Genomic DNA, 115,343 nt, shown 5'->3' with positions numbered 1-115,343 from the left:
GCAGAAGGGGCACTGCTAAATTTATTCATTTGAAAAACTTCATAACGGATATTTAAAAAACTGACCCTGATTTTAGGCTCTGGCTTGTGAAGGAGGTAGATGTACATAACGGCTTAATAGAATGAGTGTTATTTCAATTTCTTATTTAGTAGTCGAGATTAAAAAATTCAATTAAAGGGAGTTTGATGATTCTTGGTTAAAGAAACTAATCAAAAAGGGAAAAGCACGAACAAGAAGATTTTGCCGTTTGTAATGTCAACCTCAATGATAACAGCTGCTATTTTCGGAGCAGGTGGCTCGGCTTTAGGAGCTGAAAATGGTGAGGAAACAGCGTTTAAAAATCACGGTGCAGAGGTTTCATCTTTTGCATCAAGCATTCCGGGTTCACCTGAAAAAGGAAAAATAATGCGTACAATTGCAAATCAAAATTTGCAGGAAATCGCACCGAATGAAGATGATGATTCGGATAATCTTACAGATGAAGACGCAGCAACTGATCTACCTGTTGTTGAAGAGGATGCAACGGATGCACCTGTAATTGAAGACGAAGTAACTGATCTACCTGTCGTTGAAGAGGATGCAACGGATGCACCTGTAGTTGAAGACGAAGCAACTGATCTACCTGTTGTTGAAGACGATGCAACGGATGCACCTGTAATTGAAGACGATGCAACTGATCTACCTGTTGTTGAAGACGATGCAACGGATGCACCTGTAATTGAAGACGATGCAACTGATCTACCTATAATTGAAGACGATGCAACTGATCTACCTGTTGTTGAAGACGAAACAACGGATGCACCTGTAATTGAAGACGAAGTAACTGATCTACCTGTCGTTGAAGAGGATGCATCGGATGAACCTGTAGTTGAAGACGATGCAACTGATCTACCTGTTGTTGAAGAGGATGCAACGGATGCACCTGTAATTGAAGACGATGCAACTGATCTACCTGTTGTTGAAGACGATGCATCGGATGAACCTGTAGTTGAAGACGATGCAACTGATCTACCTGTAGTTGAAGACGATGCAACTGATGCACCTGTAATTGAAGACGAAGCAACTGATCTACCTGTAGTTGAAGACGATGCAACTGATCTGCCTGTAATTGGAGAGGAAACTGTAGTTGAAGAGGAACCTTCAGAGGTGCCTGCTGATGAAGATGAGTCAACAAATGAAACTAATGAAAAAGAAAAGCCAGCTGACGATAATATCAATGAAGATACTATGTCACCTGACCAATCTACTGATAGTACTATCATAACAGAAGAGCAAATAAATGAATATAGATCAGTCATACAAAATTATGGAAGTTTAATTGATTACTACGATTTCCTAATCCAAGAACATCTTGGTATGATCTTACCAGATGAAGATGGCAATGTAGCGGAAGAAACTGCTGAGGATGCAGTAGAAGTACCTGTTGTTGGTGATGATGCTGTGGAAGTGCCTGCTGAAGATGTAGCAGAAACACCTGTTGATGGTGACGTTGCTGCGGAAGAAACTGCTGAGGTTGTAGCAGAAACACCTGTTGATGGTGACGATACTGCGAAAGAAACTGCTGAGGATGGTGACGTTGCTGCGGAAGAACCTGCTAAAGATGTAGCGGAAACACCTGTTGATAGTGACGATACTGCGAAAGAACCTGCTAAAAAAGCTGTTCAATCAACGGTTTGGGACAACTTAGTCGGTTACTATCAACAAGTTGTTACAGCTTACAATTCTTTATTTAACTCACTTGAAAAATAAAATGACAATTAAAATTATATAAACAATTTATTTAGCGGGAAGTGATATCATTCCGCGCCTTAACCGTATGATTTACGGTTGATCACATTGAGAATTTAATGATGACAAAACTTTGTGCCCTTGGAAACTCTATTAGGAGTTTTCAAGGGCTTTATGTAGTATAGGTTAGTTATAAATTTCTCACTACCACCAATAAAACTAGTAGCGCTGTAGCGAATTGAATGGAATTCTATAGTTCAATCTAGATAAACTAATTTTTAAAGCATAAAAAATAACCACCTCTCCAATTTTCTGAGAAGTGGTTATTCCTATACTAATTAATTATGAACGAGACAGCTTCACAAGATAGCTTGTGAAGAGAATTACATCATGCCGCCCATACCGCCCATGTCAGGCATTCCGCCGCCCATTGCGCCTGCTGGTTCAGGAAGATCCGCAACTACTGCTTCAGTAGTCAAGAACATAGCTGCAACAGATGCTGCGTTTTGGAGTGCATAACGTGTAACCTTAGTCGGGTCAACGATTCCAGCTTCCATCATGTTTACCCATGTACCTTCTGCTGCGTTGAAGCCAATTCCTACTTCTTCGCGTTTCAGACGGTCTACAACGATTGATCCTTCAAGACCTGCGTTGTTAGCGATTTGACGTACAGGCTCTTCAAGCGCACGAAGTACGATTTTAATACCTGTAGCTACATCGCCTTCAGTAGAATCTAGTAATGTTGCTACTTTGCTATAGACGTTTACAAGAGCAGTACCACCACCAGAAACGATACCTTCTTCAACAGCTGCACGCGTTGAGTTCAATGCGTCTTCGATGCGAAGTTTACGTTCTTTAAGTTCAGTTTCAGTAGCTGCTCCGACTTTGATAACTGCAACGCCGCCTGCAAGTTTAGCAAGACGCTCCTGCAATTTCTCTTTATCGAATTCAGAAGTTGATTCTTCAAGTTGAACACGGATTTGGTTAACGCGTGCTTGAATAAGATCTGAATTGCCGCTGCCTTCAACGATTGTCGTATTGTCTTTTGTAACAACAACTTTCACTGCATGACCAAGTTGTGAAATATCAGCTGATTTAAGATCAAGACCTAGGTCTTCAGTGATAACTTCCCCACCAGTTAAAGTTGCAATGTCTTCAAGCATCGCTTTACGGCGATCTCCGAAGCCTGGCGCCTTAACAGCAACAGCATTGAATGTACCACGTAGTTTGTTCACAACAAGTGTTGCAAGCGCTTCGCCTTCAACGTCTTCTGCAATCATAAGAAGTGGCTTACCTTGTTGAACTACTTGCTCAAGAACAGGAAGAATTTCTTGGATATTCGTAATCTTTTTATCTGTGATCAAGATATACGGATTGTCCAAAACTGCTTCCATTTTGTCTGTATCTGTTGCCATGTAAGCAGAAGCATAGCCGCGGTCAAATTGCATTCCTTCAACAACATCTAGTTCAGTCGTGAAGCCTTTTGACTCTTCGATAGTAATGACACCGTCGTTGCCAACGCGCTCCATTGCTTCAGCAATGAGTTTCCCAACTTCTTCGTCTCCAGAAGAAATAGATGCAACTTGTGCAATTTCTTCTTTTCCTTCGATTTCATTGGAGATTTCTTGAAGGCCTTCAACAGCAGCTATAACCGCTTTTTCGATTCCTTTACGGATTCCGACAGGGTTAGCACCTGCAGTAACGTTTTTCAGTCCTTCACGGATCATTGCTTGCGCTAGAACTGTTGCAGTTGTTGTACCGTCACCAGCGATTTCGTTTGTTTTAGACGCTACTTCAGCCACAAGTTTTGCACCCATGTTTTCGAACGCATCTTCAAGTTCGATTTCACGTGCAATTGTTACACCGTCATTTGTAATAAGTGGTGAACCAAATTTTTTCTCAAGAACGACGTTACGTCCTTTAGGTCCAAGCGTTACTTTTACAGCGTTTGCCAATGTATCGACCCCACGTAGCATTGCGCTTCGTGCGTCTTCGTTGAATTTAATTTGTTTAGCCATTTATAAGTACCCTCCTGATTTTCCGTGTATTTTTAAACGAGCTGTGCATCAGTCTATTAGCCAATGATCGCTAAAATGTCACTTTCACGCAAGATCAGATATTCATTACCTTCATGTTTGATTTCAGTGCCTGCATATTTTGAGAAGAGGATTCGATCTCCTTCTTTAACTTCCAATTCGATACGTTGTCCGTTTTCAAGAACGCGTCCAGTACCTGTAGCAAAAACTTTACCTTCTTGCGGTTTTTCTTTTGCAGAGTCCGGTATAACAATACCGCTTGACGTTTTTTCTTCTGCCTCGATTAGCTCGATAACAATACGGTCACCTAATGGTTTCAACAATTGAAACAACCTCCTCAGATAATATCTCCCTTTTAGCACTCGATAGACATGAGTGCTAATACATTTCTAATCATAATGAACATTTGCATATATTGCAAGTGAAATACTCCGAACATTTTCTCTTTGCTTATCTCGCCCTAAACAGCTAAAATTGACCTCAACCACAGTTGAAAGGGTGGCGTTACATGAAGAATTGGAAAATCTCTCTCGCTTTATTAATCACTTACATCCTGATGCATGTAAGCAGCATCTTTTTATCAGAGGGCTTATTCTTATACTTTCCTTGGGATGAGCAATTCACTAAACAGGATATGGCATATCGGGCAAGTTCTTGGACTCTTTTCACCGTTAACTTAATTGCAGCTATCATTTTCCTGGTATTAATCGTACCGAAGAAAAACTTCTTTCAAGTTTTCAAAGGGAAAAAATCTTCCATTGGCAATTCGGTTCTTTGGGGATTCATTGGCTTCTTTCTAGCATTGGGTGGACAAATGCTGGCTGGTGCTATCGAGGTTGCAATTGGAATAGAACCAGGATCCGATAACACTGCAATCCTTTCCGACATCGCGAAAGTGTCACCAATCATCATCCTATCAATCGTACTATTCGCACCATTCCTGGAAGAAATCATTTTCAGAAGGGTTGTCTTTGGAGGGGTTTATCAAAAAACGAATTTCTGGATTGCAGCCATTGTCAGTGCTTTAGTGTTTGCTGCTGTTCATAATGAATTCGAACACCTTCTAATCTATATGATGCCCGCTTTCGTATTCTCTTACTTGTATTACCGGACGAAACGCATACTGACACCAATGATTGCCCATTTACTAATGAATGGATTTGTCGTTGTCCTCAATTTAAACATTGAGAAGATACAACAATGGCAAGAGGATTTGAAACAAGCCATAATCTTCTTTATGCACTAAAAAAGTCTTCCACATCCCTACTTAGGGTTGTGGAAGACTTTTTTCATTTCTGCTGTCGCTCATTAACTTCATCAATCTGACGTTGTTGTTCAGCTTTCGCCTCTTCGAATTGTCGCTGCTGTTCAGCCTTCAAGTATTTTCTGTGACCAAAACGTGAAATGAAAATACTAATTTCATAAAGCGCAAACAATGGAACTGTAACGAACATATGAGACAACAAGTCAGGTGGTGTAATGAACGCCGCAATTACAAATAGAACAAAGTATGCATATTTCCGTATCTTCACAAGTGTCGTCGGATCCAAAATACCAAGTCTTGTTAAAAATAACAAGACTACCGGTAGCTGAAAAACAATACCGAATGGAATTAACAGTTGGAAAAGGAACGAGAAATACTCATTAATGCCGATTGTCTGGGTTATATCGAGCTCCGTGGATAAATTCATCATGAATTTCATCACATAAGGTAGCAGAACGAAATACGAAAACGCAATACCACCAACAAACAAGAAAAATGTAAACGGAATATAATTCAATGTTGCGCGCCGCTCAGTTTCATGCAATCCGGGTGAGATAAAGGACCATAATTGGTACATAAGAACCGGTGAAATGACAATGAATGCGATAAAGACAATCACTTTCACGTAAATCATAATCGGGTCAAGTACATTGAAAGCATTTAAGGCAATATTATGTGCTTCTCCATCATTTTGCAGGAACTGAATAAGTGGTTTTGCTACAAAAAAGGCTCCCACTACAGCTACAACAAAGAAAACGACGATAACCATCAGCCGTTTTCTAATTTCATCTATATGCTCAATGACTGTTAAGTTTTTTTCTATCATCGGACAGACACCCTAACTTACTTCAGTTCTTCTTTCTTAACTTCAACTTTTTTTACATCGTCGTCTTCTACAAGACCTTTTGTCGCATGTTTGAATTCACGCAATGACGAACCGAAGGCTTTCCCGATTTCAGGCAGTTTCTTGGGACCGAATACGAGCAAAGCAATAACAGCAATGATAATCAGACTTCCTGGACCTGGCATCTCGGACACCTCCTTCTTAAAACTAGGGATTGAACTCAATCCTTCTTGTGTCTATTTTACACGAATGGTGACTGAAATACTATTTACAAAGCATTACATATGTGAATCTTTTACGTCGTTTTTAATAAAGTAAATAAGTGTTTGTAACTCGACAGACAAATCGATTGTATGAACCCGTAACGAGTCGGGGACCGTCAGCCGAACCGGAGTAAAGTTAAGAATTCCTTTCACACCGATAGTAGCAAGCTTATCAGTCACTTCTTGGGCTACACGTGAAGGCACAGAAAGAATGACAAGCTCGATTCCTAATTCCTTGATTTTATCCTCAATCGTATCAGGATGAAAAACTGGAATTCCACTCATCTCTGTCCCTTCATGCGTACCTTTCGGATCGAATGCAATGATGATTCGTGTATTGTGATTTTTATGGAAATTATATTTCAAAAAAGCGTTCCCTAAACTACCAACGCCAATGAGCGCTACATCTGTTACTTCATCCTGATCGAGTGCCTGACGAAAAAAGTCGACAAGATAATGTACATCATACCCGTACCCTTTACGGCCAAGTGCGCCGAAATGTGAAAAATCACGTCGAATGGTGGCAGCATCAATTTTCATAGCTTCGCTTAATTCACTGGATGATACTCGTTTCTTCCCTGAATTCGCGAAATTTTGAAGGAACCTATAATATAAAGGCAAACGTTTGGACGTCGCCTGTGGAATTTTGATTGTTTCCCCTATCATGTTAACCCTCCTGAGTGTATCTAAAGGCGATTCTATCGTACAGTAGATAATGAATGTTGTAAAGTCGACCGTTGCACGCTTGACGCCATTCATTTAAACTGAAGAGGAATAGAGGTGCTTTATTTGATTGTATTACAAGTGAACGGACTAACAAAATCATTTTCAGGAACAGATATATTAGAAAACGTAAAGCTCGAAGTTCAACATCGCGACCGCGTCGCACTTGTTGGCCGCAATGGGGCTGGAAAATCGACATTACTTAAAATAATCGCTGGTGAAATGAGCGCTGATTCGGGTGATTTAATCGTCCCTAAAGATATCCGGATTGGGTATCTTGAACAGCATTCAGGTATCGACTCTGTATTGACGGTTTGGGAAGAGATGATGACTGTATTCGAACCACTCCATAGCATTGAAAGGCGGCTTCGATCGCTTGAAGGGCTTATGGCAGATTCCTCTGTCTACGACAACCCGAGCGACTATGAACGCGTCATCAAAGAGTACGATGCTCTACAAATCGAATTCAAAGATTCTGGTGGCTATCAATATGAATCTGATACTCGTTCGGTGCTTCATGGGATGCGTTTTTATCCTGAGGATTATAGCAAAAATGTCAATCTTCTTTCCGGTGGTCAGAAGACACGATTGGCACTTGCTAAAATGCTGCTTAGTAAACCGGACCTCCTCATCCTTGATGAACCGACAAACCATTTGGATATCGAAACGCTCGGCTGGCTAGAGAAATACCTAGTGTCTTATGAAGGCGCAATCTTAATCGTCTCCCATGACCGCTACTTCTTAGATGAAATCGTGACAATCGTCTACGAAGTATCGAGAAAAAAAGTAGCGAAGTATACAGGAAACTATAGTGCGTATCTTGACGAAAAAGCGAAAAACTATGAACGTGATCAAAAACTTTACGTCAAGGAAATGGGTGAGAAGGCCAAACTTGAGGATTTCGTTCAGCGCAATATTGCGCGAGCATCGACATCAAAAATGGCGAAAAGTCGCCGCAAAACGCTCGAAAAAACTGACTGGATGGGCTCTCCTGATGGCAATGAGAAATCCGCAAACTTTACCTTCTCGATTGATCGTCCCAGCGGAAATGATGTACTAGCACTGGAAGATGTAGCAGTCGGTTATGACAGTATACCGGTTTCAACTGGTATCGGCTTGCGTGCCTACAAACAAGACCGCATTGCACTTATCGGACCTAACGGGGTCGGGAAATCAACAATTTTGAAGACCATCGTCAAGTTCCAAGAACCACTAGCAGGCAAAATTCGTTATGGTACAAATGTTCAATTTGGCTATTACGACCAAGAACAAGCGACACTTATCGGAACTGGAACCGTTCTTCAGGAACTTTGGGATGATTGGCCAATGATGAATGAAAAAGATGTTCGTTCAGTACTTGGACGTTTTTTATTTACCGGTGAAGATGTTGAGAAGCCTGTCACTTCCCTATCAGGTGGAGAAAAAGCTCGATTATCACTTGCTAAATTAATGTTACAAAAGTCAAACACGCTTATCCTCGACGAGCCAACGAACCATCTTGACTTGGATAGCAAGGAAATTCTTGAAAATGCATTAGATGACTTCCCGGGCACCCTCATCTTCGTGTCGCATGATCGGTACTTTATCAACCGCATCGCAACAAAAGTAATCGACATTAGCGCAACAGGTACAACCGAATACCTCGGTGATTATGATTATTTCATTGAGAAAAAACTGGAACAGGAAGAGTTGCTTGCCGACTCAAATGCCGCTAAAGCAGCTGCAACTCCTGTCATTGAAAGAAAAAATGATGATGATAAAGAACTAAAAAGGCAGGAAAGAAGGCTGACTAGAGCTATTGACGAAGTCGAATCACAACTTTCTGTTCTGGAAGATGAAATAGTAGCACTTCAAGATGAACTTTCCACTCCTGAATTTGCAGACGATCATGTGAAATTAATGGAGTTACAGGCACAGATTGATGCACTTCAGGCACAGCATGACAGCAAATCAGAAAATTGGCTTGGACTTCAAGAAGAACTAGAGGAATTATAAAATGAGCGTAAACGTCATGTTAAACCAGAACCAATGGTTTATCGTGACGTTTTGTCATTTCTTGCTGTCGTAACCTATCAAATAAAAGTATGAAACGATATTCTCTTAAAAAGAGTTTCCACAGTTTTATCCACACATTGAATGTAGTTATACCTGTAATCCACTGTTATTATCCACACTATCCACAAAAAATGTATTTCTTATACACATAGTTATCCTCCAACCACTGTTACTAAATGTGCATATACAATTGTTATGCACAACTTATCCACAATTGTGCATAAGTACGAATGTTCCCTATTGACATCTTCAAAAAAATCGGGATAAAAAACACGAAAGTTGTCACAATATGACGACTTTCGTGTTTTTACTTATTTATTGTTTCCATGAAACAAGGGACATGCCAGGCTTACCATTCATAGCAAGATTTCCGCGTATTCCGTCTATAAACATAGCCGATCCCGCTGCAGCAATCATTGCCGCATTATCTGTACATAGTATGATTGGTGGAACGTAAAAAGGTATCTCTTCTTTCTTAAATGTTTCTTCAAGAGAAGAACGTAACCCTTTATTCGCTGCTACCCCGCCAGCCGCAATTACCTGTTTCACCCCGAACTCTTTCGCTGCCCTTAACGCTTTAGTAGTCAGCACTTCAACGACACTCGCCTGAAAACCAGCCGCGACATGAGAAGGGTTTACAGCCTCACCACGTTGCGCAAGATTATGCTTATAGTTAATCACTGATGATTTAAGACCACTAAAGCTAAAGTCATAAGAACCCGGCTCTAGCCAAGCTCGCGGGAATTCAACTTGTCCATCACTTTCAGCTGCCAACTTATCGATTTGAGGACCACCCGGGTAAGGGAGGCCCAGTACACGTGCTACTTTATCATAGGCTTCACCAGCAGCGTCATCACGTGTTTCTCCAACCAGTTTAAACGAACCATGCCCCTCCATTATTACCAGCTCTGTATGGCCCCCTGAGACGATGAGTGCAAGAAGCGGGAACTCCATGGGTTGCATTAGTTGGTTAGCATATATATGTCCCGCAATATGATGAACGCCAATAATCGGTAGACCATTGGCAAAGGCAAATGCTTTTGCAGCATTAACCCCAATCAACAAGGCCCCAACTAAACCAGGTCCTTCTGTCACAGCAACGGCGTCAAGATCCGCAGGTTCTAGTTCAGCATTCGCAAGTGCTTCTTCAATTACTAGTGTAATTTGTTCAACATGGTGTCTCGATGCAATTTCCGGTACTACTCCGCCAAATCGTTTTTGGCTAGTAATTTGAGATGCTACGACATTCGATATAATTTCCGTTCCATTTTTCACGATGGATGCAGCTGTTTCATCACAGCTCGTTTCAATTCCTAATATATAGATATCTTTTGTCATTTGAATTCCACCCACATGACGAGCGCATCTTCATGGTCGTCCGTATAATAGTTTTTCCTAATTCCGCCGTCCTGGAACCCAAGCTTACGGTAAAGGTTTTGAGCCGTAGTATTGGTCATCCGCACTTCCAGTGTCATTAACCGGACTTTTTTTTCTATACAAAGTGCAATCGCTTCTTTCATCAGAGCTTCGCCGATGCCATTACCCCTTAAATGCTTCCGTACCGCAACATTCGTAATATGACACTCATCCAGTACGATCCACATTCCGCAATGCCCAATCACTTCTTCTTCAAAGACTGCAACAACGTAATGCGCATAGTCATTTCCAGTCATTTCGTGCTCAAAAACTTCTGCAGTCCATGGTGTCGCAAATGCTTCCTTTTCGATTTCAACAACAGAAGGAATATCTTCTATTCCCATCTCTCTATAACTAATCTCTTTATCCACGATCATTGTCCTTCCCCTGCTCTTTTAACCAATTTGCCTCAGCTTCAGCAATACGTCGATATTCCGGAACAAATGCATGTATATCCGTTTCTGCTTCTGATTGCAAGGCAATATAAATAAGTGAAGAGGCTCGTGGTAGATTAAACTGAAGAGGCGCTAGAACCGCACGTTGTCCAAGCTGCTCAATAATTTTTTGCTCATGCATTGCTATATCTTTTCCAACGAATAAAATAGGACTACTATGCTGCTCAAGCAAGTGTACCAACTCTTCCAAAGAGTAATGGCCATCCTCAATAACTTCAGTAAGCTTTCCTGCATCAAATTGATAAACACCAGCATAGACATTGCCCCGTCTTGCATCGACAATTGGACAAACCAAACCATTGAAGAATAATGCATTTGCCGCTAGTGCTTTTAATGTGGATACGCCAACAAGAGGTTTACCAAGCGTCCATGCAAGTGTCTTCGCTATCGTCACTCCGATTCGCGCCCCTGTATAAGAGCCTGGACCTTCTGAGACTGCAATTGCATCAATATTCGCCGGTACTAACCCTGCTTGTTCCAACAACTCCTCAATTGCCGGCATAGCACGTAGCGAGTGGTTAATAGCCATCGCTGAAGTTCCTTCTATTAATAGTTCGCCATCTTTCACAAGTGCAACTGAAATGGGCGTGTTAGCCGTATCTATACCTAGCCAGATCATAAGAAAATCCCCTCGCAAATCTTTTCATATCTTTCACCTATTGGCGTGAATATAATCATCCGGTTATCTCCGCCACCGTGAACTAGCTGGATTTCCAGACGTTCTGCCGGCAAATCATCTTTAATAAGATGCGCCCACTCGATAACAGATATTGCATCTCCATAAAATAGTTCATCCCAGCCAAGATCCTCATCGCTGCCAGCTAAGCGATAGACATCGAGATGATTGAGTGGGTAATTACCTTCGTACTGTTTGATGATTGTGAATGTCGGACTGTTAACCGTGCGTGTAACGCCCAGTCCTTTTGCAAGCGCCTTTGTAAATGTCGTTTTACCTGCACCTAAATCGCCTTCAAGCGTAAGTACATCCGGTGGTGTAAGGAGTGCTGCAAGTTTCGTTGCAATTAGCTCTGTCTCCTCGACAGAATTTACTTCTATTTTCTGAGTCATAGATTATTTCCTTTCTGCTTCTTTGTTATAGTGTACCGAAAACATGTTATATCAGAAAGCATCTACCCTTATAGATGTGTTTTCGTAGGAATTGATGTTTATTTCTCGTAGAATGTTGTTTACTTTACTGAAAACGTTGTCTTCTTTTACGATAACATTGTTTAGTTTCTCAAGAGTGTTGCTTACTGCTTTTTTAAAAAGCATATTAGTTAAACCTTAGAATTCTATATACAAAAAAACCAATCCCGGAATTAATCCCTAGAATCGGTTCTGAATTTAAAATTTAATGGCGGTCCCGACCGGGATCGAACCGGCGATCTCCTGCGTGACAGGCAGGCATGTTAACCGCTACACCACGGGACCTAAATATGTAGTAATTTTCGACTTTTTAATTAACTTCATCACATTTATGTCGAAAGTAAATATGTGAGACCGGCGACGTCCTACTCTTGCAGGGGGAAACCCCCAACTACCATCGGCGCTGAAGAGCTTAACTTCCGTGTTCGGGATGGGAACGGGTGTGACCTCTTCGCAATCGTCACCAGACCTACATCATCTTTTCTCAAAGACAATACTTAGTATAGCACGTCTTACGATAATTACAAGAACTATTTTTATGGACGGTTCTAATTCGTTCATAATGAATGAAATAAGCATCATTATTGATGAATAAGGATGATAAAACTCTTTTCAAATACCGTTAAGTCCCCTATTTATTAGAATCTACTTTCTTGCTATAGCGTATCTAGATTGAATTGCCTCAAAGTTCATTTATCTTTTATTTCGCAATACAAAAAATCGACTCCGGAATTAATCCCTGGAATCGGTTCTGAATTTAAAATATAATGGCGGTCCCGACCGGGATCGAACCGGCGATCTCCTGCGTGACAGGCAGGCATGTTAACCGCTACACCACGGGACCTTAACATGTAATAACTTTCGACTTTTCAATTAACTTCACCACATTTATGTCGAAGTATAAATGTGTGAGACCGGCGACGTCCTACTCTCGCAGGGGGAAACCCCCAACTACCATCGGCGCTGAAGAGCTTAACTTCCGTGTTCGGGATGGGAACGGGTGTGACCTCTTCGCAATCGTCACCAGACTCTTTGAGCTTGTTCGCTCAAAACTGAATAAAACAGACATTGTGCTACACGAATCAGGGTAATCAAGCCCTTTTCAAAATTGGTTAAGTCCTCGATCGATTAGTATCCGTCAGCTCCACACGTCGCCGTGCTTCCACCCCAGACCTATCAACCTCATCTTCTTTGAGGGATCTTACTTACTTGCGTAATGGGAAATCTCATCTCGAGGGGGGCTTCATGCTTAGATGCTTTCAGCATTTATCCCGTCCATACATAGCTACCCAGCGATGCCTTTGGCAAGACAACTGGTACACCAGAGGTATGTCCATCCCGGTCCTCTCGTACTAAGGACAGCTCCTCTCAAATTTCCTGCGCCCGCGACGGATAGGGACCGAACTGTCTCACGACGTTCTGAACCCAGCTCGCGTACCGCTTTAATGGGCGAACAGCCCAACCCTTGGGACCGACTACAGCCCCAGGATGCGATGAGCCGACATCGAGGTGCCAAACCTCCCCGTCGATGTGGACTCTTGGGGGAGATAAGCCTGTTATCCCCGGGGTAGCTTTTATCCGTTGAGCGATGGCCCTTCCATGCGGAACCACCGGATCACTAAGCCCGTCTTTCGACCCTGCTCGACTTGTAGGTCTCGCAGTCAAGCTCCCTTATGCCTTTGCACTCTACGAATGATGTCCAACCATTCTGAGGGAACCTTTGGGCGCCTCCGTTACTCTTTAGGAGGCGACCGCCCCAGTCAAACTGCCCGCCTGACACTGTCTCCTGCCCCGATAAGGGGCATGGGTTAGAAGTCCAATACAGCCAGGGTAGTATCCCACCAACGCCTCATCCGAAGCTAGCGCTCCGGAATCCAAGGCTCCTACCTATCCTGTACAGGCTGCACCGGAATTCAATATCAGGTTACAGTAAAGCTCCACGGGGTCTTTCCGTCCTGTCGCGGGTAACCTGCATCTTCACAGGTATTATAATTTCACCGAGTCTCTCGTTGAGACAGTGCCCAGATCGTTACGCCTTTCGTGCGGGTCGGAACTTACCCGACAAGGAATTTCGCTACCTTAGGACCGTTATAGTTACGGCCGCCGTTTACTGGGGCTTCAATTCGAAGCTTCGCTTGCGCTGACCTCTCCTCTTAACCTTCCAGCACCGGGCAGGCGTCAGCCCCTATACTTCACCTTGCGGTTTTGCAGAGACCTGTGTTTTTGCTAAACAGTCGCCTGGGCCTATTCACTGCGGCTCTCTCGGGCTTTAACACCCTACCAGAGCACCCCTTCTCCCGAAGTTACGGGGTCATTTTGCCGAGTTCCTTAACGAGAGTTCTCTCGATCACCTTAGGATTCTCTCCTCGCCTACCTGTGTCGGTTTGCGGTACAGGCACCTCCCGCCTCGCTAGAGGCTTTTCTTGGCAGCGTGAAATCAGGGACTCAGGGATAAATCCCCTTGCTGTAACAGCTCAATGTTATAGGAACGGGATTTGCCTCATTCCACACCTCACTGCTTAGACGCGCATAACCAACAGCGCGCTCACCCTATCCTACTGCGTCACCCCATTGCTCAAACGGCGGGGAGGTGGTACAGGAATATCAACCTGTTGTCCATCGTCTACGCCTTTCGGCCTCAACTTAGGTCCTGACTAACCCTGAGCGGACGAGCCTTCCTCAGGAAACCTTGGGCATTCGGTGGAAGGGATTCTCACCCTTCTTTCGCTACTCATACCGGCATTCTCACTTCCAAGCGCTCCACCAGTCCTTACGGTCTAGCTTCGACGCCCTTGGAACGCTCTCCTACCACTGACATCTAAGATGTCAATCCACAGTTTCGGTGATTCGTTTAGCCCCGGTACATTTTCGGCGCAGCGCCACTCGACCAGTGAGCTATTACGCACTCTTTAAATGATGGCTGCTTCTAAGCCAACATCCTGGTTGTCTGGGCAACGCCACATCCTTTTCCACTTAACGAATACTTGGGGACCTTAACTGGTGGTCTGGGCTGTTTCCCTCTCGACTACGGATCTTATCACCCGCAGTCTGACTCCCAAACATAAATCATCGGCATTCGGAGTTTGTCTGAATTCGGTAACCCGGGATGGGCCCCTAGTCCAAACAGTGCTCTACCTCCGAGATTCTTAAGTTTGAGGCTAGCCCTAAAGCTATTTCGGAGAGAACCAGCTATCTCCAGGTTCGATTGGAATTTCACCGCTACCCACACCTCATCCCCGCACTTTTCAACGTACGTGGGTTCGGGCCTCCAGTAAGTGTTACCTTACCTTCACCCTGGACATGGGTAGATCACCTGGTTTCGGGTCTACGACCCCATACTCTATCGCCCTATTCAGACTCGCTTTCGCTGCGGCTCCGCATTCACTGCTTAACCTTGCATGGAATCGTAACTCGCCGGTTCATTCTACAAAAGGCACGCCATCACCCATTAACGGGCTCTGACAACTTGTAGGCACATGGTTTCAGGATCTATTTCACTCCCCTTCCGGGGTGCTTTTCACCTTTCCCTCACGGTACTGGTTCACTATCGGTCACTAGGGAGTATTTAGCCTTGGGAGATGGTCCTCCCGGATTCCGACGGAATTTCACGTGTTCCGCCGTACTCAGGATACACTCTGGAGAGAATGGACTTTCAACTACGGGGCTTTTACCCGCTACGGCGGACCTTTCCAGGTCGCTTCGTCTAATCCATTCCTTTGTAACTCCGTATAGAGTGTCCTACAACCCCAAGAAGCAAGCTTCTTGGTTTGGGCTCTTCCCGTTTCGCTCGCCGCTACTCAGGGAATCGATTTTTCTTTCTATTCCTCCGGATACTTAGATGTTTCAGTTCTCCGGGTGTGCCTCGTTTACGCTATGTATTCACGTAAACGTACTGTCCCATTATGGACAGTGGGTTTCCCCATTCGGAAATCTCCGGATCAAAGCTTACTTACAGCTCCCCGGAGCATATCGGTGTTAGTGCCGTCCTTCTTAGGCTCCTAGTGCCAAGGCATCCGCCATGCGCCCTTTCTAACTTAACCCTTTGGTTTTCAATAAGCTTACGCTTCTTGAATTCCTCTTTGGTGAATTCTCCTTTACAGCGATGTAAATCGGAATTCGTAAAAGGCATTGCATGATTAGCTCATTTGCATGCGCTAATCTAGAGAAACGAATTTCTCTACGTTGATTACTTGATTTGTTGCTATCAATGTCGTTTCATTCAGTTTTCAAAGAACAAGTTTTGAATGTTCATATATAGAGGCTTCTTCAAGCGAAAAAACGCTTAAAAAGCTTAATGAACCTTCAAAACCGAACGCAAAACATCAATGTGTAAACCCGTGGTTTACATTCCGTAATAATCCTTAGAAAGGAGGTGATCCAGCCGCACCTTCCGATACGGCTACCTTGTTACGACTTCACCCCAATCATCTGTCCCACCTTCGGCGGCTGGCTCCCGTAAGGGTTACCCCACCGACTTCGGGTGTTACAAACTCTCGTGGTGTGACGGGCGGTGTGTACAAGACCCGGGAACGTATTCACCGTGGCATGCTGATCCACGATTACTAGCGATTCCGGCTTCATGGAGGCGAGTTGCAGCCTCCAATCCGAACTGGGAATGATTTTATGGGATTGGCTCCCCCTCGCGGGTTGGCAACCCTCTGTATCATCCATTGTAGCACGTGTGTAGCCCAGGTCATAAGGGGCATGATGATTTGACGTCATCCCCACCTTCCTCCGGTTTATCACCGGCAGTCACCTTAGAGTGCCCAACTGAATGCTGGCAACTAAGATCAAGGGTTGCGCTCGTTGCGGGACTTAACCCAACATCTCACGACACGAGCTGACGACAACCATGCACCACCTGTCACCACTGTCCCCGAAGGGAAAGGCGTATCTCTACACCGGTCAGTGGGATGTCAAGACCTGGTAAGGTTCTTCGCGTTGCTTCGAATTAAACCACATGCTCCACCGCTTGTGCGGGTCCCCGTCAATTCCTTTGAGTTTCAGCCTTGCGGCCGTACTCCCCAGGCGGAGTGCTTAATGCGTTAGCTGCAGCACTAAGGGGCGGAAACCCCCTAACACTTAGCACTCATCGTTTACGGCGTGGACTACCAGGGTATCTAATCCTGTTTGCTCCCCACGCTTTCGCGCCTCAGCGTCAGTTACAGACCAGAAAGCCGCCTTCGCCACTGGTGTTCCTCCACATCTCTACGCATTTCACCGCTACACGTGGAATTCCGCTTTCCTCTTCTGTACTCAAGTTCTCCAGTTTCCAATGACCCTCCACGGTTGAGCCGTGGGCTTTCACATCAGACTTAAAGAACCGCCTGCGCGCGCTTTACGCCCAATAATTCCGGACAACGCTTGCCACCTACGTATTACCGCGGCTGCTGGCACGTAGTTAGCCGTGGCTTTCTAATAAGGTACCGTCATGGCACGGGCAGTTACTCCCGTACGTGTTCTTCCCTTACAACAGAGCTTTACGATCCGAAAACCTTCTTCGCTCACGCGGCATTGCTCCATCAGACTTTCGTCCATTGTGGAAGATTCCCTACTGCTGCCTCCCGTAGGAGTCTGGGCCGTGTCTCAGTCCCAGTGTGGCCGATCACCCTCTCAGGTCGGCTACGCATCGTTGCCTTGGTAGGCCATTACCCCACCAACTAGCTAATGCGCCGCGGGCCCATCCTACAGTGACAGCCGAAACCGTCTTTCAGAGTTTGTCCATGCGGACAAACTGATTATTCGGTATTAGCCCCGGTTTCCCGGAGTTATCCCCATCTGTAGGGCAGGTTGCCCACGTGTTACTCACCCGTCCGCCGCTAAAATCAGAGAGCAAGCTCTCATCATTCCGCTCGACTTGCATGTATTAGGCATGCCGCCAGCGTTCGTCCTGAGCCAGGATCAAACTCTCCATAATAGAAGAAAATGAATAGCTCATTTCTTGCTGACTCGAATCCGAAGATTCTTGTGTGTGTTTCTTTTCAACCAACCGAAGCTGATTTAGTTAGAAACATTTTGCTCAAGTGCGTTAGCACTCTCGCTGTATTTCATTGATGTTTTGCTGTTCAGTTTTCAAGGTTCATCGTGTTGGAATTAAGTTGAATTCCTAACACTTCTTTTAGTTGTCAACCAAACGACAACTTCTTAAGTTTAGCATATCCTTTTCGTGAAGTCAACAACTATTTCAAATTAACTTCTGAAGCGAGATTTACTTATGTGTTTCATAAAAAATAGTATGGAGCGGGTGAAGGGAATCGAACCCTCATCATCAGCTTGGAAGGCTGAGGTTTTACCACTAAACTACACCCGCATAATATTGGCACATCCGACGTTAGTTGAATGATAACCATTTCTTTCTTAATGTATCACTATACCCACCGAGGTAAAAGGGTCTTTTAATGAATCAAGTTGTTTGGTGCGGTAAAGAGGACTTGAACCTCCACGGGGTTAACCCCCACTAGGCCCTCAACCTAGCGCGTCTGCCATTCCGCCACTACCGCATTGCTTTAGCGACAAACTTTATTATATACCATACAGTTCATTTGTCAATACTTTTTTCAAGTTAATGATGAGCCATGCAGGATTCGAACCTGCGACCCTCTGATTAAAAGTCAGATGCTCTACCAACTGAGCTAATGGCTCTCTATTATATAGAAGAAGTAGTAGTCCATGCATTCCTAAGAACCGAGATATTCTTCTTTTGTAGCACAACTTCTCGTATGCTTTAGCATTCTGAAAGTTTGGCTGGGGTAGCTGGATTCGAACCAACGATGACGGAGTCAAAGTCCGATGCCTTACCACTTGGCTATACCCCACCGATACGGTAATAAGTCGTTTTTCATGTTGAATAAAGTTCTTTTAGCACTTCGCATGAAGTTCGTGTCAGACTCTTTTCAACACTTCGTTTCAAAAAAAGTAATGGTGACCCCTACGGGATTCGAACCCGTGATACCGCCGTGAAAGGGCGGTGTCTTAACCGCTTGACCAAGGGGCCATATAAGATGCTTGTCTTATGTATGGGAAACGCTTTTGTTAATGTCGTGCGCGCCGTTCCCAACCGACTTTTCTTATTATAAACAGAGTTTCTCATTTCGTCAACACTTTTTCATCAATTAATTTTAAGTATTATTGAGAACACGATTAGAGTGCGGTTTGCAGGCTCTCACCGTGTCCTCAACAATCATTTTACAGCTTGTACTACTACAATTTGCCCTGCACATTTCCCACATCTATATTTTCTAACGTCCATCCTTCTTCTTCGGTTATAAAGTAGCTTACATGATGTACACTCATATACATAGATAGAATAGGTCTTCTTATTCTTCTCAGTAAGTGGTCGGCAAAACCTTGGGGAAGAAGTGCGCTTTAGCAACTCTCTAAAATCTGCATCGCGATGACGGTAACCTCTTCCTTCTATATGAAGATGGTAATGACAGAGTTCATGTTTGATTACACCAACCAACTCTTCAGTTCCATACAACTCCAAAACCAACGGATTAATTTCGATCGAATGATTTGAAAGTATATAGCGACCGCCTGTTGTTCTTAGTCTACTATTAAACCGAGCAATATGAAGGAATGACTTTCCGAATGCTTCTAAAGAAACACTTTCAATAAGCTCCTTCAATTCTTCATCCGTCATAGCCACCCCTCCTTTAGTCGTCATTTTGCAGTCGGCGGTAACATCGTCAGCGAAATACGTCCTTTTCCTTTATCTACACCTTCCACCCACACAGTTACAATATCTCCTGAAGAAACGACGTCTAGTGGATGTTTTACATATCCTTTTTTCAATTTCGAGATATGAACGAGACCATCTTCCTTTACACCGATATCTACAAAGGCACCGAAGTCCACAACATTTCGAACGGTTCCTTGCATTTCAAGACCTTCATATAGATCCTTCATGTCGAGTACATCTGCTTTTAATAGTGGTTGCGGATAATCATCGCGCGGGTCCCGATTTGGTCTTTGAAGTGTTTCGATAATATCTTTCAATGTCACTTCCCCAACATCTAACCTAATCGCTAAAGCTTTGATGTCAAGAGCAGACAATGCATCCCCAGTTTCTTTCTTACCGAGCAACTTCTTGCTTGCATTCGCTTCTTCTAGTATTTGTTCCGCCAATTGATAACTTTCGGGGTGAATCCCCGTCGAATCAAACGGATCTTTTGCATCAGGTACCCGTAAGAAACCAATCGCTTGTTCATAAGTCTTCGCTCCGAGGCGGGGTACTTTCTTCAATTGATTGCGCTTCGTAAACAATCCATTCTCTTCCCGCGATTTCACAATATTTTCCGCGACGGTTTTGGACAGCCCTGCCACATATTGAAGTAGCGAGGATGATGCAGTGTTAACATCTACTCCTACCCGGTTCACAGCTGTTTCAACTACGAATGATAATGATTCGGAAAGACGTTTTTTAGCTACGTCATGTTGGTATTGTCCAACACCTACTGAGCCTGGATCAATTTTCACAAGCTCAGATAACGGATCCTGTAAACGCCTTGCTATCGAAACCGCACTCCGCTGTTCAACTTGAAGATCAGGGAACTCATCCCGCGCTTGAGCCGAAGCTGAATAAACACTGGCACCCGCTTCATTTACAATGACATACGAAACACCTGCTTGTGCTTCTTTTATACATTCAACTATGAACAATTCCGATTCACGCGAAGCTGTTCCGTTACCTATTGCAATGATTGTGATCGGATACTTTTTCAGTAACTCCAAAATAGCACGCTTCGATTTTTCCTTTTCCATTTTGGGTTGATGCGGATAAATTACGGATATTTCAAGTAATTTCCCTGTTTCATCAACTATGGCAAGTTTACACCCTGTCCGGAAGGCCGGATCAAGACCTAATACCACTTTCCCTTTCAATGGAGGTTGTAGGAGAAGACTTTTCAAGTTTTCCGAAAACACATGGATTGCTTGCTCTTCGGCCTTTTCAGTAAGCGCCGCCCTAATTTCCCGCTCAATCGATGGAGCAATCAATCGTTTAAATGCATCTTCAATCGCTTCTTTTACATGTGGTGCAGAAGGCGAATGTGATTTACGAATCAACTCACGCTCAAGTCCTCCGATAATTCGTTCACTCGGGAAAGAAATACCGACACGTAACACATCTTCTTTTTCACCGCGGTTTAATGCAAGAACACGGTGTGGAACGATTTTTTTCAAAGGCTCTTCATACTCATAGTAATTTTCGAAAACGTCACGCTTGTCCTCTGCCCCCTTCCGGACTGCAGAAACAATCATCCCATCTGACCACGCTAACTTTCGTATGTTTTCCCGTATTGCGGCATCATCCGCAAATTGTTCAGCTACAATGTCCCGAGCTCCAGCCAATGCGTCTTCAACCGCATTTACGCCAATTTCTTCATTTAAGAAAGGCAAAGCAAGATCTTCCGGTGAATTCCCTGAAAACTCCATCAGTTTTTTCGCCAGTGGTTCAAGACCACTTTCAATTGCAATCATGGCACGTGTCCGTCTTTTTTGTTTGAAAGGTCTGTACAAGTCCTCAATTCTTTGCAAAACGGTAGCGCTTTCAATTGATTTCCTCAAATCGTCATCCAGTTTACCTTGTTCATCGATAAGGCGAATCACTTCTTCTTTGCGCTGTTCAAGTCCTTTCACATAGCTATAAGCATCTTCAATCGCTTTAATTTGCACTTCGTCCAACGAACCAGTTTCTTCTTTTCGGTAACGCGCGATAAATGGGACAGTATTTCCTTGGTCAAGTAATGCGATTACCTTTTCAGCTTGATGTATACTGACGGCCGCTTTCCCAGCTGTAGCCTCAACAATATGCTTCATCAATAAAACCACCCTTCCTTCTATAGATTCATTTTAACATAAGAAAAGCGCAAGGCGCCTTCTAGACGCGACAGGCATAAGTCGAGCCAGCGACGTGGCGCTCTTTGCCACATAGCTGGATTGCTTATGACCCCGAGCGGCTGGCGGCTGAAGCTAGACACTATTCTAAGTCAAAAAAACGTATACTTTCTTACCTGCGAACAAAAGCACAAGCGCCTGTTCTGTGGCGACAGGCATAAGGCGGGCTGGCGAAGCGGCGTTCTTTGCCGCACAGCCGGACCGACTTATGACCCGAGCCTCTAGGCGCTGGATGGACGGAAACAAAAGCACAAGGCGCCTAAATGGATCGCAGCTTAAGTGCGCCACTTCCTGTGGCAATAGCTGCATGACCTACATCCTGTAGGCCCGCGACAGGCATAAGTCAAGCCAGCGACGTGGCGCTCTTTGCCACATAGCTGAATTGCTTTTAAGGAACCTAGCCTAAGTACGCCGCGTCCTGTGGCAATGGCTAGGCGACCCACATCCTGTGGGCCTCCAAGCGGCTGGCGCCTGGAGCTAGACACTATTCTAAGTCAAAAAATCGTATACTTTCTTACCTGAAAACAAAAGCGTAAGCGCCCGTTCTAACCGATATGGATTTGAATCTAGATGGGAAATCTCCATATTGCATTCTATCCGCAATCCAAGACTTTATAATTTCCCGCAATAAAAAAGCCCACCTCCAACTCACAGAAGTAGGCTTCCAGCTATAAATGTTGCATCGTCACCGTGTTCAATTGAAGCCAGCACTTTTTGATATAGCTCACAAGGTCCCGAACTTTCCTTCAATGAAGCTTTCGGGCTTCTAAGTATGACGCCATCTGAATGGAGGAAAAATAGGTCTCCCTTTTCATAGTTGTATTGTTGCGTTTTTAACTTTTGCGGTCTCCCTGAAAGATAGCCCATTACCGGTAAAGGATAAATCATCTTATCGCAATCATGAAGCATATAAAAACGGACATTGCCAACACAACTATACTGAATTGTTTTTTGCTTGTAATCGACTTTGACGATAGCCACTGCCGCACCACGCTTTTGCACCATATGTTCATTACAGCGGCTAAGTAATTCGTCTATTGACTCATGATGATATTCTTTCAACACTTTAGGAAGAATTTGAGAAGATTGGCGTGCAATCGGTCCATTACCTAATCCATCCGCAATTGCGCAGATGAAATAGCCTTCCTCCGCATGGATAAAATAAGAGTCACCACATTCTCGATTTCCAAACTTCGCTTCCTGATAAACATACGCTTCAACATGCTCAGTTATTATCGAATCCACTATAACGCACCACCAGCCGACAATATTGCTTCCTGTAACTTCTTAATCGCTTTGCGTTGTAATCTTGAAACATGCATTTGAGAAATACCGAGTCGTTCTCCTGTTTCTTTTTGGCTCAGTTGTTCAATATATGTATACTGGATGATTTGTTTTTCACGTTCCGATAATACATTTAGAGCATTCGCAACAACCATACGTTGATCTGTTTTCTCAAAGCCACCATCATTCTCACCGATAATATCGAATAGTGTTATCGTGCCCCCTTCAGAATCAGCATCGAGAGTATGATCCATTGAGAGTGCTTGATAACTTCTCCCCATCTCCATCGCTTCGAGGACCACTTCTTCTTCTACATCAAGGTATTCCGCAATTTCACTAACAAGAGGAGAACGTTGCATTTCTATTGTTAACGTTTCGACAGCTGCCTTGATTTTTGGTCCCAGTTCTTTTATACGGCGTGGAACATGTATTGCCCATGTCTTATCGCGGAGAAAACGCTTAATTTCACCGATGACCGTTGGCACCGCAAACGCTTCAAAACTTCTTCCATATTCCGGATTATACCTACGTATCGCTCCAAGAAGTCCTAGCATGCCGACCTGGGCAATATCTTCATGAAAGGACTTACCGTTAGAGTACTTTCGGGCGATTGATTGAATGAGACGTTCATAGTGTAGAACCAAATTTGTCTGCGCCTCATCATCATTGGTTTCTTGATAACGTTTAATCCATTCAAGGACTTCTAGCTTCGTTCCACTTCCACGGTGAGATGGTTCGCTTCCTCCTGCTTGAGAAAGGGATTGTTCTTCCGTTTTAGATTCAAGAGGAGATGGTTCTTTCGACATCGACATCCTCATCCCCCCGCTCTCCACCGAGATATTTAGTCATAAAGACTGTCACACCCTCCTCATGAAGCACTTTTACATCATCCATCAGTGTCTCCATTAAATAGAGGCCTAGTCCACCTTCACGAAGAAATTGAACTTCTTCCTGTTCATTGTATGGTCCTACGCGTTTCTTCGTTTCCTCAAAATCAAAACTTTTCCCATGATCCGCGACCATAATTTCTAATTTGTCCACAAAAAGAGCACAACCAACTACAACTTCCCCTTCATCACCCTCTTTATATGCATGCTGAACTGCATTAGTAATCGCTTCACTCGAGGCAATCTTTAAATCTTCAATTTCATCATAAGTAAAACCAAGTCGGCTTGCCAGTCCTGAAATCGCGAGTCGAGCAACTCCAACATATTGCGCTTTTGCGGGAACCTTGATTTCAATATAATCATACGGTTGCATCTCTGTCCCTACTTTCTACCATTACGATATCCATAACTTCAGCTAAACCAGTTATTTCGAATAATCTTTTTAAACGAGTGTTTACACCAACTATCTTCACATGCCCTCCATTAGCCTTGACAGCTTTATAGAACCCGACAAAAATACCAAGTCCAGTGCTGTCCATATATCCAACTTCAGATAAGTCTAATTCAGCTTGCATGTTTTCCACATTCTCTGCCGATGCAAGACACTCTTTTAATTTTGGTGCTGTGAACGCATCTATTTCTCCAACAATTTTAAATCGTTGAACACTATTTTCTTCCACTAAGTCGACTTGCAAATTCATAATTACACCCCGAATTCCTTTTTTTAAAATAGCATAGTAGAGATACATATACCCTACTCATAAAATCTTAAACCTTATCGTTCTCTTTTTTGAAAATAACAATCGTAAAATCATCGCGTAAATGAAAGTTTTGGAGATACGCTAGCCTTTGGTATACTGTATCAGCAATTTTTTGTGCAGATTCGTCTTTCACTTCCGCTAAGATCAATTTGATCACTTGATCATCAATGAAACCAGTATCCGTTCGTACTTCGGTAACGCCATCCGTCATCATCACGATAAAGTCGCCTTCTTCTAGAAGGACTGATTTCTCTTCATAAACGACATTTGGATGAACACCAAGGAGAAGTCCTTTTGCATGAAGTTCCGTAAATTCCCCCGTCGCCGCCTTATATAGGAGGGCAGGTTCATGTCCCGCGGTAGCATATGAAAAACTAGAGTCCCTTGCATCATACTTTCCATAAAACATAGAAATGAACATCGAATCATCAACACTTTTTTCTACGATTCTGTTAACAATATCAAGGACATTCCTCGGACTTGTATTTTCGTTCTGCAAACCGTCCATTCCAAACTTGATCATTGACATGCAAAGTGCCGCCGGAATCCCTTTTCCGATAACATCAGCTACAGCCACACCCGCTTCGTAACTATTATCATTCAGGAAATAAATATAGTCGCCGCTCATCTGCTTAGCCGGCTCTGTTACGAATCCAATATCAAGCTCTTTAAAATCTGGCTTCTTCGTTTTCAGAAGCGTATCTTGTACTTTTGCCGCTACATTCATTTCAATCTGAATTTCTTCTTGTTTTTGAATGAGACTCTGATGCTCCCTAAGAGCAAGCCCGTAATGAATCATCATTTCAATCAAAAAGTCAAACGAATGCCATAGCTTTTCCGGCATATCCGGCAAGACTTCAGTGAGTGCTGTTTTATGGATACTGATAACGTCTTCGGGCGATATATCCTTCTCTATAAATTGCCTGCTAAACTGTTGTCCAACATAAAGATCTTCTTCATTTTGTCCATCAACATATTGCTTCAATATTTCTTTATACTGCTTCCCAACTTCCAGAGGCATTCATCATCATCTCCTCATCGGAGCCATTTTGTAGTTGTAATCGTTGTTCCTACTCCAGGCTCCGTGTCCACTTTAAATTCATCCATAAGCCTTCTCACGCCCGGCATACCTGCACCAAGTCCTCCAGAAGTCGAGAATCCGTCTTCCATCACTTTACGCATGTCCGAAATTCCTGGGCCATTATCTGAAGCTATAATCGTAATTCCGTACAGGTCATTTTCAGACAACCGCTTTATTTCTATCTTACCTTTTCCAGCGTATAAATAGATATTACGTGCTAATTCACTAATTGCCGTTGTGATACGTGCCTGATCGACCGTACCGAAGCCGGACTTCTTCGCTTCATTCCGGCCCAACTGGCGGGCAGCAACAATGTCCCACTCCGTGTATATGTCTACAGAAGACCAGTACTCCATTGTTAGGCCTCCAATTCTTTACGCAGTTTGTCCAATCCGTTTTCGAGATCGAGTGCCGTCAAAACGTTCTCCAAACGAATCCCAAGTTCGATAAGCGTAATTGCAACGGCAGGCTGAATCCCTGTAATGACGACTTTCGCCCCCATTAAACCAGACATACTGATAACATCTCCCAACACTTTTGCAATAAAAGAATCGATGAAATCAATTGGTGTCAAATCAATAACAACACCCCTTGCCGTCGTTTCATGCATTTTCCTCAATAAATCCTCTTGAAACTGGAGGGCCGTCTGATCGTCAAGTTCCCATTGAACAGAAACAATTAATGTGTCATTTAATTTCAAAATCGGAATTCTCATATTCATGATTGTTCAACCTCCACTACTGTCCGGTTCGTCAGTCCAAGTGCCTCCTGCATTCCGCGCTGCAACGTGCTAGTTGTTGTGAAATCATTCAAGTTAATACCAAGCGTAACGATGGTTTGGGCAATTTCCGGCCGAATTCCAACCAGCATACATTTTGCTCCGACAAGACGGACTGCATCCGCTGCCTGGATGATATGATGAGCAACCATTGTATCCACGACTGGTACACCGGTAATATCAAGAAGTACTACTTCGGCGCGCTGCTTGACTACACCTTCCAGTAAGTTTTCCATAATTAATTTTGCCCGCTCGGTATCGATCGTACCAACAAGCGGCATTACTGATATCTTTTCGAAAACCGGTATCAATGAAGCCGACAGTTCCTGCAAGGCGATTTTCTGCAAACTGACGGTCCGTTCCCATTCCACGGAATAGGCTTCTATGATACTTTCGCGTAAAGGCAAAATCCAATTATCGAAAAGTGTCATATAAAACCGTAAATTACTTTGTTCAATAACCCCTTTTTCCTCCAATAATTCGAAAACAATTTTCGAAAAGTTATCAATTGCTTTATTTACAAATTTAATAGACCAACCAAATCGGACAACCTTCACAGTAAATTCCTTCAACTTCTCAGTATTGACAATGTCTTGTTCATAAATATTCGATGTCATCAACGCCGCAAACTCACTGCTCGTCTTTTCTACAAGTTGTTCAGGCATAAAATGAAAAAACTTCTCTCCCTTTTCATCCTTCATTAGTAATTGCCATCGTTCAATAATCTCATTAATATTTTCGTTTACGCCTTCCACCAGTTGAATACTCATAATTGTTCCAATAAGCCTCCTTGTGAATTCCAAATTTACGTATCTTCATTGTAACGAAAAGAGTGATGCAATACACTCTTTTTGTCATATTACTTAGGTAACGGAAAAGTGACTGCAATGAAAAGAACACCATAGAAACGAATCCATGGTGTTTTTTCTTATATGTATGCTCAGAATTTGATGAGGCCGAAACTTACTTCGAGCGCTTCATCGACCTGTTCCATCAAAAATTCATCTAGATGCGTAATCTTATCTGTAAGCCTCGACTTGTCGATTGTGCGGACCTGCTCGAGCAGAATAACCGAATCCCGCTCGAAGCCGTATCGTACCGCATCAATTTCAACATGTGTAGGCAATTTCGCTTTTTGAATTTGCGCAGTGATTGCCGCAATAATTACCGTCGGACTAAACCGATTTCCAATATCATTTTGGATGACAAGGACCGGTCTCGTACCTCCCTGTTCAGAACCAACAACAGGCGACAGATCTGCAAAAAAGACGTCTCCACGTTTTATTGCCAACTTTTCATCCTCCGCTTACGAGACGTTCTACCGTATGCTGGGCTTCAAATTCCACATGCAAGCATTCCGTGGCGATTCTAAGGTTGATTTGCGACATTTCGAGATAACCGTTCATCATCTCTTCCCTGATCGTATCCGATTCATAGTCAGTTACATATCGCTTTGTCGAAATATAAACGAAATCACCACGGTCCAGTTCCTGATGAACGACCGTATGTTCATTTTCATTCAGCATCCGTTTCGGAATTTTAACAATAACTTCTTTAAAGTTTTTATTTGCACGCAACGTTAGCACCTCCGACAAAACCGTTCCCTCATTTCAATACAAGTCCATCTTACCATTGTATACCGACAATGAGAAGACACGAAAGGAATTTTATTGACAGGATTCTGCAAAGCTGCTAGGTTTTTTTGTCGAATGTGCGAATATTATATATTCTGTCCATCTTTCCCTGTGTATATTCTCGGTACTCGCTTCGCAATGGAAACAGCAATTTCATATGGAATCGTGCCGAGTCGCTCCGCCCACTCCTCCATCGTAACTTCTTCTTTATCTTGACGACCTATTAGAACAACTTTTTCGCCAACCGCCAGTTCTCGCGGAAGCTTCACCATGCATTGATCCATGCAGATGGTTCCAATAATAGGCATTCGTTCTCCATCAATGAGTACTTCCTGTCCGCGCAGACCACGTCTCAAACCATCTGCATAACCAATCGGGATTGTGCCGATCCATTCCGCACTCGAAGTTACATAGGTACCGCCATAACTGATTCGATTGCCCACCTCCAACAACTTTACATAAGCAAGTTCGCTTTCGATTCGCAATGATCTTTCAAGACGAAACGGCAATTTCCCTCCTACATATTCCGAAGGCGCGATGCCATAAAGTCCGATTCCGAAACGGACTGCATCAAGCGCATATTCGGGATAGAGGAGGGACGCCGCGCTATTCGATGCGTGAACAAGTCGTGGTTTTTCCGACAGCGTCTGCACTAACCTCATGAACTTAATAAATTGTTCTTCTGTGTTTTCAGTGTTTTCTTCATCAGCACAAGCGAAGTGTGTGAAGATACCGTCCAGTAGCACTTGTTTAGAACTATTTACGACCGACATAAGGGACCGAAGAGCATCCTCATCCCTCAATCCGATTCTACCCATTCCACTGTCAATTTTTACATGTATCTTCAATTGTTGCACGAACTTTTCACTAACGTCTAATGCCGATTTCAACCACTCGGCACTCGAAACTGTTAGTATAATCCCCAATTCAGCTGCTTTTTCAGCAAACACAAGCGGAGACGGTCCCATAACAAGAATGTCCCCACTAATACCAGCCATTCGGAGTCGTATCGCCTCGTCAGGTGTTGCCACCGAGACCATTTCTGCACCAGCTTCAAAAGCAGCTTGAGCCACTTCAACTTCACCGTGACCGTAACCGTCTGCTTTCACAACTGCAATTACTGCGGTTTCACTTCCCAAATACTCTTTCAAATTCCGAACATTGGCCCGAATCGCCGCTAGATCGACGATGGCTTGTGTTGGACGATAATGAATAGAGTCTTCCATAACAATCCCTCATTTGTACTGTAGTACTCTCCATTATCCATCCCTTGCCCTTTCTTCGTCAACCTTAGTTATATTATTTCATCCCCTCCACTTGCATCGATCCTGCTACTTCAATCAGTTCATCTTGCGTCAAATTATCGGATGCGATGAAGAATGAAACGCCTCCACTTTCCCAACGAATCGAATTTTCCGTAAGGGCTGCAACAGTAAATCCAAGATCGACAGGATCACCTTCAATGGAGACTGCCATTTTATTTTCCGCTCTAACTGCTGGTTCTTGAACAATAATGAACTCTTTCTCTCCTCCAAAAGTCATGAATGTTCGTGTACCGCTATCCATTTTCACGATTTCTTCATCAACAAGAGTGCCATCCGCCCAAGCTACTGATGGATAATACGTCGAGAGTCCTGTTGCTTCATCATCCGCGGCTGGTTCAGTTTCTTTACCTGTATTCGTCTCATCCATATCTACTTTGTAATCGCCAGCTTTTCGTTCGACGCCAAGTGTAATCTTATTGAACGTAATGCGAATCTTCTCCACCTTGTTTTCATCCAGTACGGAGACATACGTTGGTAGCAATGTCTTTTTGTCAATATGGATCTGCTGGGTTGGCAAAACCTTCTTATGGTTATTTCTCGTGGCCGTTTCAAAGACGTACGTTTTCTCTTTTTCCGTCATTGTCGCATTTTTATCAGCTTTAATATCTTCCGACAACGCACCTATTAAATACGCCTGGCTATTTTGAGAAGGCCAGTCACTTTGGAACTTGTAGGTCTTACCGAGTGATGGGGTAACAACAAAAACACCTTCTTTATTACGTACAATCATCTGGGAATCCTTACTTCCTGCCTGCGTTACATTAACGCGATAGAAAGACGGCTTCGTATGCCAAACAGCGACCTCATATGAACGCGGCTCGGCTCCAGTCTTAATTTCCATGGTCGCTTGCAAATCATACCCCTTCGCTTCATTCCACTTTCCACTGAGTTTCTTCATGACATCCTCTTTCGACGGCGATCCACATGCCGCAAGGACTACCATGACTACAACTAACAAAAGAGCAACTATTCGGCTACGCATACAGTTCATCCTTTCTCATTTCAATCGGGTAGGTCATCTTATGAGGAAGGACGAACAATTATGCAAGAAGGATAACTTGAGCTGCTGCCACGGTTCGCGTATGAGTTATAGATATGAAACCAGTGATTGAATCTCCTTTGAAAAACACAGTCGGTTTGCCACTCAGTTCAGGCAATATGCTGATATCCAAGAAACTACACCGCGTGCCAATTCCTGTTCCTTTCGCTTTAGCAAACGCTTCTTTCCCAGCAAAACGACCCGCAAGGAATTCTATTCGCCGATTAGTCGTGTGCGATTCGTAAATTTCCAGCTCTTCCATAGTTAAAATGCGCATACGGAATTTCGGAGACCTAGCATCCAACTTGGCGATTCTATCCAATTCGACGATATCAAGCCCAATTCCTGCAATCAAAATAATTCCTCCTTCCAAAGTTTGCAAAAAAATCGTCGACACCTTGATCAAGCACTGGAGCCTAGACGATAAAATATGTATAATGAAGTCATAGATTGAGGTGAATACATGTTTAGCCGTACAGAAAGCTTCTCGCAATACATCCGCCTCTATCCGGTGGTGACGTTTTTCCTTGCTTTGAATATCCTTATTTATCTCGTGACGATCATCCCGGTTATCGGGACACAAGTATTATACGCCGGCGTCGGCGTCAACTTCCTTATCTCCGACGGGGAATGGTGGAGACTTCTAACACCGATGTTCCTTCACGGTGGTATCATGCATCTACTGTTTAATATGTTCTCTCTTTTCATCTTCGGACCTGAACTTGAGAAAATCGCAGGTAAGGCACGCTTCCTGACAATATATATGCTATCGGGCATTTTCGCTAATATTGCCACATTTTTCCTACAAGCCCCTAACTATCAAAGTCTCGGCGCAAGTGGTGCAGTTTTTGGGATTCTCGGAGCATTTGGAGCACTTGTCTATTATACGAAGCATATCTTACCACAGCTAAGACAGATTATCCTTCCAATTATTGTTATCAGCATAGTTATGACCTATGTCCAGCCCAACATTAATGCGACCGCCCATATTGCGGGGTTAATCGTCGGATTTTTAATAGGACTTAGCTATTTTCATCCCAAACGGATTGTCAGTTGGAAAAGTAAAAAAAGATAAAGAAAAGCGCTGGAGTCTAGACACAGCTCCAGGTGAAAAACTTATGCGTTCTTATCTTTAGTTAAAAGAGCAGGGTTATCCCTGCTCTTTTTTGTACCTATTGAAAGCGAATCAAGCATCCTTCGAATTCTTCTCATACCACGAAAGCAGCTTCTCGGCTTCTGACTCTTCCATATGATGTACTTGTGCACTAAAAGTACTCATACCAGATTTGATGTTAGTGGCTAATGTGGCTACACTTTTTCGTTTGTGGAAGTAGTTTTGTTTCATTTCCATCGATTGAATTCTTTTTTTCATCAAGAAAGCGGTCTGAAGGCTAAGGTTCCTGAATCGCATCGTCAGCTGATTACCCGATATCCCGTAAGCAGCCGATCGATGTTGCCATAATCCGAATAGGACAATGACCGGTACGATGAGGAGTGACAACAACCCGTATGGAAAGAAAAAGTATGTCAATGCGCCGATCGCAGGAATCATCCATAGGAAATCGCTACGATAGAAAAAGCGCTTGCCGCGTGCTGGCAGTTTTTCCGTCGGTTCATCAAGTATAAGACCCGGGAATATCTCTTTCAATGGTCCATAGATATCCGCTTTTTTTACCAAAGGAAATAAATTTATTTTCGCCCCTTCCGCTCCGCCTCCTCCCGCACTATCAATTGCGACAGCAGCGTAGCCGAATAGTTGCCTAAAAGGATTCTCAATAATACGTACGCTTTGAACCCTGTTCAGCGGCACTGTCATCCGTTTTTTCTCAAGTAGACCGCGCGTAATAACGATGTCTTCTTTTTCAAGTGAAACAGTAAAACCGTAATATGCCAGGAATGTCATGGCAACCGATATCCCCCACACAAAAACGAATCCTAAAAACACAGCAATTGCAACGATAAGAAGACCGAACTTGATGAAGCCTGAAATCTCTTCATACATCCATTGAAACGGTATCATCTCCGCAAACTGCGATAAGAAGATCCCCACGCCCGAAAGAATAATTCCAATCCCACCTGATGTAGTCGCTAGGATAAGCAGACCTTTCGATGACATTGTAAAAACTGATTTCCTTTGCGGTTCTTCCACTGCTTGAATTATTTCTGGCAGTTCTCCATTTTCCAGCAAAGTTTCCTTCTTACCATTTTTCGCCTGCGCTATTTCCATTTCAATTCTATTTGCCGCCTCTTTCGTAATAGCGGTCAATTCTGCCTCCGCCTTTTTCGAAGAGGAGCTTCCTGCTGTCTCCACTTTCACTTTGACAAGTTTGAAAGGTCGGTGCAAAATTCCTTCCGTATAATCGAGGCTTTGAATTCGGTCAAACGGAATATAGCGTTTCTTTTTCACAAATAACCCATATTCGATTCGAAGTTCATTATCTTCAAACCAGTATTCAAAACGTTTCCACTTAATAATACCTGTGATGAAAAAAGCGATAATGAGGACTCCGAAAATGATGAAGGATAAGTAATCCAAATACCATTTCCCAGATCCCACATCATTCAGTCCATTCGCAAACACGAGGACAATAATCGGTAATATCGCATCTTTCGCTGTCTTCAATACTTCAATAATGGCTGTAATCCAGTGTAATTTATAGCGTGTCTCAGACATCTTCTTCCGCCACCCTTGCAAGCGCTGATATCCTGCTCCGAAGTTCATCCGCCTCTTCCATCACAAGAGCAGGTATTGTATGATTCGTCGCCGCCGTGGAAATCGTGATTTCCGCCAAGTTATATTTTCGTAAAATCGGTCCTTGCGCGGTGTCTACGTGCTGAACACGCACCATTGGAATCAACGTCCGTTTGACGATAAAAATACCATGTTGCAGCTCAATTTCTGATTCACGCACTTCATAGCGCCATCGCATCCATTTAACTTTGGGAAATAAATAAATGAAAAAGTACGCGAATAGGATTACGACAACCGCAGCCACCGCATATATCCACCATGGACCTTCAAATATATAAGCCAATACCCCCGCGGCAATTGCTACAAGTAAAAGGAATCCTGTTTCCATAATGCCGTATAATCTCCACACCTTTAATCCTTTTTCCGATATACGATTCACCGGTTGTTCTCTCATATGAACACCTCTTCCTCTCTACTTATTCTATACGATTAAGAGCGCGAAATGTTTCATTTTGATGGATTGTTGCTAAGAGGGTTGAGGGAGGGTTGTTTAGTTTTCGCGTAGTGTTGTTTAGTTCGGAGATTGCGTTGCATACCTTGAGCTATATGTTGTCTAGTTCAGACGAAACGTTGCTTTGTCGTGTGGATGTTGCTTAGTTTCGGCTTTGTGTTATTTAGTTCAGAGACTTCGTTGCATACCTCGGACTTGGTGTTGCCTAGTCCTCACATTCCCCTTCGAACTTTATTGTATACAAAAAAAGATCCGGGTAAGCGCTCATTGCGCTATCCGGATCTTTTAAAGGTTCATTATTAACGATCTGATTTAGTAGTACGTGAACGACTGCTGCTGTCTCTTCTAGCTCCGTCACGGCTACCGCTTGGTGCGTTGCCGCCACTTCCGCCACTACGACGAGCTCCGCCGCCATAACCACGTCCGCCGCCACCGCTTGATGGACGTCCGCCGCTACGGTTACCTTTATAACCACCGCCGCCGCCGCGAGAATTTCCGCGTGATGGTAATGGACGCTCTTCCGAAATTGATACAGGTGTATCATTCGGTTCGCGAGTTAATGAACGAAGTGCTGCTGCAACTAGATCTTTAGCTTCGAATTTCTCAAGCAAATCAGCTGCAAGATGTGTATAATCACTCAATTCATTTTTAGTAACAATTTCAGTAAGTTGTTCCACAGCCACACGTTGCTGACCAAGAATTGCTTCGTCAGAAGAAGGTGGGTTCAATGGAGTCATTTGTTTTTTAGTTGTTTCTTCTACAATACGAAGGTAACCCATTTCACGTGGTGTTACGAATGTAATTGCTACTCCACTTTTCCCTGCGCGTCCTGTACGACCAATACGGTGAACATAGCTTTCAGGATCTTGTGGAATATCGAAGTTGTAAACGTGTGTTACGCCTGAAATATCGAGTCCACGTGCCGCAACGTCAGTTGCAACAAGGATATCAACTTTACCTTCTTTGAATTGCTTAAGGACAGACATCCGTTTCGCTTGAGTCAAGTCGCCGTGAATTCCTTCAGCAATGTATCCACGGATACCTAGTGCCTGAGATAGTTCGTCAACGCGACGTTTGGTACGACCAAAGATGATTGCAAGTTCAGGTTGTTGAACATTTAGAAGACGTGAAAGGATATCAAACTTTTCGCGTTCTTGTGATTTAACGAAGAACTGTTCGATATTTTCAACAGTCATTTCTTTAGACTTGATTTTAACCATTTCCGGGTTTTTCATGAACGTTTCTGCAATTTTGCGGATTGGTCCAGGCATAGTAGCCGAGAATAGAAGTGTTTGGCGCTCAGCCGGTACACTCGCAAGAATTGTGTTGATGTCTTCGATGAAGCCCATGTTCAACATTTCATCTGCTTCGTCAAGTACAAGTGTTTGTACGCCGTCTAATTTCAATGTTTTACGTTTGATATGGTCAAGAATACGTCCTGGCGTACCAACGATGATTTGTGGGTTATTGCGCAATGCACGGATCTGACGTCCAATTTCTTGTCCACCGTAAACAGAAAGAATGCGTACACGTTTGTCAGCACCAATTCTGTAGATTTCTTCAGAAACCTGAATAGCCAATTCGCGTGTTGGAGCAATTACAAGTGCCTGTACTGCAGTGTTTCTGATATCAACCTTTTCAATGATTGGAATACCAAATGCAGCTGTTTTACCAGTACCAGTTTGTGCCTGGCCGATAACGTCGCGACCTTCCATACCAAAACGGACAGTACCTTCTTGGATTGGTGTTGCTTCTTCAAACCCCATTTTAGCTAGTGCGCGTTGTGTTGATTCACTGATATTTAAATCCGAAAAATTAGTCAAACTTATCAATCTCCTTTGTTTTTTCATTTGACAATTGGTTACATTTGCAAATGAAGGCACGGCAAATTCGAGCCTGTTAAAAGGGAACGTTTCCGATATTTTGCATTCTCTATAGTATAAGTAGAGGTTATGGTTGAAAAGGAAAGCCCGGTCTTTGCCGAGCGGTTCGATCAATGGACAATTCGTCCAACTTATATGAGCAAACCGTTATATTCAAAAAAAAGTACCCTTCACTTCTTGAAGAGTGCTACGTAAATGTATCCAATGTTCATCACAGTATACCATGGGAAAAAGCACTTCGCAATCAATCCGCTTAAGTAGTAATAATCAGTTTACTCACCAAAAAGCGAAAGCGGCTCGCCTAGACGCTGGAGCTAGACATCATCAAAAAGCCAATTTTTCACTCACCCATGGTCAATCTTCCCGCATGAACCGAAGCACTTCATTGAACCAATTGTCACAGTCATCGCTGTAACAGATATGATGCTTCCCAACAGGTGATTTTATGAATTCCTTTTTTTCGGAGCCAAGTTTTTTTAACAAGTGCTCAGCGGTAGTAAACGGGACAATTCCATCTTTCTCACCTTGAACGATACATACAGGTGTTTTAATCAAACCATAATAAGGTTTGACGATGCTCACAATGCGTAAAAATTCGAAGACTGCACGCAACGGTGTGTGTGCAAGCTTATATTCATACAAATGATAAAATGTATTTGGTGGATATTTTTTCATAAGCGGTTTTGCCAACATGATTCTCATCTCTTTCAAAAGGATGCGTGGACTTATATATCTTGCCGCCGCGCTTAACAAGACAAGTTTGTCGATTTTATACCTCAGTCCAAGATACATCGCAATCAGTCCGCCCATCGAAAAGCCGACCACGATTACGCGGTCGACTTCTTTTTGCAGTCTTTTAAGTGCAAGTTCCGCTTCCATCAACCAGGAAGCAGCGGATCCTTTTTCAAGATTCAGCGTGATGCCATGGCCAGTCAATGTCGGTATAGCTAACTGCCAGTTCGTTTTCATTTTCAAGAAATTCACAAGCGGCCTTACTTCAAATGGACCGCCTGTAAAGCCATGTATGAATAGCACGCCCGTTTTCATTTCCCGGCTCCTTTACCCATCAGATCTTCTAGAATATATTCAAGTGCCATTCCACGTGAACCTTTTAACAGTACAATCGAATCTACGCCAGTATATTCCCGGAGTGCGTTCACAATAGGAGTATAATCCTTTTCTGACCATAATAGCCGCGTTTCCATGCCACCGTTTTGCAATTTATCATGTAACCATTTCATACGCGGACCATAGAGTAGAATGCCTTCTAGCTTCATCGCAACCAGTTCATCGGCTAGATTTTCATGATAAACCTGCTCTTCGTCACCCAGTTCTAACATATCAGCAAGTACAACCCATTTTTCTTTACGTAATTCAGTATCCTCCATGAAAGCAAGTGCTGCACGCATTGATGTCGGTGCTGCGTTGTATGCGTCATTAATGAACAATGCACCATTATCGACACCAACCGGCTGCATACGCATATCCGTTAAGGACGCTTGGCGAAGTGATCCGCGGATGTCATCGACACTGATAGCTGCTTCATTTGCAATAAGAATTGCAGCCAGCGCATTTTTAACTTGATGTGCCCCGTATACAGGGATTGTGAATTCTCCGTCTAGTAAGCCAGTGACTGTAAAACGACTTCCTTCATCGCCAGATTCAATCTTTTCGAGTGACAACATCGTTTCTTTTTCATAGCCAAACGAAACAGCTTGAACTGCAGTAAGCTGATCAACAAGACCTTGTAGAAGCGGTTCGTCGCCGTCGTAAAATAGCTTGCCACCTTCTTGCAATCCATCGATAATTTCGAATTTCGCTTTGGCGATTCCTGCACGCGATCCAAGATCCTGCATATGCGCTTCTCCGATATTCGTAATCACAGCAAAATGTGGTTTCGCCAGTTTCGATAAAAAGGAAATTTCCCCAAACCCACTCATGCCCATTTCCAAGATTGCAAACTCGGTATCTTCCTCAAGCGACAATATCGTCAATGGTAAACCAAGTTCATTATTATAGTTCCCTTCCGTTTTTCGGACGTTGAAATACGGAGACAAAACACTTGCAATTAAATCCTTTGTTGATGTTTTGCCATTCGAGCCTGTAATACCGACGACTTTACATTGAAGCATCCCCCGATAAACGCGCGCCATTTCCTGGAGTGCCAATTCGGGATTCTCGACGAAAATTAACGGCACATTTGCAGGTGGATCCGGTTCATCTTTCATCCATAAAGATGCGACAGCACCCTGTTTAATCGCTTGTTCCACATAATTGTGACCATTTACTTGTTCCCCACGAAAAGGGATAAATAGGTCCCCCGCCGATGCAGTTCGTGAATCAATGGACACACCCGTTGCGAATATGTCTTCTAAATTTTGGCCAGCCGCCTGTATCCAATCAGCGATTTCGCTTAACTTCCGTTTCACTTCAAATCACACTCAATCCATCGTATATTGTAATGTTTGCTTTTCCGCATGTCGTTCCAGTGCTAGTTCGATCAGCCCGTTGATTAATTCAGGATAAGCTACACCTGTTTTCTGCCATAGTAGCGGGAACATGCTTGTCGGTGTAAAACCTGGCATTGTATTCACTTCATTAATCAAGACTTCGTCGTCCGAAGTGACAAAAAAGTCTGCACGGACGAGTCCCGAACAGTCAAGCACTTTAAAGGCACGGACAGCCATGTCTTCCATTGTCTTTTTAACTTCCTCAGTTACTTGTGCAGGAATGGCCAGTGTTGTGTTGCCATCTGTATATTTCGCTTCATAATCGTAAAATGCCGCAACAGGTTTAATCTCCCCTGACACTGAGCATAGCGGTTCGTCGTTACCCATGACGCCCATTTCGATTTCACGTGCAGTTACGCCTTGTTCGACGATGATTTTCCGGTCGAATTTCAGGGCAATATCCACAGCTTCGATTAAACCTTTGCGGTCCGTTGCCATGCTTATACCCACACTGGAACCAAGATTCGCAGGTTTTACGAACATCGGCCAGCCGAGCTCTGTTTCCATTTTGTCGACTAACTGTTGCTGTTCTTTAACCCATCCAGTACGGATAAAGTGTACATAAGGCACTTGTTTCAATCCTACTTGCGCGAATAACTGCTTCATGACGACTTTGTCCATTCCCGCTGACGATGCCAGTACACCATTACCGACGTAAGGGACATTCATCACCTCAAAGAACCCTTGAACCGTTCCATCTTCACCATTTGTTCCGTGCAAAAGTGGAAAAATGACGTCTGGAGCGCCCGTTCCTCCATTCAAGAAAGCATGTATACTATCTGGTTGACTGGAACCATTCCCCTCAAGGCGAAGCTCTTCAATCGTTTTCGCAGAGCTTTCAAGTGATTCTCCTTTTCTCCACTCACCGTCGTACGTTATATAAATTGGAACTACTTCGTATTTATCAAAGTCCACCGCTTGTGTCACTGCACGTGCAGTCGACAGCGACACCTCATGCTCAGCTGATTTTCCACCGTAGACCAATCCTAGTTTTTTCTTCATATTTTCCCCTCACAATCTATTAGTTTCATTCCTTCAGTTTACCATGAACAGCTCACATTCATGATGATTTTATGTAAGATATTCAACCAAACAACTTAAGTCCCGTAACACCTGCAATGATGAAGGATAAAAACAGGAACTTTAGCGCACTTCGCTTTTCACGAAAAAAAACCATGCCAATTAGAACACTACCTGCTGCACCTATTCCCGCCCAAACGGCATACCCTGTTCCAACGGGTAAATCTTTAATAGCGACTGATAATAAAAAGAAACTGAGTGCTGCTGTTAGAACAGTCAATACTGTATATTTTTTATTTCGGAATCCTTCCGATAATTTCATCATAATAACGAACGCCACTTCGAATAGCCCCGCAATAATTAAGATTATCCAAGACACTATTTAGTCTCCCCCTGTCCATCAGCAAGTTTAAGTCCGACGATGCCAACAAGAAGAAGCACTAGAAAAAACAGTTTACCAATACCTGCTCCTTCATTGAATAGGATAATACCGACAATTGCTGTTCCAGCCGCACCGATTCCTGTAAAAATGGCATATGCAGTACCAATGGGTATTTTCTCCATTGCTTTCGCGAACAGGAAAAAGCTAACTATGATGAAAACCAGCGTTACTATTGAAGGGAGAAGGACTGTAAAGCCCTGCGCTTCTTTTAATCCAATTGCCCAAATGATTTCAGTCATGCCTGCGATCAGTAAATAAATCCATGCCACAACGAAAATCTCCTCTCATATTCACACAGTTAAAATAGACCTTAAATTCCCCACAAGTTTAGCATGCCCATCTTTCAAGAGGCAACTTCGCGGTTGCCTTTACGTCCAATATGAGGAAATGCATACTCTACTCCGATGAGCTATACTTAAGAATGCTAGATTAGATGGAAAAACAGGTGATAATATGAAACAAACAAACAAGCCTGCAGATCGTTTCGACTGGACACTAGCCTTTATTTTATTGCTATTTTGCATTATAAGCATATTTACAATTGCTTCCGCTCAAACATCCGGGCAGTATTCAATAAACTTCGTGCCATTACAAATTAGATGGTATATCGTAGGCGCATTCATCATTGCTATGGCTATGTATCTGGAACCTGAACAATATAAACAGATGGCATGGTACTTATACGGACTCGGAGTTTTTCTTCTCGCCTTCCTCTTTTTCGCCCCAGGAGGAGATGGACAAATTGCTGAAATGCGACTTGGCGCAAAAAGATGGCTTCATCTTCCGGCTATCGGAACAATTCAACCTTCTGAATTCATAAAAACATTTTTCATCCTAGGCATGGCGCGCATGGTGAGTTCTCATAATGAAAACTTTGTGGAAAGAACAATAAAAACGGATTTTCTTCTCCTTGGAAAGATTATGGTTGTTCTTCTCCTACCGCTCGCATTCATTGTGAAACAGCCTGACCTCGGAACTTCTTTAGTATTCATGGCAATTACGGCCGCCGTCATTGTCGTTGCAGGAATTTCATGGAGAATTCTGTTACCACTTTTCGCAGGAACAGCCGCAATTGGTGGGGGATTATTATGGATGGCCCTCTATGCGCAAGATTTCATGGAAGACACACTCGGTTTTTCCCGCTACCAGTTTAAAAGAGTTTATTCGTGGCTCGATCCATATTCTTACCCTTCTGATGAGGGTTATAACCTACTAACCTCCATGACAGCTATCGGCTCAGGTGGTATTAACGGCAAAGGTTTTCAAAGTCGCGAAGTATACATTCCAGAAAATCATACCGATTTCATATTCAGTGTTATCGGAGAAGAATACGGCTTCATAGGCGCTAGTCTCGTGATTACATTGTTTTTCATCCTTATTTATCATTTGACGCGTGTTGCACTTGAACTAAAAGATCCATTTAGCGTGTATGTCTGTACAGGTATTATCGCCATGATTACGTTCCATGTCTTTGAAAACATAGGCATGACAATCCAGTTACTTCCGATTACCGGAATCCCCCTACCATTCATCAGTTACGGCGGGAGTTCGCTAATGAGTAATATGCTCGCAATCGGTTTAGTCTTCAGTATGAAATTCCATCATCGAACGTATTTGTTCGACTCTGATGATGAAGATTGATTAGCAGAGTTCATTAGACAATAGTAAAAAAAGAAACCATCGCAACTCCTTTCCGTTATACTAAGAAATGTAGAAAGTAATCCTATTTTAGTGAAATCAAGGTGACTAAATATGAAAATACCTAATAAACCGGCAGATCGTTTTGACTGGACACTTGCATTTATCCTGCTGTTATTTTTCCTTGTCAGCTTGTTCGCGATTGCTTCGGCTCAGACGACTGGCCAATACACCATAAACTTCGTACCCTCGCAAATTCAATGGTACTTCATCGGATGTGTCATTATCGCGATTACGATGTTTTTAGAACCGGATCAATATAAGAAAGCTGCCTGGATTATTTACGGCGGCGGTGTATTTATTTTAGCCCTGCTAATTATTCTTCCGGATAGCATGGAGCTTGTGGCAAAAAGAAATGGTGCAAAAAGCTGGTTTCACCTCCCTGGGGTAGGAAGCATCCAACCCGCTGAGTTCATGAAGACATTTTTCATCATCGGCATGGCGCGCATGATTACGACGCATCACGAAAAGTTCGTTAAGAAAACATTGAAGACCGACTTTTTTTTACTAGGGAAAATAATTGCTGTTCTATTCTTGCCGTTGCTTTTCATCATGATGCAGACCGATCTTGGTACTGGACTTGTCTTCATAGCGATTACGGCAGCGTTCGTCGTTGTAGCAGGAATTACGTGGCGAATAATTTTGCCAGTATTTGTCGGGACCGCGACGATTGGAGCGACTTTGCTGTGGATGACACTCTATGCACAGGACTTCCTTCAAAACAAACTTGGTTTAAGACCATATATGTTTGAACGTATCTATTCATGGCTCGATCCTTATTCCTATTCTTCGAATGAAGGGCGTCACCTTATTACGTCACTCAATGCGATTGGCTCGGGTGAAGTTTTCGGAAAAGGTTATAAAGGCCGCGAAGTGTACGTCGCAGAAAGCCACACCGATTTCATCTTCACAACGATTGGGGAAGATTGGGGATTCATCGGCGCTAGCTTAGTTATTTGCTTGTACTTTTTCCTCATTTATCACTTGACGAAAATTACGCTTGAATTGAAAGATCCATTTAGTACGTATATATGCGCAGGTATTATTGCAATGATTACGTTCCATGTCTTTGAAAACATCGGGATGACGATTCAGCTACTCCCGATTACTGGCATCCCGCTGCCATTCATCAGTTATGGCGGTAGTTCACTAATGGGGAATATGCTCGCAATTGGATTAGTATTCAGTATGAAGTACCATCATAGGACGTACATGTTTAGTTCGGATGATGACGAATAAAGAATAGCGGAAAGCGCCCGCTTAGACGCGACAGGCATAAGTCGATCTAGCTATGTGGCGCCCTTTGCCACATAGCTGAATTGCTTATGACCCGAGCGGCTGGCGCCTGGAGTCTAGACACCAAGACAAAAAAAAGCTTCGACGGAAAAATCCGTCGAAGCTTTTTTTTGTCTTGGTACTATCACTTTCTTTATTGAGATTGAATTTGTGGGGCTTGTGCAAGTGGCGCGAGGGCTTTCAGCATTTCCAGACGGGATTTCGTCATCGTAGCCGAAACACCCAACTTCGCCAAGTTGGAGATGATTGTTTTCAAATCAACTTCTTTAGCCATCTTTTCCACCTCGACCTTTCTATTAGTTCTAGACGAATATGCATCAGTAAAGTTTCGTTCTACAGGTAAATGTCGTTCTATTTTGCTCGTACTACAATTATACCACTCCTGTCCACTTTTAAATCTTTCATTATTGTTACAGTTATTAACTTTTTGTAAATGTTTCATACATCAAGGTAGGTAATTTGACAAAAAATCTATTTGCAGATGAATTTTCCGGGTAGCGTTGTTTACTTTGGACAAAACGTTGTTTACTTTCCACTTAGTGTTATCAACTTCAGACAATACATTGTAAACCTACCACCTCCTCCCCTTTTCCATTGTCTGATTTACATACGAAGGGTAGAATGAATATATTGATTCAGTCGAAAGTGGGTTTGAATATGAAAAAAGCAATCCTTCTACTTATGTCCGTACAATTTTTTGTTTATCTTGGGTTTGGTATTATAATTCCAATTCTTCCTGAAGTTATCTTGCAGCAAGGATTATCTGAAGTACATGTTGGCGGATTACTGACCGTTTATGCACTAGCATCTTTCTTTACCGCGCCGCTATGGGGGGCTTTGTCAGACAGAACCGGAAGAAAAAAGCTCATTTTAATAGGACTAATTGGCTTCAGTCTTAGTTTCTTCCTATTTGCTTTGTTCATCGAGAACTTGCCGCTATTGTACGCGTCACGCGTTGTGGGAGGGATATTCTCTGGTGCACTTTACACCGCTGTTACTGGATTCGTTGCAGATATGACGGATGAAGAAAACCGTAATAAATATATGGGACTGCTTGGTATGTCAATTGGACTTGGTTTTATTTTCGGACCAGCAATCGGGGGCGTACTTGGTAATGTCAGTCTTCAATTACCATTCATTGCTTCTGGTACCTTGACAGTGCTCCTTATGATTTATGCAGGAATTATATTGAAGGAACCGGAACGACGTGGAGAGGCGAATAAACGTGCTCTCCTACCAAAAGGTGGAGCTATGCTTTGGCAATATCGTATCCGTTATCTATTTCTATTCTCGTTCATGGTGACATTCCTTCTCGCCGGGCTTGAATCTACGTTCCAGCTGTTCCAAATCTCAAAAATTGAAATCACACCACTTCAGCTTGGTTACTTGTTTATGGCTAGTGGTTTCGTCGACGCGGCAATTCAAGGCGGCGTCGTTCGCCGTGTGAAAAACGGAACGGAAACGAAATGGATTATTGGGGCGCAGATTGTTACCGCACTTGGCCTATTCCTTATTCCGTTTACATCAAGCCTCTTCTGGGCTGGTTTTGCGCTGAGTGTCTTCACTGCGGGGAACGCACTTGCCCGTACGGTACTCGTTTCATTAACAACAAAAGAGTCGGGCGGAAAATACGGAACGGCTGCTGGGATGACATATTCTATGGACAATATGGGACGCATCATCGGTCCGCTGCTATTCACATGGATTTTCACGCAAGAAGCCGGCAATATGTACTTCATTTCCACAGTTCTTGCAGTTCTATCTATCGGGCTAATCTTTGCCTTTAGGAAGTCTGCTAAATCGTTGCGGAATTTGGAAGCAACGCTGAATAACTAATACGAATAGTAAAGACCACCTTTCTAAAATTGAAGACAGGTGGTCTTTGCTATTTCACATTAAAAATGTTGCTAATAATTATTCTGAAATAACCTCTGATTCCTTCACATTTGAATTTCCGAGTTCCGGATGAGCTTTAATCATGACTGATGGCCGCGCCAACACGAGAATAACTCCAATTAGTATTAGACTCGAAACAATGAGAATCCATTGTGCCGGGAATATATCATATAAGAACCCGTAGATAACTACTCCAAGGGGCATAAGTGCCATCGACATTGTTTCCAGGATTGAAAATACGCGTCCTTTATAATCATCGTCAATCATTTTCTGCATCATTACTTGCATGGGCGTATTTACTATAATTATTGTTGCTCCAAAGCTAAACATGACGAATGCATAAAACCCAAACATAAAATTATAGTGCATAGGTATTAAAAGAGGAATTGCTACGCTTCCCATAATGGCACCCATTCCGAGAATGCCTCGTTTTGAGACAAGCAACGGATACTTCACTTCTTTACGCATCGTCAGATAGATTGACAATAGTAGCATCCCCACCGCAAATGCACCTTCCGTCAATCCAAAATGTGTCGATACCATCTTCATCTTTTCAATAAGAATGAAGGAATAACCGACTTGGAATGCACCAAATAGAAAGTTGATGAATAAAGCAATCCAAATCAATGTCATCAGAATTGGTTGTAATTTTAAATAGGCTAATCCAGCCTTCATACTTTGCATCATCGATTCCTTCGGTTCCCCATCGACTATTTCTTTACGTTTCGCAAATAACTTGAAATTCATCGTTGATTCTAGAAATACCCCAATAATCGAAGCAGTCATATACATTATGAGAAATACCGGCATCGGGACTGTTCCATACAATAAACCACCTACCGCCGGGCTTCCGATTGCCGCAAATGAAATGGACATTTGGTTCAGAGACATCGCTTTTTGAATTCGTCCTTCATCAATTAGTCCAGTAATAGAAGAGCTGAACGTTACGCCCGAAAATGTTGATGTGATCGATAAAACAACAGTTGTATTGTAGATTGCAATTAAAGACAATCCAGAAGTCAGACTTACAATCAAGAGCCCCCCGATTGCAAGAGTTGAAGCAACTTGAGCGGTAATAATGATTGTCTTTCTTGAATACCGATCAGCCGCGTAGCCTGCAAAAGGCGCAACGAGTGTCCGTGGTAAAAGGTTGCAAATAAGGTTCGTCGCAAAACTTGTTGCGGATCCAGTTAGTTGTAAAATGTAAAAACTAATAGCGAATGCATATACCTGTGCCCCGAACGAAGAAATGAGCTTACTGATTGTGAACGTCCACAGATGATAAGTAGCTTTTTTAAGCTTTAAAACCTCTTGCATACAAACACTCCTGTCTGAATTGTTTAATTTCATTAAACGAATAATAACATGATAAACACTTCCATTACAAGTTAAAGTTTAATATAATTAAACTACGTAATTAAAACAGTGGAGGTGTGACCTATCGAAACGTTAGGTGAGCGAATACGCAAATTACGAAAACAACGGAAATTGACGTTGGAGGCTTTAGCGGGTGATGAGCTAACAAAAGGCATGCTCAGTCTCATCGAGAATAACAAGGCGAATCCTTCGATGGAAAGCCTGTCTTATATAGCAGTAAGACTCGGTGTAGAAGTGGTGGAGTTATTGGAAGAAGTAAGCACATATGAACTAAGAGCACTGCTTGAGAAAGCGGAGATTCTATATAATACCGAATTTGATGTACGGACTGATGAATACACTCAGCTCATCACGCTAGTTGAGCCCTATGTCCCAAAATTGACACAAGGTTATGAATCAGCGCGCCTATTGGAAATATATAGTCGCTGTATTTATTATGAAAAAAAGAGTGGATGGCAAGTATTTTCCGATCGAGCTGCAACAATGTATGATCTGATGAACATTATTCCGAGGCGCGCAAGCATAGGAATATTCCGGGCATTTGTCAAATTTACCGAGCATAACTATGCACAATCACTAAGTACTTTGCTCCACGAACGTTCCGAAATCGAAGCTCGAAATGCATTTATCGATCCGATGACACGGCTTGACCTCGATTATATGGAAGCTGTTCTCCTTTTTGCAGTAGGAGATTCCGAATCTGCCATACGAGTCATGAAAAGCGGTATTGAATTCTCAAAGCAGGAGCGGGTGTTTTATCGTATCGACCACTTATATAGGCTAGCAACCGCTCATGCAATAATGGAGGAAGATGAAGACCAATACGCTTATTATTTAAAGAAATTAACCCAATACGGGGATTTCACGGAAGATAAAGAAGCAATATTTTTCACGAAGTTTGCGGAAGTCCATTATTTAAATTCTTTCAAAAAGTCCTACAAGGAAGCGCAAGAACAATGGGATCAGTTCTTAGATAAAGGTAAGTATTCTAATGACTACAGTCCCTTTATTAATCTAGAAAAAGGAAAATCCTTTTTCGGATTAAATGAATTTGAACATGCACTCGTGGCCCTCGAAAAAGTGAAGATTGCAGACTATACCCATCATCCATTCGACTTGTCGATTTTTTATGAAAAGGATGCATATAAAGCACTTTGCTACATGGAATTAGGCAATCTTATTGAAGCGAGACGCCTTGCAGGGCTCGCCATGCAGAACATTTCAATGATGCCCCGTACGCCTTATAAAGATTTTATTTTGGAGACATATGAATTGTTAACAAAATAAAAATACCGCAGAAGACAATCGCGTCTTCTGCGGTATTTTTTGTTTTATGATTGGTCTGAAGTGATATATGATCGGTCAACCAAGATTTATGCTCGATTGCGAGATTATATGATCGGTCAACCAAGATTTATGCTCGATTGCAAGATTATATGATCGGTCAAGCAAATTTATGCTCGATTACAAAGTTATACGATCGGTCAAGCAAATTTATGCTCGATTGCAGCGTTATACGATCGGTCAAGCAAATTTATGCTCGATCGCAGTGTTATATGATCGGTCAAACACACTTTATGATCGATTGACGACTTATACTTCAGCCGTCTGCTTATCAAGCGGAGCGTTGTACATGTCTTTATCCAATTCGCCCGTTACACGTGCAGTCGTAACACCCGCCGTCATGGATCCGCTGACGTTTAATGCTGTACGGCCCATGTCGATGAGCGGTTCTACTGAAATCAGCAGTCCTGCTAATACAATCGGCAAGTCCAGTGCTGATAGAACAAGAATCGCAGCGAATGTTGCTCCGCCACCAACTCCAGCAACTCCGAATGAGCTGATTGCCACGATAGCGATCAATGTAACAAGGAATGTTGGTTCAAGTGGGTTCTGTCCTACTGAAGGTGCAATCATCACTGCAAGCATCGCAGGGTAGATACCAGCACAACCATTTTGACCGATTGACAGGCCGAATGAGCCGGCAAAGTTGGCAATACCATCAGGTACGCCGAGACGATTCGTCTGTGTATCAATGTTTAGTGGAAGCGCCCCTGCACTCGATCTTGAGGAGAAAGCAAATATCAATACTTCCCCTGCTTTTTTCACGTAAGTGATTGGGTTTAATCCCGATAGCGTAATAATGATTAAGTGAATGCCGAACATGATTAAAATCGCTACATACGAAGCAAGTACAAACTTGCCTAGACTATAGATAGCCGCAAAGTCAGACGTCGCTACGGTCGTTGCAATAATCGCTAAAATACCGTATGGAGTCAAGCGCAAGACAATCTTTACAACACCCATGATCAGAGAATAGATTGCATCGATTCCCTTTTTCACTGTAGCTGCATTTTTTTCATCTCTTCTTGTAAGTGTCAAATACGCAAATCCAAGGAATGCCGCAAAGATGACAACCCCAATTGTTGAAGTTGGTCGTGCACCTGTGAAGTCAAGAAACGGATTCGCAGGCAATAAGTCTATTAACTGATCAGGCAACGGACGGTCCGCGACTCCTTCCGATCGTTCTTCAATAGAAACACCGCGTGCAAGCTCAGCTTCTCCCTGCACTATTTCCTTCGCATCAAGGCCGAAAAGAAGTGTAACAGAAATCCCGATAACCGCGGCGATTGCAGTTGTTCCAATAAGAAGTCCTAATATCAATCCCGCCATCTTACCAAAATTCTTGCCGATTGTTATTTTCGTGAATGCCCCAAGAATTGAAATGAAAACGAGTGGCATAACAATCATCTGAAGTAATTTAACATAACCTGTTCCTATCAAGTTAAACCACGGCATAGACTCCTGCAATACTGTTGAATCTGTACCGTATGCGAAGTGTAAAATAAGTCCGTATGCGATTCCGAGACCCAGCCCGGTGAAAACACGTTTTGAAAACGAAACCTTTTTGCGATGCATACTATATAGTATACCGACGAGCAAGAGCAACCCGGCAATGTTTAAAATAAGTAATAATGTATTCACTTTTCTTCCTCCTAAGTTTTAGATAGCGTGTAGCATAAAGCACACTTTAAACCATTAATGTCTATCAGTCAAGTAGGTTTTATCTTAACTTCCACTGTTACTTCTTTTTTCTAAGTCTTCCGTTATACTAGTAAGATAAGCATTATATGTAAAGGAGGCCGCTTATGACTCAACTAATCAGCATCTCGGTTACGGCAGTTTTTATTTTGAATATATTTCTTGCGATTGCCCTTATCTTTCTAGAAAGAAGAGACCCAACCTCAACTTGGGCATGGCTCCTCGTCATATTTTTCATTCCATTTTTCGGTTTCTTTATTTACCTTTTACTCGGCAGGCAACTGAGGGAAAAACACCTTTTCCGGTGGGAAGGACGGAGTAAAATTGGTATCGATCAATTGATTGATTATCAAATTGAAGCAATAGAAGAAGATACCCTCGAATTTAGGCTAGATGATACAGCTCACTACAAGGATATGATTTACCTTCATCTTAGAAATAACCACGCTGTCTTGACGCAAGACAATGACGTTCAGGTTTTCAACGATGGCGCAGCTAAATTTGATGCACTTATCCATGACCTCGAGCAAGCAAAGGATCATATTCATTTTCAAACTTACATTTTCAAATTGGATACCCTGGGGACTAGGATACTAAACGTTTTAATACGAAAAGCGAAGCAAGGCGTAAAAGTGCGTGTACTCTTCGATGATATCGGTTCACGAGGGCTTCGCAAGAGACACTTGAAGGAACTGATTGATAACGGAGGAGATGTTGAAGCGTTTTTCCCAGCTACTATGCCGCTTATCAATCCTCGAATGAATTTCAGGAACCATCGTAAAATCGTTGTTATCGACGGGCGAATTGGTTATGTTGGTGGATTCAACGTAGGCGATGAGTACTTGGGGCTGAACAAGAAGTTTGGCTATTGGCGCGATACACATCTGCGGATTGAAGGAAGTGCGGTACACCCGCTTCAGACGAGGTTTATATTGGACTGGAACCAAGCATCTGAAAAAAATGATATCGAATATGCAGAGCACTTCTTCCCTGCTATCCCTCGTAAAGGTTCCGTCGGGATGCAGATTGTGTCGAGTGGACCCGACTCAGAATGGGAACAGATTAAAGACGGTTATTTGAAAATGATTTTCATAGCGAAGAAATATATTTATATTCAAACGCCTTATTTCATCCCAGATATCAGCTTCTTGGACGCGCTACGCATTGCATGTCTCTCTGGAATCGATGTGCGGATAATGATTCCGAACAAGCCTGACCATATGTTTGTATACTGGGCAACCTATTCAAATGTTGGTAAATTATTAAAAGCAGGAGCAAAAGTTTATATTTATGAAAATGGCTTCCTGCATACCAAGCAAATCGTCGTTGATGATGAGCTTTCAACCGTCGGAACTGCCAATATCGATGTCCGCAGCTTCAAATTGAATTTTGAAGTCAACGCCTTCATTTATGATCGTGAAAAATCACATGAATTAGCTGAGCTTTTCGAACAGGATATGCAATTATCGACTGAATTAACCTATGAAATGTATTTGGAACGTTCTCGTCTCATTAAATTAAAAGAATCAGTTTCAAGACTACTTTCACCAATTTTATGATATAAGAAAAGCTTAATACGCCCGCTAGACGCGACAGGCATAAGTCGAGCGGCTGGCGCCTGAAGCTAGACACTAAGAAAAGCGCAAGATGGCTGGAGTCTAAATACCGACCTAAATACTTTCTTTTCATAGAACAAAAGGGACGCACCGCTAAAACGGTACGTCCCTTTTGTTCTATGAAAATATGAGTCACTTATGTGTTTATTGGACCCCTAAATATTCTTCTAACGTAAGATTTTTCTTGAAAATTTCGTCCGCAATTTCAAGACCAACATAACGGAAATGCCAAGATTCATGCATATATCCTGTAATCTGTTCTTTCCCCACTGGATAGCGCATAACGAAGCCGAATCGGTGAGCGTTTGCTGCCACCCATTTTCCTGCTTCTGTTTCCCCAAATGATGATGAAGCAAAGTGCTGTTCGAAATTCACTTCACCAATATCGAATGCCAGCCCTGTTTGATGTTCAGAATAACCCGGGCGTGCACTGTAGGTATCGGCCGCTTTCTCACCATCACGAGCAACATATCTCTCGTAAAGTGTCGTCTGGTATTCAAATGAGCGATAGGTGCTGAATGCATTGAGATTAAAACCTGTAAGTTTCGCTTCTGCCGCCATTCTTTCAAATGCCCCACGCGCTTTTTTGTCTTCTCCAGGTGCGTATGTTGCCGGAAGCGGATACTTTTTATTGGCGAGTAAAATCCCTTTTACAAACTTCGGTTCTTTAGGAAGCGTCTGACCTTCGATATATCCTCCGTTGTCAATCGCTGGATTCGGCTTTACTTCAGTACCAGATCCTGCACCGTTGTTTTTTGTTGGTTTGGATGGAGATTCAGGCGTAACCTCCTGCACTTTCCCGGGTTCGTCCTCTTCTTTCGTTTCATCAGCATCGGGTTGCTCTACAAGGTCAGGGAGTTCGGTTGGTTCTGTTTCGTGGGCTGCGTCCTCATCCCCATTTGCAACAGACATACCAATGACTTCCTGCCCTTTTTTAATACTTTTTTCTACATCCCAGTCATTCATTCCAAGTCCAATTAGGAGTCCTGTCATAATGAAGCCGGAAATAATTAAAGTGATTGTTAAAGCTTTACCCTTTTTTTTCTTATTGGTATAGTTGTTTTTTCGTTTCATCAATAAGCCTACCTTCTCAATATATATGTATAGTCTACCATCATTTTTCTTTGTGGTCTGCGTATGCTATCATTTAATTTCACGATTATTGAATAGTTTGCAAGGGAGCGATAGGATGAAGAACCAAAGATGGCTTTCGATGAGTTTTTTCGCTTTTTTCTTTACTTGGGGCGTATTTCTTCCCTATTGGACTGGCTGGCTAACAATTGAAAAAGGTTTATCCGTAACAGCAGCAAGTTTTATTATGGGTGCTGGAATGATTGCACGATCGTTATCCACATTCCTTATCTTCCCGTATCTGACTCGAAAAATATCCATGATCCGTGTGATGAAATGGATTTCACTTACAGCACTTATTTTAACGCTCCTCTATTTACCAGACTCACCTTTCATCGTACTTCTTATTATTACCGTTCTATTCAGTGCAATCTATCCGATGATATTGCCTGCCGTCGAAAGCGGCGCGTCTATTTTAATGCAGATAGAAGGAATTCATTACGGAAAGAGCCGATCGTTCGGATCAATTGGCTACACTATTGCTTTGTTATTAATCGGAGCAGCTACAGCTATTTGGACTGAGCAAGCAATCCTTTACATAATGATTGTTGGGTTAACTATCTTAACATTATTTTTCATGCGACCAGCACCAAAAGCTTTACAATTAAATCCAGTTCATGACGACACTACTAAACAAGCCATCAATTTCAAATCGCTCTTGACGTCCAAAGAATTTGCAATTATCTTGCTACTCGCCATCCTTTTACAAGGGGCGCATGCGTCCTATTATAACTTCGGATTCATTTTCTTAGATAATCTTGGTGTTAATGGTCTTTATATCGGGATTATCTTGAATATAGCAGTGTTATTTGAAATATTGTTTTTTACACGTGCTGATCGATTGCTTGCAAACCTTAAAGTCTCCACGATGTTTCTCATAGCAGGAATCGGATCCACGGTAAGATGGATACTTATTGCTTTGTTTCCATACATATCTGTTTTCATCGGCACTCAAATACTCCATGCCTTGTCGTTTGGTGTAGCCCATTTTGCGTTCATAAAATTCATTTCTCAAAAACTGCCCCATGATCAACTTGCTACAGCACAAGGAATGTATGCAGCATTCGCGATGAGCCTGAGCACCGCAATCCTGACATTTTTAGGTGGTTACTTATATGACGTTTCACCACGGCTCGCATTTCTCGGTATGATTATTTGTTCTATTCCAGCTATCATCATCGTGCTGATGACTAGAAAGAAATATGCCTATTAATAGAATAGACGCTTACCGGAAATTTCAGTTCCCGGTAAGCGTCTTTTCTTTACCTATATGTGTTGAAATAAAGAATCCTACCAACAACGCTAGGGGACGCCTTCGCTGGAGATTATATAGAATCACTCATTCAACATATATAATTAATCATATGTTCAACTTACCTAACAATATTAAATATGAGCAACACTACAAAAGCGCCTCCGAAAAAAATAGACATCCATAACATCCATTTCGACTCGCGTACCATACCCTGCTCACGAAATGATTTCGCCCGAGCCCCATTCGTCAATGAAAACAGAGCCACCATCGACAAAACAGCGTTGTTCAAGTCGAGCTTGATGATGAAATAGACCGAAGCTAATGCGGCTGCTACAATCCCGATTCCAAATAACCATTTAGTCTGCACATCGATAACCTCCTATGTCTTGTAATCTACATATGTTGACCATTATCTGATTCCTGTAATCTGACCAGAAAAAAGGCCGAAGATTTCTCTCCAGCCTACTTTCATTTATCGTCTTTAGTGTCTATCTTTTTTACTTCTTTTACTTCTTTTACTTCTTTTACTTCTTTTACTTCTTTTACTTCTTTTACTTCTTTTACTTCTTTTACTTCTTTTACTTCTTCAGCATTTATAACCTCTTCAGCATCTTCTACAACCAGTTCAGGATGCTTGTAATAGAACTTGCGGCCTAAGTACGTTTGGAAGATAAGGAGAAGTCCCCCAACTGCCCAGTAAAGGGGTAGTGCTGCCATCGCCTTGAATGAAATGAACATAATCATAACTGGCGATAAGTAAATAAATGCTTTCATCTGTTTCTTCTGCTGCTCCGGCATTGTCCATAGTGATACACGTGCTTGGACGAAGTAAACTGCACCAGCAAGAACCATCATAATCATATCCGGCTCTCCGAGATTAAACCAAAGAAACTCATGTGTTTGTACTTCAGTAGAATTGAGGATAGCAAAGTAGAGACCCATGATGATTGGCATCTGGATGACTAACGGAAGACAACCCATATTAAGTGGATTGACACCATGCTTCGAATAAAGTCCCATCATTTCTTGCTGAAGCTTCACTTGCTCATCTTTTTGTTCTTTTTCTTTTGCTTCTTTCAAACGCTTTTGAATGTCTTCCATCTCAGGGCGGAGCGCATCCATTTTAACTTTCATATTCTGTTGCGACTTATAGTTTTTCAGCATAAGCGGCATTAGGACCAACCGGATTAATACCGTAATGAGTATAATCGACAGGCCGTAATTCCCATTGAAGAAATCACTGAAAAAATGCAGTAACCAATCCATCGGCTTAACGAAAAGATTATAAAATGTACCTTCTTTGTTCTCGATGCCTGCACAACCGCTTAGAAAAACGGCAGTGGTCATTAACATCGTAACTAATCCAATTTTCTTCTTCATTAGATTCACCTTCACTATTTCAAACTATTAAAAAGTATACCTTACCTAGTCCTCAAATTACAACGATTGACCGTTCGGAAAATTTTTTCTTCCCCAGTAATGGAGTAACGAAAATAATCTCCTGTCAGATCTCTTCGGAATTGCCTAGGTGTTTGACCGGTTTATTTTTTATCTATGCGTGTGAAATAACTTTGATTACAAAATAGAATCGTTCAGATATATCAGGAATTTTATTTTCAGGAAAACATAGGTAGTATTGAGATTCTTCCAGAGCACAAAATTTTCGTATGTACTTCATAAATTTCATTCTGTTCCGTCTTCACGAGTAGAATCCTGGAGGAGCTTCTGGGTTGTTGCCTGTCGTATATATTTTTCATTCTTCCCTCAATACCAAAATGCAAGAATCCCTAACATAATTTAATAAAAAAAACACTTCCATGTAGGAAGTGTTTTTGGTATCGTACTACATTTTTATTTGATGGATTGTTCCGCGCCTAATTCGTTTTGTTCTTTTTTATGGTAGAGTCCATCTGTTTCAGGGGTCATCTTCACATCATCTTCAATTTCTTGGTTATAATAGTGGACACTCGTTTGAGCACCTTCACTTACCATTTTGTTATCTTGAAGATCATATGGATCCGAATGTCCGACTTTAGTTTCGGAAGATCTATTCAACTTTTGTGATTCGATGAATGAATCAACTTTTGTTTTCATATTACTAAAAGCCACTTGTGCCTTATCCCTATTTTCTTTTTTACTGAAGTAGGCATAAGCCCCCGCCGCCATCGTTGCAAGTAATAAATTATTATTTCGTTTACGACCCATTCAAATCATTCCTCCCAGATTTAATGAAAAAAGTATTGTATAGAGAGTATACCCTCATCTGCCAGTTTAGAAACTTTCATTTTCATACGTTTGATAAAATCATATCCACATGCGGAATTCCACCATCTTCATAAGGCTCCGAAATCGCATTAAATCCATGCTTCTCATAAAATCCAACAAGATGTTGCTGAGCCTGCAATCGAATCTTTTCAGGTTTCCAATGTTTCTTGGTAAAGTCAACGCTTCGTTCCATAAGAATATGTGCAAGCCCTGTGCCCCTTTTGTCCTCTCTGATGATGACCCGACCAATGGATGGCTCCAAATACTTCACACTAGCCGGAAGAAGCCGTGCATAGGCGGTCAGTCCTTCCTCATCGCTACAGAATATATGAATCGCATCGTAATCATGACCATCAACTTCATGATACGCACAATTTTGCTCCACGATGAATACATCAACACGTAACTTCAACATTTCATATACTTCATGACCGCTTAATTCCCCAAATTCGTTATAAGTCCACTTCATCCAGCATCTCTCCCATATATATCATTTTCATTACATTGGTAGTTTTCATCCAAGTTATTTGTTATGATTACAAAAAGAAATGCAGAGGTGACAGTGCAATGATCCGACTAATGACTGCCATGGATAGTATGCACGTTCAACAGATTGTTTTTAAGACTTGGAACGAAACCTATAAAGATATTATTCCAGCAGAAATCCAAAAGAAATTTATCAATCGCTCCTACTCAGAAGCGATGCTACTGAAGCGCATGGAGAAAACGTATGTGCTAGTAGCCGAATGTGAAGGTATTCCTATCGGTTTTTCCAGTTTCACGAAAAAAGATGAAGATGGCGATTCTGAATTGACTGCTATGTATATTTTACCATCGCATCAGAAAATGGGCTATGGTAAAAAGTTAGTTGAATACTCTCTGTCGTTACTTTCAGACGCACAGAAATTATTTGTTTATGTAGACGAACGCAATACCGTGGGACGAGCCTTTTATGAGAAACAAGGCTTTGAGTTACTTGATGTCTTTGAAGAATATTTCGAGGGCTACCCTGTAGTAACAGCCCAATATGTATTTTGTATTCATTCCCCAGCACTTGCCTTACACTAAAAAAAACACTTTCCCCCAATTGGAGGAAAGTGTTTTTTCACATTATTATAAAGGTCTCATTGTTCCATCATACTTATCATCCACAAACTGTGATTCATTTATAAGTGGTGGTTTCTTTGTAAAACAAAGGATGCCCACAATGTATAGAAGAATCGAAGTCAATGAAATAATCCCAGCAGTCAAACCGGCGATAATGAACATAATCCCGGCAAGCTTAGGATTTTTATTGTTCCAGATGTTCACGATTCCAATTACCGTCAAAATCAAGCTGACAATTAAGCTGATGATAATTAACCACATAAACCCACCTACGATTCCAAATACTCCATAGATAATTTCGATTTGATCAGGCGTTAATGTCGGATCTGCCAACAGTATTTCAGCTTCGAACTCTTCTTTAATCAACGTGTCCGATTTCAAATAGTTAAATAAAGCCAGTGCTGCGAAACTGACAAAAACACCTATTGCCGTCAAGACGACACTTAAAATCGATAATACTTTTTCCGCTGTACGGCTCATGAAATACACCTCTCTCTTAATCTCTATATATGATTATACGTTCAACTGAAGGATAGGTTTCACTTTTTCAAACAATAACATGACAAAGATGTTTCATTAAATAGTGTACGGGTATTCTGTATATATGCAGGCATCATAGCCCAAATTAGGAAAGGGGACGATACAAATGGAGAAGAAACTGATTTTCAGTCAAGCCGACATGATGTATACTGTCGCCGGCGCTACTGTATTAACTAGTATAGTGTACTTAATTACTTTATTGTGAGGGATTTGAATGAATCGAATTTTACCGCGTGAAATATAAAAGGCAATCCTTAGTTTTATAACTAAATGGATTGCCTTTTATTATTTTTCACACTTTTACATCATCATAATCTTTGTAGCGTTCAAAAGCTGTTACAACATACGAGCAGACAGGCTCCATTTTTAACTCTTGTTCACGCGCATAACTCGCTGCACGGTCCAGTATTTTTTTTGCAACGCCTTGTCCTCGGAGTTCAGGTGAAACGAATGTATGATCCATCACCATCACATCCCCAAGAATTGTCCATGTAATTTCTGCAAGCATCGCTCCATTTTGTTCATAACGGAACGCGAATGCATCCCCGCCCAATTCAACAAATTCGAATTCCATCTAAACTACCCCTTTTCTATAAATTCTCCTTCATAATACAACATTTTACTTCCCGATTACTTAAACCAAGACTGAACGGATTCGAAAAGGTTTGCAAAGAACTCCTTCACACTTTCCCAAAAGCCAGGATCAATATCACCGAGTGTTTCTTTTATTTTCGATGTCATATCCGATAATTGCTCAGATAATTTATTGAAATCGATATCTAAATTTCTAATTCTGTCCATTAAGTCTATGAGCAATTGCCGATCCGCATCACTTAAATTAATATTAAGCTTTTTCATTTGCTCTGTGACAATTTTCTCAACCTCTTCTTTTGTCGCCGGATTTTTCTCTGCGATTTGCTTTTTAATTTCCGTTAGAAGCTCGGCTACTTTGTCACTATCGACACCGGGTTCTTTCGCAAACTTCGTCGCAAGATTCAATTCATCATTTGCGACATCAGTCCGCTCTGTATCAAGTTTCTCACCAGTCACTTCATAGGCTTTGTATATTCCAACTAACGCGGAATGGCCCGTCACTTTTTTCGGTGAGGCTACCTCGACAATTGCGTCTTCGATTCCGGCCGTTAACATTGCCGTTGCATAGATTTCTGGTGTCACCTGTGTAATATTATCCTGTGTAACAATCGTGATGACAAGCCCTTTGCCTTCTTCCTGCCTCGTGATTTTAGCTGAAGAATACATACGTGCCTTGCCATTGCCATCTTTAATATATTTCACAAGGTCACTGCCATCAACGGATATTTCTTCCACTTCCGCTTCTTGTGCAACGCCCAAACTATTCTTCACACTTTCTTTTTCTGCGTCTGATAAATCTGCACCGTAAACAACGATTGGTACACCTAGTTTTTCATTGATGACTGGATCTTCTGCATGTACGGTCGCCGGAACCGTGATTCCGATTACCAGTACAGCCGCCATCATTATTGTCAGTAGACGTTTCATGTTGATTCCCCCTCTTTCTAGGAATTAATACGATTCCCGGTTGATAAAGGTTCCCGAACTTCGGTATTATTTCAACAATGTCCATCCATCATTCTGTTCAATTCTGCCTTCTTTCATGAGTTTACCAAGTGCACGTTTGAATGATGCTTTACTCATATTGAACATTTCTTTTATCTCGTCAGGTGTTGATTTATCCGTGAAGGGCATACGTCCCTTAGCTTCATTCAAATAACGAAGGATTTTTTCAGCATCGTCTCCCTGACGCTCCTCTTTACGAGGCAACATCGATCCGTTCACTGTTCCATCTTCACGGACACCAATAATACGGACAGTCATTTCTTGGCCGAGACGAGGTTCACGTTCCTGTTCTGTATTGTGGATGAAAATACGGTAATTTTCAGGAATGCTAAGCATAAACGAACCAACTGGTAACAAGCGATACGCTCTTGCCTTCAAGTCCATGTTAAAGACGGAAGTAGGCGCTTCAATGATTTGTTCTAATACGCGTTCTTCTGTAGCAAGTCGGCCGAAAATAGTACCGCCCAAATCCATTCGAAGCGTCATATACAACGCATCGTCTACCTTCGGCCATAGAGCCCGCACTTTAGGCATATCATTTTTATTCACAAGCACTTCGATTGAAGAACCGATATCAACATAAACACCTTCATGGTCATCCACACGTATTACACGTGCCCAGCCAAATGTCTCAGCTGTCATGTGTGGAATCTGCATCGTCGCAGAAAGCTCTCCGCGTCTATTCATGTAAAGGAAAACTTTTACTTTATCTCCTTCTTGAATGTTTTCGTCTGCATCAGATGCATTCAACATAATATGTTCTTGTTCGCTATCGCCACCCAATATCCATCTTGAACCGTCTTGCTCCAACACTTCTAACTCCACCGCATAACCTGATTTTAGTTGTTCCATTATTTATCTACCTCTTTCTCCTGATCCATTACACGTAATTTTCTAACAAATTCTTCGTCTTGTCCCATCGCTTCGACCAGATCAGTTATTCGATCCATCGCATTCCAGCTTAGGTGATGTTCAATTCCTTCCACGTCCCCATAAATATTTTCTTCATCGACTCCAATAATGCGAAGAAACTGTTCAAGGAGATCATGACGTCGAACAAGTTTTTTTCCAAACGAAAACCCTTTTCCCGTCAATTCGAGACCTTTGTAGCGTTCATAGACAATATAGCCTTCCTTATCGAGACGCTGAGCCATTTTTGTAACGGATGAAGGGAGAACTGCCAAGGATTCAGCTACATCCGATACACGTGCAACGCCTTTCGCTTCGATATGCAAATAAATCTGTTCAAGATAATCTTCCATACCTGGTGTTGCCAACTGTACCGCCTCCAGTATGTATACCCAGTCTCATTCCCAATCACTACTTTTCAAACGTCCCTAGTTTAACTTTTAATTGGCGGGGGTAAAGATAGAATACATCAGTAAAGGGGGGATTCACATGGGTCGAATTATATGGTTACTCATTGTAGCATTATTCGTGTTTTGGTTGTTAGGCCTCGTATTCAAGATTGGCGGAGGACTAATTCACATTCTTCTAGTCATCGCAGTTATTGCATTTATTTTCAATCTTATTTCCGGAAAACGAAGCGTGTAACGAAAGGGATGTCGACATTAGTCGGCATCCCTTTTTTAGTGTCTAGCTTCAGCGGCCAGACGCTCGGGTCATAAGCCAGACCAGCTAGGAAGGATTGAAGTGCATCCTTCCCGGGTAAAGAACACCGCGTCGCCGGTCCGTCTTATGCCTGTCGCGTCTATGCGGGCCGCTTACGCTTTTCTTGTCTAGCTACAGGCGCCAGCCCCTCGAGTCGCTTCAGTCTTGCAGATAAAGGCAAAGTACGCCTTTTTCTGCAAGACCTCCAGCGCTTTTCGGAGCTAGACGGCGCCTTCCGCATTTCTTTAGTCTATTTTCGCATAGATACATGTATTTCGTAAAACATTACCATCGGGTGATAAGGAATCTTGTTTCAAAATCCCTTCGAGGGTGAACCCTGCACGTTCTGCGACGCTACGACTTTTCATGTTTTCTTCATCACAACGAATTTCCACTCTGCGCGCTCCAAGCTTTTCGAAGGCAAATTTTTCAATATGTTTAACGGCTTCGGTCATATAGCCCTGGCCTTCAAATTCTGTAGCTAGCCAGTAGCCAATCTCGAATTTCGGAATCGACCAATCGATTCGATGTAGTCCCGATGAACCGACAAACTTCCCGGTTTCTTTATGGTAAACATGGAAGCGCAGGTCTTGTCTTGTGATGAAATTTGCAACTGCTTTTCGCAAGCTTTCTTCTGTCATATGCAGCTCCGGTTCCGGTTGCGCCCATGGCATCCACTTGCGAAGCGCAGGTAATGAAGCCCTAATCGCATTCCAAGCATCTGTTGCATCGCCAAGTTCAGGAGCCCGAATGACAAGCCGTTCTGATTCGAATGACTCCGCGAAATCCGGGATACGAGGGGATGCCGCAGAACCTCGTGACTTCTCTCCGTCTTCCCAAATCACAGGCGTTGTCGTTCCCGCCATGAAATCTTCCCGCGTAATACCATAGGTCACTGCATCATAATAGGAATGTTCTTTAGGCGAAAACCAAGCTTTCCGAAGATGTGCTTCCTTGACAAAGCCTGCACGTTCGAACGTTTTTCGCATCGCAAGATTATCTTGTCTCGTATGACCTTCGAGACGAATTTTCTTGCCTGGCAATCCGAATACATATTCCGCGACAAGTCGAAGAGCCTTCGGGCCGTAGCCATATCCCCTCGACATATCTGCAATACGTAAATCGAACAACGGAATTTCATCTTGCAAGTCGTAAATTTTTACGATTCCTACTTTTTCTCCGGCGTCATTTTCCACCCAAAACGTTTTCACTTCATCCGACTCATAGCCGCCCTCTTCGATTGTTTTTTCAATCAAATGACGTCCCGGATCAGAGTTACCGTGGTAAGGCCACGTATTAGTTGTCATGAAATGAATAAGTTGCTCCTGCTCTTCCATTGTCCACTCTTGTAAATACATTAGAATTCGCCTCCGTATAGAAACTACTTACTTATGAACGCGTAGCAACCGCAACGAGTTCAGCACAACGAGTAGCGTGGCACCCATATCCGCGAAGATGGCAATCCATAATGTCAGCCAACCGGGAATGATAAGAAGCAATGCTATAATTTTTAAGCCTAATGCAAACATAATGTTTTCTTTGATGATTCGCAATGTTTTTCGGCTTAATTTCATTGTATAAGGTAATTTCCCTAAATCATCTGCCATTAGTGCAATATCTGCTGTTTCCAATGCAGCGTCCGTTCCCGCTCCCCCCATTGCTATACCAACTGAAGCTGCAGCTAAGGCAGGCGCGTCATTGATGCCATCACCAACCATGGCAACACGGCCATATTCGTCACTTAATTGTTTAATCGCTGTTAATTTGTCTTCCGGCATTAGTCCGGCGCGTACATCCGTAACACCGAGCTCAGCAGCAATTGCTTCTGCCGTTACTTGGTGATCGCCTGTCAGCATGACTGTATGACGGATACCTATACTTTTCAGTTGTTCAAGGACGTCACGACTTTCCGCACGTATGGGATCCGCCACGGCTAGCAGTCCGCTAAAATCAGTACCCGTGACAATCGCCATGACAGACTTTCCTTGTCGTTGAAGGGATGCCGCTTGCTGTAATATGTCTTCTGGCAATGAAGAAAGTTCTTGTGCCCAGCTTAGGCTACCAATATAAGTCGTCATGCCATCAATTTCAGCATAAGCGCCTTTTCCGGTAACCGATTGAAAATTGGACACAACGACTTTCTGCGCACCATGTTGATGCGCGTAATCGACAACCGCTTTTGCAAGCGGATGCTGTGACATTGACTCGACTGCTGCGATTGCACTTAATAATTGCTCTTGAGCGATTTCTTTACCTACGATGAAATCCGTTACTTCCGGATACCCTTTCGTTAACGTTCCGGTTTTATCGAACGCAATAACGTCAAGTCTTCCTGTTTCTTCGAGGTGGATACCGCCTTTAATCAGCACGCCTTGACGTGCCGCGTTACCAATCGCTGTGACAATCGCAACTGGTGTAGAGACAACAAGTGCACATGGACAACCGACGACGAGTACAGCAAGACCTTGGTAGATCCACGCGTTCCAATCGCCACCGAGTAATGGTGGTATTATGGCCACAAGAATTGCAATCACGATGATTGCAGGTGTGTAGTATTTCGCGAATTTATCAACGAACTTTTGAGATGGTGCTTTTTCTGCTTGCGCATCTTCTACGAGATGGATGATCTTCGCAATTGTTGTATCGCCGACAAGCTTTGTAACCGTTACTTCAAGTGCACCCTCTTCATTAAGCGTGCCCGCGAATACATTATCACCAGATTTTTTTTGGACAGGGATGGATTCCCCTGTAATCGCTGCTTGATTGACCGTAGATGAACCCGTTAGAACAGCGCCGTCCATAGCGATTTTCTGACCTGGTTTTACGATTAGAATATCGCCGACGATGATATCTTCTGTCGGAAGTTCCATAAACGTTTCCCCTCGTTTTACGAGGGCGGAAGGCGGTGCAATATCCATCAATTGTCGGATGGACTGTCGTGCTTTATTCATTGAATAGGCTTCTAACGCTTCACTAACCGCAAACAGGAAGACGACAACCGCACCTTCACGCCATTCCCCAATAATTGCAGCACCAATAATGGCAATCGTCATCAGCGTTTTCATATCGAATTCGAAACGGACCAAATTTCGCAATCCTGTTTTGAATATGCTTGTTCCACCAATTACAATGGCAATTGCAAATAGAGCGATCGCTGCAGGATGTGTTTCAGCGTAACGAAATGACACATACATCCCTATTAGTAAGAATAGCAACGAAAAAAGTGTAACGAGATTCTCTTTCCGTTTAAAGAAAGACGTTTTCGGCTCAATCTTCTTATTCTGAAGTGGGACAACTTTAATGCCATCAAATGCACCTGCTGCTTCGAGGTCTTCAATCGTCGCGCTGCCACTAAACGCTAATTTTGATGCGCCAAAATTCACTTGTACATCCTCAATAGAAGGCAGGTTTTTAACGTTTTTTTCAAACTTCATCGCACAACTGGCACATGTTAGATTCTCCAACCTATATTCTTTTTTCTCAACCGTTGCCATGCTCAACACCCTCTATCGTATGCTCGTGTGCGACTTTCACAAGTTGGTGGACGTGATCGTCTGCGAGCGAATAGTAAACCATCTTCCCTTTTCTCCTTGATTTAGCAAGTGCTTGTTCACGCAAATAACGTAAGTGATGGGAAGCCGTCGCAACGGAAGAACCAATCACTGCCGCAACGTCACATACACACATTTCTTCTTCTAGTGTCAGCGAAAAAGCAATTTTTAATCTGGTTTCATCCGCCAACGCTTTAAATATTGCGACAGCCGCACCCACATCAGGGAGCGCCTTCTGTACCCGATTCACTACTTCTTCATGAACCGTTGTCACTTCACAAACTTCTTTTACCGTCATATTTACACCTCATTCAAATGGTTGTTTGATTAACTTTAGTATATGTAATTCCTCTTGCAATTGCAAGGCTAATCAAACGGTGCTTTGAATGTATATTTCCCGTTTAATTAATTACTCAAAAGAAGGGTTTAACAGATAGGTGTAGAACACTTATACTTACTAACAATGTAACTTTACATGTCAGACATACGAAAGTAGGGATTCCGATGTATAACCGAATACTAGTCGCGGTCGACGGCTCAGTAAACTCGCACCGCGCAGCCAAACATGCCGCTCAACTCGCCTCGTTATGCCAAGGAGTGGTCGTTGAAATCCTTTATATCCTTGAGTTTGACCGAACACGTTCAGATGTACTTGATAATGCCAGCAGTGATGATCTCCATATCGATCGCAAGAAGCGACTCATGCCCATCGAGGAGGCTTTCGAGCAGTTTCAAATCCCCTTTAAGCTTGTCATAAAACACGGTGACCCTGGACCAATCATCGTTAATTTTGCCAATAGTGGTGAATTCGATCTTGTCGTTCTCGGTAGCCGTGGCCTGAATACTTTTCAGGAAATGGTGCTAGGCAGTGTGAGTCATAAAGTAGCAAAACGTGTGACAGCACCGGTTTTGATTGTTAAATAACAGAGGCTCTTAGCGGTGGATAAGATAATGCATCGGTTTACCCGCGTTTCCAAAGTTTCACCAAATTAAAAACGGGGCGCATTAGCGCTCCGCTTTTAACTTCAACGTATATCCATCTTTAATGTCCCCATCCAAAACAGTTTCATGGTAATTACCATTCACCCAGTCATCTGCTTGATCGTGGAACCATTGCGATTTTATGTGGCCACTTTGACCCGGTCCTACAATATGATTCGCTTTCGATAAATCGGACAAATCGGCAACAAAGCGCCAAGGTGCACCGTGATTTACAGTACCATCTGCCTGAAATGCTGCAGCCTGGACTGTAACATTCGAACCGCCGATTGCCTGTTTCTTCGGATTTAAGAAATATTCAAAGATTGGAGATGCGCCTGATAGAGCGTGCGGAAACTCCAACTGATGGAAATCTCCCCATTGCCAATCCGCGATTTTATCACCGAACAATCCTTCAATCTCTTCGATTGAATTTACAAATGAATCGAAGACCCACTTATCAACACCGCCATACTCTTCCACCCAGGCCCCTGGTTCACCCGCATAAGCGTCGCGCAACATTTTGTCGGTAATTGTCCCTTTCGCCGGTAGAAGCTCATAAACGTCCTCAGGCATCGTTGCACTGAGCATGCCAATTGGCAATTGTTTCATCCATTTATGAAAGACAAGTGGTGCCGCCGCATCTGCAGAATCATATTGATCCCACTCGCGAAGCATTTTTACAATCTCTTTGTACTTTCCGACAGCGGCGTCTTTCGTTTCAATTGAACTGATCATATCGTCCAAGAACTCACGAGCGTATAGGTTCTTCTGATCCATCTGCAATTTCATCATATCTTCTGCCGTGAAATTATCCCCTTCGCGAAGCACTTCCGCTATTCGTTCATAGCGATAAGGCTGTGCCCAAAGTTTTGTAATGTGATAAGGATATGAATCGTCAACAATTTGATTATTTGCTGTGGCAATGAACCCTTCTTTAGGATTCACGACACGCGGCAACTCATCATATGGAATGTAGCCCGTCCAGCCATAATCGGAAGAGTCGCCTGGTACAGGCAATTGCGCATCCCCTTGTTTCCTGATAGGAATACGACCGTTCGCTTTATAAGCAATAGTGCCGTCATTCGCTGCAAACACAAAGTTCTGTGCTGGTGCATGGAAGTCTTCCAAAGCCATCTCAAAACTTTCCCAGTCGGAAGCTTTGTTCATCTTCATAATCGCTTCGAGTTCTTTTGTCGGTTCCAGTGCTGTCCATTGCATTGAAAACAGCGCGTCTGGATCTTCATCTTTGTAAAGAATGTCCGAAATAATCGGGCCATGTCGCGTAACCATTACTTCAAACGGTACATCCTCCTCGCCTTTTACAGAAATCGTTTCATCTCTTACCTCAGCCTGTTCCCATTCTCCATCATAGAGAAATTGTGTCCGATCTTCAGGATTCGGAGTTTCGATATATAGATCTTGTACGTCAGGTCCAACGTTCGTCACACCCCATGCAACGTCGTCATTATGCCCAAGAATAATTCCTGGAATCCCTGCAAAAATAACACCGCTAACGTTTTGTTCAGGTGATTGCAAATGCATCTGATACCAGATCGCCGGCGTATCAAGCCCGAGATGCGGATCATCTGCTAGAAGCGGTAATCCTGAAGCCGTTTTATCCCCCGACACGACCCAGTTGTTACTACCGTTGAATTCAGGCGGCACAAGATCAGGGTCGAACTGACCAGCCACAGCGACCGGATTCGCAATGTTAGCCTCAATAATAGAAGACGCATTTTCCGGATAAACGGTGAACAACTCCCGCGCCAAGTCTTCCGAGAAATTATTCAACGCCCAATGCCTGACCGCTAAACTATCCCAGTTTCCGCCGAGGTCATAAGCCATATACTTACCTATCGTCAGCGAATCGATTTCTGTCCATGGTTCAGGCGTGTAGCCCAGGACCTTGAATTCATACGGAAACTTCCCATCTCGCTCCGCCTCCTCAATGAATGCATTGACTCCTTCCGCATACCAGCTGAGCACCTTTTTCCCTTCCTCACCATAGCCGTCATAAGACGCTTCGGCCGCCGAGCGCAAACTAAATGTACGGAACTTCTTATCCGTTCCAACAGCCACTTCCCCAACTACTTCGGATAATCGACCACTCGCTTGCCTACGAGCCATATCCATTTGGAATAAACGGTCTTGAGCTTGCACATAGCCTTGAGTCCTATACAAATCCGCGTCCGATTCCGCCGTTATATGCGGTACGCCAAACTCATCCCGGACGATTGTCACATCTTCATCTAGAATTTCCACACTTACTTCTCCATCAATAAACGGTTTCGACTTCGCTATGTAACTATTTACAATAAGTAGTACCACAATAGCCAAAACTATAATTGATCCAAACACCGACAACATAATTTTTGGCCATTTCCCCATCCGTTTCCCCTGTTTCACCATTTCACGCACCTTCCCTATCTCCCTTAATGGTATTCTACTATTTCATTTATATTCCTTCTTTCTCCAAACTAACCTTAGGGCAAAAGTGGTAACTCATCACAACCAATCATATATCTCCGACACCGAGCATTAACACACCACAACCAATCATTTATCCCCGACACCGAGCATTAACGCAGCACAACCAATCATATATCCCCGACACCGAGCATTAACGCATCACAACCAATCATATATCCCTCACACCGAGCATTAACACAACACAAACAATCATATCCCCGACACCGAGCATTAACGCATCACAACCGATCATATATCCGCGATACCAAGCATTAACGCAGCACAACCGATCATATATCCCCGACACCGAGCATTAACGCATCTCACCAATCATATATCCGCGATACCGAGCATTAACGCAGCACAACCAATCATATATCCGCGATACCGAGCATTAACACAGCACAACCAATCATATATCTCCGACACCGAGCATTAACGCAGCACAACCAATCATATATCCCCGACACCGAGCATTAACACAGCACAACCAATCATATATCCCCGACACCGAGCATTAACACAGCACAACCAATCATATATCCCCGACACCGAGCATTAACACACCCCAACCAATCATCCATCCAAATCCCCTCAACAAAAAAAGGATAGGACAGCCACTAACGGCCGGTCCCATCCTCTTCTATTTTATCCTTATGCAAAACCTCATATAATTCATCCTCAGTAGAAATATCCGCTAACTTCACATTCGACCGGTAAGCCGCTCGGACGATCAAATGTCCGGCAACCGGTGCAGTTAGAAAGACGAACACAATTCCTAAAAGAAGGCGTACACTTACGAAATGTTGACTGAACAAAAAGTAAATAAAAGCACCTGACAAGGTTAGCAAAACAGCGAGCGTCGAACTTTTCGTCGCAGCATGAGATCTCGTGTAGACATCAGGCAGCCGAAGCAATCCAAAGACACTGATTACGCTCGCAACTCCGCCTGTTAAAATCAGAAAAGCGCCTACGAATTCACCTATCGTGTTTACGTTCAACGATAACACCCCTCTCGATGAATTTAGAGAAGGCAATTGTACCGATGAACGATAGAATTCCCAAAATAAGAATGACTTCTAAAAATGCTTTCGTGTTCATCACCACTGAAATGACGGCTATCATAGCAATCAAGTTTACACCAATCATATCGAGCCCGATAACGCGGTCCGGCATCGAAGGGCCGAGAATGATTCGTATGACAGCTATTGCAATCGTTATTGAGAATAATACGAGCGAAGTCGTCAGCATTGCTTGAATCATCAGCGGGTCACCTCCATGATTGCTCTTTCAAAGTTATGCAGTTGCATCAAAAGTCCATCGCGAGATTGTTCGACGTCCATCGCGTGAATAAACAGGACATTTCCTTCAGGGGATACTTCCATGACGACAGACCCCGGGGTCAGCGTCAAAAGCAACGACAGCATCGTCACTTCTGAATCACTCTCTAAGACTGTTTCATATTTAAAAATACCCGGTTTAATTTTCAGCTTTGGGCTAAGTATTTGTTTCAATACAACTACGCTCGATTTGGTCAATTCGGATATGAAGATGAAAAGTAGCTTGAATGTTGCATACAAACGGCGCAAGTAGAATTGCGTGCCGAAAAATCTATGCATGAAAAATATGATTCCTATCCCAACCAGGAAGCCGGCAAAGAAAGTCGTAAACTTTAGCTCATCCTCATCGATTAAGAGCATCCAGAGCAGAGCTATAAATAAATTCAACAGTAACTGGGCTGGCATTAGCCTTCACCTCTTCTTTTCGGTCATTGGACGGGATTGTCTTCGATTAACGGTTGTCATTCAAAACCGCGTCTATATAGATATCAGGATTTGTCAGTGTTCGGGCTGCATCTGAAACGTATGGCGCAAGTGCCTCTGCTCCAACTCCCAGCGCAATTGTCAGTACACCAAACAGGACGAGTGGAATAAGCATCCCTTTTTTAAGCGGTACATCGTCATCTTCATTGATAATCGTTTCGCCCCAAAAGCAGTTTAGGAAAATCCGCAGAAGTGAATACAAAACGAAAATACTTGATAGGAACGCGATTGCAAGCAAGACGAACGCACCCGCCTCAATCGCCCCTTGGCCAACGTACACCTTTCCGATGAACCCGCTAAGCGGCGGAATTCCCGCAAGTGACAGCATTGTGATGAAGAACAGCCACCCAAGTAATGGATAATTGCGAATCAACCCACTCATATTTTCAATCCTTGCAGTTCCAGTTAAGTAGATCATCGTCCCTGCGATAAGGAATAACAAAGCTTTAATAATCATGTCATGGATAAGATAATAAATAGACCCTTGAATCGCCACTTCTGTCGAGACAGCAAGGCCAACGAGTATAAACCCTACTGCAATGACGACGTTATAGGACACAATCTTCCGGATATCATTGTAGGCGATTGCACCAATACTACCGCCAATCATCGTGATTCCCGCCATAATGCCAATCATCAAATGTGTAACACCAGGCTCGTGATAAAAAATGAGCGTAAACACGCGGAACATTGCATAGATACCGACTTTCGTAAGCAAAGCACCGAACAAAGCCGCAACTACTGTCGGTGGTGCACTGTATGACCCTGGCAACCAGAAATATAGAAGTAGTCCAGATTTCAAACTAAATACAATGAGGAAGACAATGCTAATCACTGTCAACAGCGGCCCTTGCCCGACTTCTGCAATACGTACTGATAGATGTGCCATATTAAGCGTACCTACCGTACCATATAAGTACGCGATTCCAACGAGGAAAAACCACGATGACAGTACATTTATAGTTATGTATTTAATTGATTCGACGAGTTGAACTTTCCTGCCTCCAAGTGTTATGAGCACATAAGAAGATAGAAGCATAACTTCAAAACAGACGAATAAGTTGAACAAGTCACCCGTTAGAAATGAACCATTAACGCCCGCAATCAGGAAAAAAACGAACGGATAAAAGAACATATTCTCATGCGCTCGACCAATCGACGAGAACGCATAAATTAGAAGGATTCCTGTTACAATCGCTGTCGTCAATACAAGTAGCATAGAGAATGAATCTGCGACAAATGAAATTCCGTATGGTGGCAACCAGCCCCCGAAATCGAGCCGTAAAATACCGTCCGCCTGAATCATGTTCAAAATATAAACACTGATCGCTACGGTTGCTACGATTGAAACAAGACTGAACGCCCGTTGAACTTTCACATAAGGCCGGAGAAATACAAGTAAAATCCCTGTTAATAAAGGTATAATCATTGGCATAACTATAATATTATTCATCTTTGAACCCTCTCAATGCAGCGAGATTGTCCGACCCAGTCTCTTTGTATGTTCGATATGCAAGCACCAGTAAAAAGGAAGTCACTGCGAAACTGATCACTATTGCAGTCAGGATAAGTGCCTGTGGAAGAGCATCCGTGTAGCTCTCCGCATTTTCACCTAATAGTGGGACTGCTCCTTTTTTCAAGCCGCCCATCGTCATTAATAGCAAATGCACAGCATGCGACAGGATTGCCGTCCCTAAAATGACCCGAACTAGACTTTTAGATAGCAGCAAGTAGACAGCGACCGTTACAAGGACTCCAACGAGTATCGTTATTAACGTTTCCAACAGCTACACATCCTCACTAATACTTAAAATAATCGTTACAACAACACCGACAACAGTCAGTGCAACCCCTGCCTCAAACAGCACGACCGTCGCTAATTCCGTTTCCCCGAACACTGGCAAGTTGAAATGACTAGCCGTCTGTGTAAGGAATGAAGCACCGAATAGAACTGATCCTAAACCCGTTCCGACTGCAAGCAATACACCAAACGCTGCAATCTTCTTGAAATCGAATGGGATGCCCTTATGGACTGTTTCGATATCGAACACCAAATAGAGAAGAACGAACGCGGAAGATAGGACGAGACCACCAATGAATCCACCTCCCGGATTATTATGACCGGAAAGGAACAATTCCACGCCGAACGTCAAAATGATGAAGACAACAATCTTCGTTACTGTCTGTAAAATGACATCATTAATCTTCAACGTCCTCGTCCCCCTTTCCAGCCTTCAGTTTAATCAATGTAAACACGCCAATACCGGCGATAAAAAGTACAACTACTTCGAGCATCGTATCGAATGCCCGGAAGTCACCCAATATCGTATTGACGATATTCTTTCCTCCCGCCAACTCATAAGCATCTTCAAAGTATACTGAAATCGACTCGAACATCTTATTGCCTTGTACGACGAGTGCAAGAACTGTAACAACCGTTCCTACCGAAATGGCAATAATGCCTTTGAAAACTTTTAATGACCTTGTCGATTTCTCCTTGCTCCATTCAGGTAAGAAATAGAAACATAAGAGGAATAACGCAGTCGTCACTGTTTCTACGATAATTTGTGTCAAAGCCAAATCTGGTGCCCGGAACACGACAAAGAGAATAGCAATTGAATAACCGAGAACACCATTTAACAGGATTGCCGTCATACGTGATTTTACAAAGATGATCGCAATACTCGCACCCATCATTACGAAGATGATGATATACTCGCTAACCGTGATGGGAGCATCGTTAGAAAAATCGATTGAAAACCCACCGGTCCATAACAGGCCGCCACCGACAGTTAGGATGAAAAAAACAAATATATATGCAAGATAATCCCTGAGGTATCCCGTCATATAAGTCCGAGTCAAGAAAGATGAAGCTTTCTCCGCCTGCGTCAACAAGCCGTTATACATAGAATCGAGATTCCAGCGCATAGGTGCAAGCGAGTAAACCCCGCGCCAATAACGAAGGAAGAAGTATAGCAATGCGCCCACTACGATAACACCAATTGTCATCATGATAGCTCCATTAAAACCATGCCAAGCAGTTATATGCGGGACAAGGCCTTCCGCACCTTCAAACGGAGGTAAAACCGAAGCCATTGCAGGCTTTAACAAATACTTTCCGACTACATTCGGGAAGAAGAAAATACCTACAACGAACAGTGCAAGAATCGACGGAGCAATCAGCATCCCAACTGGCGCTTCAAATGCTTTTCTATCAAGACGGTCCGGTTGATGTTTCCCAAGAAATGTCTGAAAAACGATAATCATGCTATAAACGAATGTCAACACGCTTGCAATCCAAGCAACAACAGGCAATAAGCTTCCCATAAGCGGCCCCATTGCGAAAATGTCGAGATTACGCACATTCAGTACGGATTCGAAAAACATTTCCTTACTAAGGAAACCGTTAAACGGCGGTAATCCTGCCATCGAAAAACTGCCGATAACAGCGATTGTAAACGTCACGGGCATGAGTGACATCAGTCCGCCAAGTCTACGAATATCTCGCGTTCCAACTTGATGATCGACAATACCAACGACCATAAAGAGAGCACCTTTGAACGTTGAATGGTTAATAAGATGGAACAAAGCGGCAAATGTCGCCTGTGTATAAATAACTGAGTCCGCGCTGTAGCCTTCGTTAAGCGCCGCTGAACCAAGTCCGAAGAGGCTCATGATCAGACCCAGTTGACTAATTGTTGAGTAGGCGAGCAATGCCTTCAGATCCGTTTGCCGCACCGCATTGACGGATCCCCAGAACAATGTAAATATCCCCACGCCAGTAACTGTATAAAACCACACCGCTTCCCCACCAAATACAGGTGTGAAGCGTGCGACAAGGTAAATCCCTGCCTTAACCATTGTCGCGGAATGTAAATAAGCACTGACCGGTGTCGGCGCTTCCATGGCATCTGGTAGCCAGATGTGGAATGGAAACTGGGCTGACTTCGTAAATGCACCAAGCAAAACGAGTAGCATTGCCGGTAAAAACAAACTTTCATTTGTATACTGACCAATTGTTGCAATGATTTCGCGCACACTGAACGACCCAGTCATTGTATGCAACATGATAAAACCAACAAGCATCCCTACTCCGCCAGATACAGTGATGAGCATTGATTTTTGTGCACCATACCTAGACTTTTTGCGGTGGTACCAAAATGCGATTAAAAGAAACGACGAAATACTCGTCAATTCCCAAAAAACATATAGCACCATTAAGTTGTCCGAGAATATTACTCCAAGCATCGAGCCCATGAACATCAAAAGATAAACGTAAAAACGCCCTAATGCTTCGCGTTCAGACAAATAATATATGGAATAGAGAATTACGAGGCTCCCTACCCCAGTAATTAAAAGGCCAAAAATCATACTGAGACCATCTAGATACGTCGTAAAATTGATCCCAGCAGAATCAATCCATTTAATCGTATGTATATATGTTTTCCCTCCTGCAATCGCGGGAATGAAACTGGCAAGATATATGAATAGGACGAGTGGAACGGACATGACAAACCACCCGATATTGCGACTGCGCACCCTCTTATAAATGAACGGGACGAGTAGAGCAGCCAAAAACGGGATAAAAATAGCTATCGTTATCGCCAACAAATGCAAACCTCCAATACTAAACAGATTAAGAAAAGCACAAGGCGCGGTTTAGCCCCGATAAGTAGAAGGGATTAAGTTCGGACCCTCCCTACTGGTAATCTTGAAGATAAAGGCGTACTAAGCCTTTTCAGCCAGACCGAGGCTAATGGAAGGAAGTCTGAAGTCTAGACATCGACCCATGTAGAAAAATTTGTACCTTCTTACCTTTTAAAACAGTTGTAATAAACCACCTGAAAATCTACAGAAATACACAATCCATATTATGTATTACTTGTAAAACTCATTATTATATTGGGCAAACTTGACCTTCAGCGTGACTGGCGGGATAATAGGGAGCTATAGATAATAGTATTAGGGGAAGCTCAAAGAGATTACACAATAAATTATACACTATTACCATACTCTTAGCACTTTGAAGCATTCGCATCTTGTCAAATCGTTCATTTTCATATATAATTGTTTGGTTTTCAATCAGTACTAAACTTCTAACATGAATTCGACTAACCAAAATATAATTAAGAGGTGACTACCGTCATGGGCAAAGTAAAAGGTCGTATGGACGAGAGTATTCTCGTTTGTGTCTACTACGGTCCAAATGGTGAGCGTCTCATTAGGCGCGGACATAAAATTGCAACGATCATGGATTGTCCAATGTATATTTTAACAGTGGACCCGCTTCCTTATGATGAATTTGACGCGGAAAAATCCGAATATATCGATCGTTGGAAAGAACTCGCTGAAGAACTTGAAGTAGAAGATTTCATAATCCGGGATAATGAAAAACGTACTTCCGCAAAAGTTATTAAGGAAGTAGCTCATACACATAACATTACCCAAATCATTCTTGGGCAAACTGCTCAGAGTAGATGGGAAGAGATTACTAAAGGTTCGTTCATGAACGTATTGTTACGAGAAATCACATTCGTCGACTTCCATGTCGTTTCTGTCGATCGCGCCATCAGAGACGAGATTGACGGCATGTTCGAAAAAGGCGTACGTGCCTACTTAGTCGAAGACAGTAACGGTTTCCGCGTCAACTTCACGCTTTCAAAAGAAGTTCGCTTTGAAGGTATTTTCTTCAAAGAAGTTGGAACTGACTTCAACAATGGGATCTTCAAATTCATGAGTAACAATAAAATGTGCCAAGTGCACATTACAGACGACCAGGTAACCGACCCTGCACTGCTCTCTTGTAAAAACGCCAGATGATAAGAAAAGCGCAAGGCGCCTTTTAACCCCAACAAGCGCTGGAGAAAAAGGCGATCTCTGCCTTTAAATAAAGGACTGAAACTCAAAGAAGACAGTCTAAATTTGCGACTTTGTGTTGAGATTGATGCCTGGAGCCTAAACACTGCTCTACGTCAAAAAACATATAGTTTCCTAAAAAAACAAAAAAGCGGATAGCCCAATCATGGGTCATCCGCTTTTTGCTATTCCGTTATTTCTTCGCCGACGATTTTCACTTCAAGTTCCAGTTCAACGCCGAATACTTTTTTCACTTCCGCTTTCACCATGTTAATTGTCTGAATGTAATCGGATGCGGTCGCATTATCTTTATTGACGATAAAACCAGCATGCTTCAATGAAACTTCTGCTCCGCCATGCCCTTTTCCCTGAAGACCGCAGTCTTGAATAAGTTTGCCCGCAAAATAGCCCGGTGGTCGTTTGAACACACTTCCGGCCGATGGATACTCAAGCGGTTGCTTTGATTCACGCTGGAAGGTTAAGTCTGCTACCTTCCCATCAATGACACCCTGGTCTCCTTGTGCGAGTTGGAAATCTGCCGAGAGAACGTAGTAGCCCTCTTGCGATATAATACTCTTCCTATAACCGAGCTCAAGTTGTTCTTTTGAAAGAACTAACCGCTCTCCAGCTTTCGTTAACACTGTTGCCTGCACAATTATATCTTTTATCTCCCCACCATACGCGCCGGCATTCATCGCCATTGCGCCCCCGATGGAGCCTGGAATTCCACAGGCAAATTCGATACCCGACAGTGTAGTCGCTGCCGCACGTTTTGAAACGTCAATGATTAGTGCCCCCGCCTCGGCATGCACAAGTGATCCTTCAATCCTTATCGTATTGAGTTGTGACAAGTGAAGGACAATTCCTCTTACACCGCCATCCCTGACGACCATATTCGACCCGTTTCCGAGTAATAATAATGGAATATTATTTTTATATGCGTAACGTACTGTCGCCTCTGTTTCATCTATTGTTCCAGGTATGACAAGAAGGTCTGCAGCTCCTCCAAGTTTTGTCATCGTGTATTTACATAGTGACTCGTCAATTAATAATGTACCTGTTGTAATTGTTTTCTGAAGTTCTTCATACCATTGATGTTTCGACATCAACATTCAATCCTTTCAATTTAAAGCTTTTCATCTTTAATAGTATGCTTGCAAACTTATACTTTGACAAGGAATACTAATTAGAATAAAGGTCTTACTATTCACCTTATTCAAATTAAATTCATTTAAATACCTTGACTTCAAGATACTTATCGAATATAGTAAGAACATAACTTATTCAGAGAGGAAGTTTTTCCAATGACAAAATGGACAGTAGACGCTTCACATACAGGTGTTGGTTTTTCAGTTAAGCATATGATGGTTTCTAAAGTAAGAGGACGTTTTACAGGCGTAGAAGGTACAATCGAAGGGAATCCTGAAGATTTGACGGGTGCTAACATCAACTTCACAATCGACGCTACAACAATTCATACAAATAGCGACGATCGTGACAACCACCTTCGTTCTGCTGATTTCTTCGATACAGAAACATTCCCGACAATCACATTCGTTTCAACAGATATCGTAAAAAAAGGCGATAACGAATATGACGTTACTGGCGATATGACAGTTAAAGATGTAACGAAAAAAGTTACATTCGAAGCTGAGTATGAAGGTACAGGTAAAAACCCTTGGGGCGTAGACGTAGCTGCTTTCGAAGTCGAAGGGAAAATTTCAAGAAAAGAATTCGGTCTTACATGGAACCAAGCGCTTGAAGCAGGCGGCGTTCTTGTAGGTGACGACATTAAAGTCACAATCGATTTACAAGCAAACCCAGCTCAATAATAACAAAAGCGCAAGCGCCTGCTAAGCCCCGACAAGCGCCGGAAGGCTTGAAGGGAAAGGCGTTCTTTGCCTTTATCAGCAAGCCTGAAGCGACTCGAGGGGCTAGGCGCTGGAGTCTAGACGTGAAATCTCTATGTTGTAACTTATCCTAGTTCGAGATTTTATAATTTAATAAATAACTTAAAAAATCGGCCATGCGATCATTATGATCACATGGCCGATTTTTTATTTCTTTTGTTTAAACTTCTTCTTCCGCGGCTTGTCGAAGTGCATTTGCAAATGCTTCTGCCGGCTGCGCTCCTGAGATTGCATATTTGCGATCGATAACGAAAAACGGAACACCTTTCACACCTATTTGCTGGGCTTCTGCGATATCCATTCTTACATCATCTGCAAACTCATCAGAATCAAGAACTGCTTTCGCACGGTCGCGTGAAATTCCTGCTTCTTCGGCAATGCGAAGCAATACGTCTTCTGCACCTATTTTTTCACCATCTATGAAATAAGCTTTCAGTAAACTTTCCGATACAGTCTTATCGAAACCTTCCTGTTCAGCAAGTTTCGCTAGACGGTGTGCATTAAATGTATTCGCTGGCGTCATTACGTCAAAGTTATAGTTCAGACCCACAGATTTTGCCTGGTCAACTACATTATCAGTCATCTTCTTCGCTTCTTCCACACTCATCCCATACTTCTTCGCAAGGACTTCTGTCATCAGTGTATCGGATACTGCGGGCGAATTCGGATCTAGTTCATATGCTTTGAAAACAACTTCAGCCTTTTCCCCAAGACCAGTTTGCTCTAATGCCTCTTCTAATCTGCGCTTTCCAATATAACAAAATGGACAAACATAATCTGACCATATTTCAATTTTCATTTTTCCCGCCACCTTTCATACTCTTCATTTTAAATTCAATCAAAGAAGGGAACAATGAATATGCTTACTACTATTTCAAGCAGACTTGACGGAGGTTATTTTATGTCCAATTCATTATGGCTTAGTACTGCATATCCACGTGAACCATATCCAAAACTTGAGGGCGATGTCACCTGCGACGTCTGCATCATCGGGGGCGGACTAAGTGGAATTGCAAACGCCTATTTTCTAGCTAAAGAAGGGAAAGATGTTATCCTTCTCGAAAAAGATACAATCCTTGCGGGAGCTACGGGCAACTCCACGGGAAAACTGACTGCCCAACATGACTTCGTTTATGCAAAGTTACTAAAACAGTTTGGACGAGACAATGCAAAAATGTATTTTGAAGTGAACGAAGAAGCCGTTCAATTTGGGAAATCTATTGCAATAAAAGATGAATTAAAGGCAGCTGATTCTATTCTTTATTCTCAATCTAAGCTTGGCACTGAATTACTCCGTTATGAGATGAATGCATACAAGGAACTTGGCATCCCAGGTGAACTGGGGAGGAATTCTGAATTACCGATTCAGATTGACGCAACACTTACATTGAATAACGAAAGTCAGATTCACCCTGTGCGATTCGGACAACATCTTGCGCGTCTTGCGGTTGAAGCAGGAGCGCGTATTTACGAACATTCGGATGTTTTATTAATGGATTTAAAGAAACGTCTACTTTCTATGAAATCGGGACATGAAGTTCAATTCAAGGAACTAATATTATGTTCACACTACCCGATTGAAGCACTGCGTGGGCTACAAATTATGAAATTGTCTGTCGATCGGTCTTATATCGTCGCGGCAGAAGGTGATATGCCACTTCGCGGGCAGTATATTGCAGTCGATGAACCAAAACGGTCCATCCGAACGGCACAAATCGATGGAAAAACGTATTTTCTGCTGTCTGGGGAAAGTCATCAGGCGGGAATGGAAAGCGATACACAGATACATTACAATCGGCTTTACACCGATTTGCAAGATGTGTATAACCTCTCTCCCCTGACTCATGGCTGGTCCGCGCAAGACCCGCAGACACCCGATCTGATTCCATACGCGGGAATTATTTCTTCTAGCATGCCTTACGTCTATTTAAGTACGGGATATCGAAAATGGGGACTATCGAATTCAATGGCGAGCGCCCGGATTATCAGCGATCTAATTGTCGGCAAAGAGAATCGTGCTTCCGAACTTTATTCGCCTGATCGAACAGGGTTTGGTACATTCTTACTGCAAGCTTTGAAAAATACTGGGCTTGTCTTAAAAGAGTTTACTGGCGGTCATATTACACGGACGGACTCCCCCATCTGTACGCATATGGGCTGCCGGACGAGGTGGAATGCCGGCGATGAAACATGGGATTGCCCGTGCCACGGCTCACGCTTTCGAAAAGACGGCTCCGTCCTCGAAGGCCCTGCGACGAAACCACTTGATTTGAAATAGGATATGGCTATCATAACTAATCCGAGATACCAGCTCATCCTCAATTAAAACAAAAAGGTTGCAATCCACTTTACGCGGACTGCAACCTTTTCCTATTCACTTCATATCATTTCAATGCTTCAGTCAATACTGGAACAATTTGCATCTTACGGGAGACGACACCTTTCAATGTTGCCGTGTTGTTCACGAGTGTAACATTGAATGCTTCGCTAGCGCGCCCCGCTTCTTTACCAAGTGCCAATACGATTGAGTCGTTGTTCAATATGTCAGTTACGACAAACAAAAACAGGTCGAGCCCTTTTTCAGCAATGACACGGTATAGAAGGTCTTCCAAATCGGCTTGACGATTCATAACATCATTGATGTCAATTGCATTCACTTGTGCAATTTCAATCTTCACTTCATTGATACCAAATTCTTTCGCATCAAGTTTCACAAGGTCTTCGAGCGTTTTACCACTTAAATCTGCACCAGCTTTCAACATAGCCAGTCCATATTCTTGTGCATCCACACCTGTGATAGCAATCAATTCTTCAACCGCAGCACGGTCTTGGTCTGTATACGTCGGTGACTTGAATAATAGTGAATCCGAAATAAGTGCAGACAGCATAAGCCCAGCAATATTTTTCGGTATTTCAACACCGTTTTCTTTATATAGTTTGTTTAAAATCGTTGCCGTACATCCTACCGGCTCTGCACGGTAATAGAGAGGATCGTTCGTTTCAAAGTTAGCAATTCTATGATGATCGACAACTTCGATTACTTGCACATCATCAATATCATCCACACTTTGCTGTTTTTCATTATGGTCGACGAGAATGACTTTCGCTACTTCTGGCGCGGCTTTTTCGATAAGACGTGGCGCTTCAAAACCAAAATATTCAAGCGCATATGCCGTTTCATTCGTTACATCACCGAGTCTTACTGCTTCTGCATTCATTCCCAATTGCTGCTTTAAATACGCGTAACTGATTGCCGATGAAATTGAATCGGTATCAGGATTTTTATGTCCAAAAACAAAAACTTTTCCCATGAAAAATAGCCCCCTGTTTTTTATATTCTATTTCATTTTATCATAATGGATGGTCAAACAAAATCGCTTTGAGCTCATCTTTATTAATGATAAAATCTGCCACTGAATAGTTATCTAAAACTGCTAAATAAGCATTTAACGCTTCGTGTAATGCACCTTTTAATCGGCAAACCGGGGAAAGAATACAACTATTCGACTCAGAATTAAAACATTCAACAAGATGAAAATCATCTTCCGTCCTTCGAACTAGTTTTCCAACGTTGATGTCTTTAGGTTCCACTTTCATCCTGATGCCACCACCACGACCGCGTATCGTTTCGATTAACCCCATCTTCCCTAGCTCGTGCACTACTTTCGTCAAATGATTTTTCGAGATATTGTATGTATCTGAAATTTCCTGGACCGTTGATAATTCCCCTGGCTCTTTTGCTCCCAGATAAATTAAAACACGCAACGAAAAGTCTGTGTACATCGTTAGACGCATAACTTCACCGCTCTTTCAAATACCATTATAACGTTTGTGGCAATTACGTGAAAGAAATGTGACTAACTTTCTAACACCCTCTAAAGATGTATTATAAATATATCTTTAAGCACTTTTATAGTTTAAGCTTGAGTTAACAACTACGAAAGGTCGTGCTACAACATGCTATCACAAGAAACCATTACCATTATCAAATCAACCGTACCTGTATTGGAGCAACACGGCAAAACAATTACAACAGTGTTTTATAAAAATATGTTCGAGGCTCACCCTGAACTGTTGAACATCTTCAACCATGCCAATCAATCCCAAGGACGTCAACAAAACGCACTTGCAGGACTGGTTTACGCGGCAGCTGCAAATATCGATAACCTCAGCGCTGTTTTACCTGCTGTCGTTCAAGTTGCGCACAAACACAAATCACTCAACATTACACCAGAACAATATCCAATCGTCGGCTACTACCTATTAGGCGCTATAAAAGAAGTATTAGGTGAAGCTGCAACTCCTGAAATTATTGGTGCTTGGGGAGAAGCCTATGAAGTTATCGCAGGTGTCTTCATCGGTATCGAAAAGGAAATGTATGCCAAAGCTGAGGAAATGGATGACGGCTGGAAAACATTCAAAGACTTTGTAATCGCGGATAAAGTAGTTGAAAGTGATGTTATTACATCATTCTATTTAAAACCTGTTGATGGCAAAAAAGTACCCTCATACAAACCAGGACAATACATCACGTTACGTGTCACAATTCCAGGAGAAGACTATATCTTGAATCGCCAATACAGTTTGTCACAAGCACCAACAGGCGACTCCTACCGCATTTCTGTTAAACGCGAAGATGAAGTCACACCGAACGGTAAAATGTCCGTTAACCTTCATCGTGAAATGAATGTCGGTGACACAGTTGAAGTTAGTGTTCCAGCGGGTGTATTCCATCTTGATATGGAAAGTAAAAATCCAGTGACACTTATTAGCGGCGGTGTTGGTATCACGCCAATGATGAGCATGTATGAATCCATCGCCAAAACAACACCAGAACGGCCGGCTGCATTCCTACATTCGGCACGTACACGCAAACACCAAGCATTCGATGCAAAATTACGCACGTTGAATGAATCTATGCCTAGTTCCACATATGCCGTGCTCTACTCAGATGAGGGGGATGGCTTTATCAACCCCGACTTCCTTGCCGCTAACGTCATTGAAGGCAGCGATATCTTTGTTTGTGGCCCAACACCTTTCATGCAAGCTGTCATTAAAGGTCTATATGCACTCGGTGTTCCAGAAGAAAAAATAAACTTCGAATTCTTCGGCCCTGCTGAGGAACTAGAACTTGTAAACGCATAATCCGTGACACCTGTTGTTTAGCCAAGAGTAACCAGTGACTAACATGATCAGCTACTGCGCTACGTGTATAGTTGACTTTGGATTGTTTAGGATTGAATGACTTCTATACGATTACGGAATTTCTGGATGTGTAGAGATGCGAATTTGTCGCATCCCTACACATTTTTTCGGTAATCGTATGGTGATCCTTCATCCTTCGCGCTCCAAATGCATAAGTACACGAAGTGCTAAAGCTTTTCGGGACGAAAGAATAAAGGGGCATCTACCTGGATAAAAGCCGCCAAAGATATAATTTTGGCGGCTGATGCTATCTTTAGGATTTTCTCTTTTTTATTAGTAAAGAAGTGTCACTTTCTATAAGGTATCACATAATTACATGCATAATCTTTGCTAAAAGTAAGCAAGGAACCAATTATACAAAGTGCAAGAGTGCCCGAAATTGCATCTTCGGGCACTTACACTCTCCATAGAATGTCATCTATTCTTTTCTTCCAAAACTACTGCATTTTTCACTTGAACATTGAAGGAACGCGACAGGCAACTATTCGCAACAGTATTACTGAAAAGAGTATGGCCCCCTCAGTAAATCTGTCATGAATAGTTAGTCGAAAGCGGGCCGAAAATAGTGCAGTGAAAATGAAGGTCATCAAGCCCTACTCACCAGTATTTCATGCAAATAAATGGTTGTTCAACAGACGTGATCATTCGTCAATCTGCAGAAAAGCCGTCATCCCAGTTGGATGGCGGCTTTTCTTTGTTCGATTTTAGCTATATAATCGATGGCTAACTTATTGAACATTTCCGGTTGGTCGATATTACAAACATGGCCGGACTTTTCAATTTTAACGAATTCAAATCCTTTATTTTTACGAACAACTTCCTCAATCGGCGGAATGAACAAATAGTCTTCCTCACCCATCAAAAATAATGTTGGAATGGCAGTTGTCGATGCTTGTAAGCGGGTCAAGTATGGATTGATAAGCTTAGTGAGGGAAAACCATTTGATAAATTCCTTCTGGTACACTTTTTTGGCTTCATTGACGAAAGCCATTCGCGATTCTTCGTGCTGTTTACGCGGCATAATAATATAAGCAAATAATTTATAAAGGAGCATATAAGGGACAAAACGCTTTACTACACGTCCCCCCAATAATAATAACTTTGTTCGGATATCAAAACGAATAATCGCTCCACCAAGAATGAGTGAGTTTACACGTTCTGGGAAGTTATCTGCCATAGTCTGTGCGACGATCGTCCCAAGTGACATGCCGATAACATGCGTGTCTTTTATGCCAACCTCGTCTAGCACTTCAATTACTTCCTTCGATATATCCATAAATGTATCGCCTTTTTTCCACATTCCACCGGCAGATTGTCCGTGCCCCCGAAGGTCAATTAGGAGAACATTATGTTGTTTTCTAAATTCCCGAATTTGTTTGTACCAGACGGAAGAGCTTCCGCCCGCGCCATGTATGAATGTTACCCAAGGGGTTGTCGGGCTAATTTCGTAAGTTCTATAGTGAAGCAAGCTGCTCACCCTTCCAAGTTAACTATGTCTATTAAACCATCATACATGGAACCAACTCAACCTTCATAAGTGTTCAATCGCTTTATTCTCTGAAAGAGCGACTTCTTTTCGACACAAACTGCAGTAAGAAAAGCGTAAGTGCGTTGGAGACTAGACGTGAATTATCACTTTTCACTATATAAGTTGAAAAAAAGATTCCCTTCAAATCCGCTACGGCGCTCGGGTATGCCTCCCGCCCTAAGCCAAGCAGCTTCGCCGCCAGTCTTAGGGCTTCGGCTCCCCCTTGTAAGGCGCCTTCGCTCAGTTAATATAGGTATTCATTTGTTCAACATATATAGAAAGAGATTTTGTAATTTCCCAAGCCACAAAAAACAAAAACGGTCATCGAAGCTCAGCTCCGTGACCGTCCCTGTTTTTGAAATAGCTTTAGCTCTTAACCTTTGCAGGAAGTTTGAATGATGCGTAAATCAGCGCTACAACAAGGAACAAACCAAGATATCCGATTGTTGGATAGAGTTTAGCTACAAGTTCCTTAAAGCCGACAAAGCTCAATCCAAATCCGATAATGAGGGTGATAAATACGAAAACATTGAATTTCTTCGTACCAATTTGAATGAAACGTGCTCCGAAAGAATAGAACATGCCGACCGCAGTATTGAATATCATGCCGTATAGGATGAACGCCATGAATATGCCAAGTATAGGCGAAACATCGTTGATGATTGCCAACATTGGCATCTCAGCATCTCCAACTGTTTCGATTTTAGCGAAAATCGCCAAGTGGCTAAGCAAGATAAGAATCCCTAAACCAAGTCCTCCGACAAATCCGCCCCATGCCGCTATTTTCTCATCCTTCTCTGTTCCTCCCATGACAATGGTCATTGAGGCTCCTACAGCTATGTTAAACGACACATAGTTGATTGCCGAGATGAACCAGTTTGGCAATGTCGTTTTTACGCCTTGAGCAATTGGATCGAGGACTGCAAAAGAAGTGTCCATGGTTGTTAAACAATAAATAGATACAAGGACAACCGCAAGAATAAGGAATGGTGTAATACTTCCAATTATGCCGACGACCTTATCGACATTAAGCATAACCGTCAACATGACAAGAACAATCATAAGAAGACTGCCGACAAATGGCGGCAACCCGAACTGCTGGTTCAAGTTTGCACCTGCCCCTGCAATCATAACAACCCCTACACCAAATAACGTAATAATTATTATGTAATCAACAATAATCCCTAAGTAACGACCACTTATTTTATAAATGACCTCTTTATGAGAAGTGGTCTGCATACGACTTCCAAGTCGAGTGAGTACCATACCGAGATAAGCAAAAAATGCTGTCGAAATAATTGCCCCCACAATACCAAGAAGACCGAAACTTGTAAAAAATTGTAGAACTTCCTGTCCGGAAGCAAAACCTGCTCCAACGATTATACCGATGAAAGCGCTTCCCATTTTAAGTACTTTTTTCATGATGTCCCCCTAGTTAGTACACGGCACTAAAAATTAGCAACTCCATAAAACCGTCACATTTTTAATATTAAGTGTTATAGTACTCTTCTAATTTATCACTCTTCGGATACCTTTTCAACAATAACAAAAACTTAAGCGCCTAGTCAAGACGGGCAGATATAGGGCAGAACAGCAGAGATGCGTTTCAGTTGGCATATCCCCCACCCCCCTTAAGCATTGAAGTTTAAACGTGAAACCTTCTCCACAGTTTGAGTTTTATAGTCTCCTACTAATACAAAAAAGGCCGCATAATCGGCCTTCTTTGTATTATTTGCTATTCTGCTAATACTATTTACTTTTCGAGAAGTTTTAATGATTCACGATTAAACGCTGGTATGTCCTCAGGTGTACGACTTGTCACAAGCTGATTTTGGCACACGACAACTTCTTTATCCACATATTTCACACCTGCATTTTCCATGTCAACTTTTATCGATTTATAACCCGTTGCATCTCTTCCTTCAAGGGTTTTAGCTGTGATTAAAAGCTGAGGACCATGACAGATTGCAAATACCGGTTTTTTATCATCCATGAACGTCTTCGCAAATTGCACGAAGCGGTCGTCTGCACGTAACTGATCCGGGGAGAATCCTCCAGGGATAAATAATGCGTCAAAGTCTTGCGGTTTTACATCATCGATGCCGAAATCCGTCTTAACTTTTGCAGTACCTTGCTTCCCGGTCACTTCTACACCTGCTGATTTTTCAATTGTCACTACTTCATGTCCAGCATCCTTGAATGCTTTTGCTGGTTCCGTGTACTCCGAGTCTTCAAATAGATTCGTGATTAAAGTTGCTATTTTAGCCAATTTAAATGCACTCCTTTTTTTGTTTGTACTCTTGTTCTATACCTCTTTGAGCTACATTTAAACTTAAGGACGATACTTGGAGACATAAGGACTATCTTTTTCATAAAAACGCCATGGATAATGAACCGCTTCTCCGGAGTTTCCAATACCCACCCGGGGACCAGCCACAATTTCTTCAGGCGCAGCACCTGCGGCAATAAATAGCGGCTCATCTGTCCAATGATGACCGTAATACTTCATTGTCACACCAAGTGCTTTCGATAATTTCCCTGGTCCATTTGTCCAATCTGTCATTTTTAAATGATGGCCACGGTTCTCCTGTATCAGTTCTAATCCAACCACTGGTTCTCCTGCCCTGATAAGAATGGCATGGGGTGTTCCAATTGCTCCGCTCACTACATTCATTAGGGTATGTGTATGCATTTGATAGGTATAAATAAGTCCAGCGGTTCCAAACATGATTTCTGTCCGCTTCGTTCGACGATTATCAAAACTATGCGCCGCTCTGTCTTCAGGTCCATGATACGCTTCCGTTTCAACAATACGAACCACAATATCCCCTTCTGGCTGTTTGTGCACAATATACTGTCCGAGCAAATTTCGGGCCAATTCGAGTACAGGTGCCTCAAAAAATAATTTATCTATAGGTGTATAAATCGCAATCGCCCTCCACTTCATTATTAGTATTCCCTAGAATCACAAGTCTAAGTAACGTATACTCAAGAAAAGCACAAGGCGCCGTCTAGCTCCGACAGGCATACGACGGTTTGTGGAGAGGGCGTTCTACAGCCCTCGCAATAAAACGCCTAATGTCCCGAGGAGTTGGCGCCTGCAGCTGGACATCAAGAAAAACTGTCGAAAGGATGAGATAAATTTGGAAAAGCTACAAACTGAAATACGTGAATTTACGAAAGCTCGCAATTGGGGCGGAAATCATGATGCTCGAAATCTCGCCATTTCAATTTCTTTGGAAGCAAGTGAGTTACTAGAACACTTCCAATGGAAATCTGGAGAAGAAGCAGTCGCTCATAATAAACAGGAAATCGTGGATGAGGCAGCGGACGTATTTATTTATCTATTACAATTCGCTGATCTCATCGGCATAGATTTGGAAGAAGCTGCACGTGCGAAGATGAAGAAAAATGCAGAGAAATACCCTGTATGAATTAAGTAAACCGTTCCCAGTCTTGCGGGAACGGTTTTTGTTAAAGGCAAAAAGCGCCTTTCTCTTATGGTCCTCCAGCGCTTTTCGGGTCTACCAAGGCGCTTACGCTTTTCTTTATTGTCTAGCTACAGCGCCCAGAGGCGCTTACGCTTTTCTTTATTCCTTAATTAATTCTTTTTCAATCAAAAACGCGCGGGCAACGTCTTCTGGTTTCTCTTTATCCAAATCAACGCGGGCATTCATTTTCAGCATATCTTCTTCCGTAATTTTTCCTGCTAAGCTATTAAGCACTTTTTCAAGATCAGGAAACTTCTTCAATGTTTCCTGACGCACGACTGGTGCTGCATCATATTTCGGGAAAAATCCTAGATCGTCTTCCGTTGTGGCAAGATCGAACATCTGAATACGGCTGTCTGTTGTGAATGCTGGAATAACATCAACATCCCCATTTTTCACCGCTTCATACATCACATTTGGGTCCAGGCTCTTCGTGTCTTTGAATGTAAATGGATAAGAAATTACCATATCATCATAGCCATCACCTTTACGCTCATAGAAAGCATGCGGGGCTCCGAATATCATTTCTTCATCTGCGGAAATTCCTGCGAGGTCGGAGTATGTTTTCGCATTGTATTCTTTATCCTTCGTGAAAGCCAACGTATAGCCGTTTTCGAAACCAAGTGGCTCTAGCCATGTCACTCCAAATTTATCTTCATAGCCTTTTTTCACACGTTCCAAAACGCTTTCAGAACTCTCTCCCGCTTTCGATTCTTCTTTCAGAACGTCTTTCAAACCCGTTCCTGTATATTCTACGTAAAGATCGATATCGCCTTTTTCAAGTGCAGGCGTCATGATAGCTACTTCACCTAGACCATCTTTATACTTCACTTTATAATCCGTTTCTGCCTCAATATATTGCCCTAAAATATGTGGCAGTATGAATTGCTCTGTCCATGGTTTTCCACTGATAACAATTTCATCTTTACCGCCGCACGCCCCAAGTAGCAGTGTCAACGACATTAAAATAATTCCTAATCCTTTTTTCATCTTTCTTCCCCCTATCAATGTTGTACGCCTTTTGGAGTTACCTTCTTCTCTACCCATTTTAGGATGAAGTCAAAAGCGATGGCGAGTAATGCAACTGGCAGCGCTCCTGCAAGAACAAGCGCATTATTATAAGATTGCAAACCCCTATAAATAACATCTCCCAGTCCGCCTGCCCCGACGAATGTTGCAAGCGTGGCAATACCTACCGTCAGCACAGTCGCTGTCCGAATACCAGCCATGATAACAGGCAAGGCAATCGGAAACTCAATTTTCTTCAAGATTTGGTTGGGCGTCATCCCCATCCCTCGTCCCGCTTCGACAATCGCCTCATCGACACCTGTAAGACCCGCATATGTATTGCGCACGATTGGTAACAATGCGTAAATAATAAGTGCAATAAGAGCCGTTTTTGAGCCTATTCCGATTAACGGAACAAGAAAACCGAACAATGCAAGGCTTGGTATCGTCTGTAAAATCGCTGCTACACCAATGATTGGCTCTGCAAAACGACGATGACGGGCAACCAGCATTCCAGTTGGTAGAGCAATGAGTATCCCGATGGCAAGTGCTACGAAAGACAGAAAGATATGTTGGAGAAAAGCTTCTGTAATCATGTCTGAACGACTAGTCACTGTCTCGATAAAGTTCTTCATGATTTCACCCACTTCCCGTTATCCATTGACGCTTGCAAGAGCGAATGATGACCAATATAGCCAATCACAACTCCATCTTCAGCTACGGCAAGACGACTGCTAGGATGGGCATCCAGGACAATAATTGCATCATCGACTGTCAGCATTGAAGTCACTTCTCTTACTTCGCCTGTCCATGTTTCATCATAGAATCTAACGAACTCTTTAATAGGCCTCTGACCGAAATTACGCTGTCTGTCAATTCGTTCCTGTCCAATGAATTCACGAACGAAATCATTTGCCTGATTTTCAATCAATTCATCAGGCGAAGATATCTGCTCAATTTGCCCCTCCCGCATCACGATAATTACATCCGCAATTTCGAGTGCTTCGTCCATATCGTGTGTTACAAATACAATTGTCTTTTTGATTTTCTTCTGTAGCTTCTTCAATTCTTTTTGGAGCTGTTCACGGCTGATAGGATCGAGTGCCGAAAAGGGTTCGTCCATTAAAATAATGTTCGGGTCACTCGCAAGTGCCCGGCTAACGCCGACCCGCTGCTGTTGACCGCCTGATAGCTCAAAAGGGTAACGTTTCTTAAATACAGCCGGATCAAGATCCACCATATCAAGTAATTCATCGACACGAACAGCAGTTTTCTCTTTATCCCACTTGAGTAATTCAGGAACAAGTGCAATATTATCTTCAATCGTCATATGAGGAATGAGACCGATTCGTTGAATAACATAGCCGATTGAACGGCGTAGCTCCACTTCGTCTCGTTCGAAGATTGGCAGCTCATCGATATAGATGGCGCCTTCTGACGGTACTTCCAGCCGATTAATCATCCGCATAAGCGTCGTCTTTCCACAGCCAGAAGGGCCAATAATGGCCGTTAACTTATTTGTCGGGATTGTCACGGACACATTCTTCAACGCTTCCGTTCCATCCGCAAAACGTTTTGTTACATTTTCAAAGCGAATCATAGAACTCCTCCTTTTGTATTTCTTTGCGGTGTAGTCGCTAACCATCTTTCAACTTCAACCGATGTCTTCAGCAGTACGACATCCGCTTGAGTTTTCCGCAAAATGTCTAACACACCCGGTCGAACGTCTTTCGGATAGCGCCAAATCCAGCGGACAAAATTCATATCAATCTTTTCGGGACATCCCTCCGCCATATCTGGACGTGTCTGTCCCCAATAACTCCATACCCTCTTCGTGACCCGTGATAAGCAAAGCCAGTTCGAAAAATCAAGAAAGATGATTAGATCCGCATATTGTGCTCTCATTTCGAGTGTGGAATTGAAATGCCCATCGATGATCCATTCAGGCTGCGCTACCACGTCTTTCAACATCTCACGGAATTCCGGTTTTGGTGTAGGTATCCATCCTTCATTCCAAAACAGTGCATCAAGATGATGCAAAGGCAATCCCCACCTCATAGCGAGCTTGCGTGACAGGGTCGACTTTCCAGCTCCACTGCAACCGATAATCAGTACTTTTTTATGATGAATCGCTTCCACTAATTCATCTCCCCCAATATACGGCCAATCTCCAACCAATCTGCATCTAATGAGGGTCTATGCGACGGCCTGTAAAAGATAGACGCGGGATGAAATGTCGGCACTATCCTGTACAACTTCTGTGTCAAGTTGAAGCTCGTATCATCTAATTCTTTTAAAAATTGAATGGGGCGATCCAACAGCTGCCCGTGAAGCTCCGTCACCTTCGCCTCTTTGCCAAGTAATCGTTGCAATCCGACGTTACCAAGCGTGACAATGAGCTTCGGCTCAATATTTGCTAGTTCATAATCGAGCACTGGCGCATGTGCCAAAATTTCTTTCATGGTTGGTGGCCGATTATATTTCCGTTCTGTCGTGGTTCCGTCACGGTTATTTTTCGTTCCCCATCTATATGGCCTGCTGCGGACTGCACTTGTAATATAAACGTCTTCACGTGTTAAACCGATTGTCTCGAGTGACTTCATCAGTTCCTTCCCAGCACGACCGATAAAAGGAATACCATCAACCAATTCGAATTCACCAGGTGCTTCGCCGATTAGCATCAGCTCCGGTTTTATGGGACCTTCTCCGTAAATAAACCCCTCCACAGGAAAACCTTCTATCCGTTCCCGGCCAAGGTTCGCAATCGATTCAGGTATACGGAACATCTAAGCACCCCTCTCTTGTGTTTTCATTTTAACAAAATAAGCCTTTCCATCAAAAGGAAAGACTCTGGACTATGTCGCTATTGGTTTGTTGCGTTGATTATTTTTGCCTATCTCTTCATTCTAACCCACTATATACGATCCCAATGCAGACTCCACACTGTTTGCAAAATTATTTCCAGCGCCCCAATCAAAGCGCAGGAACATCCCTTCTGAACCGCCGGATGCGACCGCATGGACTTTCGTTTGTCCTTCTAAATTATCGATTGTCACAGTAAGCGACGCGCGGTTGCTGGACCTCATATAATACTTTTCCAACACTAGGACATGGACTTCGTAATCGCCTAGCCGCCTCACATACCGATCGACAAGCGTTCCACTGATACTCCCTCTGACTACAAATTGCTCAATAACATCCATTGCCGCCGCTGGTAAAATAGATACAGTAAGTTCGCGTACTGACATATTCTCATCCCCTTTATCCTTACCTTCTTTTACGGATGAATAGAGGTGGAAGTTTCATTTGATTAATTTTAAAAAAGCCTGCCCTCATCACAAAAGGCAGGCCATCATTCATTCCAATTCAGTCTGTTTCGTTTCTGTTCCTAAAAAGACAACGGCTATCACACCGATAATAATCGCGCCACAGAAGATACCGAATACCAAATCGAATCCGTAACCTGCCGCAAGAAGTGTACCGATGAGTAACGGTCCGAATATACCGCCAATACGGCCAACCGCTGCCGCCATTCCAGATCCTGTTGCCCGGATTGCAGTCGGATATTGTTCTGGCGAATACGCGTACAAAGCTCCCCAAGCACCTAAGTTAAAGAAAGATAACAATGCACCTGAAGTGAGAAGCAATGGAAGTGTTTCTGCGTTACCAAAGAACAATGCACTTGCTGCAGTTCCAAGAAGATACGTGGCAAGAACAAATTTCCGTCCTGCTCTCTCGATTAACCAAGCAGCTGTAAAATAGCCTGGCAATTGAGCAAGCGTCATAATAAGAACGTATTTGAAGCTATGAATCAAATCAAAGCCTTTCATTACCATAACACTTGGTAACCACAGGAACATGCCATAATATGAAAATACTACCGTGAACCAGACGATCCAAAGCATGAGTGTTCGTCGTGCATACTTTTTCGACCACAGTGTTTTAATCTTTTCTACAGCTGACTGTTTCGGTTTGCCATCCAGCTCAAACTTCGGAGAATCCGGTAATCTGCGTCGAAGATAGATGGCGTAAAATGCCGGCAATGCTGTAATAATTAACGCAATTCTCCAGCCATAGTTCGGAATAACAAAGTAGGCGATGATTGCGGCTAGCAACCATCCTGCTGCCCAAAAACTTTCAAGGAGCACGACAACACGCCCCCGTTCATGCGCCTCAACGCTTTCAGATACTAATGTCGATGCGACTGGCAACTCGCCACCAAGTCCTGCTCCGACAAAAAAGCGGAGGATCAGAAAAGCAGTAAGCGTCATCGTCAACGCAGATAATCCACTAGCCACAGAGAACAGGACAAGCGTCATCATAAATACGTTTTTCCTACCGATTTTATCCGCAAGCATTCCAAATCCTAATGCACCAACTGCCATCCCAATCGAGTTGACGCTGCCTATCCAACCCATTTGAGATGGCGTCAACTGCCATTCTACTGCAAGTGCCGCGATAACGAACGACAGAATTCCGACGTCCATTGCATCGAACATCCAGCCCGTTCCCGCAAGCCCTAATAATTTATTTCGGGAAATTTCCTGTTTCTGTTTCTTCATAACGTCTCTACCCCTCGTAGTGTAGTGTGTAACCTGGTGTCTTTACACCTGTCATTATACCTTACACACCGAATCCACACAAAGGTTTTTTTACGCGACAAGCACGAGACTAACAGCCATTACTGCCATTCCAGCCATAAAACCGTAGACCGACAAATGCGCTTCGCCGTATTCCCGAGCAGCAGGCAGTAATTCATCGATTGAAATGAATACCATAATTCCTGCTACAGCAGCAAAGATAACGCCGAACATAATACCGTTCAAATAAGGCATCAAAATAAGATAGGCCACAATCGCACCAACTGGTTCTGCCAATCCAGAAAGAAACGATAACTTAAATGCTTGCTTACGATTACCCGTCGCAAAATAAATAGGTACGGCGACAGCAATCCCTTCTGGAATATTGTGTATCGCAACTGCGATGGCAATAGCAATTCCAAGCGTAGGGTCTTGCAACGCCGAAGTGAATGTTGCAATTCCCTCTGGAAAGTTGTGTATGGCAATAGCGAGGGCTGTAAACATACCCATTTTTTTCAGCTTGGCATATTCGTCATTCGTCGGACCTGCATTCACGTCTTCTACACTCTTTACCTCATGCGGATTCCCAATCGCAGGAATGAGACGATCGATAAGTGCAATCAACAGCATTCCGCCGAAAAAGCCGGCAATTGTCACCCAATAGCCATTGGTTAAGCCCAAATCTAACACAAGTGCATCTTTAGCCTTTACAAATATTTCGACAAGTGATACGTAAATCATAACGCCCGCTGAAAATCCAAGGGCTATCGAGAGGAACTTTGTATTCGTCCTTTTTGTGAAAAATGCAAGTAAGCTACCGATTCCCGTTGCAAGTCCCGCAAAAAGAGTAAGGGCGAATGCAAACAGTACATTTCCATCCATGTATACATCTTCTTTCTATTTCTAGGTTAGAACTATTGTATGCTATGAGTTTCCCTAACTCAACATCTGGCCTGTACTATTTTCATGTTCAACAGGAATTCTTTATTTTATCAATAGCATTCCTTCATCATCCAGACGAGCAAAAACACCCATTTCATTGGCTGTAAATGTATAAGCCCTATTTCCAACATGAATTTCTGTTCCCGCATGCGCATGCCCAATTGTGATATTCCCTTTTTCTCCTGTTCGGACAACTGTCTTAATTAAGTTTACGGACCCTGTATTTTGGAGGGATATTTTATTGGCTGCGATGATTTCCCCGCCTCGGCAAACACCACGCACTTTTATATCGTGACCTGCTGTAACCGAACTATGATAAAGCCCTTTCGAGGTCACCTCAATATTGCCATTACTATATAACACGCTATTAATGGCATAGGGTACTGAAAGGTATAATTTCGGAGCTGCTTTCTCACCATACAATTCCACAAGCGTTTTTACTTCCCCGATTAAAAGTTCGAAACCACCCATGTCTTTCAATTGCTTATTTTCAGAAGTTATAAATACCTCATATAATTTGGCTGCCATTTCACTCCATTCTACCGGCAACTGGAGAGAATGATTTTTAACTTTTTGGAGGAAGTGCCTATTCAAATCTTGGAATGCCGTATATTTCTTTTCGAGCAAGAGCCTAATAAGATGGTTCAACTCAGCTGAACTGAGGCTATCGTCCGTCTCTCCCCGTATCAGGAGTATCTGTTGGATTGCAGCTTGAATTAGTTCCAGATACCCCTTAATTTCACTAAGTTGAGTTGTTAGTTCTCCTATTATAAACTCATGTTGCCCGACGCTAATTGTGGAGGAAAAAATATTCCCTTTTACGACAGCCGATTTCATGGCATGAATCGTCGCTTTCGTCACAGACCCCCCTATGTTAACTGTTCCTGTCGCCCCCACGAACATTGAAGGTTGTATATTCCCTTGTATACTTACGTTCCCCTCAAAGCGAATATTTCCGCTCGCCATATCGACTTCCCCTTGGTGATGAAATTCATGATTGACATCAATTTTCACAAGCTTATTTCTCCATTCCACGGATGGTTTCCCTGAAATCGCTGCAACAATATCATTGTCCACCTGCGTTACATTCACACCAAGACGCAGGACAATGTCATTCGCCTTTTTCACAGGGATCGCTTTCCCAAGAAGGCTATTGCCTGGTGTTCCCTGAACCGGTGGTATATAGGTTGCAATGACTTGTCCAGCTTCTACCGACACAATCAGGTTCATCTCATGAAAATCCACCTTTTCCAATTCCCCCGGTGTTTTTTCCTGATAGTCGATATGCATTTCTAAATCGCCATCCAGTCCTTCAATTGGAGGTACCCCTTTTGCCACAATCGTTTCAAACGGTTTGATCGCGTCCGTCACTTTCTTGATAGCCGGGAAGAGCAACCCTTTTTGTATGCCTAATGATTTCAGGTGCTCAACAATTACTTGAGGGTCTAAATCATTGTAGTACTCAATTTCCTCATCTGCTTCAATATGAAGAACTTGTTCGAACTCCGTATCGCGTAAAGTGTGCTTCACCTTTTTCCCAGGTGTGAAAATAAGCATGGCAAGCATGTCATGCTCAATCAATTGAATTTCAAAATGTGGTGGTATAAGCCCATCACTTACTGTCACTTCTACTTTATCTCCAGGTGAAATAATTGTTTGCCGCTTTATTTGTTTTCCATTGATTGAGAAATTAACATTTGAACCAGGAACGACTATGGGGTATTTTTTACCTAAAAACTGTATATCAATCTTTTCATTGCTAATACGTGCCCCAGCTACTTTACTAATTGCTGATGACAGGCCACCCAGAGGCTGGGCATCGTTCCATTCCCGATTCGTCCCTTCTGTTGGTACTAATCTATCGAGATATTGTTCGATTGCCAGATTCCGATCTTGCGTCTTTTTCGTAGCGGATGGTGATTCGATGATTTGTGTAACATTTACTTCAGCCAGCGTTTTTCGTAAGCCAAAAAGATTCTTTCGCGGATTCGACAACACTTCAATATGGACTTCTTCCAATTTCAATTCTGTAATCGATAAGGCTAGCCGGACAGCTTCCTCAATCGTTTCTGCTTTTACCGTAATAGATTTCCCCATATCTTCCCCCCCATTTCAAATCTAATTTCCGTTTTAGGCTAGTACATTAATCTTATCATATTTTTCTGTATTTTCTATCATTATACCCAGTGTTTAGATAGTAAATGTGTAAATGCGACCTAATTCGCTAAGTGTTGTCCACAGGCCGATAGTTTTATATTTTTCTATACAACAAAAAAAGAGCCGGTTCACTTTTCAGTGGATCGGCTCTCTTGCTATTTTTACAATACCGCTTCGACTTCTTTAATCATTTCTTTCACAGATTGAAGTCCGCCACCAGACAGGTACCAATAGTCAGGATCTAAGTAAATGATTTTACCGTCTTTATAAGCGTTTGTTTTCTTCACAAGGTCGTTTTCAATTGAATCTTTTGCACTTGCATCGCCGCCAATCGCAGCGTCACGGTCTATAACAAAGAGAATGTCTGGGTTTGTTTCAAGGATATATTCGAATGTGATGCTTTGACCATGAGTCGATACTTCAAGTTTTTCATCAGCTGCTTTAAAGCCAAATACATCATGAATAATACCAAAACGTGAACTCAGTCCATAAGCACTTACTTTTCCTTCATTTCCAAGAATGATCAATGATTTCGCATCGCTCTTGCTTGATTTTTCATTAATCGCTGCAATTCTTTCGTCAATGTCTGCAAGTTCTGCTTTCATTTCATCTTCCTTACCAAAGAGTTCAGCAACCATTTCCATGTTTTCTTTGAATGACTCCATGTAGTTTGTTGTATCCACTCCTACAAAGATTGTTGGAGCAATTTCACTTAGTTCATCGTACATAGCAGATTGACGTCCTGAGATGAGGATAACATCTGGTTTCATTGCATGGATTGCTTCAAAATCAGGTTCTTTAAGACCGCCAACGTTTACATACTTTGAATCTTCATATTTTGACAAGTATGAAGGAATGTTCTTTTGTGGAACACCTGCTACTTCAACGCCAAGCTCATCTAGCGTGTCAAGCATACCAAAATCGAATACGACAACTTTTTCAGGATTTTTTTCGACTGTAGTTTCGCCAAGGTCGTGCGTAATTACCATTGGTTCTGCTGTTTCAGTTTCTTCAACTTTTGGCTCTGTTTTGTCACCAGTTGTTTTATCGTCTGTTGCATCTTCGTCTTTCGATCCACAAGCTACAAGTACAGCCATTAATGCGAACAACATCATTGTCATTAGTATTTTCTTCATCATTACCATCCTTTTAGTTGTATTGTAAGTTTAAATCTCTTTACTTGAATCGATTTATAAACTCCGGGTAACTACACTTTTCTTGATTAAGAATCGAAGTACACACATATACGACAATTAGCCATTTGTTTAATTGGAATATCCATATCGTAGATATCCTTTAATGCATCAGAAGTGATGATTTCATCTGTCGGACCGTCTTTGACGACACGTCCCTCTTTAAGCGCAACAATCCGATCCGAATAAACGGATGCGAAGTTAATGTCATGTAAGACGATGACAACTGTTTTCCCTAAATCATCTACAAGTCTTCTCAATATTTTCATGATCTGGACGGAGTGCTTCATATCCAAGTTATTCAGCGGTTCATCAAGCAATATATAATCCGTATCCTGCGCGATAACCATTGCGATGAATGCCCGCTGGCGCTGTCCACCTGACAGTTCGTCGAGGTAATCGTCCTGCATATCCATTAGATCCATATAATCCATCGCTTGATTGACGAAACGAAGATCTTCGGCCGTCAGCCTCCCCCTTGAATGTGGGAAACGACCAAACGACACTAGTTCACGAATTGTTAAACGGACGTTCATGAAGTTCGACTGTTTCAAAATCGAAACTCGTTTTGAAAAATCGTTCGATTTCATCTGTTTTACATTGTCTTTATCAACCAGCACTTCCCCCGTATCTGCATCTAGCAGACGGCTTACCATTGATAGAAGTGTCGATTTACCAGCACCATTCGGTCCGATAAAAGACGTGATTTTTCCGCGGTGGATATTCACGCTTACTTTTTCAACGACCGCTTTTTTACCATAAAACTTCGATAGCTCACGGACTTGGATCATGTAGATCGACTCTCCTTTAATAGTAAGTAGATGAAGTAAATGCCGCCGATGAAGTTAATAATGACACTGAGAGTCGTCGAGAACGTGAATATTCGTTCAACAACCCATTGTCCCCCGACAAGCGCGATAATACTCATAATAGACGCACCCGCAATAAGGATGCTATGCCTATACGTTTTGAAAAACTGATAGGACAAATTCGCAACGATCAAACCAAAAAATGTGATTGGACCTACTAGTGCAGTTGAGACCGCTATTAAAACAGAAGATAGGATTAGCATGGTCTTGACGACTTTGTCGTAAGAGACACCTAAGTTAAGTGCGGTGTCCCTTCCAAGTGACAGAACATCAAGTTGGTTGAAGTATCTCCATCCAATGACGAGACTGATGATAACGATGGCAAATGCCCACCAAACAAGTTCACCGCTGACGTTGTTGAAACTGGCAAACATCCTATCCTGTACAAGCATGAATTCGTTCGGATCAATTAACACTTGCAAAAATGTCGATATGCTTCCGAAAAATGTCCCGACGATAATTCCTACAAGAAGCAGGAAATAAATTGGGCGTTTGCCCCCCTTGAATAAAAATCGATAGAGGATAAGCGCGAATACAACCATTGCAGAAACAGATATTATAAAATTCACCTGTTTATTGACGATTATCACATGACCCGAACCAAGGAAGAAAATGATTGCGGTCTGCAACAATAAGTACAGTGAGTCAAGACCCATAATACTCGGTGTCAAAATACGGTTATGTGTAATTGTTTGGAAAATGACCGTTGAGTACGCGATTGCAACACCCGTGATGGCCATTGCCATCACTTTGATACCGCGGCGCGGTAACGCATAGTCAAAGCTTCCGTTTAACCCTTGGAAAAGATACAGAATACAGAATATAGCTGCGATTACAGAGAGAATGATGAGTTTCGTTGAGTTACGCATAGGCCTTCCTCCTAAACAATAAATAGAGGAATATTCCACTGCCAATAACGCCTACCATCAAACTAATTGAAATCTCATACGGATAGATAAGCACTCTACCTAAAATGTCACAGACAAGCAGGAATATCGCGCCTAGCAGTGCTGTATGAGGCAATGTCTTCTGTAAATGATCTCCTTTAAAAATAGAAACGATATTCGGAATGATCAATCCAAGGAAGGGAATCATTCCGACCGTCAAGACGACGGTAGTGGTAATAAGCGCAACAAGGATTAGTCCGATATTGACGATCCGCCTATAAGCAAGCCCGAGGTTTTTCGAGAAATCTTCACCCATTCCCGCAACAGTAAACCGGTTTGCGTACAAATATGTGATGATTAGCACGGGAATGCTTATGTATAGAAGTTCATAACGTCCTTTCATAATCATCGAAAAATCACCTTGTAACCATGCCGACATATTTTGAATGACGTTCGCTTTGTAAGCGAAAAACGTCGCAATAGATGACAAAATATTACCGAACATAAGCCCAACTAACGGAATGAAAATCGCATCCTTGAATTTGATACGGTCAAGGATTTGCATAAACAGTAGCGTGCCGGCAAGCGCGAATACAAATGCGACAATCATCTTTTCAATTGTGGATGCGTTTGTGAATAACAGCATCGAAACAAGAATCCCGAGCCGTGTCGCATCCAAAGTTCCTGCTGTTGTCGGTGAAACGAATTTATTTCGGCTCAGCTGTTGCATAATGAGACCTGCTATACTCATCCCTGCTCCTGCAAGAAGAATAGCGACAAGTCGCGGCACGCGGCTGATTAGAAAAATTTCGGTTGCTTCCGATTTAAAATCAAGCAGACCCATTGGCGTAATATGGCTCACTCCAACAAATAGCGATAGGAATGAAAGACTGATAAGTGCGATGACTAAGTAACGTATCTTCATGGGTATCCCCGATATCGATTATTTACTACCAATTGAGAATCCGTTAATGAAAACAGTTATCAATTAGCGCAAATTCAATTATAGCATGCTAGAAACAACTGTCAATGAATAACTGAAAATCATTATCAGTGAGAATACAAGAACAAGTAGGCTACCCTTGGCTACCACTTTTCATATAGTCAGTCATGCGAGTTTATGGACGGTTTGGGATTTGTTGTTATTAATCTTCCGGGTTTTATGATTGGTCTGAGTTTTTTACTGGTCTGGCAGTGTTTCTGATAGATTCCCTTGTTTTTACTTATTGCAATAAAAAAAAACACCGGAGTGGATAACCGGTGCCCATTGTTTCACTGCCCCATCGATTCATTGATATCGACAGCGTTATCTAGTATTTCTTGTGGAATTTTAATTGTGTCGATTTCGTTAATTTTACTGATGTCGGCTTTTACTTTCTGGTCAATATGCATTTCTTCGCCTTCGACTTCCATCGTCATATCCATATTCATATTGAACGCATTTGTGTAGAATGTCTTTTTGTCGATGAAGATTTCATACTCGAGTGATTTCACTTCCATATTTTCCATCACTTCCGCCTGTTCTTCATTCATTTCCATACCAGCAGGCATGTTTTCAGTAGCAACTTTTTTGAATAGCTTGCTGAATTTATCGCCTGCTGCGGATAATGTAAGGATGTAAGCATCATCCGTTTGCTCAAACTTGAAGTCATCTGTAAATTCTTTGAACATGTTCATGTCAAGTGTCGGATCCGCTCCTCCGGACAGTTGGCCACTCATTTCCTCATACATTTCATTTGGTAGCTTAATCCAATCACCCGACTCCGGATCTTTCATGAAGAAGCCTGCATCTGTCATATAGATTTCCATGTCCATCTTCCCTTGCTCACCCATGTCCATATTCATCTTCTGATACATCGAGAGTGGTTCCATAACCATATCCATGTCCATATTTATCTTACTGTTCATTTCAAACTCTTGGCTTGGTACTTTAATCAGCTGATCGATATCCATTTTGGCGTGCATACTCTTTTGCTCTTCCGAAACTGCCATCACCTTCTCATAAACTTCCTGCGCTGTCATGTCGCTCTTATTCTGGACTTCTACCTTCTTGCCCGTATCAGGATCTGTTTTCGGCTCCGCTGTCTTACCGCATGCACCAAGTCCAAGTACAAGAATTCCTGCTGCAATACCCTTCATCAAATTGTTCATATTATCCGCTTCCTTCCAATTGCTAATTTTATCTACATATACTCATACGGCTCAAAACACAAAGAGTTCCACATTTCAAAGTAATTGAATATTATTACTCAATTACTTATTCACATCTATTGAACTACATGAGTATTATTTCGGTTTCAGAAATTAATTATCGTCTTCTGTCGCTTTTTCCGCTATACTAGCAATTATCAGACTAAAGGGGATTAAAACGATATGCTCAAAAAGTTCTTTTCATATTACAAACCACATAGGCGACTTTTCATCATCGACTTTTCAAGTGCTATTTTCGTAGCATTGCTCGACCTTGCGTTCCCAGTCGCGGTCCAGTGGTTCATTGATGATTTGCTGCCTAAAGGCAATTGGGGACAAATCACGACGATAAGTATTCTATTATTGGTCGTTTATTTACTGAGTACATTCCTTCAATATATCGTCAGCTATCTTGGTCACAAACTCGGCATCAATATCGAAACCGATATGCGCCAGCAGCTATTCAACCATGTACAGCGGCAATCCTTCCGATTTTTCGACAACACGAAGACCGGACATATTATGAGCCGGATCACCAATGATCTGTTCGACATCGGGGAACTCGCCCACCATGGTCCAGAGGACGTCTTCATCGCGATCATGACGCTTATTGGGGCATTTGCCATCATGTACAGCATCAACCCTGAACTTGCACTGATCGCAATTATTATGGTTCCATTTCTCATTATCCTCGTCACATTCTGCAACATCAAAATGAATGCGGCATGGCAAAACATGTACGGTAAAATTGCTGACGTCAATGCACGCGTAGAAGATTCCGTGTCAGGTTCACGCGTTGTCAAATCATTCACGAACGAAGACTTCGAAATTGCGCGCTTCCGCATAGACAACGGGAATTTCAGAATAGCCAAGCTTGTCGCCTATAAAGTGATGGCCTGGACCCATTCGAGTATGTTCATGATGACCCGACTTGTCACACTTATCGTACTTGTTGTTGGAGCGTGGTTCACACTCAACGACAAATTGTCGAGTGGCGAACTCGTAGCATTTGTACTGTTCGTCAATGTGCTCATTAAGCCTGTCGATAAAATCAGCGCGCTATTGGAACTGTATCCAAAGGGTATGGCAGGATTCCGCAGGTTCCGTGAATTAATTGAACAAGAGCCTGAAATTAAAGATCGTCCAGACGCAGTGGCTGTTGCCCATTTGAACGGAGATATTATCTTCGATGATGTAGATTTCCACTATGACGATAACAAAGCCGTACTAGAAGGTATTAATTTAAACATACGCGCGGGTCAAACGGTTGCATTTGTTGGGCCATCTGGAGCCGGAAAAACAACGATTTGCTCGCTTATTCCGCGTTTTTACGATGTCACTGAAGGTGCGATTTCTATTGACGGGATCGATATCCGCGATATGACGCAGCACTCCTTGCGTTCACAAATCGGTATCGTTCAGCAGGACGTCTTCTTATTCACCGGGACCATTAAAGAAAATATTGGCTACGGAAAATTGGATGCGATGGATGATGAAATTATTTCAGCAGCGAAAAAAGCGCATCTAGAAGACTTCATCGCTTCACTTCCTTATGGCTATGAAACTCAGATTGGAGAACGCGGCTTGAAATTATCCGGCGGCCAGAAACAACGTCTTGCCATTGCCCGCATGTTCTTGAAAAACCCGCCAATTCTTATTTTAGATGAAGCGACATCCGCTCTCGATACAGAAACGGAACGCATTATTCAGCAGTCACTCGCTGAACTTGCTGAAAACCGGACAACCCTTGTTATCGCACACCGATTGGCGACAATCCGTGATGCTGATCGCGTTGTCGTTGTCACAGAAAACGGGATTGCGGAAGATGGCAAGTACGATGAGCTTGTGAAGAAAGGCGGGATTTTTGCCCGACTGCATAACAATCAATTCCAAGAGGTTTAACTTTCATATAAGCGGGCATACTAGAACTATTCCACCCCCTTTCTCTTAGATAGAAAAAACAGCACTACATGACCTCCCTAGTCATGTGGTGCTGTTTTTTGTTTTTTAAAAGATAAGAAAGTATGAGTTTTTTGGACTTAGAATAGTGTCTAGCTCCAGCGCCTAACCCCTCGAATCGCTTCAGTCCTGAAGATAAAGGCAAAGTGCGCCTTTATCTTTAGGCCCTCCAGCGCTTGTCGGGTCTACCAAGGCACTTGCGCTTTTCATTAGTGGCTTATGATAAATTCTTCAACCTTGGCCCGCTCTGAAATATCCATTTCCACAGTCATCAGCGTTCCATCTTCTTCATACTCCGTACTTTTGACGTTTGCTTTGTCATTCAAATAGGACACGATATCACCACGGTCAAATGGAATAAGTAGCTTGCATGTACTATATTGTTCAAAAATCTTTTTCTTGATCAACTCGATAAGTTCATCTAATCCTTTTCCTTCACGTGCAGAAATCCACACACTATCATCGCTCACTACTGGATAGGGAACATCCGCAAGATCAGCTTTATTGTAAATATTAAGCGTCGCTACATTCTCTACTCCAACTGCCTGCAATGTGTCATTTGTTACTTCCATCATATAGCCGTGTTCCGAATTCGACACATCCACTACATGTAATAGGAGATCCGCATCACGCGCTTCTTCTAATGTCGAACGGAATGCTTTTACAAGATGGTGTGGCAGTTTCGAAACAAAACCGACTGTATCCGTCAAGATGAATTCTTTGTTATCCTCAAGCTTCACTTTCCGAATTGACGTATCGAGTGTCGCGAATAACATATCTTCCTCATACACTTGCTTCGCATTGTCTACGTCCATCTTCAGCAGCAATTTATTCATAATCGTCGACTTGCCAGCATTTGTATAACCGACAATCGAAACAACAGGGATACCACTCTTTTTACGTTGCTTGCGCTGAGTTTCACGCTGATCCTTCACATGATCAAGGTCACGGCCAAGTTTGGAAATCTGGTCTTCGATTTTTCGACGATCGAGTTCAAGTTTCGTTTCTCCTGCCCCTTTATTCTGAACACCGCCGCCTGCTCCGCCGCCCTGTCTACCAAGGGATGCACGTAAACCGACAAGTCTAGGAAGCATGTATTGCAGTTGCGCAAGTTCAACTTGCATCCGAGATTCACTCGTTCTCGCACGCCGTACGAAAATATCAAGAATGAGCATTGTCCTGTCAATCACTTTACAGTCCAGTTCCCGCTCCAAATTACGAATCTGAGACGGAGACAATTCATCATTGAAGATAACAAGGTTAGCATCTAATTCTTCGTAGAAGTTCTGAATCTCTTCCATTTTCCCTTTCCCGACATAAGTAGACGGGTTACGCTTTTCCATGTTTTGCGTCACTTCTCCAACGACTTCAACATCGATTGCTTTAGCAAGGTTTTTTAATTCTTCCATTGCATATTCAAAGTGCTGATCCTTTTGTTCATGGACCCCCACAATTACTGCGCGTTCGACTAAAAATTCCATAGAACTACCCCTTCCAGACAAGCTATAAGTATGTTTAGTCTACCATATGTGACGAAATTGTATGTCAGACAGGTCGAACTGCACAACTACTCTGTCACTGTTGGTCAGTTTGCCCAACGATAACATCCGTCAATCTATCTTTGTCGCCATCATGTGCAACAAATTTCAGCACAACATTCGGCAAGACGATGTCATCAGTATTACCAACTTTCTTCGACAATAAAATGGCCCACTCCGCTGTTACTCTTAATGGATCTTCGACACTAAAAACACACTCCGTAATTTCCAGCTGTTCATTGTCCAGGGAAAGCGTTCCCTCTTCACGTAATTTCACAAAACGTGTTTCTTCTGGCTCCTCCCATTCGATGAAAAATGGATAGGGTAACTCATTCGATACGGGTTGATCGATGAACAACATTTTCCACTTCCGCAATTGGCCATCAGCCGTTCTTCGCTCAGCATCGAGCACACCTGACGTTCGGAACCCTTTATTTTCAACTTCATCATTGAATTTCTCAATACTTTCGACAGACAGACAAATCGTCCCCCACCCATCGCTTTGTTCAAGATCATGAAGCAATAACTTAGTCAGCGGATGCTCCACTTGTTGCGCAATTCCCATTTTCTCGACTGACAACCATTCAATATAAGCATTCTTCGTATAGAGTAGCGCATTATGCGTACCCCATTGTTCATGACGACCACCGACTACAGCGTGACGTCCACTCGCTTGCTGTTCCACTACGATTTTCTCCGGTTCTTTATTCGTGAAATAGACAGTATGATCAAGCTTCATAGTAATAACCTCACCTTCTTAATTTTAAATAAATGAAAAGCCTGCAGTAGTAGATACCGCAGGCTTCCAAATTACTTATCTTCGTTAAGGATTTCAAGTGCTGCTGAGAATTCTTTATCAATCTCGGCATTTGGTTTATATGTGATATTACTAACGACAACTGTAACAATCAGGCAGAGGAGGAAACCAGGTACGATTTCATAAAGGGTGCCCGATAAAGCATCGACGTTCCCCCAAATCATAACTGTTATTGCTCCAACTATCATTCCCCACAGTGCACCTTTCGTTGTAAGTTTGCGCCAGTAAAGAGATAGCAAGATGATTGGACCAAATGCAGCTCCAAATCCAGCCCATGCAAACGATACGATTTTCAAAATGGATTCATTGTTAGGCCAAGCAAGTACCATAGCAATTACTGAAACTGCAAGGACGGCCATTCTACCTAAAAACACATAATGCTTATCCGTTGCGTCTTTTTTCATAAACGTTTTGTATAAATCTTCAACTAGCGCAGAAGAGGATACAATCAGTTGCGAAGAAATTGTACTCATAACAGCTGCAAGAACAGCCGCAAGCATGATTCCCGCAATGAATGGATGGAAGATAATCTGCCCTAGAACAATAAATACCGTTTCATTATCCACCAGTGTTACATTCGTGTTCTGCTGGTAATAAGCAATTCCGATAAGTGCAGTTGCAACTGCACCGAATAAGCTCAAGAACATCCAACTAATTCCGATACGACGTGCTTTTTTCGCTTCTTTGTGCGAGTTAAGCGCCATAAAGCGGACGATGATATGCGGTTGACCGAAATAACCCAGTCCCCACGCGACTGCAGACAAAATACCTAGGAACGTTGCACCAGATACGAAATTCAGCAATTGTGGATCCACAGCACGGATACTTGTCGCAGTTTCTGTAAATCCTCCTGTGATGAAGATACCGACAATCGGCACAAGTAGGAGCGCAAAGAACATAACGATACCTTGGACAACGTCCGTGTAACTAACCGCCAAAAATCCTCCGAATAGTGTATAGAAAATAACGACACCCGAAACAATCAATAGGCCTACGTGATAGTCCAACCCGAATGAGCTAAGGAAGAACTTCCCGCCTGCAACCATTCCCGAAGACACATAAAACGTGAAGAATATTAGAATAATAATCCCTGAAGCAATACGTAAGAGACGGGATTTATCTTTCAGACGACTTTCCAAGTAACTTGGAATTGTAATGGAGTCACTTGAAACTTGTGTATACACACGTAAACGAGGTGCAACAAAGACCCAGTTCAAATATGCTCCAACTGTCAAACCGACCGCAATCCATGCTTCAACTAAACCGTTGAGATAGATTGCACCCGGCAACCCCATAAGCAACCAGCCCGACATGTCAGCAGCACCAGCACTGAGAGCGGTTACAGCCGGCCCAAGCGAACGCCCACCTAACATATAATCCGTGAGATTGGATGTGCGTTTGAATGCATACCATCCAATGAAAATCATCGCCGCCATGTATATAATAATTGCAATTAATTGATACCCTTCATTTGACATGATGAATCCTCCTTTTATTAGATTGCCTCTATCATATCACCTTTTTAATAAATAATAATCTGTTTTTTAAAATAACCGATAGTAAATAATGTATATTGAATAGACAGAATACGACGAAGTTATTTCATTCACCTTACATTTCCCAGGAAATAATGCATATTCGACAAGCAACCTTTTTATAACACACAAAAACAGGCGGATACCCCTATGTCTAGAGGTATACACCTGTTTTTTATGAGGGCACTGAAAAAGTACGATTTCCTTCAATCCCGTTGATTTCCGGTCCGAGCGAGGTCTTCAGTTCGCGCTGTTCCCACTGGAGTCGCCGCTCTTCACTACAATCAATTAGTTCTAACTATAAAAAGAACTTTTTCAATGGTTTCGTTTTTTATTGGTATGACTTTTCTACGGACATTTCTCGCAGTTTGAACTTTTGTATTTTCCCCGAAGCAGTCATTGGATATTCTTTTATAAACTCAATGTACTTTGGTATCTTATGATGTGAAATACGCCCCTTACAAAATGCGCGTACGGACTCTTCATCAAGATTCAGGCCTTCTTTCAGAATAACCCACGCCATTAGTTCCTCACCGTATTTCGCATCTGGCACACCGACGACCTGTACGTCTGCGATATCAGGATGCGTATACAGAAATTCCTCAACCTCTTTCGGGTAAATATTTTCGCCACCACGGATGACCATATCTTTGATGCGCCCCGTAATATCGATGTAGCCATCTGCATCCATCACTGCAATATCGCCCGTATGAAGCCAACCTTCTGCATCAATCGCTTCACGTGTTGCTTCCGCATTGTTGTAATACCCTTTCATAATGTTATAACCACGCGTGCAAAGTTCCCCTGGCACGCCAACCGGCAGCTCTTCACCCGTTACAGGATCAATAATTTTGACTTCAACGTTCGGATGCGGCTTGCCTACTGTCGATACGCGTTTTCCGATTGGATCATCTGTCTTCGTCTGTGTAATGACAGGGGACGCCTCTGTCTGGCCGTAACAAATCGTAATTTCACTTGCTCCCATATCTTCAATAACACGTTTCATAACTTCAATCGGACAGACAGATCCAGCCATAATACCGGTACGAAGCGTAGATGTATCGTAGTTCTTAAAGTCAGGGTGATTCAACTCTGCGATGAACATCGTCGGCACCCCATGAAGTGCTGTACACTTCTCATCTTGTACCGCTTGAAGTACACGCAATGGATCGAACTGTTCGAGTAAAATCATCGCAGAACCGTGCGTAACCGCCGCGAGCGTTCCTAGTACACAACCAAAACAATGGAAAAATGGAACAGGAATACAAACGCGGTCCTGCTCTGTCAGTTTCATGTAATCCCCAATTTGTTTACCGTTATTCACGACGTTATAATGTGTCAGCATGACCCCTTTAGGAAAGCCTGTTGTGCCAGAAGTATATTGAATATTAATGACATCATCGGGATCAAGCGATTGAAATTGTCCCTCAAACTGCTCATCCGTTACTTTATCAGCTTGCGCCATGAATTCCGACCATTTGTACATACCTTGTTCTTCTCGTTCCGTCATCAGGATGATTCGTTTGAAATGAGGCAGTTTGACACTTGATATAGAGCCCCTCTCACTCGTCACCAGTTCAGGACAAACCGTACGGATAATATCTATGTAACTCGTTCCTTTAAAGCTTTCATCCAGAATGAGCGTAGTTGCATCAGATTGCTTCAGCAAATATTCCAGTTCTGTAGCTTGGTAATTCGTATTTACGGTGACCAGGACTGCCCCCATCTTCCCTGTTGCATATTGGCTAAGCAGCCATTCCCTTTTATTGTCTGACCATATGGCAATGTTTTCCCCTTTTTCGATGCCCATAGCAATAAATGCTTTTGCAAGTTTGTCCGTTTCTTTATCAAATTCTTTATATGTTCTTCGAATTCCATGTTCCGGATAGACATAAGCTTCCTGGTCCGGATAAAGCTCCGCTTGTTCCCTTACAATTTGCCCCACTGTTTTACGTAGCAATGTCATGTCCATTCCCCTTTTCTGAAACAATCATATAGCAATATGTTATCACGAAGTTCAGATTATTGAAAATTAATTTCAGGTTGTAGTGTATTTGTTGTGAGGTTCCGATGGAGTGTTGTTTTCTTTTGGCGAAACGTTGCGAACACCATAAAAAATACCGTTCCACCTCTCAAGGCAGAACGGCATACTTCAATTCATTCCACAGGGAAGACGCGTCCCCGTTCGTCTTTGTAAACGACATGATGTCGTTCGAGTTTCGTTGGCGAATCCAGACCTGCCGCTGCAGCGACACGGAAAAGTCCTTCTCGCATCGTCAAAATATAATTCGTGACACGGTACTTTTTCTCTTCGACGACGAGGCCTTGCTGTAATTTCTTATCTGTTGTCGCAACGCCCGCTGGACAATCATTCGTATGACAACGGTGCGCCATAATGCAACCGACCGAGATCATAAAACCACGCGCAACTTGAACAAGATCTGCTCCCATTGCTAGAACTATTGCTGCTCGGTCCGGTGTCGTAATCTTACCCGATGCAATAATTTTCACGCGGTCACGTACTTCAAATTTTCGAAGTGCATCGTCCAGAAGAATAATTGCTGACCGCAATGGTAATCCAACGCTATCAGCAAGATCCTGGTATGTAGCGCCCGAGCCGCCCTCCCCACCATCTAATGAGATAAAGTCGGGACCCATACCTGTTTCATGCATGAATGACGCAAGTTCCTCTGCATCCTGTTTCCCACCGAGGACAACCTTAATACCAACCGGTTTACCCGAATGCTGACGAATTTGATCAATGAATTCAAAAAGTGTTGGGTAATCATCAAACTGGTGAAAGCGGTTTGGACTATTAATAGAGACAAACGGAACAACATTACGAATTGCCGCAATTTCTTCCGTTACCTTCGCCCCTTCAACGTGCCCACCACGCATTTTCGCACCTTGCGCTAATTTAATTTCAAACGCTTTGACTTGCGGAATATCCGCTTTTTCACGAACCCGCTCAAAACTGAATTCGCCATCCTCCGTTCTAAATCCGAACAAACCCGAGCCAATTTGTGCAATTATATCTGCACCGCCCGCCAAGTGATGCTGGGACAGACCTCCTTCGCCGGTATTCATCCAAGCCCCTTGCGCCATGCCAATCCCTTTTGACAATGCAGTGATTGCATTTTCCCCGAGTGCCCCATAACTCATCGCGGATTGACCAAGCATGCTGCGGACATGAAATGGATGCTCACAGTTCGGACCAATGACGATTGCATCCTCTTCTGGCAACAACCAAGGCAATGTCGGAATATCTTCGCGGTGTTCTTTACGTGAAAAGAGATTATCTTCATCAACGACATAACGCATCGTATCTATAAGGTTTGAATTATCAACGCGCATTTCCTCATTTTGCTTCGTAAACATTGCGTTGCGGATATAATAACCCGATTCTTCAAAATCACGTTTCGAGCCAAAGCCAATGACACTATTCAAATATTTCCCTGGCATAACCATGTGTAGGTATTCTTCACGATTGAATGGTTCGCCGTCATTATCGTCGTCAAACAGATATTGACGAAGCTCAGGACCCGTCTTCTCCATCACATAACGCATCCGCCCTAAAATCGGGAAATTCCGAAGAATCGCATGTTGCTTTTGGCTTTTGTCATAAAAGTATAGATATATGGCAATTGTAATTGGTAAGATGACTAGAAATAAAATTAACAACGCCGTGGTAATTGAAATACTTTCCGCCCAATTCATAACAACACCCCTTTGTTAAGCTTTAAAGGTAGTTTACCACTATCACAGTCTGTTAATCTTAATTAATAAAACATTTTTTGGAGGGATTCCATGGTTATCGACTTATTATCTGCCCACGCATCTGTGCGAAAATATAAAGACATTACACTATCAAAAGAAGAAGTACTTGAACTCATTCGGGCCGGGCAGCATGCCGCAAGTTCGCACTTTGTCCAAGCATACTCTGTCATTTATGTAACGGATGTTGAAAAACGCAAGAAACTAGCGGAATTCGCGAAGAACCCGCAACAGATTTTATCAGCTGGCGCCGTTTTGGTCTTCTGCGCGGACTATTGTCGATTGAAAAAGGCAGCTAACTTAGTCGGAAAAGACATTGATTTCTCCTCTGCTGAAAGTGTCCTTGTCGGCTCCATTGACGTTGCTTTATTCGCCCAAAATGTAGCGATTGCGGCCGAATCAAAAGGTTACGGCATCTGTTATATCGGGGGAGTACGTAATGCACCTGAGGAAATAAGCGAATTGCTATCGCTTCCCAACGGTGTTGCTCCACTATTCGCCATGACAATCGGCGTTCCTGACGAAGCGAATGAAGTGAAACCGCGCTTACCGGTAGAAGCAATTATTCACGAAAACAGCTACAATACCGATAAATACGACGAACTTATACCTAAGTATGATGAAACAATGAACGACTATTATTTAAGCCGTGGCTCAAACCGTAAAGACGCCGCCTGGTCCGATTCCATGGCAGACTTTTTAGAAGTCCCTCGTCGAACGCATATGAAAGATTTTTTGAAGAAACAGGGATTTGAGTTTAACTAGGAGTGATGACAATGCAATTTGAGGAATTAGTGGACGAATTCACACGACGGATAACAGACGGGTCTTTCATTGGCGGGACAATCAGCCAATCCCGCACAAAAACAGATGAATTAAAACGGGTGAAAGTAAAACCTGTGGAAATAAAAGGACAGCTGCATATTCAATTTGAATACCAGTACGAACGAGTGCTGAACCATGAAAATGTTACCCCTGATGCATTGCGAGCACATTTACAACAACTGCTCGAGCGTTTCAGACAAATACACGCTGAGTTTTCGGATGAAAAAGTCCAGGTTCAGCTGACGAAAAAATTTAAAGTAATGTGGAAGTCTGAAAAAGTAGCATCTGAAAAAGTAGTTGACCTTTCACACAACCGTAAGAAAAATTATTTATTGGATGAAAATACTCCCTATCCATTTCTAGTACGACTTGGCGTCCAAACGCCCGACGGCAAAGTGAAAAAACAAAAGCACGACAAGTTTAGGCAAATTAACCGGTTCGTCGAATTCATCGACGATTCTCTTGCGCACTTACCGAAAGATCGAACTGTACGTATTCTTGATTTCGGTTCCGGTAAATCCTATTTAACATTTGCGCTCTATCATTATTTACGTATCGAAAAAGGACTGGATATCAAGGTAACTGGGCTTGATTTGAAAAAAGAAGTGATTGAGGAATGTAGCACCATTGCGAAGGATCTTGGTTACGATAATCTTGAATTTCTAGTAGGAGATATCAATGATTATAATGACGAAACGTCAGTTGACATGGTCGTCACCTTACATGCATGCGATGTTGCGACAGATATGGCGCTTGCCCGTGCGGTGAAATGGGGAGCGAAAGTCATTTTGAGCGTTCCATGTTGCCAGCACGAACTATTCTCGCAGGTTAATTCCCCCGCGCTCGACGTTATGCTTCAACACGGACTCATCAAAGAACGGTTCTCAGCACTTGCTACTGATTCCATTCGTGCCGAGCTGTTATCACTCGTGGGTTACGAGGCTCAGTTACTCGAATTCATCGACATGGAGCACACACCCAAAAACATTTTGATTCGAGCTTATCAGACCGGACGAGAAGCTTCTGCTGATGAAGTGAAACGGTACACTGAATTTAGGAAGCTGTTGAATGCAGATCCTTTTTTAGAGAAAGAACTGGGCGATTTATTGAATATATGATTAAAGCCATCCACATTTGCCTCATGCGAATGTGGATGGCTTTTTCAATTTAAAGAATCACATGTTATCATTTAGAATAATTAGATTTAGTGATTAAAAGGAGACAGCAACATGCCGATATATAATAAATTAGTACGCGACCGTATTCCCGAAATCATCGAAAAGTCCGGTCTGATTTGCAATACACGCCTTTTGAATGAAGACGAATACATTAACGAAATCAACAAAAAAATGCACGAAGAACTGGAGGAATACGAATCCACCGAGACGACAGATGACGCCATCGAAGAACTTGCGGATTTGTTGGAGCTCATCCATGCAGCCGTTTCATATTACGGGGTATCATTTGAAGATCTAGAAAAGGTAAGAGTAGAAAAGGCTGAGAAACGCGGCGGATTCGAAGAGCAGATTTTCCTTATGGATGTTGAAGAAGACTGATACCCGATGGTTCACCCTACTTAATAATGCAATGCTGTCCGCGACATTAAGTTCGCGGACTTCTTCCCTTACGAAACTTCCCATCCACACTTATTTCCCCAATGATACGTCCAAAAACACATAGTCATCCCGTTTATGTTGCCCTGAAAAAACGACCGGGACCCGTTCACTAAAAATCGGTCCGTCTACAACCACAGTGTGAAATTCTCCAGATTCCCCGCATGAATCAATGCCGAGCGCACCGAGTTCATCCATCAGTTCGATAGTAAATTTACGGCCTATGAAGTGGGCAGGCATCATTGTTGTATTGACGACAACGATGTATGCCTCGAATCCGCCCTCTATAAACTCTTCCAATATCTTGCGACGCGGCTCCATCCATAATGGATGAACTGCTTTCATATTGACTTTCGCACATGTTTCTTGAACCCACTCCAAATGGTCTTCAAGATCGATATCCCCGAAAACCCCGTGGCTGATGCCTGACTCAACACATTCTTTCATCGCGTCTAAAAATTGCTCTTCATACCCTTGCCAGCTTGCTCCCCGTATCATTAAAGGGACGCCGATCCTTTCAGCTTGGGCTGCTACGACTTCAAAAGGCAGCGCATGTGATTTTGACCGTTCTTCATCCTCTTCAAACATTGTCCATAACCGTTTCGGAATGCCACCCGCTTTCATTGCACGGTAATAAGCCATCGCAGAATCTTTTCCGCCGCTCCATGATGCAACAAATAATATATCCTCCATCTTGATTTCTCCTCCGTATCGCAGATTTTTTTGTTTTTAAGCATCAGTACTTCTCTCTCAAGATCAGCAATTTTTTCGCAGTGCTTTTCAAGATCCGAAAACTCCCTTGCAAAAAAGAAATAAAACTTTAAAGAACTATAAATCCTCCTAGAAACACAATACTAAAATCTACATTATCGCCATGGCCTACACCCTTACGTTATATTTATTTTACCATGAATTTTCCAATGTTTCGTAAAGGATTCTTTTAATTGATTTTTTTCAGCGAATGAAAACATAAAACTTTTCAGACATGTACCCCGTCAAATAACTATAACGTGTTCGCGACATGTTGGAAATTGGAGAAGGTGAATCTTTTGTCATGACAAAAAATGAGAAGTTTGAGCTTGTAGAAAAATTTATAGTAGAGAATCGTGAAGCCCATTATCGCCTTGCATACAGCTATGTTAGAAATAAAGAAAATGCACTTGATATTGTACAAGATGCCATTTTAAAAGCCCTCAATTCAATTGATCGACTTGAAGAGATTGCCTATTTGAAAACTTGGTTCTACCGGATCATCGTTAATACATCCATTGATTTCATCCGAAAACATCAGCGTATTACAGTGATGGATGATGACATTCTCGGCATTCATTTGCCACAGTTAGAGGATGACATTATCGACATGGACTTACATGATGCCATTGACCAGTTGCCTCCTAAATACAGATCTCTTATTATTCTTAGATTTTTCGAGGATTTGAAAATTGATGAAATCGCTGTAGTGATGGATGAAAATGTGAATACGATTAAAACAAGATTATATGCAGCATTGAAAAAGTTACGCATTGAAGTTGGGGAGGAATTCAGGTTATGAAAGAATTGAAAAAGTTGAAAAAGAACTATGACGAAACAGAGATTCCGTCTGAGTTGGAAGACGTCGTAAAAGCTTCGATTCGTCGAGCAAAAGCGTCACAGAAAAGACGTCCATTTCTAAAACAATGGACGATTGGAGCCGCCGCTGCTGCTGCTCTATTCATCGGTAGTATAAATGTCAGTCCATCCTTCGCACAGGCAATGGCAAATGTTCCGCTTCTTGGGGCGATTGTGGATGTATTTACCGCACAACAATTGACTGTCGATGAAAAAACGTACCAAGCAAATGTCGCCACACCAGCAATTGAAGGATTGACTGATGAAGGACTGCAAGCTTCTCTGAATGAGAAATACCTTGAGGAAAACAAAGTACTTTTCGAACAGTTCCAACAAGAGGCCGCGGAATTGGAAAAGGCAGGTGGCGGTCATCTTGGCATCGACACTGGCTACGAAGTGAAAACAGATACTGACCAGCTTCTATCGATTGCTCGCTATGAGGTGAATACGGTCGGATCCTCTTCAACAACAATGAAGTACGACACAATTGATAAGCAGAACAACGTGTTAATCACATTGCCAAGTCTTTTTAAAGATGATAAATACGTCGATGCTATTAGCTCATATTTAGTAAGTGAAATGGAGCGACAAATGGCAGCAGATGAAGAGGTCTCTTACTTTTTGAATAGCGAATTTTTCGATGACTTCAAAACAATCCAAGCCGATCAGTCATTCTATATTACAGCTGATAATAAGCTTGTCATTTCATTCGATAAATATGAAATTGCACCTGGTTATATGGGTGTCGTGACGTTTGAAATTCCGTCAGAAATTTTGAGTGATTTACTGGTCAGTGACACATACATTAACTAATCCCTTTCCTATATAAAAAAGCAGACACTTTCGCGTGTCTGCTTTTTATATTTCAATTATGCTGGCATCGGCGTTTTTGTTGGTTCCGCGTAGCCTTCTTTATAATTTTCATCG

108 protein-coding genes, 7 tRNA genes, 4 rRNA genes and 1 pseudogene (1 of these 120 only partly in view) are annotated in these 115,343 nt (G+C 42.6%); 24 read left to right on the top strand and 96 right to left on the bottom strand.

What is annotated here, in order from left to right; genetic code table 11:
* The first annotated feature begins 192 nt into the window (after positions 1-192).
* Positions 193-1,749: a hypothetical protein gene (locus ACGLYD_RS22075; protein ID WP_399630564.1), complete on the top strand. Its 1,557-nt coding sequence runs from the start codon at positions 193-195 to the stop codon at positions 1,747-1,749.
* A 362-nt stretch (positions 1,750-2,111) separates the two neighbouring features.
* On the opposite strand, the gene groL is transcribed toward ACGLYD_RS22075, so the two are convergent.
* Entirely contained in the window at positions 2,112-3,746 is a 1,635-nt protein-coding gene (groL, locus tag ACGLYD_RS22070; RefSeq protein WP_399630561.1) for a chaperonin GroEL, read from the bottom strand.
* 56 nt (positions 3,747-3,802) lie between these two features.
* On the bottom strand, positions 3,803-4,087 hold the full coding sequence (gene groES, locus ACGLYD_RS22065; RefSeq protein ID WP_067205358.1) for a co-chaperone GroES: 285 nt from the start codon (positions 4,085-4,087) through the stop codon (positions 3,803-3,805).
* A 185-nt stretch (positions 4,088-4,272) separates the two neighbouring features.
* Here groES and ACGLYD_RS22060 point away from each other — a divergent pair, with 185 nt between their 5' ends.
* Positions 4,273-5,010 carry a CPBP family intramembrane glutamic endopeptidase gene (locus tag ACGLYD_RS22060; RefSeq protein ID WP_222618001.1) on the top strand — a complete coding sequence of 246 codons (738 nt, stop codon included), beginning with the start codon at positions 4,273-4,275 and terminating at the stop codon, positions 5,008-5,010.
* Positions 5,011-5,053: 43 nt separating this feature from the next.
* Here ACGLYD_RS22060 and tatC read toward each other — a convergent pair whose 3' ends face one another.
* The 3 genes from tatC to ACGLYD_RS22045 form a co-directional block, all read right to left on the bottom strand.
* Positions 5,054-5,854 (bottom strand): twin-arginine translocase subunit TatC, encoded by an 801-nt coding sequence (tatC, locus tag ACGLYD_RS22055; RefSeq protein WP_187046560.1) that lies wholly within the window; start codon positions 5,852-5,854, stop codon positions 5,054-5,056.
* Positions 5,855-5,871: 17 nt separating this feature from the next.
* On the bottom strand, positions 5,872-6,057 hold the full coding sequence (locus ACGLYD_RS22050; protein ID WP_187046559.1) for a twin-arginine translocase TatA/TatE family subunit: 186 nt from the start codon (positions 6,055-6,057) through the stop codon (positions 5,872-5,874).
* 93 nt (positions 6,058-6,150) lie between these two features.
* The gene (locus ACGLYD_RS22045) at positions 6,151-6,801 is read right to left on the bottom strand and encodes a redox-sensing transcriptional repressor Rex (RefSeq protein ID WP_067205350.1); all 651 of its coding nucleotides are present in this window, start codon (positions 6,799-6,801) and stop codon (positions 6,151-6,153) included.
* Positions 6,802-6,924: 123 nt separating this feature from the next.
* Here ACGLYD_RS22045 and ACGLYD_RS22040 point away from each other — a divergent pair, with 123 nt between their 5' ends.
* Entirely contained in the window at positions 6,925-8,853 is a 1,929-nt protein-coding gene (locus ACGLYD_RS22040; protein WP_067213814.1) for an ABC-F family ATP-binding cassette domain-containing protein, read from the top strand.
* Between the two features lie 375 nt (positions 8,854-9,228).
* Here the strand turns inward: ACGLYD_RS22040 and tsaD are convergent, their stop codons facing one another.
* From tsaD to acpS, 30 genes are all read right to left on the bottom strand, one after another.
* Positions 9,229-10,251, bottom strand: a complete 1,023-nt coding sequence (tsaD, locus tag ACGLYD_RS22035; protein WP_067205347.1) for a tRNA (adenosine(37)-N6)-threonylcarbamoyltransferase complex transferase subunit TsaD — start codon at positions 10,249-10,251, stop codon at positions 9,229-9,231.
* Positions 10,248-10,706 carry a ribosomal protein S18-alanine N-acetyltransferase gene (rimI, locus tag ACGLYD_RS22030; RefSeq protein WP_067205345.1) on the bottom strand — a complete coding sequence of 153 codons (459 nt, stop codon included), beginning with the start codon at positions 10,704-10,706 and terminating at the stop codon, positions 10,248-10,250. The genes tsaD and rimI overlap by 4 nt, the downstream gene beginning before the upstream one ends.
* Positions 10,693-11,403 (bottom strand): tRNA (adenosine(37)-N6)-threonylcarbamoyltransferase complex dimerization subunit type 1 TsaB, encoded by a 711-nt coding sequence (gene tsaB, locus ACGLYD_RS22025; RefSeq protein WP_399630556.1) that lies wholly within the window; start codon positions 11,401-11,403, stop codon positions 10,693-10,695. Before tsaB ends, rimI begins: the two co-directional genes overlap by 14 nt.
* Positions 11,400-11,852 carry a tRNA (adenosine(37)-N6)-threonylcarbamoyltransferase complex ATPase subunit type 1 TsaE gene (tsaE, locus tag ACGLYD_RS22020; RefSeq protein WP_067205339.1) on the bottom strand — a complete coding sequence of 151 codons (453 nt, stop codon included), beginning with the start codon at positions 11,850-11,852 and terminating at the stop codon, positions 11,400-11,402. The genes tsaB and tsaE overlap by 4 nt, the downstream gene beginning before the upstream one ends.
* A 287-nt stretch (positions 11,853-12,139) precedes the next feature.
* Positions 12,140-12,215 (bottom strand) — tRNA-Asp (locus tag ACGLYD_RS22015).
* Positions 12,216-12,282: 67 nt separating this feature from the next.
* A 5S ribosomal RNA gene (gene rrf, locus ACGLYD_RS22010) occupies positions 12,283-12,398 on the bottom strand.
* A 300-nt stretch (positions 12,399-12,698) separates the two neighbouring features.
* Positions 12,699-12,774: transfer RNA gene (locus ACGLYD_RS22005), tRNA-Asp, on the bottom strand.
* A gap of 68 nt (positions 12,775-12,842) precedes the next feature.
* A 5S ribosomal RNA gene (rrf, locus tag ACGLYD_RS22000) occupies positions 12,843-12,958 on the bottom strand.
* Positions 12,959-13,038: 80 nt separating this feature from the next.
* Positions 13,039-15,970: ribosomal RNA gene (locus ACGLYD_RS21995) — 23S ribosomal RNA — on the bottom strand.
* A 325-nt stretch (positions 15,971-16,295) separates the two neighbouring features.
* Positions 16,296-17,847 (bottom strand): 16S ribosomal RNA (locus ACGLYD_RS21990).
* Together the 16S, 23S and 5S rRNA genes with 7 tRNA genes alongside form the textbook arrangement of a ribosomal RNA operon.
* A 319-nt stretch (positions 17,848-18,166) precedes the next feature.
* Positions 18,167-18,240 (bottom strand) — tRNA-Gly (locus tag ACGLYD_RS21985).
* A 103-nt stretch (positions 18,241-18,343) separates the two neighbouring features.
* Positions 18,344-18,430, bottom strand: a tRNA-Leu gene (locus ACGLYD_RS21980).
* A 69-nt stretch (positions 18,431-18,499) separates the two neighbouring features.
* Positions 18,500-18,572 (bottom strand) — tRNA-Lys (locus tag ACGLYD_RS21975).
* A 99-nt stretch (positions 18,573-18,671) separates the two neighbouring features.
* Positions 18,672-18,745: transfer RNA gene (locus tag ACGLYD_RS21970), tRNA-Gln, on the bottom strand.
* A 104-nt stretch (positions 18,746-18,849) separates the two neighbouring features.
* Positions 18,850-18,924 (bottom strand) — tRNA-Glu (locus ACGLYD_RS21965).
* A gap of 186 nt (positions 18,925-19,110) precedes the next feature.
* Positions 19,111-19,572, bottom strand: a complete 462-nt coding sequence (locus ACGLYD_RS21960; protein WP_067205335.1) for a SprT family protein — start codon at positions 19,570-19,572, stop codon at positions 19,111-19,113.
* 20 nt (positions 19,573-19,592) lie between these two features.
* Positions 19,593-21,749 carry a Tex family protein gene (locus ACGLYD_RS21955; protein ID WP_342539616.1) on the bottom strand — a complete coding sequence of 719 codons (2,157 nt, stop codon included), beginning with the start codon at positions 21,747-21,749 and terminating at the stop codon, positions 19,593-19,595.
* Positions 21,750-22,475: 726 nt separating this feature from the next.
* Entirely contained in the window at positions 22,476-23,072 is a 597-nt protein-coding gene (locus ACGLYD_RS21950) for a PP2C family serine/threonine-protein phosphatase (RefSeq protein WP_338653733.1), read from the bottom strand.
* Positions 23,072-23,917 carry an RNA polymerase sigma factor SigB gene (sigB, locus tag ACGLYD_RS21945; RefSeq protein ID WP_399630550.1) on the bottom strand — a complete coding sequence of 282 codons (846 nt, stop codon included), beginning with the start codon at positions 23,915-23,917 and terminating at the stop codon, positions 23,072-23,074. The genes ACGLYD_RS21950 and sigB overlap by 1 nt, the downstream gene beginning before the upstream one ends.
* Positions 23,892-24,371, bottom strand: a complete 480-nt coding sequence (rsbW, locus tag ACGLYD_RS21940; protein ID WP_399630548.1) for an anti-sigma B factor RsbW — start codon at positions 24,369-24,371, stop codon at positions 23,892-23,894. Before rsbW ends, sigB begins: the two co-directional genes overlap by 26 nt.
* Positions 24,358-24,699, bottom strand: a complete 342-nt coding sequence (locus ACGLYD_RS21935) for an STAS domain-containing protein (protein WP_187046556.1) — start codon at positions 24,697-24,699, stop codon at positions 24,358-24,360. The genes rsbW and ACGLYD_RS21935 overlap by 14 nt, the downstream gene beginning before the upstream one ends.
* A 67-nt stretch (positions 24,700-24,766) precedes the next feature.
* Positions 24,767-25,780 carry a PP2C family protein-serine/threonine phosphatase gene (locus tag ACGLYD_RS21930; protein ID WP_338653739.1) on the bottom strand — a complete coding sequence of 338 codons (1,014 nt, stop codon included), beginning with the start codon at positions 25,778-25,780 and terminating at the stop codon, positions 24,767-24,769.
* Between the two features lie 14 nt (positions 25,781-25,794).
* The gene (locus ACGLYD_RS21925; RefSeq protein ID WP_338653740.1) at positions 25,795-26,196 is read right to left on the bottom strand and encodes an anti-sigma regulatory factor; all 402 of its coding nucleotides are present in this window, start codon (positions 26,194-26,196) and stop codon (positions 25,795-25,797) included.
* Positions 26,197-26,198: 2 nt separating this feature from the next.
* Positions 26,199-26,561 (bottom strand): STAS domain-containing protein, encoded by a 363-nt coding sequence (locus tag ACGLYD_RS21920; RefSeq protein ID WP_067205320.1) that lies wholly within the window; start codon positions 26,559-26,561, stop codon positions 26,199-26,201.
* Positions 26,558-27,388: an STAS domain-containing protein gene (locus ACGLYD_RS21915; RefSeq protein ID WP_067205318.1), complete on the bottom strand. Its 831-nt coding sequence runs from the start codon at positions 27,386-27,388 to the stop codon at positions 26,558-26,560. The genes ACGLYD_RS21920 and ACGLYD_RS21915 overlap by 4 nt, the downstream gene beginning before the upstream one ends.
* A 170-nt stretch (positions 27,389-27,558) precedes the next feature.
* Positions 27,559-27,909, bottom strand: a complete 351-nt coding sequence (locus tag ACGLYD_RS21910; RefSeq protein ID WP_067205315.1) for a type II toxin-antitoxin system PemK/MazF family toxin — start codon at positions 27,907-27,909, stop codon at positions 27,559-27,561.
* Between the two features lie 4 nt (positions 27,910-27,913).
* Positions 27,914-28,204 carry a transcriptional regulator gene (locus tag ACGLYD_RS21905; RefSeq protein ID WP_231885814.1) on the bottom strand — a complete coding sequence of 97 codons (291 nt, stop codon included), beginning with the start codon at positions 28,202-28,204 and terminating at the stop codon, positions 27,914-27,916.
* A gap of 134 nt (positions 28,205-28,338) precedes the next feature.
* Positions 28,339-29,478 carry an alanine racemase gene (gene alr / locus ACGLYD_RS21900; RefSeq protein WP_399630545.1) on the bottom strand — a complete coding sequence of 380 codons (1,140 nt, stop codon included), beginning with the start codon at positions 29,476-29,478 and terminating at the stop codon, positions 28,339-28,341.
* Positions 29,479-29,551: 73 nt separating this feature from the next.
* Positions 29,552-30,559 carry an outer membrane lipoprotein carrier protein LolA gene (locus tag ACGLYD_RS21895; protein WP_067205307.1) on the bottom strand — a complete coding sequence of 336 codons (1,008 nt, stop codon included), beginning with the start codon at positions 30,557-30,559 and terminating at the stop codon, positions 29,552-29,554.
* A 58-nt stretch (positions 30,560-30,617) separates the two neighbouring features.
* The gene (gene acpS / locus ACGLYD_RS21890) at positions 30,618-30,971 is read right to left on the bottom strand and encodes a holo-ACP synthase (RefSeq protein ID WP_399630542.1); all 354 of its coding nucleotides are present in this window, start codon (positions 30,969-30,971) and stop codon (positions 30,618-30,620) included.
* Positions 30,972-31,079: 108 nt separating this feature from the next.
* On the opposite strand from acpS, the gene ACGLYD_RS21885 reads away from it, so the two are divergent.
* Positions 31,080-31,691, top strand: coding sequence for a rhomboid family intramembrane serine protease (locus ACGLYD_RS21885; protein WP_067205301.1), 612 nt, complete (start codon positions 31,080-31,082; stop codon positions 31,689-31,691).
* Positions 31,692-31,802: 111 nt separating this feature from the next.
* Here the strand turns inward: ACGLYD_RS21885 and ACGLYD_RS21880 are convergent, their stop codons facing one another.
* From ACGLYD_RS21880 to ACGLYD_RS21845, 8 genes are all read right to left on the bottom strand, one after another.
* Positions 31,803-33,290 carry a PH domain-containing protein gene (locus tag ACGLYD_RS21880; RefSeq protein ID WP_399630540.1) on the bottom strand — a complete coding sequence of 496 codons (1,488 nt, stop codon included), beginning with the start codon at positions 33,288-33,290 and terminating at the stop codon, positions 31,803-31,805.
* A complete protein-coding gene (locus ACGLYD_RS21875) occupies positions 33,283-33,762 on the bottom strand; it encodes a PH domain-containing protein (RefSeq protein WP_067205295.1) in 480 nt (159 codons plus the stop codon). Before ACGLYD_RS21875 ends, ACGLYD_RS21880 begins: the two co-directional genes overlap by 8 nt.
* Positions 33,763-34,118: 356 nt before the next feature.
* The gene (locus ACGLYD_RS21870) at positions 34,119-35,642 is read right to left on the bottom strand and encodes a DEAD/DEAH box helicase (RefSeq protein WP_304627121.1); all 1,524 of its coding nucleotides are present in this window, start codon (positions 35,640-35,642) and stop codon (positions 34,119-34,121) included.
* Between the two features lie 414 nt (positions 35,643-36,056).
* A complete protein-coding gene (locus ACGLYD_RS21865; RefSeq protein WP_067205289.1) occupies positions 36,057-36,749 on the bottom strand; it encodes a carboxylesterase in 693 nt (230 codons plus the stop codon).
* Positions 36,746-38,131, bottom strand: a complete 1,386-nt coding sequence (gene murF / locus ACGLYD_RS21860) for a UDP-N-acetylmuramoyl-tripeptide--D-alanyl-D-alanine ligase (RefSeq protein ID WP_399630537.1) — start codon at positions 38,129-38,131, stop codon at positions 36,746-36,748. Before murF ends, ACGLYD_RS21865 begins: the two co-directional genes overlap by 4 nt.
* A gap of 12 nt (positions 38,132-38,143) precedes the next feature.
* Positions 38,144-39,214 (bottom strand): D-alanine--D-alanine ligase, encoded by a 1,071-nt coding sequence (locus tag ACGLYD_RS21855; RefSeq protein WP_340741346.1) that lies wholly within the window; start codon positions 39,212-39,214, stop codon positions 38,144-38,146.
* Positions 39,215-39,296: 82 nt separating this feature from the next.
* Positions 39,297-39,611: a multidrug efflux SMR transporter gene (locus ACGLYD_RS21850; RefSeq protein WP_067205281.1), complete on the bottom strand. Its 315-nt coding sequence runs from the start codon at positions 39,609-39,611 to the stop codon at positions 39,297-39,299.
* Complete coding sequence (locus tag ACGLYD_RS21845; protein ID WP_067205278.1) at positions 39,611-39,943, bottom strand: multidrug efflux SMR transporter; 333 nt, start codon at positions 39,941-39,943, stop codon at positions 39,611-39,613. The genes ACGLYD_RS21850 and ACGLYD_RS21845 overlap by 1 nt, the downstream gene beginning before the upstream one ends.
* Positions 39,944-40,127: 184 nt before the next feature.
* Between ACGLYD_RS21845 and ACGLYD_RS21840 the strand changes: the two genes are divergently transcribed.
* A complete protein-coding gene (locus ACGLYD_RS21840; protein ID WP_340741345.1) occupies positions 40,128-41,315 on the top strand; it encodes an FtsW/RodA/SpoVE family cell cycle protein in 1,188 nt (395 codons plus the stop codon).
* Between the two features lie 111 nt (positions 41,316-41,426).
* Positions 41,427-42,611, top strand: coding sequence for an FtsW/RodA/SpoVE family cell cycle protein (locus ACGLYD_RS21835; RefSeq protein WP_067205272.1), 1,185 nt, complete (start codon positions 41,427-41,429; stop codon positions 42,609-42,611).
* A gap of 190 nt (positions 42,612-42,801) precedes the next feature.
* Here ACGLYD_RS21835 and ACGLYD_RS21830 read toward each other — a convergent pair whose 3' ends face one another.
* A complete protein-coding gene (locus ACGLYD_RS21830) occupies positions 42,802-42,942 on the bottom strand; it encodes an Lmo0850 family protein (protein WP_186672238.1) in 141 nt (46 codons plus the stop codon).
* A gap of 383 nt (positions 42,943-43,325) precedes the next feature.
* Here ACGLYD_RS21830 and ACGLYD_RS21825 point away from each other — a divergent pair, with 383 nt between their 5' ends.
* Positions 43,326-44,504: an MFS transporter gene (locus ACGLYD_RS21825; protein ID WP_067205270.1), complete on the top strand. Its 1,179-nt coding sequence runs from the start codon at positions 43,326-43,328 to the stop codon at positions 44,502-44,504.
* A 78-nt stretch (positions 44,505-44,582) separates the two neighbouring features.
* Here ACGLYD_RS21825 and ACGLYD_RS21820 read toward each other — a convergent pair whose 3' ends face one another.
* A complete protein-coding gene (locus tag ACGLYD_RS21820) occupies positions 44,583-45,881 on the bottom strand; it encodes an MFS transporter (RefSeq protein ID WP_399630531.1) in 1,299 nt (432 codons plus the stop codon).
* A 177-nt stretch (positions 45,882-46,058) separates the two neighbouring features.
* Between ACGLYD_RS21820 and ACGLYD_RS21815 the strand changes: the two genes are divergently transcribed.
* A complete protein-coding gene (locus ACGLYD_RS21815) occupies positions 46,059-47,228 on the top strand; it encodes a tol-pal system YbgF family protein (protein WP_399630529.1) in 1,170 nt (389 codons plus the stop codon).
* A 306-nt stretch (positions 47,229-47,534) separates the two neighbouring features.
* Here the strand turns inward: ACGLYD_RS21815 and ACGLYD_RS21810 are convergent, their stop codons facing one another.
* Positions 47,535-48,860, bottom strand: coding sequence for an L-cystine transporter (locus tag ACGLYD_RS21810; protein WP_082786789.1), 1,326 nt, complete (start codon positions 48,858-48,860; stop codon positions 47,535-47,537).
* A gap of 230 nt (positions 48,861-49,090) precedes the next feature.
* On the opposite strand from ACGLYD_RS21810, the gene cls reads away from it, so the two are divergent.
* Entirely contained in the window at positions 49,091-50,542 is a 1,452-nt protein-coding gene (gene cls, locus ACGLYD_RS21805) for a cardiolipin synthase (RefSeq protein ID WP_067205257.1), read from the top strand.
* A 201-nt stretch (positions 50,543-50,743) separates the two neighbouring features.
* Here cls and ACGLYD_RS21800 read toward each other — a convergent pair whose 3' ends face one another.
* Entirely contained in the window at positions 50,744-51,673 is a 930-nt protein-coding gene (locus tag ACGLYD_RS21800; RefSeq protein ID WP_399633337.1) for a D-alanyl-D-alanine carboxypeptidase family protein, read from the bottom strand.
* A gap of 115 nt (positions 51,674-51,788) precedes the next feature.
* Here ACGLYD_RS21800 and ACGLYD_RS21795 point away from each other — a divergent pair, with 115 nt between their 5' ends.
* A complete protein-coding gene (locus ACGLYD_RS21795; protein ID WP_067205255.1) occupies positions 51,789-52,943 on the top strand; it encodes an MFS transporter in 1,155 nt (384 codons plus the stop codon).
* 160 nt (positions 52,944-53,103) lie between these two features.
* Here ACGLYD_RS21795 and ACGLYD_RS21790 read toward each other — a convergent pair whose 3' ends face one another.
* From ACGLYD_RS21790 to ACGLYD_RS21775, 4 genes and pseudogenes are all read right to left on the bottom strand, one after another.
* Positions 53,104-53,352: a hypothetical protein gene (locus tag ACGLYD_RS21790; protein ID WP_067205252.1), complete on the bottom strand. Its 249-nt coding sequence runs from the start codon at positions 53,350-53,352 to the stop codon at positions 53,104-53,106.
* Between the two features lie 245 nt (positions 53,353-53,597).
* Positions 53,598-54,365: pseudogene (gene yidC / locus ACGLYD_RS21785) on the bottom strand (membrane protein insertase YidC); the annotation flags it as partial.
* Between the two features lie 471 nt (positions 54,366-54,836).
* Positions 54,837-55,190, bottom strand: a complete 354-nt coding sequence (locus tag ACGLYD_RS21780) for a hypothetical protein (RefSeq protein WP_187046544.1) — start codon at positions 55,188-55,190, stop codon at positions 54,837-54,839.
* A gap of 82 nt (positions 55,191-55,272) precedes the next feature.
* Positions 55,273-55,719 carry a GNAT family N-acetyltransferase gene (locus tag ACGLYD_RS21775; RefSeq protein WP_399630525.1) on the bottom strand — a complete coding sequence of 149 codons (447 nt, stop codon included), beginning with the start codon at positions 55,717-55,719 and terminating at the stop codon, positions 55,273-55,275.
* Between the two features lie 98 nt (positions 55,720-55,817).
* Between ACGLYD_RS21775 and ACGLYD_RS21770 the strand changes: the two genes are divergently transcribed.
* A complete protein-coding gene (locus ACGLYD_RS21770) occupies positions 55,818-56,318 on the top strand; it encodes a GNAT family N-acetyltransferase (protein ID WP_340741338.1) in 501 nt (166 codons plus the stop codon).
* Positions 56,319-56,363: 45 nt separating this feature from the next.
* Here the strand turns inward: ACGLYD_RS21770 and ACGLYD_RS21765 are convergent, their stop codons facing one another.
* The 5 genes from ACGLYD_RS21765 to mntR all read right to left on the bottom strand — a co-directional run bounded on the left by ACGLYD_RS21765 (position 56,364) and on the right by mntR (position 59,773).
* Positions 56,364-56,837, bottom strand: coding sequence for a DUF4064 domain-containing protein (locus ACGLYD_RS21765; protein WP_399630522.1), 474 nt, complete (start codon positions 56,835-56,837; stop codon positions 56,364-56,366).
* A gap of 352 nt (positions 56,838-57,189) precedes the next feature.
* Positions 57,190-57,471, bottom strand: a complete 282-nt coding sequence (locus ACGLYD_RS21760; RefSeq protein WP_067205236.1) for a GNAT family N-acetyltransferase — start codon at positions 57,469-57,471, stop codon at positions 57,190-57,192.
* Between the two features lie 56 nt (positions 57,472-57,527).
* Positions 57,528-58,418, bottom strand: coding sequence for a DUF1002 domain-containing protein (locus ACGLYD_RS21755; protein ID WP_187046540.1), 891 nt, complete (start codon positions 58,416-58,418; stop codon positions 57,528-57,530).
* Between the two features lie 66 nt (positions 58,419-58,484).
* Positions 58,485-59,348 (bottom strand): S1 RNA-binding domain-containing protein, encoded by an 864-nt coding sequence (locus ACGLYD_RS21750; RefSeq protein ID WP_067205231.1) that lies wholly within the window; start codon positions 59,346-59,348, stop codon positions 58,485-58,487.
* Positions 59,348-59,773: a transcriptional regulator MntR gene (gene mntR / locus ACGLYD_RS21745; RefSeq protein WP_067205228.1), complete on the bottom strand. Its 426-nt coding sequence runs from the start codon at positions 59,771-59,773 to the stop codon at positions 59,348-59,350. The genes ACGLYD_RS21750 and mntR overlap by 1 nt, the downstream gene beginning before the upstream one ends.
* Positions 59,774-59,894: 121 nt before the next feature.
* Here mntR and ACGLYD_RS21740 point away from each other — a divergent pair, with 121 nt between their 5' ends.
* Positions 59,895-60,050: a lmo0937 family membrane protein gene (locus ACGLYD_RS21740; protein ID WP_370569949.1), complete on the top strand. Its 156-nt coding sequence runs from the start codon at positions 59,895-59,897 to the stop codon at positions 60,048-60,050.
* 302 nt (positions 60,051-60,352) lie between these two features.
* Here the strand turns inward: ACGLYD_RS21740 and ACGLYD_RS21735 are convergent, their stop codons facing one another.
* The 3 genes from ACGLYD_RS21735 to ACGLYD_RS21725 are packed head-to-tail and all read right to left on the bottom strand — an operon-like array spanning position 60,353 to position 63,956.
* Positions 60,353-61,465 (bottom strand): GNAT family N-acetyltransferase, encoded by a 1,113-nt coding sequence (locus ACGLYD_RS21735; RefSeq protein WP_067205225.1) that lies wholly within the window; start codon positions 61,463-61,465, stop codon positions 60,353-60,355.
* 27 nt (positions 61,466-61,492) lie between these two features.
* Complete coding sequence (locus ACGLYD_RS21730) at positions 61,493-63,601, bottom strand: heavy metal translocating P-type ATPase (RefSeq protein WP_399630517.1); 2,109 nt, start codon at positions 63,599-63,601, stop codon at positions 61,493-61,495.
* Entirely contained in the window at positions 63,588-63,956 is a 369-nt protein-coding gene (locus ACGLYD_RS21725) for a metalloregulator ArsR/SmtB family transcription factor (protein WP_067205220.1), read from the bottom strand. Before ACGLYD_RS21725 ends, ACGLYD_RS21730 begins: the two co-directional genes overlap by 14 nt.
* A 206-nt stretch (positions 63,957-64,162) precedes the next feature.
* On the opposite strand from ACGLYD_RS21725, the gene ACGLYD_RS21720 reads away from it, so the two are divergent.
* Positions 64,163-64,582: a universal stress protein gene (locus tag ACGLYD_RS21720; RefSeq protein WP_340766378.1), complete on the top strand. Its 420-nt coding sequence runs from the start codon at positions 64,163-64,165 to the stop codon at positions 64,580-64,582.
* Positions 64,583-64,663: 81 nt separating this feature from the next.
* Here the strand turns inward: ACGLYD_RS21720 and ACGLYD_RS21715 are convergent, their stop codons facing one another.
* From ACGLYD_RS21715 to ACGLYD_RS21680, 8 genes are all read right to left on the bottom strand, one after another.
* Positions 64,664-67,048 (bottom strand): penicillin acylase family protein, encoded by a 2,385-nt coding sequence (locus ACGLYD_RS21715; protein WP_399633334.1) that lies wholly within the window; start codon positions 67,046-67,048, stop codon positions 64,664-64,666.
* 680 nt (positions 67,049-67,728) lie between these two features.
* Positions 67,729-68,109 carry a Na+/H+ antiporter subunit G gene (locus ACGLYD_RS21710; protein ID WP_067205214.1) on the bottom strand — a complete coding sequence of 127 codons (381 nt, stop codon included), beginning with the start codon at positions 68,107-68,109 and terminating at the stop codon, positions 67,729-67,731.
* Positions 68,087-68,371 carry a Na(+)/H(+) antiporter subunit F1 gene (locus tag ACGLYD_RS21705; RefSeq protein ID WP_067205211.1) on the bottom strand — a complete coding sequence of 95 codons (285 nt, stop codon included), beginning with the start codon at positions 68,369-68,371 and terminating at the stop codon, positions 68,087-68,089. Before ACGLYD_RS21705 ends, ACGLYD_RS21710 begins: the two co-directional genes overlap by 23 nt.
* Positions 68,371-68,853, bottom strand: coding sequence for a Na+/H+ antiporter subunit E (locus tag ACGLYD_RS21700; protein WP_067205208.1), 483 nt, complete (start codon positions 68,851-68,853; stop codon positions 68,371-68,373). The genes ACGLYD_RS21705 and ACGLYD_RS21700 overlap by 1 nt, the downstream gene beginning before the upstream one ends.
* Positions 68,854-68,899: 46 nt before the next feature.
* On the bottom strand, positions 68,900-70,384 hold the full coding sequence (locus ACGLYD_RS21695; protein ID WP_067205205.1) for a Na+/H+ antiporter subunit D: 1,485 nt from the start codon (positions 70,382-70,384) through the stop codon (positions 68,900-68,902).
* Positions 70,377-70,715: a Na(+)/H(+) antiporter subunit C gene (locus ACGLYD_RS21690; RefSeq protein ID WP_067205202.1), complete on the bottom strand. Its 339-nt coding sequence runs from the start codon at positions 70,713-70,715 to the stop codon at positions 70,377-70,379. The genes ACGLYD_RS21695 and ACGLYD_RS21690 overlap by 8 nt, the downstream gene beginning before the upstream one ends.
* 3 nt (positions 70,716-70,718) lie before the next feature.
* Positions 70,719-71,141, bottom strand: a complete 423-nt coding sequence (locus ACGLYD_RS21685; RefSeq protein ID WP_067205198.1) for a Na(+)/H(+) antiporter subunit B — start codon at positions 71,139-71,141, stop codon at positions 70,719-70,721.
* On the bottom strand, positions 71,131-73,542 hold the full coding sequence (locus ACGLYD_RS21680; protein ID WP_197485357.1) for a Na+/H+ antiporter subunit A: 2,412 nt from the start codon (positions 73,540-73,542) through the stop codon (positions 71,131-71,133). Before ACGLYD_RS21680 ends, ACGLYD_RS21685 begins: the two co-directional genes overlap by 11 nt.
* Before the next feature lie 534 nt (positions 73,543-74,076).
* Here ACGLYD_RS21680 and ACGLYD_RS21675 point away from each other — a divergent pair.
* Positions 74,077-74,751 (top strand): histidine kinase, encoded by a 675-nt coding sequence (locus ACGLYD_RS21675; RefSeq protein ID WP_067205195.1) that lies wholly within the window; start codon positions 74,077-74,079, stop codon positions 74,749-74,751.
* Positions 74,752-74,972: 221 nt separating this feature from the next.
* Here the strand turns inward: ACGLYD_RS21675 and murB are convergent, their stop codons facing one another.
* Complete coding sequence (murB, locus tag ACGLYD_RS21670) at positions 74,973-75,893, bottom strand: UDP-N-acetylmuramate dehydrogenase (RefSeq protein ID WP_067205193.1); 921 nt, start codon at positions 75,891-75,893, stop codon at positions 74,973-74,975.
* Between the two features lie 198 nt (positions 75,894-76,091).
* On the opposite strand from murB, the gene ACGLYD_RS21665 reads away from it, so the two are divergent.
* The gene (locus tag ACGLYD_RS21665) at positions 76,092-76,619 is read left to right on the top strand and encodes a YceI family protein (protein ID WP_399630508.1); all 528 of its coding nucleotides are present in this window, start codon (positions 76,092-76,094) and stop codon (positions 76,617-76,619) included.
* A 238-nt stretch (positions 76,620-76,857) separates the two neighbouring features.
* Here the strand turns inward: ACGLYD_RS21665 and ACGLYD_RS21660 are convergent, their stop codons facing one another.
* Positions 76,858-77,496 carry a DsbA family protein gene (locus ACGLYD_RS21660; protein WP_067205187.1) on the bottom strand — a complete coding sequence of 213 codons (639 nt, stop codon included), beginning with the start codon at positions 77,494-77,496 and terminating at the stop codon, positions 76,858-76,860.
* 102 nt (positions 77,497-77,598) lie between these two features.
* Here ACGLYD_RS21660 and ACGLYD_RS21655 point away from each other — a divergent pair, with 102 nt between their 5' ends.
* The gene (locus tag ACGLYD_RS21655) at positions 77,599-78,975 is read left to right on the top strand and encodes an FAD-dependent oxidoreductase (protein WP_067205185.1); all 1,377 of its coding nucleotides are present in this window, start codon (positions 77,599-77,601) and stop codon (positions 78,973-78,975) included.
* A gap of 106 nt (positions 78,976-79,081) precedes the next feature.
* On the opposite strand, the gene ACGLYD_RS21650 is transcribed toward ACGLYD_RS21655, so the two are convergent.
* Both ACGLYD_RS21650 and ACGLYD_RS21645 read right to left on the bottom strand, forming a co-directional pair.
* Complete coding sequence (locus ACGLYD_RS21650) at positions 79,082-80,008, bottom strand: manganese-dependent inorganic pyrophosphatase (protein WP_338653784.1); 927 nt, start codon at positions 80,006-80,008, stop codon at positions 79,082-79,084.
* A 40-nt stretch (positions 80,009-80,048) separates the two neighbouring features.
* Positions 80,049-80,492, bottom strand: coding sequence for an RrF2 family transcriptional regulator (locus ACGLYD_RS21645; RefSeq protein ID WP_399630504.1), 444 nt, complete (start codon positions 80,490-80,492; stop codon positions 80,049-80,051).
* A gap of 162 nt (positions 80,493-80,654) precedes the next feature.
* On the opposite strand from ACGLYD_RS21645, the gene hmpA reads away from it, so the two are divergent.
* The gene (gene hmpA / locus ACGLYD_RS21640; RefSeq protein ID WP_067205177.1) at positions 80,655-81,842 is read left to right on the top strand and encodes an NO-inducible flavohemoprotein; all 1,188 of its coding nucleotides are present in this window, start codon (positions 80,655-80,657) and stop codon (positions 81,840-81,842) included.
* Between the two features lie 727 nt (positions 81,843-82,569).
* Here hmpA and ACGLYD_RS21635 read toward each other — a convergent pair.
* The 4 genes from ACGLYD_RS21635 to ACGLYD_RS21620 form a co-directional block, all read right to left on the bottom strand.
* Positions 82,570-83,370: an alpha/beta hydrolase gene (locus ACGLYD_RS21635; protein ID WP_338653786.1), complete on the bottom strand. Its 801-nt coding sequence runs from the start codon at positions 83,368-83,370 to the stop codon at positions 82,570-82,572.
* 426 nt (positions 83,371-83,796) lie between these two features.
* The gene (locus ACGLYD_RS21630) at positions 83,797-84,852 is read right to left on the bottom strand and encodes a hypothetical protein (protein ID WP_340741333.1); all 1,056 of its coding nucleotides are present in this window, start codon (positions 84,850-84,852) and stop codon (positions 83,797-83,799) included.
* A 331-nt stretch (positions 84,853-85,183) separates the two neighbouring features.
* Positions 85,184-85,699 (bottom strand): type 1 glutamine amidotransferase domain-containing protein, encoded by a 516-nt coding sequence (locus tag ACGLYD_RS21625; protein WP_187046535.1) that lies wholly within the window; start codon positions 85,697-85,699, stop codon positions 85,184-85,186.
* 63 nt (positions 85,700-85,762) lie between these two features.
* A complete protein-coding gene (locus tag ACGLYD_RS21620; protein WP_197485356.1) occupies positions 85,763-86,377 on the bottom strand; it encodes a DNA-3-methyladenine glycosylase in 615 nt (204 codons plus the stop codon).
* Positions 86,378-86,573: 196 nt separating this feature from the next.
* Here ACGLYD_RS21620 and ACGLYD_RS21615 point away from each other — a divergent pair, with 196 nt between their 5' ends.
* On the top strand, positions 86,574-86,864 hold the full coding sequence (locus tag ACGLYD_RS21615) for a nucleotide pyrophosphohydrolase (protein WP_067205165.1): 291 nt from the start codon (positions 86,574-86,576) through the stop codon (positions 86,862-86,864).
* A 156-nt stretch (positions 86,865-87,020) separates the two neighbouring features.
* Here ACGLYD_RS21615 and ACGLYD_RS21610 read toward each other — a convergent pair whose 3' ends face one another.
* From ACGLYD_RS21610 to ACGLYD_RS21545, 14 genes are all read right to left on the bottom strand, one after another.
* A complete protein-coding gene (locus ACGLYD_RS21610; protein WP_338653792.1) occupies positions 87,021-87,911 on the bottom strand; it encodes a glycine betaine ABC transporter substrate-binding protein in 891 nt (296 codons plus the stop codon).
* A 14-nt stretch (positions 87,912-87,925) separates the two neighbouring features.
* The gene (locus tag ACGLYD_RS21605) at positions 87,926-88,564 is read right to left on the bottom strand and encodes an ABC transporter permease (RefSeq protein WP_067205160.1); all 639 of its coding nucleotides are present in this window, start codon (positions 88,562-88,564) and stop codon (positions 87,926-87,928) included.
* Complete coding sequence (locus tag ACGLYD_RS21600) at positions 88,561-89,529, bottom strand: ABC transporter ATP-binding protein (protein WP_399630497.1); 969 nt, start codon at positions 89,527-89,529, stop codon at positions 88,561-88,563. Before ACGLYD_RS21600 ends, ACGLYD_RS21605 begins: the two co-directional genes overlap by 4 nt.
* Positions 89,526-90,068: an adenylate kinase gene (locus ACGLYD_RS21595; RefSeq protein WP_067205156.1), complete on the bottom strand. Its 543-nt coding sequence runs from the start codon at positions 90,066-90,068 to the stop codon at positions 89,526-89,528. Before ACGLYD_RS21595 ends, ACGLYD_RS21600 begins: the two co-directional genes overlap by 4 nt.
* Positions 90,068-90,715 carry a uracil-DNA glycosylase gene (locus ACGLYD_RS21590; RefSeq protein WP_067205154.1) on the bottom strand — a complete coding sequence of 216 codons (648 nt, stop codon included), beginning with the start codon at positions 90,713-90,715 and terminating at the stop codon, positions 90,068-90,070. Before ACGLYD_RS21590 ends, ACGLYD_RS21595 begins: the two co-directional genes overlap by 1 nt.
* A 120-nt stretch (positions 90,716-90,835) precedes the next feature.
* Positions 90,836-91,177: a DUF6054 family protein gene (locus ACGLYD_RS21585; protein WP_187046531.1), complete on the bottom strand. Its 342-nt coding sequence runs from the start codon at positions 91,175-91,177 to the stop codon at positions 90,836-90,838.
* Positions 91,178-91,285: 108 nt separating this feature from the next.
* Complete coding sequence (locus ACGLYD_RS21580; RefSeq protein WP_187046530.1) at positions 91,286-92,491, bottom strand: MFS transporter; 1,206 nt, start codon at positions 92,489-92,491, stop codon at positions 91,286-91,288.
* Positions 92,492-92,581: 90 nt separating this feature from the next.
* Positions 92,582-93,391, bottom strand: coding sequence for a zinc transporter ZupT (gene zupT, locus ACGLYD_RS21575; protein WP_067205145.1), 810 nt, complete (start codon positions 93,389-93,391; stop codon positions 92,582-92,584).
* Between the two features lie 102 nt (positions 93,392-93,493).
* Positions 93,494-95,548: a flagellar assembly protein A gene (locus ACGLYD_RS21570; RefSeq protein WP_399630492.1), complete on the bottom strand. Its 2,055-nt coding sequence runs from the start codon at positions 95,546-95,548 to the stop codon at positions 93,494-93,496.
* A gap of 221 nt (positions 95,549-95,769) precedes the next feature.
* Positions 95,770-96,744: a siderophore ABC transporter substrate-binding protein gene (locus tag ACGLYD_RS21565; protein WP_338653797.1), complete on the bottom strand. Its 975-nt coding sequence runs from the start codon at positions 96,742-96,744 to the stop codon at positions 95,770-95,772.
* A gap of 86 nt (positions 96,745-96,830) precedes the next feature.
* Complete coding sequence (locus tag ACGLYD_RS21560) at positions 96,831-97,592, bottom strand: ABC transporter ATP-binding protein (protein ID WP_067205137.1); 762 nt, start codon at positions 97,590-97,592, stop codon at positions 96,831-96,833.
* On the bottom strand, positions 97,589-98,539 hold the full coding sequence (locus ACGLYD_RS21555; RefSeq protein WP_067205134.1) for an iron chelate uptake ABC transporter family permease subunit: 951 nt from the start codon (positions 98,537-98,539) through the stop codon (positions 97,589-97,591). Before ACGLYD_RS21555 ends, ACGLYD_RS21560 begins: the two co-directional genes overlap by 4 nt.
* Positions 98,532-99,482: an ABC transporter permease gene (locus ACGLYD_RS21550; protein WP_067205131.1), complete on the bottom strand. Its 951-nt coding sequence runs from the start codon at positions 99,480-99,482 to the stop codon at positions 98,532-98,534. Before ACGLYD_RS21550 ends, ACGLYD_RS21555 begins: the two co-directional genes overlap by 8 nt.
* A gap of 347 nt (positions 99,483-99,829) precedes the next feature.
* A complete protein-coding gene (locus ACGLYD_RS21545; protein WP_187046527.1) occupies positions 99,830-100,708 on the bottom strand; it encodes a DUF6612 family protein in 879 nt (292 codons plus the stop codon).
* A gap of 222 nt (positions 100,709-100,930) precedes the next feature.
* Between ACGLYD_RS21545 and ACGLYD_RS21540 the strand changes: the two genes are divergently transcribed.
* The gene (locus tag ACGLYD_RS21540) at positions 100,931-102,649 is read left to right on the top strand and encodes an ABC transporter ATP-binding protein (protein ID WP_067205125.1); all 1,719 of its coding nucleotides are present in this window, start codon (positions 100,931-100,933) and stop codon (positions 102,647-102,649) included.
* A 266-nt stretch (positions 102,650-102,915) separates the two neighbouring features.
* On the opposite strand, the gene hflX is transcribed toward ACGLYD_RS21540, so the two are convergent.
* From hflX to ACGLYD_RS21515, 5 genes are all read right to left on the bottom strand, one after another.
* Positions 102,916-104,187: a GTPase HflX gene (gene hflX, locus ACGLYD_RS21535; protein WP_399630486.1), complete on the bottom strand. Its 1,272-nt coding sequence runs from the start codon at positions 104,185-104,187 to the stop codon at positions 102,916-102,918.
* Positions 104,188-104,281: 94 nt separating this feature from the next.
* A complete protein-coding gene (locus tag ACGLYD_RS21530; protein WP_187046526.1) occupies positions 104,282-104,983 on the bottom strand; it encodes a VOC family protein in 702 nt (233 codons plus the stop codon).
* 71 nt (positions 104,984-105,054) lie between these two features.
* Positions 105,055-106,539 (bottom strand): sodium/proline symporter PutP, encoded by a 1,485-nt coding sequence (gene putP / locus ACGLYD_RS21525; RefSeq protein ID WP_399630484.1) that lies wholly within the window; start codon positions 106,537-106,539, stop codon positions 105,055-105,057.
* 388 nt (positions 106,540-106,927) lie between these two features.
* Positions 106,928-108,562 carry an AMP-binding protein gene (locus ACGLYD_RS21520; protein ID WP_067205116.1) on the bottom strand — a complete coding sequence of 545 codons (1,635 nt, stop codon included), beginning with the start codon at positions 108,560-108,562 and terminating at the stop codon, positions 106,928-106,930.
* 191 nt (positions 108,563-108,753) lie between these two features.
* Complete coding sequence (locus tag ACGLYD_RS21515; RefSeq protein ID WP_187046524.1) at positions 108,754-110,313, bottom strand: FMN-binding glutamate synthase family protein; 1,560 nt, start codon at positions 110,311-110,313, stop codon at positions 108,754-108,756.
* 90 nt (positions 110,314-110,403) lie between these two features.
* Between ACGLYD_RS21515 and nfsA the strand changes: the two genes are divergently transcribed.
* The 3 genes from nfsA (at position 110,404) to ACGLYD_RS21500 (ending at position 112,751) form a co-directional block, all read left to right on the top strand.
* Positions 110,404-111,135: an oxygen-insensitive NADPH nitroreductase gene (nfsA, locus tag ACGLYD_RS21510; RefSeq protein ID WP_187046523.1), complete on the top strand. Its 732-nt coding sequence runs from the start codon at positions 110,404-110,406 to the stop codon at positions 111,133-111,135.
* 11 nt (positions 111,136-111,146) lie between these two features.
* Positions 111,147-112,313, top strand: coding sequence for an SAM-dependent methyltransferase (locus ACGLYD_RS21505; protein ID WP_187046522.1), 1,167 nt, complete (start codon positions 111,147-111,149; stop codon positions 112,311-112,313).
* 111 nt (positions 112,314-112,424) lie between these two features.
* Positions 112,425-112,751 carry a nucleoside triphosphate pyrophosphohydrolase gene (locus ACGLYD_RS21500; protein ID WP_067205106.1) on the top strand — a complete coding sequence of 109 codons (327 nt, stop codon included), beginning with the start codon at positions 112,425-112,427 and terminating at the stop codon, positions 112,749-112,751.
* A 90-nt stretch (positions 112,752-112,841) separates the two neighbouring features.
* On the opposite strand, the gene ACGLYD_RS21495 is transcribed toward ACGLYD_RS21500, so the two are convergent.
* Complete coding sequence (locus tag ACGLYD_RS21495; RefSeq protein WP_399630478.1) at positions 112,842-113,501, bottom strand: diphthine--ammonia ligase; 660 nt, start codon at positions 113,499-113,501, stop codon at positions 112,842-112,844.
* Positions 113,502-113,862: 361 nt separating this feature from the next.
* On the opposite strand from ACGLYD_RS21495, the gene ACGLYD_RS21490 reads away from it, so the two are divergent.
* Together ACGLYD_RS21490 and ACGLYD_RS21485 are read left to right on the top strand one after the other, a co-directional pair.
* Positions 113,863-114,360, top strand: coding sequence for an RNA polymerase sigma factor (locus tag ACGLYD_RS21490; protein ID WP_340741324.1), 498 nt, complete (start codon positions 113,863-113,865; stop codon positions 114,358-114,360).
* On the top strand, positions 114,357-115,229 hold the full coding sequence (locus tag ACGLYD_RS21485) for an RsiV family protein (RefSeq protein ID WP_338653809.1): 873 nt from the start codon (positions 114,357-114,359) through the stop codon (positions 115,227-115,229). Before ACGLYD_RS21490 ends, ACGLYD_RS21485 begins: the two co-directional genes overlap by 4 nt.
* Before the next feature lie 56 nt (positions 115,230-115,285).
* On the opposite strand, the gene ACGLYD_RS21480 is transcribed toward ACGLYD_RS21485, so the two are convergent.
* Positions 115,286-115,343 carry the final stretch of a PCYCGC domain-containing protein gene (locus tag ACGLYD_RS21480; RefSeq protein ID WP_187046519.1) on the bottom strand. Its footprint extends 443 nt past the window's final position, so only the last 58 of its 501 coding nucleotides appear in the window; its start codon lies beyond the right edge, outside the window; it ends in the stop codon at positions 115,286-115,288.

It is taken from the genome of Sporosarcina sp. SG10008 (genome assembly GCF_044569405.1).
In the GTDB taxonomy this organism is placed as follows: Bacteria; Bacillota; Bacilli; order Bacillales_A; family Planococcaceae; genus Sporosarcina; species Sporosarcina psychrophila.
The sequence above is the reverse complement of the archived record's forward strand: the minus strand, read 5'-3'. Positions and strand labels throughout refer to the sequence as shown.

Excerpts from the sequence above, each read along its gene's own strand:
- groL (WP_399630561.1), bottom strand. The coding sequence starts at position 3,746 with ATGGCTAAACAAATTAAATTCAACGAAGACGCACGAAGCGCAATGCTA.
- ACGLYD_RS22060 (WP_222618001.1), top strand. The coding sequence starts at position 4,273 with ATGAAGAATTGGAAAATCTCTCTCGCTTTATTAATCACTTACATCCTG.
- tatC (WP_187046560.1), bottom strand. The coding sequence starts at position 5,854 with ATGATAGAAAAAAACTTAACAGTCATTGAGCATATAGATGAAATTAGA.
- ACGLYD_RS22050 (WP_187046559.1), bottom strand. The coding sequence starts at position 6,057 with ATGCCAGGTCCAGGAAGTCTGATTATCATTGCTGTTATTGCTTTGCTC.
- ACGLYD_RS22045 (WP_067205350.1), bottom strand. The coding sequence starts at position 6,801 with ATGATAGGGGAAACAATCAAAATTCCACAGGCGACGTCCAAACGTTTG.
- tsaD (WP_067205347.1), bottom strand. The coding sequence starts at position 10,251 with ATGACAAAAGATATCTATATATTAGGAATTGAAACGAGCTGTGATGAA.
- rimI (WP_067205345.1), bottom strand. The coding sequence starts at position 10,706 with ATGATCGTGGATAAAGAGATTAGTTATAGAGAGATGGGAATAGAAGAT.
- tsaB (WP_399630556.1), bottom strand. The coding sequence starts at position 11,403 with ATGATCTGGCTAGGTATAGATACGGCTAACACGCCCATTTCAGTTGCA.
- tsaE (WP_067205339.1), bottom strand. The coding sequence starts at position 11,852 with ATGACTCAGAAAATAGAAGTAAATTCTGTCGAGGAGACAGAGCTAATT.
- ACGLYD_RS21960 (WP_067205335.1), bottom strand. The coding sequence starts at position 19,572 with ATGACGGATGAAGAATTGAAGGAGCTTATTGAAAGTGTTTCTTTAGAA.
- ACGLYD_RS21955 (WP_342539616.1), bottom strand. The coding sequence starts at position 21,749 with ATGAAGCATATTGTTGAGGCTACAGCTGGGAAAGCGGCCGTCAGTATA.
- sigB (WP_399630550.1), bottom strand. The coding sequence starts at position 23,917 with ATGTCGAAAGAACCATCTCCTCTTGAATCTAAAACGGAAGAACAATCC.
- rsbW (WP_399630548.1), bottom strand. The coding sequence starts at position 24,371 with ATGCAACCGTATGATTATATTGAAATCAAGGTTCCCGCAAAAGCGCAA.
- ACGLYD_RS21935 (WP_187046556.1), bottom strand. The coding sequence starts at position 24,699 with ATGAATTTGCAAGTCGACTTAGTGGAAGAAAATAGTGTTCAACGATTT.
- ACGLYD_RS21930 (WP_338653739.1), bottom strand. The coding sequence starts at position 25,780 with ATGCCTCTGGAAGTTGGGAAGCAGTATAAAGAAATATTGAAGCAATAT.
- ACGLYD_RS21925 (WP_338653740.1), bottom strand. The coding sequence starts at position 26,196 with ATGGAGTACTGGTCTTCTGTAGACATATACACGGAGTGGGACATTGTT.
- ACGLYD_RS21920 (WP_067205320.1), bottom strand. The coding sequence starts at position 26,561 with ATGAATATGAGAATTCCGATTTTGAAATTAAATGACACATTAATTGTT.
- ACGLYD_RS21915 (WP_067205318.1), bottom strand. The coding sequence starts at position 27,388 with ATGAGTATTCAACTGGTGGAAGGCGTAAACGAAAATATTAATGAGATT.
- alr (WP_399630545.1), bottom strand. The coding sequence starts at position 29,478 with ATGGAAGACTCTATTCATTATCGTCCAACACAAGCCATCGTCGATCTA.
- ACGLYD_RS21895 (WP_067205307.1), bottom strand. The coding sequence starts at position 30,559 with ATGCGTAGCCGAATAGTTGCTCTTTTGTTAGTTGTAGTCATGGTAGTC.
- ACGLYD_RS21885 (WP_067205301.1), top strand. The coding sequence starts at position 31,080 with ATGTTTAGCCGTACAGAAAGCTTCTCGCAATACATCCGCCTCTATCCG.
- ACGLYD_RS21880 (WP_399630540.1), bottom strand. The coding sequence starts at position 33,290 with ATGTCTGAGACACGCTATAAATTACACTGGATTACAGCCATTATTGAA.
- ACGLYD_RS21875 (WP_067205295.1), bottom strand. The coding sequence starts at position 33,762 with ATGAGAGAACAACCGGTGAATCGTATATCGGAAAAAGGATTAAAGGTG.
- ACGLYD_RS21865 (WP_067205289.1), bottom strand. The coding sequence starts at position 36,749 with ATGAAAACGGGCGTGCTATTCATACATGGCTTTACAGGCGGTCCATTT.
- ACGLYD_RS21855 (WP_340741346.1), bottom strand. The coding sequence starts at position 39,214 with ATGAAGAAAAAACTAGGATTGGTCTACGGTGGAAAATCAGCTGAGCAT.
- ACGLYD_RS21840 (WP_340741345.1), top strand. The coding sequence starts at position 40,128 with ATGAAACAAACAAACAAGCCTGCAGATCGTTTCGACTGGACACTAGCC.
- ACGLYD_RS21835 (WP_067205272.1), top strand. The coding sequence starts at position 41,427 with ATGAAAATACCTAATAAACCGGCAGATCGTTTTGACTGGACACTTGCA.
- ACGLYD_RS21830 (WP_186672238.1), bottom strand. The coding sequence starts at position 42,942 with ATGGCTAAAGAAGTTGATTTGAAAACAATCATCTCCAACTTGGCGAAG.
- ACGLYD_RS21825 (WP_067205270.1), top strand. The coding sequence starts at position 43,326 with ATGAAAAAAGCAATCCTTCTACTTATGTCCGTACAATTTTTTGTTTAT.
- ACGLYD_RS21820 (WP_399630531.1), bottom strand. The coding sequence starts at position 45,881 with ATGCAAGAGGTTTTAAAGCTTAAAAAAGCTACTTATCATCTGTGGACG.
- ACGLYD_RS21810 (WP_082786789.1), bottom strand. The coding sequence starts at position 48,860 with ATGCATCGCAAAAAGGTTTCGTTTTCAAAACGTGTTTTCACCGGGCTG.
- cls (WP_067205257.1), top strand. The coding sequence starts at position 49,091 with ATGACTCAACTAATCAGCATCTCGGTTACGGCAGTTTTTATTTTGAAT.
- ACGLYD_RS21800 (WP_399633337.1), bottom strand. The coding sequence starts at position 51,673 with ATGAAACGAAAAAACAACTATACCAATAAGAAAAAAAAGGGTAAAGCT.
- ACGLYD_RS21795 (WP_067205255.1), top strand. The coding sequence starts at position 51,789 with ATGAAGAACCAAAGATGGCTTTCGATGAGTTTTTTCGCTTTTTTCTTT.
- ACGLYD_RS21780 (WP_187046544.1), bottom strand. The coding sequence starts at position 55,190 with ATGGGTCGTAAACGAAATAATAATTTATTACTTGCAACGATGGCGGCG.
- ACGLYD_RS21775 (WP_399630525.1), bottom strand. The coding sequence starts at position 55,719 with ATGAAGTGGACTTATAACGAATTTGGGGAATTAAGCGGTCATGAAGTA.
- ACGLYD_RS21770 (WP_340741338.1), top strand. The coding sequence starts at position 55,818 with ATGATCCGACTAATGACTGCCATGGATAGTATGCACGTTCAACAGATT.
- ACGLYD_RS21765 (WP_399630522.1), bottom strand. The coding sequence starts at position 56,837 with ATGAGCCGTACAGCGGAAAAAGTATTATCGATTTTAAGTGTCGTCTTG.
- ACGLYD_RS21760 (WP_067205236.1), bottom strand. The coding sequence starts at position 57,471 with ATGGAATTCGAATTTGTTGAATTGGGCGGGGATGCATTCGCGTTCCGT.
- ACGLYD_RS21755 (WP_187046540.1), bottom strand. The coding sequence starts at position 58,418 with ATGAAACGTCTACTGACAATAATGATGGCGGCTGTACTGGTAATCGGA.
- ACGLYD_RS21750 (WP_067205231.1), bottom strand. The coding sequence starts at position 59,348 with ATGGAACAACTAAAATCAGGTTATGCGGTGGAGTTAGAAGTGTTGGAG.
- ACGLYD_RS21740 (WP_370569949.1), top strand. The coding sequence starts at position 59,895 with ATGGGTCGAATTATATGGTTACTCATTGTAGCATTATTCGTGTTTTGG.
- ACGLYD_RS21735 (WP_067205225.1), bottom strand. The coding sequence starts at position 61,465 with ATGTATTTACAAGAGTGGACAATGGAAGAGCAGGAGCAACTTATTCAT.
- ACGLYD_RS21730 (WP_399630517.1), bottom strand. The coding sequence starts at position 63,601 with ATGGCAACGGTTGAGAAAAAAGAATATAGGTTGGAGAATCTAACATGT.
- ACGLYD_RS21725 (WP_067205220.1), bottom strand. The coding sequence starts at position 63,956 with ATGACGGTAAAAGAAGTTTGTGAAGTGACAACGGTTCATGAAGAAGTA.
- ACGLYD_RS21720 (WP_340766378.1), top strand. The coding sequence starts at position 64,163 with ATGTATAACCGAATACTAGTCGCGGTCGACGGCTCAGTAAACTCGCAC.
- ACGLYD_RS21715 (WP_399633334.1), bottom strand. The coding sequence starts at position 67,048 with ATGGTGAAACAGGGGAAACGGATGGGGAAATGGCCAAAAATTATGTTG.
- ACGLYD_RS21705 (WP_067205211.1), bottom strand. The coding sequence starts at position 68,371 with ATGATTCAAGCAATGCTGACGACTTCGCTCGTATTATTCTCAATAACG.
- ACGLYD_RS21700 (WP_067205208.1), bottom strand. The coding sequence starts at position 68,853 with ATGCCAGCCCAGTTACTGTTGAATTTATTTATAGCTCTGCTCTGGATG.
- ACGLYD_RS21695 (WP_067205205.1), bottom strand. The coding sequence starts at position 70,384 with ATGAATAATATTATAGTTATGCCAATGATTATACCTTTATTAACAGGG.
- ACGLYD_RS21675 (WP_067205195.1), top strand. The coding sequence starts at position 74,077 with ATGGGCAAAGTAAAAGGTCGTATGGACGAGAGTATTCTCGTTTGTGTC.
- murB (WP_067205193.1), bottom strand. The coding sequence starts at position 75,893 with ATGTCGAAACATCAATGGTATGAAGAACTTCAGAAAACAATTACAACA.
- ACGLYD_RS21665 (WP_399630508.1), top strand. The coding sequence starts at position 76,092 with ATGACAAAATGGACAGTAGACGCTTCACATACAGGTGTTGGTTTTTCA.
- ACGLYD_RS21660 (WP_067205187.1), bottom strand. The coding sequence starts at position 77,496 with ATGAAAATTGAAATATGGTCAGATTATGTTTGTCCATTTTGTTATATT.
- ACGLYD_RS21655 (WP_067205185.1), top strand. The coding sequence starts at position 77,599 with ATGTCCAATTCATTATGGCTTAGTACTGCATATCCACGTGAACCATAT.
- ACGLYD_RS21650 (WP_338653784.1), bottom strand. The coding sequence starts at position 80,008 with ATGGGAAAAGTTTTTGTTTTTGGACATAAAAATCCTGATACCGATTCA.
- ACGLYD_RS21645 (WP_399630504.1), bottom strand. The coding sequence starts at position 80,492 with ATGCGTCTAACGATGTACACAGACTTTTCGTTGCGTGTTTTAATTTAT.
- hmpA (WP_067205177.1), top strand. The coding sequence starts at position 80,655 with ATGCTATCACAAGAAACCATTACCATTATCAAATCAACCGTACCTGTA.
- ACGLYD_RS21630 (WP_340741333.1), bottom strand. The coding sequence starts at position 84,852 with ATGAAAAAAGTACTTAAAATGGGAAGCGCTTTCATCGGTATAATCGTT.
- ACGLYD_RS21620 (WP_197485356.1), bottom strand. The coding sequence starts at position 86,377 with ATGAAGTGGAGGGCGATTGCGATTTATACACCTATAGATAAATTATTT.
- ACGLYD_RS21610 (WP_338653792.1), bottom strand. The coding sequence starts at position 87,911 with ATGAAAAAAGGATTAGGAATTATTTTAATGTCGTTGACACTGCTACTT.
- ACGLYD_RS21605 (WP_067205160.1), bottom strand. The coding sequence starts at position 88,564 with ATGAAGAACTTTATCGAGACAGTGACTAGTCGTTCAGACATGATTACA.
- ACGLYD_RS21600 (WP_399630497.1), bottom strand. The coding sequence starts at position 89,529 with ATGATTCGCTTTGAAAATGTAACAAAACGTTTTGCGGATGGAACGGAA.
- ACGLYD_RS21590 (WP_067205154.1), bottom strand. The coding sequence starts at position 90,715 with ATGTTCCGTATACCTGAATCGATTGCGAACCTTGGCCGGGAACGGATA.
- ACGLYD_RS21585 (WP_187046531.1), bottom strand. The coding sequence starts at position 91,177 with ATGTCAGTACGCGAACTTACTGTATCTATTTTACCAGCGGCGGCAATG.
- ACGLYD_RS21580 (WP_187046530.1), bottom strand. The coding sequence starts at position 92,491 with ATGAAGAAACAGAAACAGGAAATTTCCCGAAATAAATTATTAGGGCTT.
- zupT (WP_067205145.1), bottom strand. The coding sequence starts at position 93,391 with ATGGATGGAAATGTACTGTTTGCATTCGCCCTTACTCTTTTTGCGGGA.
- ACGLYD_RS21570 (WP_399630492.1), bottom strand. The coding sequence starts at position 95,548 with ATGGGGAAATCTATTACGGTAAAAGCAGAAACGATTGAGGAAGCTGTC.
- ACGLYD_RS21565 (WP_338653797.1), bottom strand. The coding sequence starts at position 96,744 with ATGAAGAAAATACTAATGACAATGATGTTGTTCGCATTAATGGCTGTA.
- ACGLYD_RS21560 (WP_067205137.1), bottom strand. The coding sequence starts at position 97,592 with ATGATCCAAGTCCGTGAGCTATCGAAGTTTTATGGTAAAAAAGCGGTC.
- ACGLYD_RS21555 (WP_067205134.1), bottom strand. The coding sequence starts at position 98,539 with ATGCGTAACTCAACGAAACTCATCATTCTCTCTGTAATCGCAGCTATA.
- ACGLYD_RS21550 (WP_067205131.1), bottom strand. The coding sequence starts at position 99,482 with ATGAAGATACGTTACTTAGTCATCGCACTTATCAGTCTTTCATTCCTA.
- ACGLYD_RS21545 (WP_187046527.1), bottom strand. The coding sequence starts at position 100,708 with ATGAACAATTTGATGAAGGGTATTGCAGCAGGAATTCTTGTACTTGGA.
- ACGLYD_RS21540 (WP_067205125.1), top strand. The coding sequence starts at position 100,931 with ATGCTCAAAAAGTTCTTTTCATATTACAAACCACATAGGCGACTTTTC.
- hflX (WP_399630486.1), bottom strand. The coding sequence starts at position 104,187 with ATGGAATTTTTAGTCGAACGCGCAGTAATTGTGGGGGTCCATGAACAA.
- ACGLYD_RS21530 (WP_187046526.1), bottom strand. The coding sequence starts at position 104,983 with ATGAAGCTTGATCATACTGTCTATTTCACGAATAAAGAACCGGAGAAA.
- putP (WP_399630484.1), bottom strand. The coding sequence starts at position 106,539 with ATGTCAAATGAAGGGTATCAATTAATTGCAATTATTATATACATGGCG.
- ACGLYD_RS21520 (WP_067205116.1), bottom strand. The coding sequence starts at position 108,562 with ATGACATTGCTACGTAAAACAGTGGGGCAAATTGTAAGGGAACAAGCG.
- ACGLYD_RS21515 (WP_187046524.1), bottom strand. The coding sequence starts at position 110,313 with ATGAATTGGGCGGAAAGTATTTCAATTACCACGGCGTTGTTAATTTTA.
- nfsA (WP_187046523.1), top strand. The coding sequence starts at position 110,404 with ATGGTTATCGACTTATTATCTGCCCACGCATCTGTGCGAAAATATAAA.
- ACGLYD_RS21505 (WP_187046522.1), top strand. The coding sequence starts at position 111,147 with ATGCAATTTGAGGAATTAGTGGACGAATTCACACGACGGATAACAGAC.
- ACGLYD_RS21500 (WP_067205106.1), top strand. The coding sequence starts at position 112,425 with ATGCCGATATATAATAAATTAGTACGCGACCGTATTCCCGAAATCATC.
- ACGLYD_RS21495 (WP_399630478.1), bottom strand. The coding sequence starts at position 113,501 with ATGGAGGATATATTATTTGTTGCATCATGGAGCGGCGGAAAAGATTCT.
- ACGLYD_RS21490 (WP_340741324.1), top strand. The coding sequence starts at position 113,863 with ATGACAAAAAATGAGAAGTTTGAGCTTGTAGAAAAATTTATAGTAGAG.
- ACGLYD_RS21485 (WP_338653809.1), top strand. The coding sequence starts at position 114,357 with ATGAAAGAATTGAAAAAGTTGAAAAAGAACTATGACGAAACAGAGATT.